This is a genomic window from Rickettsia endosymbiont of Oedothorax gibbosus (assembly GCF_936269705.1).
Taxonomy (GTDB): domain Bacteria; phylum Pseudomonadota; class Alphaproteobacteria; order Rickettsiales; family Rickettsiaceae; genus Tisiphia.
Map to the genome: position 1 here is coordinate 2,050,391 of NZ_OW370493.1, position 115,343 is coordinate 2,165,733.

Below are 115,343 nucleotides of genomic sequence, written 5' to 3' on the forward strand. Positions count from 1 at the left end.
GGTAATATTAACCTAGCCATTTGAGTACCTTTATCAGTTAAAAACCCATTTTACACCACTGCGTTAATTATTGCAATTGGTATCAGGAAAACAAACTGGTCAATATTATATCGACTCTACTAAACTTCCTGCTTGCCATAATTTAAGAATTAATAGACATAAAGTATTCAAAGACATAGCAAAAAGAGGTAAGACTTCCACTGGGTGGTTCTTTGGTTGTAAGCTACATATTGTCATTAACAGTTGCGGAGAGATTATGAGTTTTTCTTTAACTCCAGGAAATGTTGATGATAGAGCAGTGGTAGAAAATTTAGTAGATAAATTACAAGGCTGGCTTTTTGGTGATCGTGGGTATATCAGTAAAAAACTCACTCAATCCCTTGCTAATCAAGCTTTAGAACTAATAACAAAAATTAAAAGTAATATGAAAGAAAGAATAATAGATCCTATTAAAAAGCGGTTTTTAAATAAAAGGTATATTATTGAAACCATTAACGATCAACTAAAAAACCTTTGTCATATAGACCATACAAGCCATAGATCTGTTATGAATTTTCAAACTAACGTATTAGCTGGACTGCTTGCCTATGTTTTTAAGCCTAATAAAATTTCTGTAGCTTTTGGAAAATTAAACAATCTCAACCTTCCTCTTACATCAAACTGAGGTTAATTCAGTACCTTGTAAAAACTTATCACGTATATATTCTACTAATGTATAGGCAAGGCTTGACAAAATTAGTCTGAGTTGATTATCCCACCATTTATGGCATGAAGTGCGATCGGCAAATAGCTCTAACTGTTGCTCTTTTATACGATTTTCCATATCTCCACGTGCACAGTAATTTTTATCATATAAATCTTCTGGCTTACCTGCTAAATTAGTTACTATATATCTTGGATTCTCACCAAGGCTAGTTACTTCTGATTTACCAACTATCTTACGATGACGACTCCAGCTATCAGCTTTATATTTAAATTCACTAAAAAAGCGTTGCTTCTCTTTGCTAATTGTGAAGGCTTCGTTAGATTGTTGCATCAATGGCTCAAGCAGCTTGTTGAGTCTAGTATTTTGGGCTATTCCGACTATATATTTTACATTATTTTCATCACACCAATCCAGCATCTGATGACGACAAAATCCACCATCACCACGAAAAATAATCTCTACTTCAGGCCACGATTGACGAAAACGCTTGACTAATAGAGATAATATTGCCCAGCTATGCTTTGCTTGTTCTAGCTTTGAGCTGCGAAGATTGCTTACTAACAGCTTTTTTCCACAAAAAACATATAAAGGTAGAAAGCAATTATGACGATAATATCCATGATAAAACTTCCCCTCTTGATTGCCATAAATTTCATCATCAGTGGCATCAAAATCAAGTATTAATTGTTTCGGCACGGTTTTACGAGATTCGACAAACTTGTCAATCATCACCTTATGAGCTTTAAGAGCAAATCCACGATCTACTTTTATTTTCTAAACGGCATAAAGTAGAGCTACTAGCCATATCGTCCAGTGTGTCTATACTTGTTTGCAAAGCTGGACATTTTCTTAAATTATCGTGATCATTTAAATCTTCATAACCAAGAGCAATACCATAAATACGCTGTTTGAGCATTGTTAAAATAGTATGAGTAATTTTATCAGAATCTCGCTTATCAGGAAAAATCTTAGCCAGTTCATTAGTTAGACCAAGTCTTTTATCTGCTTCTCTTAGCAATAATACACCTCCATCGCTACTAATATTACCTCCTGTGAAATTTATTTCTATTTGACGATTTTTTACTTTCGATTGGTAAATTAATCCTGTACAATTTGTCATGGCAAAACCCTCTATGTAATCTTCTTTTAACACTGATATTATATAGTATTACAAGGGTTTTGTCTCTATTCTTTCATGCAATATTCAGGTTAAGGCATTGCTTAAAAACTAAATAGCAGTTTAATTGTTATTAATAATTTCGTTCTATAGTTTTATTAGCTCTGCTTTTTTGGTTAAGGATTCTATGCCATTTAAGTCAGTAGCAGTTACCCATAGTTGTAATCCTAATTCTAGGAAAAGATCAATTAAATATTCTCGCCTTTTCTTGTCAAGATGGACAAAAACCTCATCTAACAGTAAAATAGGCATAGCGATATTTTCTTTAATAGAATAATTAACTTGGGCAAGTATTATTGCAATGAGCATAGCCTTCTGTTCACCGGTAGAGCAGTGTTTAGCTGGGGCATTTTTTTCTTTATGAATAACTATAAAATCACTTCTATGAACTCCAAAATTAGTACGATTAGACATTCTATCACGAATACGACAGCCCACTAATTCATTTTTTATAAAATCTACATCTATATCATAATTTTTTGATATTTTTTCTTCTATAACCCCATTAATTGATAAAACAGCTTTAGGGAACTCATTATCCAAATCATCAATGGTTTTTTGAATATGCTCTAAAATTTTTAACCTATTAACAGCAATTTGAATTGATAATTCTGCCATTTTCTCTTCAATTACTCCAAGCCAATTTGTATCAACTTGATCTTGTAATAGGATTTTACTGCGTTCATGCATATAATATTCATATTTAGTCACTATCCCTGCATGAGATGGATTAAAATTATACACAATCCTGTCAAAGAATTTACGTCTATCACTAACACCAGAAGAGAAAATACCATCCATTTGGGGAGTAAGCCAAATCATAGCAGAAAACTTGCTCAATTCATTATTTTGTATTTTAGCACCGTTAAATTCTGTAAGTCGCCTATTAGATTGACGTTTTAAATTTGTTGAAATTTCAACTAGTCCAAGTTTACTGTGTAGTAGCCCATAAGCCGAACAATGATCTGCCCCTCTTTGACAAACATCATCTAATTTTGCTGATCTCAAACCTTTACCAGGAGAAAATAGTGATATTGATTCTAGGATGTTAGTTTTACCACTACCATTTTCTCCTATTAATATAACAGGGTTATTACCAGTGTTAATTTCTAAATCCTGAAAATTACGGTAATTTAGTAGCTTTAATTTTTGTAAGTAAATATTATTAATCAATAAATTGTCTTCCCACCACTTTTAAAATTCTGATGAGCCTTGTTTAATTTTTTAAGAAATTCTGGAGAATATGATTTAATGTCACTTTTTGCTCCACCTTCATATTGTGTAGCTAAATCCATCCCGCCTTTAATCATATTATAAGCAAAATTTTCTTTTTTTGTTTCTCCAGCTATTTTTTTAGGATTCATAAATTTATAAACTTGGTATAAAGCAAAATTTTTAACTAAACGCCTTGCTTCCAATCTAGATTGACGACTTATACCATGTAGATTGTCTTTTGATTTTATCAAGCCTCGGTTAGATTCTTTTACCAATTGTGAATGTTGTTGCATCAAGTAACTACTTACTTCCGTAACATTCTTACTGATAAGTTGTTCATCAACTTTAAGATTTAATTTCTTGTTATTAAGTTTACCTAAATATTTTTGTATTAATATGATAATCTGCGTCTGTAATTTTGTTAGTTCCATTGTTTGTTCGTTAAGACAAGCTAATATTTGTTCTATCTCCTGCTCGAAAGCGTCGTTTGCACTTAACTCATTGAAAATTTCCATTGCCTCATCGGATCCAAGTTCATCATCATTAGTGATACCTGCCAATGCATCCTTAATTTGGTCTGCTAATTTTCTAGAATCTTGCGGTTTTTTGTTATCTGTTTCCATTTGTTAGCCTCCTATTTACCAATTACTCAAACTAAGCAAATCCAGGAAAAGGATTAGAATTACTTTAGTTATTGCAGGCAGCCTCCTGCCTGCTAGCTAATCATTATTGAGTAGTAAAGTGTCCTCTATAAGTTCTATATAACATAATCCCTTGACGCTCTTCAATTATAGTTTTGCATAATAAGGCTGAGTCAATAGCTTTTTGTCTTTTAGTAAATTTGTATTCTTTTTCTGAACATAACTCACTTATACTAATATTCTGCCAAACAAGTCCATCAAAAATTTTTGCTTTAATATAACCGCTTGATTTTAAATTCTCATAATCCCCTTTATTAAGGCTTAATGCATCGTCATTTAACAAAAGCTTAACATCCCCAACATATGAATTTACTATATGATCAACATATTTAATATAGACCTTACCGGTTAGTTCTATCGTGCTAGGTATCATAATCTTCTATCTTGGTTTCTGAGATGGCTCAATAGACCTCTTGCATAACCTAAAGATAATTGAGGAATTTTTAGGAAAAACGAAGTCGAGTACCGCAGCGTACTAAGATGTACGTGAGGAACGGAGACGAGTTTTGACAACAAAATTACCAATTAGATTAGGTTATACAAGAGGTCTAATAACTTCTCCTTAAAAATGATGTAATATTGGATCTTGCTCATCATATTCTTTTAACATATAACCACGCCCCCATACTGTATCAATGTAGTTTGTACCACCAGCAGCATCAGCTAATTTCTTACGTAATTTGCAAACAAATACATCTATAATCTTAATCTCTGGTTCATCAACACTACTATACAGATGATCTAAGAACATCTCTTTATTCAATACTGTTCCTCTACGTAAGACTAATAATTCTAAAATAGCATATTCCTTATTTGTTAAATGAACCTTTTTGCCATCAACTTCTACAATTCTGGTATCAAGATGAATACTTACCTTGTCAAACCTAACCACTGACTCAGAATGTCCTTTAGAACGACGAACAATTGCATAAATACGAGCAATTAACTCTTCGCGGTTAAATGGTTTTGTGATATAATCATCTGCCCCGCATGTAAGCCCTTTGATTTTCTGATCAACTGTAGTAATACCTGATAAAATCAATATGGGCGTTTTTACTTTAGCAGAACGTAATCTTAGCAATACTTCGAATCCACTAATGTCTGGTAGCATAAGATCTAAGATAATCAAATCATAATTATAAACTCTAGCTATCTCTATTCCTTCTGTACCAAACTCGACCACTTTGCAAATAATTCCCTCTGAAGCTAACGTTAATTCAATAGAACTAGCTATGTCACTATTATCTTCTACTAACAATACCCTCATTACGTCTTTCTCCTTAACAAATTTTTCTTTAGTAATTTATTCTTTTTGTTACACGCTATGTTCTCATTTTATCTCCATAAGAGCAAGTAATTTTATTAAAATAAATTACAAATATTAAGCTGTTGCGAACATTCTTCTTTAAATAAGTAATTTTTGTCCTTTAATCAGCAACAGTCTATTTATTATACCGAAGTCCTGATATAGTCAATTGATGAGAATTTGGTAACGTTGTCACTTAATGCTCACCTATTACTTATAGGCGTCCTAACCCCAAATTCTACTGAATTGACTATAATCGATAACTCCTGTAAATTTTACATTTTACATAGCTGAATTTGATATAACAAGTTATATTTAAATTTTATTAACATAACCTATAGTTAACCATATTAGTATTTAGCCATAGTATAGTCAATTGATGAGAAGTTGGTGACGTCGTCATCCGTCGCTCTCCTAGTCCCAAATCCTCCTGAATTGACTATAAATTTGCTTTGGGTTAGCTATAGATTGACTTATGCAGAAAGTTTATTGATTCTTATTACGTATACTCATATATTCTATAATAACGCATGTTGCCAATTACTATAAAACTTATCTAAATTAAGCCTTATTCTTTTTACGCGTTCAGCGATGATTATCGAATATATTGTTTTAAGAGTGATCTCAAAATCATCATTAATAACCACGTAATCATAATATTTAGCATATTGTATTTCCTTGGTTGCCAATTTTATACGCAACTCTATCGCTTCTTTACTATCTTGCCCTCTATTTTGAATTCGTTGTTGCAAAATACTAGGAGTTGGTGGCAGAACAAAAATTGTAATCACATTTGATAAGATTTTTTTTATGGATTTTGTACCTTGCCAATCTATATCAAATAAAACATCTAGCCCTTGACTTAGTAGCTCTTCTACAACTTTTTTAGGCGTTCCATAATAATTATTATAAATATTTGCATATTCAAGGAATGCATCTTGTTCAATTAATTTATTAAATTCCTCTTTGGTCTTGAAATAGTAACTTACTCCATCAATCTCACCTGTCCTAGGTGTTCTGGTGGTTGCAGAGATGGATAATCTAAGATTACTGTCTATTTTTAAAGCTGCTCTTGCTAAGCTGGATTTACCAGCAGCCGAGGGGGAAGATAAAATAACAGTTAATCCTTTACTTTTCAGAGATAGTACCATATTTATTATTCTTTTATAACAGTGACTCTGAATATACTCGAATAATCTTTTGATTGAAACGAAAAAGTAAACAGATTACCCTTACTAAAAAATTGTTTCTACACAAATCTTTTTAATTACAGCCTTCTGCTTTATAAAGAATCAATAAATTTAATTGCTGGTGATATTCTTATATAACAACAAAATTTTATCTTTTAACATTAATTTTTGTTTCTTCAACTGTTTGATTTTAGTATCATCCTGCAAATGTAAAAATGCAGCGTTTATTAGTCTTTGTAAATCATCATGTTTTTTTTGTAAGCTTTGTATATGATTATTGATATTCATTTTTAAACTCCATAATCAGTTAAAAACTAAGATTTCTATAAGGTTAACTTTATAAAACCAAATACTATTTTAATACAATATAATATACTTTAAAAGGAAAAAATATAACTATGACTGCTAATAATAAAAAAAAATTGCTTGTGGCAATCTCTGGAGCTTCTGGAGCCATATATGGTATAAGGTTACTTGAGATTTTACGGCAGTTAAATATTGAAAGTCATTTAATTATCTCAAAATCTGCCCATTTGACTATACTACATGAAACAGATTACTCTATACAACAAGTACAAGAGCTAGCAGATTATTATTATAATCTTTCTGATATTGGTTGTAGGATTGCTTGTGGTTCTTTTAGGACATTTGGTATGATCATAGCTCCATGTAGCACGAAAACTCTCGCCTCAGTTGCTTGCAGCATTGAGGATAATTTAATTAGTAGAGCAGCAGGTGTTATACTGAAAGAACAAAGAAAATTAGTCTTAATGATTAGAGAAACTCCTTTACATAGGGGGCATTTAGAGAATATGTTGAAAGTAACGAGTTATGGCGGGATAATTGCTCCTCCAGTGCCGGCTTTTTATAACTTACCAGAAACCTTGGATGATATAATAAATCACTCAATTGCTCGAGTGCTTGATATTTTTGACATTGATACTGGTTTAATAAAACGTTGGGATGGGTTAAAATAACCTGATTAGTGTTTGAAAAATCTGCCCACTCTTGTCATTTCTGCGAGTTCTTGTCATATATGGACGAGTGAATTTGTCAACAAAGAAAATAAAAAAATAGAGCCACAAAGGAAGCGGTCATATATTCGGCATCGAGTGCCATAATGGTTTCTGCATTCTTATAAATATCCTTGAGTGACCTCTCATTCCCACGGCTTCTAGAGCCTCGACATAATTACGGATTTTATTCAGAATACTTATTCATTAACTCTTTAACTTTCGTTCTCTTTATTGTTACTATTCTTTACTCGCAATATTTATCAATTACCAATTTTTATTTAGTTGACATAGTTTCTTCTTTTTTCTCAACTAAACTAATTTGCAACATATTCGCTACCATTGGTGACTACTGCATAAGCAATCCTTGCTAACTTATTTGCTAAACCAACACATATAATATTATATGATTTATTTTCAGCAAATTTCTTCACTGCCCACTGCACTAGTTTATCTTTCGATTCCTTACCACTTTTTGCTCTTATTGCTATTGTCCTTGCGGCTTGAATCAACATAGTTCTGGCATATCTATCTCCCTGTTTGGTAATCCCTCCTAAAACTATCTTATCTCCTGAGCTATGTTGCTTTGGTACCAAACCAAGCAAAGCAGCAAAATCCCTCGGGGTTGGATAACTTTCCATTGGGGCCACACTCAAACAACTAGCATTGATTGCTCCAATGCCAAAAATTGTCTGCAACCTAGTAGCTTTCTCACTTTGCTTATTATTGCTGATAATCAGCTTTTCTAAAGTTTTCTCTTTGTCACATAAATCCTCAATTTCTTTACATTCTAAAAGTAAAATTGACCGTATCCCAGAATTTATATAACCTTTACTATACGCTAACTCTACCTCCAGCCTACATGATTTGCAAAATTTATTTTTACTTAATTTTGTATTATAGCCATATTTACATAAACTTGATATTGTAGAATTAGTTTTTTGCACACGATCTCTGATCGTATTACTTCTAATTTTATGCAAAAATTTTATATCTTGTTCCTCTTTGCTTTTTGGCAGCACAGTTTTTAATTCTGGATCACGAGCCGCTTTGCATATTGCTAACGCATCGTTATAATCATTTTTCTGTTTCGATGTAGCATAAACTTTTACATCTTTTGTTTTCATTAGTTTGACTTGCAAACCAAGCTTAGCAATTTCCTGTGACCAATAATTAGCTCCTCCACATGCTTCCATAGCTACCAATGAACTTTTATCGAGATTGCTTAAATAGGCTATTAACTCATCTCTTGTAACTTTTTGATAACCTATTTTTTTGCCATTTTGATCGACTTGCACCAAGTGCATACTATTTTTTGCTAAATCTATTCCTATTATAGTATTTTTTATGCTATTATTTATCATGGTATGGACCTATTAATTAAATTATTATTTAATTAATAGGTCCATACCATCATTCCCGCATAGGCAGGAATCTGAGACCCCTGCTTACGCAGGGGTGACATAAAAAGTAAATTGTCATTCCCACGTAGGCGGGAATCTAGATACCTGCTTACGCAGGTATGACACCAAGTTAAGTAGGGATGATATTAAGTCGAACGGAGATGAGGCAAACAGAAGCTTCGTTGACATTCATAAATTCTACACGGGTTTACGTGGTTTTCGAAATTTATCCAAAACTATTATATTATCTACTGAATTAGATTTACTTCTAGAATCAACAGTTCTCTTAATTATTTCTCTTTTTTTTGCGTCCGATAATTGATTAGATTTAATTATTTCTGGCTTAAATTTTAGGCTATAACCACTATTAGGATCAATAAAGCTGATCAGAGAATCAAATGGTACATTAATCGTTTCTTTGATGCCATCAAAACTAACCGTTACGGAAAAGCCATTATCCCCTACAATTAAATCCTCAAATTGATATTGCATTACTATAGTTATTTCTTCTGGATAACGTTCTTTTATCCTAGAAGATAATACTACGGCAGGATTGTCAGTTCTATAAGAGATATACAAGAGTTGATTCATCTGCAACTTATCTGTACGAATTCTTGCAAGAATCTTTTTTACAAACTCAAACATGCATTCGTTAAGAAATTGTTGATATGAGATATTCATAGTTATAAAATAAATAAAATAAAACTAATAGTAAAATCTATTGAATTAGATTTTCAATATTTTTGAATCATCCTAAAACTAAGTTCAGGATGGTTTGCCAATACTCAATCTAATCTAATTAAATTACTAAGCGGGGCTTTTTCTGTTGCCCGGTTAAGCCCCAAACCGCGTAGGATTAAGCAGCTAGTGCTTGATTTCCTACGAAACGTTCATTATCATTTGCGTTTCTTTTTTTAACCCAATGACACAAGGTCCGGCGGAATTATACCGAGTAAAAATAATTTTTTTATTAAGCACGTCGATCCTATTTCGCCCCCATAAAGCATTGTTCACAAATATATCACAACTTTCTGGTGGAAGCGCCGGGTACCGCCCCCGGGTCCGCAACCTCTATTCTAAATCACGTTTATTACCATAGCTGCAAAAGCAGCAATTCTATGATACATCAATTATAACGGAGTGTAAAGGCTAATTTCAACCAGGGCTATCTGATATAGTCAATTCAGGAGAATTGGCTATATTTGCCTCTTATAATAGGTAATTTACTTTATAAATAGTTGACTTCGTAATAATATACCATTGCTAAAATAAATTCCCTATAGGTTGCTAATGAAAAATCATAGAAAATGATAACGAAGCCATGCGGTTTTTAAGGAGAAATTTTTTAGAAAATTAGTCATTTTTTATAGATGCGACAAAACCAGGAAAAGTTATTGACTCATAATTACTTTGCAGTATATTTTTTCCTTTAATAAGGAATAATTAATAGCTATATGAGAATTTTTATTACTATTTTTACATTAATATTTTGTTTTTCAACTTATACTATTGCTGATAGTTCAAGTAGTACAGTGTTAGTTACTGGATCAACTGGTGCATTTGGAGAGGCAATTTGCTTATCTCTGGCATCAGAAGGATATAATTTATTAATCACTGGCAGAAATGAGAAAAAATTAAAATCTCTCAAAAATAAGTTACAAACAAAATATCCAAGTACAAAAGTTGAAACACTAAAAATAGATTTTTCTGATTTTAAAACTATTAAAGCTGCAGCAAATAAAACAGACGGAGTATCACTCAAAGCAGTTGTGCTGATTGGTCCAAGACCATCATTACGTAAAAATGGTTTTCCAAGTACACAAGAATGGTCTGAAGAATTTCAAAAAACTTTTATTGCTCCACTTGAAGTAGTGCGTATATTTGGAGAGAAGATCGAAAATAATTGTAGTATTGTCAGAACGCCCTCGCAAAGCGAGGGGCTTGACGGTTATGAGCAGCCCAAAGGGCTGCCATTGTTAATTAAAATTCTCCTGATTCGTCAGAGCCTAAACTATCAAGTTGCTCTTGATTCTTAATGTAGTGTTTGATCTGATTCTCTTCAAATCCTACAGTTGAGACCGCATAACCTCTAGCCCACAACTTTTCTCCATTAAAATTACGTTTTCGTCCACCAAACTGCCTAGCAACGGCTATAGCACTTTTCCCCTTGATATAGCCTATTACTTCAGCTACAGAATATTTAGGAGGAATCTTGATGAGCATATGCACATGATCTTGTACCATATGCCCCTCTATGATCTTGCTCCCACGTTGAAAAGCTAACTCATGGAATACGTTCCCAAGATATTTTCTAACCTTCCCGTACAATTCTTTTTTACGACACTTTGGAATAAACACAATATGATATTTGCAATCCCATTTAGAATGATTTAAACTTTCGTATGTTGTCATATATTTTCTCCTTTGACCGTCAAGCCAAAGAAGTTATATATGATAACTTTTTATTTTATACTAAATCTAAAGGCCAAGCCTTGATGGTCTCACTAGTCAAACTAGTGGCTTACCTATCATTGAGTTATAATATCAGGTAGTAGTTCTAAAAATTATTTGCCTAATTATCAGAATACTAATGTATTACGGCTTGCTTGGATAGGTGAAGTAAAAAACCTTGTACAATTCTTTGCTGTTCGTAAAATTCGTGTTAATGCAGTCTCTCCAGGTATAATTTTAACTGAGTATCACAAGAAGAGAATTGAGGAAAAAGCTAAGTTGAATAATACCACTTTTCAAGCACAGCTATCTTTGGATACAGCGACTATACCTCTTAGATCATATGGGCATACCGACGATGTAGCCAATTTAATATCTTTTTTACTTTCAGATAAGTCTGTACACCTAAATGGCTCAAATATTCTACTTGATGGGGGGGGGAATCTACTGCTTATTAGGGATAGTAAATATTTTTAGTGATAATATTCCCTGGTTCTTTTGCGATTCTAGGCTCTGTGAACAAAATTTTAATTGTTTAGATTTTGTTCACAGAGCCTAGGAGGCTACCTACGATAACTAATTAATTATATTTTGAGCTATAGTCAATTGATGAGAAGTTGGGGACGTCGTCACTCATCGCTCGCCTATTACTTATAGGCATCGCTCCTGCTACCCAATTCTCCTGAATTGACTATACATTAAAAGTTGTCAACACTTTTCGAAATAGTGCTATACAAGCCGTCTTCTCTCTTAATTATATCATATTCTCTTTGGGCTATTGAATCGATAAAGTGAATATTACCTGATATACCAATATATGGAGCTGTACTATTCAACGCTGCTAAAAATCGTTCTTCCGTAAAGTTAGTATCTATATATTTTGATGTTATTTTTCCCAAATCATAAGCCACAGCGTGCATGAAAGATAAATGATTAATGCCTATATTTTTAGCTCTCTCTATTATATTACTATTTACAATATTTAATGAACCAGTGAAGATAATATCCACCGGTTCAGAATAATCAATATTTATTCTGTTATCACCTATTATAATTGCTTTTTTATCTAAATTATGCTTATGAATACTATCAAAAAGCAAATTTAGATTTTTACCATCATCCGACAGATAAATTACAGGTTTAGTTTCTGTATCCTCCATTTCATTTAAATTATCAACAGTATTTGAGACATTTAACACTGCTTTTTTTATTGATTCTGGTATATTAGCATAAAATTCACTCCGCACTAAGGTAGAATTTTTCTGAATTAATATATTTTGAATAAGTTGATTTGTTGTTTGTGCATGACGCCCTGAAGGTAGCAGGGCAATAAAATTTTTATAATCATTATCTGCAAAGTAATTAATTATTTTTGTAAGTTGCTTTGATGGAGCATGCCCAAATACAAAAAGTTTCTGGTCTGCCAATACAGGATTATTAGACATGGTAATTATAAAAATGTTATGCGTTTTAGCTTTATTGGCAATTAGAGAAGTAAGGTTTGAATATAATGGTCCTAGAATAATTTTTGTTTTACGAGCTAATATTTTATCCATTGCAGCAAGTACCTGCTGCTCATTAGAGCCATCATAAGAAGTGACATGGACATAAGTTTTTAAACCATCTTCTAGACCCATTTTAATTAATTGGTTATATTGCCTACCTAATGTAGAATTTTCTCCCGTTAGAGGCATTAAAATTGCCACTTCTAGAGTTTCTTGTACAACTTCTTTCGTTGTAGGAGTAACAATAGCCTCTTTATTAGATTGGCAAGAAAATAAAGAGACAAGACATATAAATGATAAGGTGATATTTAAAAATTTTTGCTTTATACTGTTCATAATACTTACTTTATCTTAATTAGGGATAATTGGCAATTGGGGTTAATTTATGATCTTTAAACCAGGACTATATATTGTTTCAACACCTATTGGTAACTTAGATGATATAACATTTCGGGCTTTAGAAGCACTAAAAAACTCTACAGTAATACTGTGCGAGGATACCAGAATATCAAAAAAATTACTAGTAAAACATAATATAAAGACCAAGTTACAAGTATATAATGATCATAGTGATAATCAGTCAAGAGAGATTATCTGCAAGCTCATTGATAATGGAGAAATAGTCAGCCTAATATCTGATGCTGGAACACCGTTAATTTCTGACCCTGGTTATAAACTAGTTAGGCAGTTGAGAAAACTTAATTATCACATAGATGTTATACCTGGCGTTTCTGCATTAACCACCGCTATACCCATTTCTGGATTACCGTCAGATCGTTTTTTATTTGCTGGATTCTTACCAAAAACCATTGAAGGTAAAAAGAAGATTTTCACAGAATTAGCTAGCATAAAAGCAACTTTGATTTTTTTTGAAACTGCTAGCAGAATAGAGCAATCGTTACATACGGCTCTTGCTATTTTGGGCAATAGAGAAATATGTATAGCACGTGAACTTACTAAATTGCACCAAGAAGTAAAGTCAGGATTAATAGAAAACGTTATAAATTTCTATAAACAGAATATTATCAAAGGAGAAATAGTATTGCTAATTTCCGGTGTTTCTGAAGAGACTAATGCAGCTAATCTAGCAGATGACTTAGAAAAATTTATACATTTGTACTTATCTAAAGGATGGAGTGCCAAAAGTATTACAGATGCGGCTAATGAAAATTTCGGCAAAAGCTACAGTAAGAAAGAAATATATGCTATAGTGAATAAAATCAAGAGCTTGAGTGAATAATTCACCTGACGCATAACCCATGGCAATTTAAAAATTGCAGAAAAATACAAGACGTTATTAGCGAGGAGGGCGAAGCCCCTTTTCGTAATGACGCATAGGCGTTAGTTTAAGAAAATAAAGTAGAAAAGTCGTCTATTAGCGAGCCACCGTAGGTGGCGTGGCAATCCATTTCTAATCACTTTTCTGGATTGCTTCGTTGACCTTACGGTCTCCTTGCAATGACGGTTTCTTAATTATTGTACTGACGCTTATGCGTAACGACGCTGATTGATGTGCTGATTATTCAACGTCAAAATCAAAATACTTATCTTCCCGACTTCAGTGTTGTTGTGCCAAAAAATGTCTGACAGAAGAGGAAATGATAAAATTTGCAGGCACAACAAATTATTTATTTTAGTTGTCGCTACACATATTTGTTCGAATATAAAAATTTCAAAATAATCCTATAATAATTATTAGCTTTACTACTTGATTATTTCTTTTACTCTCCTGATGATATTAGCCTGGATATTGCATGAAGGTGGTATTTATAAAAATAAAATGGCAATATCGCTTATAAGTGGTCATGGATATGTTAATTTTCACTTAAATTAACCTCAGTTTGATGTAATACCAATTGCAATAATTAACGCAGTGGTGTAAAATGGGTTTTTAACTGATAAAGGTACTCAAATGGCTAGGTTAATATTACCACAAGGTTTTCATGGTCATGATTTTATAAAAATGATGAAACATGAGCCGCATGGTCGAAATCGTATACGTTTATTGGCGATGTATCACCTTCAATTAGGCAAATCTTTAAAAGCCATATCTGAAATAGTGAAGTCACACTGGAAAACTGTGCAATCATGGCTCAGAAGATTTAGGAATCATGGTTTTGAAGGATTATTTGAATCACAAAGAAGCGGCGCCCCTAGGAAGATTAACACTATACAAGAGTCTGCTCTTTTTGATAAAATCAATACGCTCAGTGAAAGTAAAACTGGTGGGTATATAACTGGAAAGGAGCTACATATCATGTTACTTGAGGAATATGGTGCTAAATGCGCTTTAAAAACAGTCTACAATACTATGCACCGCCTTGGTTTTAGCTGGATTACTTCTCGTTCAATGCATCCAAAGTCAAATCAAGAGACTCAAAATACATATAAAAAAACTTCCCAGACATGTTAACAAAATTATTACCAAAAAATATCGATAGATGTAAAGTTGATATATGGTCTCAGGATGAAACTCGAGTTGGGCAACAAGGTAGCTTAACTCGTATATGGGCTAAGCGTGGCACTAGACCCCGTAAAGTTCGGCAACAGCAATTCATTTCAACATATATTTATGGAGCTGCTTGCCATGATACAGGAGAAGCTTTTGCATTAATTTTACCATATGCAAACACACAGGCAATGAATAAATTCTTAGAAGAGCTTTCTCGCAGTATTCAAGGCAACCGACATATAGCTTTACTAACGGATAATGCAGGTTGGCACACAGCCAAAAAACTAACTGTGCCAAGCAATATCACTTTGATACCGCTTCCGCCCTATGCACCGGAACTTAATGCAATGGAACAAGTTTGGGAATGGATCAAAAATCATTTCTTGTCTAACCAATGTTATGGTGTATATGAAGATATCGTCACTATGGCTTGTTACGCTTGGAATCAATTTGCTCATAATGTAGATTTAGTAAAATCAATTATGTATAGAGACTGGATAAACACACCGTGTTAATTATTGCAATTGGTATTAATAGCCTATTTAAACAATTTAATGAATGTGGATTGCCACGCTCACATACGTTCGATTGCAATAACCTCTTACACTTTTCTGGAATTTTTGAATTGTCATGGGGTTTATGTGTAAGATGAGTGAATTAACTATATCTAAATTAACCATAGATACCCCCCCTACTCTGAATTTTAATTATATTAACCTCAGTTTGATGTAAGAGGAAGGTTGAGATTGTTTAATTTTCCAAAAGCTACAGAAATTTTATTAGGCTTAAAAACATAGGCAAGCAGTCCAGCTAATACGTTAGTTTGAAAATTCATAACAGATCTATGGCTTGTATGGTCTATATGACAAAGGTTTTTTAGTTGATCGTTAATGGTTTCAATAATATACCTTTTATTTAAAAACCGCTTTTTAATAGGATCTATTATTCTTTCTTTCATATTACTTTTAATTTTTGTTATTAGTTCTAAACCTTGATTAGCAAGGGATTGAGTGAGTTTTTTACTGATATACCCACGATCACCAAAAAGCCAGCCTTGTAATTTATCTACTAAATTTTCTACCACTGCTCTATCATCAACATTTCCTGGAGTTAAAGAAAAACTCATAATCTCTCCACAACTGTTAATGACAATATGTAGCTTACAACCAAAGAACCACCCAGTGGAAGTCTTACCTCTTTTTGCTATGTCTTTGAATACTTTATGTCTATTAATTCTTAAATTATGGCAAGCAGGAAGTTTAGTAGAGTCGATATAATATTGACCAGTTTGTTTTCCTGATAGGCTTTTTAGCAGTAACACCATGGGCATGAAGCTCATTGGCATTAACTGAACAAAACGACTATAGCTCACAAGTTTTGGAAATTCCTTTCTATAACTTTGACATAGGCAGCATAAATAAAAATCTTTAAAGGTACGGTAGTGACTCAAGTGAAACATTACTATAATAGTAATAATCTCTGAGAGTCCTATACTGCAAACTACTTTACGCTTACGGTTAGGATTTGGTAATATATATTTATTTTGCTCCGTATCAAAATGCTTGCAAAAATCATCAATTAAGCAGAAAATCTCCGTAAGAGGGATCATAATATATTCTCCAATTTTGTTGTTATTATTCGAGAACTTTATAATCCCTCCCTTCTTACTTTTCAAATATTCTTTCTCCTAACACACTAGTTTGAAAGAAGGTTTTATTTTTACCATAGCTCACCACCAACAGTTTGTTTATGTTATTACATAATGCTTAGCATTTTGTTTGGTGCTTACGTCAAACTCAGGTTAATTAATTAGTTAGCTCCGGTAGTCTATAGTAAATTGATGAGAAGTTGGGAACGTTGTCACTTGTCACTCCTAGCCCCAAATTCCCCTGAATTGACTATAGTTTTAAATTTTTTCATACTAGATCAAATTAACAATATTTGCTATAGTATTATTTAATCTTATTTGTTATATAGCTAACCCTATTAGCAAAGAACCATTTTATGGCAATGAAGTAATCCAAACTGATCATTTTCTTGGATTACTTTGTCGCTACTAAAGTTGCTCTGAGCCATGACACCAGTTCACTATGGATAAATACTAATTAGGTTAGCTATAGATTATTATCTTTAACTTAAAACTTACAAAATTGATATTATGGGAATGAGCTTCAGTCACTTATTAGTGATCTTATTAATCATCTTAGTGTTGTTTGGTGCTGGTAAATTGCCTCAAGTAATGTCAGATCTTGCTAAAGGTCTTAAAGCTTTTAAGGAAGGAATGAAAGATGATAAGAAAAAAGATGAATAATGCTAATAGCCTTACTATTTTTACTTTATAGTCAATTCAGGAGAATTTGCTACTAGGCTATGTGAACAAAATTTTAATTGTTTAGATTTTGAGTATTTTTAAGCAAAAATTAATAAGATTTTTGCCGGAATAGTTAGTTCTATTTCAAAAAAATCTTATAATTTGCAGCTAAAAAGAGTCGAAATCTAGTAATTTAAATTTTGTTCACAGAGCCTAGGAACGATGGAACACATAGGCATCAGTTTAAGAAAATAAAGTAGAAAAGTCGTCTATTAGCGAGCCACCTTAGGTGGCGTGGCAATCCATTTCTATTCACTTTTTCTTGGATTGCCGCGTCGTCGCTTTTAGCGGCTCCTCGCAATGACGGCTTGAGGAGATAAAATCCCAACTGTTGAAAGTTAAAAAATGGCTAAAGTCTTAGTGTTACATTGTATTTATGTTCATACAATCTTTAGCCTGGATATTGCATGAAGGTGGTATTTATAAAAATAAAATGGCAATATCGCTTATAAGTGGTCATGGATATGTTAATTTTCACTTAAATTATGTCTAGATATGCAATTCTTCCTGATTTAACCTCAGTTTGATGTAAGAGGAAGGTTGAGATTGTTTAATTTTCCAAAAGCTACAGAAATTTTATTAGGCCTAAAAACATAGGCAAGCAGTCCAGCTAATACGTTAGTTTGAAAATTCATAACAGATCTATGCCTTGTATGGTCTATATGACAAAGGTTTTTTAGTTGATCGTTAATGGTTTCAATAATATACCTTTTATTTAAAAGCCGCTTTTTAATAGGATCTATTATTCTTTCTTTCATATTACTTTTAATTTTTGTTATTAGTTCTAAACCTTGATTAGCAAGGGATTGAGTGAGTTTTTTACTGATATACCCACGATCACCAAAAAGCCAGCCTTGTAATTTATCTACTAAATTTTCTACCACTGCTCTATCATCAACATTTCCTGGAGTTAAAGAAAAACTCATAATCTCTCCGCAACTGTTAATGACAATATGTAGCTTACAACCAAAGAACCACCCAGTGGAAGTCTTACCTCTTTTTGCTATGTCTTTGAATACTTTATGTCTATTAATTCTTAAATTATGGCAAGCAGGAAGTTTAGTAGAGTCGATATAATATTGACCAGTTTGTTTTCCTGATAGGCTTTTTAGCAGTAATACCATGGGCATGAAGCTCATTGGCATTAACTGAACAAAACGACTATAGCTCACAAGTTTTGGAAATTCCTTTCTATAACTTTGACATAGGCAGCATAAATAAAAATCTTTAAAGGTACGGTAGTGACTCAAGTGAAACATTACTATAATAGTAATAATCTCTGAGAGTCCTATACTGCAAACTACTTTACGCTTACGGTTAGGATTTGGTAATATATATTTATTTTGCTCCGTATCAAAATGCTTGCAAAAATCATCAATTAAGCAGAAAATCTCCGTAAGAGGGATCATAATATATTCTCCAATTTTGTTGTTATTATTCGAGAACTTTATAATCCCTCCCTTCTTACTTTTCAAATATTCTTTCTCCTAACACACTAGTTTGAAAGAAGGTTTTATTTTTACCATAGCTCACCACCAACAGTTTGTTTATGTTATTACATAATGCTTAGCATTTTGTTTGGTGCTTACGTCAAACTCAGGTTACCTATAAAACAATGACATTATCTACTTTATAGTATACACTAGGAATTGTAAAGATATATGATAGTTTCTAATTTTAACTCCAACAAAAAACTATCTACTATAATTTATTATATGAATGAAGAATAATGTAAATGAGTTTTATCGTTTTTTTTAATAAATTAGAGAGAATATAACGAACCAGGGTTAACATTGCTTTTTCTATTAGCCATACCACGTAGTAGTCAAGGTAATCCACTGCTCTTATGGATTACTTCATCGTGCTTCGCTACTTCCTCACTAATAGACGAAAAACTATCTAGAACCTTAACGTGTTAGCTATATTCTCTTCGATACTTGTACTATAGCAGGTCTAAGTAACCTATCTTTTATCTTATATCCTGATTGCATAACCGCTATGACACTATCCTGATCATATTCCTCTGATACTATCTGTGAAATTGCATGATGTATATTGTAATCAAACTTTTCTCCTAATAATGGTTCTATTGACTCTAAGCCGTGTTTTTGTAGTATGCTAGTCAGCTCACCTTTAGTCATCTCTACTCCAGTAATAATGTTAGCTATATCCCCTTCCATATTTTGTGGCTTATGCTCCAAAGCTCTAGAAAGATTATCATTAACACTGAGCAAATCTTTAGCAAAAGAAAAAATTGCATAATCTCTTGCATCTTCAATTGATTTTTCTAAACGTTTCCTAGTATTATCAGATTCGGCTATTGTCCTTAGCAACTTATCCTGCAAAATCTCAATTTGATTTTTCAAACTAACAATTTCTTGTAAGCTATCTTGTAACATTAGAGTATCAGAAGGTTGGTTTTCTACTTCATTTAATAATTGTTCCTCAGCATCAGTATCAATTTCTTGATTATTACTATTGTTCTTTTGTTGTTTTTCCATATTTACAGCCTTTTTTCTTGCAAAAATCTACTTTCTTAACATATAGTGTAAAGCTTTGTATTTTCAAGTCAATTTTAATTAAGTAATAAACTATGAGAGCTTTTGATAGAAAAAATAATCAATTACGTAACATTTCAATTGAATCTTCAGTTCTGCTTAGTGCTGATGGTTCGTGTCTTGTTAAGTTCGGCAATACCCATGTAATATGTAGTGCAACCTATGAAACAAATGTTCCGCCATTTCTACGAGGGCAAAATCAAGGTTGGATAAGTGCTGAATATGGTATGTTACCACGTTCAACTCACCAGCGTATGAAGCGTGAGTCAACGCAAGGAAAGCAGTCAGGTAGGACTCAGGAGATTCAAAGGCTAATTGGCAGATCGATGCGTACGGCAATTGATCTAAAAGCCTTGGGAGAAAAACAAATCATCCTTGATTGTGATGTAATTAATGCTGATGGCGGAACTAGAACAGCAGCAATTACTGGTAGCTATATTGCACTTCATTTAGCAATTAGATCATTAATTGCTAGGAAGATTCTTAAAACTAACCCTTTAATTAGCCAAGTAGCAGCCATTTCATGTGGTATATATAAAGGGCAACCAATAGTTGATCTTGATTATCTAGAAGATAGTAATGCCGAGGTAGATGCCAATTTTGTTTTTGCCGGCAATGGAAATATAATAGAAATTCAAAGTACAGCTGAAAAAGCCCCCTTTTCTGAAGAACAATTTTATGCTATGCTACAATTGGCAAAAAGTGCAACCTCTGATCTATTCAAGTTGCAAAATCAAATATTATTGAAGTAGCAAAAATTAATCTATCTAGATAAACAAAAGTTTACTATGGATAAATACTAATCGGATTAATTATTAGTTGTTTACTTTTTTATAAAAATACCTTAATATTTAGAAACATTAATTTTATAAAAAAAGCTTTATTTATGGTAAACTTACAAACCAAACTTAACTCAATGATAGGTAAGCCACTAGTTTGACTAGTGAGACCATCAAGGCTTGGCCTTTAGATTTAGTATAAAATAAAAAGTTATCATATATAACTTCTTTGGCTTGACGGTCAAAGGAGAAAATATATGACAACATACGAAAGTTTAAATCATTCTAAATGGGATTGCAAATATCATATTGTGTTTATTCCAAAGTGTCGTAAAAAAGAATTGTACGGGAAGGTTAGAAAATATCTTGGGAACGTATTCCATGAGTTAGCTTTTCAACGTGGGAGCAAGATCATAGAGGGGCATATGGTACAAGATCATGTGCATATGCTCATCAAGATTCCTCCTAAATATTCTGTAGCTGAAGTAATAGGCTATATCAAGGGGAAAAGTGCTATAGCCGTTGCTAGGCAGTTTGGTGGACGAAAACGTAATTTTAATGGAGAAAAGTTGTGGGCTAGAGGTTATGCGGTCTCAACTGTAGGATTTGAAGAGAATCAGATCAAACACTACATTAAGAATCAAGAGCAACTTGATAGTTTAGGCTCTGACGAATCAGGAGAATTTTAATTAACAATGGCAGCCCTTTGGGCTGCTCATAACCGTCAAGCCCCTCGCTTTGCGAGGGCGTTCTGACTCATTAATGACTCAGAAAAATATCAATGCTATAGAGATAGAGAAAAAAACTGGATTAAGCAGAAATACTGTTTATAGCATTTTATATGGTAGTTCAAAAAATCCTAGTGCTACTAATTTACAATTAATTGCCAAAGCCTTAGATATTAATTTGGCAGCTCTTGTTGTTGATAACGAAGTAAGCACTGAGGTGCTAACTGTTGATCAGATGAAAATTTTTAGCAAATCCACTAATTTAACCATTAATATGTTAGTTGAGAAGAATTTAAACTTTTCATTTGCTAATCTTACGGCTCTAATCAAAGAAGTATACGAATATGCTCTAAAAAAGCAGTCTGTTGATAATACATTTATAGATTGGATGATTGAGAAATATCACAAACCTTGATTTTTTCTTTGCTGATAAATTTTATCAACGATTGGTGATTATACAGCCTTGCTGATTATCAGAGAGTTTTTTGCATATAGCTTTAGCTTGGTTTATATTTTGATAGTTACCTACTAAGACTAAATAGAAAAAACTCCCTTTATCAGATTGTATCTTTTTGATATTTATTACCGTATTATTAAGGATTTTCGCATATTTTTTTTTGATTCTCTCCCCTTCTTGGTTGGCTTCTGATTCAGATTTTACCGAAGCTATCTGGATTTTATACCCTCCTTGATTTGACTTATTTAATAACTGCGTATCATCGATCTTACGACGCGATTCAGTAACTTTTATTATATTTAGACCCACCTTATTTGAATTAGGATGTTGTTCTATTAAACTCTCTGTTTGTACCGGTTCGTTTTTTATTATATTAGGTGAAATTACTTCCGTCCCATCTTCATTTTTACTTAGTTTGAGTTTCTTATGCTTAACCTGATCAGTTTCTATTATATCAAATAAGATTGTATCTATAGAATCAGTATCTTCATCACCTTGTACTGATTTTTGTTTAGTAATATTTAATGGCTTTTCTGGTTCAGGTTGCAACGTTATAGGTTTACTAATCTTTTTTTGTTGTAAATTCTCATAAATTATATTATTGGCATTTGGTATTACTATCCCCCCACTATCTTGTGGCTTAACTTTTGTCGGCGATTGATCATGGTAAATCGTCACTACCTGACCACCACTATCTTGATTATAATTAGTATACAGTAAATATGTAACAGCACTAAGTATTGAGAGAAAAATAATAATTAGAAAAACACGATTAACCATATTTTTTATAAATAACTTTATCAGACAACGTATAGCTAACCAGATCAGCATTTAGCCATAGTATAGTAAATTGATGAGAAGTTGGTGACGTCGTAGCTCAATGCTCGCCTATTACTTATAGGCGTCGCTCCATCGCTCCTAGCCCCAAATTCTCCTGAATTGACTATAATCAGATTAGTTATACTACATTTTATTCATAGGCGTCACCCCTATAACATCAAAACCAACTTTTATAATTTTTTGAATAGATTTTGCTAAAGCAAGGCGGGCAACAGTCAGCTCTATATTACCTTCAATTAAAAACCGATAATCATTATTTTCTTTGCCAAAATTCCATAAAGTATGGAATTTTGAAGCTAAATTAATCAAATAAAAAGCTATTCTGTGTGGCTCAAAATATTTCGCTGATACTTCCAAAATTTTTGACCATGAAGCAAGCAGCTTAATTATTTCAATTTCCTCTTCAGTAGAAAGCAAAGATAAATCATACTCTTTTTCTAAGAACTTATTATATGCTTTTGGCATAGATTCTTTAGCTTTTTCCAGTATAGACATAGTCCTAACGTAAGCATATTGTACATAAAATACTGGATTATCCTTTGATTGTTCTTTTACTTTTGCTAGATCAAAGTCAAGAGTAATATCATTCTTACGGGTTAGCATTATAAATCTTATTATGTCCTTACATACCTCGTTTGTTACATCTCGCACATTAGTAAAATTGCCGCTACGTTTCGACATTTTTACAGCAATACCATTTTCAACGAAATTTACTAACTGGCAAATTTTAACATCAACTTTAATTTTTTCTCCACCAAGAGCCTTAACTATCGCCTCAATTCTTTTTACGTAACCACAATGATCTGCCCCTAGAACATAAACTAGATGATCAAATCCACGAGCTATTTTATCCTTAGCATAAGCTAAATCAGAGGCAAAATATGACCAACTACCATCTGATTTTTCTATTGGTCTATCTTGATTATCGCCAAAAGCAGTAGATTTAAACAATCTCTGAGTTCTTGAGTCCCAAAGCTCATCTACATTACCTTTAGGAGGAGGTAACTGCCCATCATATATGAGTCCCATTTTAGTCAGTAACTGAACAACTTCCTCAATCTCGCCACTATCATGCAGTGATTTTTCTGAAAAAAATACTTCGTGTTCAATATCTAGCTCCTTTAAATCCTGTTTAATTATCACTAACATTTCTTCTATTGCAAAATCCTTAACAAGCTCATGGCATTCACCATCAGCCATTGTTAATAATTTATCTCCAAATCTTTCTACCAACTTTTGACCAATATCTACCAAATATTCTCCAGGATAAAGCCCTTCTGGTATTACAATATCTTCTTTTGTTAATGCTTGCTTATATCGTAAAATAACTGAATTAGCTAAATCATCCACTTGAGAACCGGCATCATTAAGGTAATATTCTTTGGTAACAATATAGCCAGTACTATCTAGAACCTTGGCTAAAGTATCGCCATACACAGCTCCTCTAGCATGACCAATATGCAGAGGGCCAGTTGGATTTGCAGAGACATATTCAATATTGACCTTTTGATTATTACCAAAATTAACCTTAAAAAACTCCTCTTTATCTAGTAATATGTCATTAATAGAGTTATGCCACATATCGGCTTTAATAGTAAAATTAATAAATCCTGGACCAGCAACTTCTATAGAGGCAATATATGGCAGGGATGTTAATATTTCCTTAAATCTAATGGCTAAGTCTTTAGGTTTAACATTTTGTTTTGCTGCGACAATCATAGCTATATTGCTTGAAAGATCACCATTGAACTTATCTTTAGGAATTTCAACAGCTGCCAATTGTAACACATCATCATTATCGCATATTTTTCTGCCTGCACTAATGATATCGTTACGTAATTTATTAAATATATTCATAAATTAAATATTATTAGAATTGAAGGAATAAATATCTTGATGCTCTTGAATAGCAAACCGGTCAGTCATGCCGGCTATATAATCTGCTACTATACCAGCTTTAGATTTTGTATTCCCTGGTATAATTAATTCTTTCCAACTAAATGGTAGTAAATCAATATTATCCATATATATCTTAAATAAATCTTGTACGATTCTTTGACACTTTAAAAGCATCGAGGTCAATTTATTATGCTTATATACTTTATCATACAAGAATTGTTTAATTTTTACTATACGCTCTTTTGCTTCATCAGTAAAATCAACAAGCTGATAATCAAGATGGCGTATATCATCGGTTGTAATTATTTTCTGTTTCTGTAGATTATTATTTGTTTGTAGTAGTAAATCAGCAATTAAATCGCTGATTAATTTACGTACTACTTCATATATAAGCTGAGTTGTTTTTATGTTTTTAAACAGGGACTTAATTTCAAAAGCATATTGATCAATAAATTTAATTTCCGTTAGATGATTAAAGTCAATAATCTTGGCACCAACACTATCTTCTAAATCATGAGAAATATAACTAATATCATCAGCTAACGAAGCAATTTGGGCTTCAGCTGAGGAGTAATGAGTTAAGTCAAGATTATGTTGTGAATCATACTCTACTATATATTCAGGTATATTATTTATTAAAGGACCATTATGTTTGACAATTCCTTCTAGCACTTCCCATGTCAAATTTAATCCATCATAAGCTGCATATCTTTTCTCTACTTTAGTAAGAATCTTTAATGAATGAGCATTATGGGAGAATCCACCATAGTCTTGCATACACTTATTTAGAGCTACCTCTCCTGCATGACCAAAAGGAGTATGTCCAAGATCATGAGAAAGACCTATAGTTTCTGCCAAATCACTTGACAAATTAAGGGTTTTAGCAATAGAACGGGCAACCGTAGAAACTTCAATTGAGTGAGTAAGACGATTTCGATAATGATCTCCTTCATGATTAATGAAAACCTGGGTTTTATATTGCAAACGCCTGAAAGCCTTTGAATGGATTATACGATCATGATCTCGTTCAAATTCATTTCTGTAAGCTGTAGGATATTCGTTAAACAATCTTCCCCTACTATTGCTGGGGTCTACTGCATATGAAGCAAGCATATATTAACTCCTAATATTATGTTCTAGATAACCTCATCTGTCATTGCGAGGAGCTACTTTAGTAGCAACGAAGCAATCCATAAATTGCCATTCCCTCCCACTATTGTCATATATGGACGAGTGAATTTGTCAACAAAGAAAATAAAAAAATAGAGCCACAAAGGAAGCGGTCATATATTCGGCATCGAGTGCCATAATGGTTTCTGCATTCTTATAAATATCCTTGAGTGACCTCTCATTCCCACGGCTTCTAGAGCCTCGACATAATTACGGATTTTATTCAGAATACTTATTCATTAACTCTTTAACTTTCGTTCTCTTTATTGTTACTATTCTTTACTCGCAATATTTATCAATTACCAATTTTTATTTAGTTGACATAGTTTCTTCTTTTTTCTCAACTAAACTAATTTGCAACATATTCGCTACCATTGGTGACTACTGCATAAGCAATCCTTGCTAACTTATTTGCTAAACCAACACATATAATATTATATGATTTATTTTCAGCAAATTTCTTCACTGCCCACTGCACTAGTTTATCTTTCGATTCCTTACCACTTTTTGCTCTTATTGCTATTGTCCTTGCGGCTTGAATCAACATAGTTCTGGCATATCTATCTCCCTGTTTGGTAATCCCTCCTAAAACTATCTTATCTCCTGAGCTATGTTGCTTTGGTACCAAACCAAGCAAAGCAGCAAAATCCCTCGGGGTTGGATAACTTTCCATTGGGGCCACACTCAAACAACTAGCATTGATTGCTCCAATGCCAAAAATTGTCTGCAACCTAGTAGCTTTCTCACTTTGCTTATTATTGCTGATAATCAGCTTTTCTAAAGTTTTCTCTTTGTCACATAAATCCTCAATTTCTTTACATTCTAAAAGTAAAATTGACCGTATCCCAGAATTTATATAACCTTTACTATACGCTAACTCTACCTCCAGCCTACATGATTTGCAAAATTTATTTTTACTTAATTTTGTATTATAGCCATATTTACATAAACTTGATATTGTAGAATTAGTTTTTTGCACACGATCTCTGATCGTATTACTTCTAATTTTATGCAAAAATTTTATATCTTGTTCCTCTTTGCTTTTTGGCAGCACAGTTTTTAATTCTGGATCACGAGCCGCTTTGCATATTGCTAACGCATCGTTATAATCATTTTTCTGTTTCGATGTAGCATAAACTTTTACATCTTTTGTTTTCATTAGTTTGACTTGCAAACCAAGCTTAGCAATTTCCTGTGACCAATAATTAGCTCCTCCACATGCTTCCATAGCTACCAATGAACTTTTATCGAGATTGCTTAAATAGGCTATTAACTCATCTCTTGTAACTTTTTGATAACCTATTTTTTTGCCATTTTGATCGACTTGCACCAAGTGCATACTATTTTTTGCTAAATCTATTCCTATTATAGTATTTTTTATGCTATTATTTATCATGGTATGGACCTATTAATTAAATTATTATTTAATTAATAGGTCCATACCATCATTCCCGCTTCGGTGCGGAATCTAATATCCCTGCTTTCGCAGGGATGACACAAGACAGGATCGCTTTGTCGTGCGATGCTACTTCTTGCTAATATTAATGGCATAATGTTAACCGGATTAGCTATATAGTCAATTGATGAGAAGTTGGTGACGTCGTCACTCGTCGCTCCTAGTCCCCAATTCTCCTGAATTAATTATAGTATAGAATCACCTACTAAGCTTTTCAAGGTTTTTAAATGAAGCTGTTGCAAAATTAGCTTTTTAGGATTATTTTAAGGGTCTTTAATAATATAATCATGTCATGTCAATAGAAATTACCGATAATGCTTTTAAAAGAGTGGGCGAGTTAATCAAATTGGAAGATAATCCCAATTTAGTTCTTAGAATAATTGTTGATGGTGGTGGATGTTCTGGGTTTGTTTATAATTACGCCCTCGTGCCAAGTAATGACATAACAAAAGATGATTGTGTTATAGAGAAATATAATACTAAAGTGGTTATTGATGCAATATCACAGCCATTCATGGCTGATTGTATAATAGATTTTATCGAAGAGTTAGGCAGTTCCTATTTTGAAATTAGAAATCCCAATGCAAAAACTAAGTGTGGGTGTGGTAACTCTTTCTCTGTGTAATTCTCAATTATAGTCAATTGATGAGAAGTTGGGGACGTCGTCGCTCAATGCTCGCCTATTACTTATAGGCGTCGCTCCATCGTTCCTAGCCCCAAATTCTCCTGAATTAACTATACCTACATCGTGAATGCATTCGGTGTAAACGACGGATCCGAAATTTATTTTTCTTTTGCCCATAAATCCATATTATATTGTTTACAATACTCAAATATAGATACAGTATTAGGGTGGTTTATGCCAAACTCCTTTACTTGCGGTTTACCAAAAAATTTATAACTAGATAAGTCTTTTGCTTTACATGATGCTTTAGCTCCTTGGCTATATAAATAACTAACCTGAGTCACATTTTTACGATTATCCCTATATAAATAATAATATATGGTATAAGCTTTATTATAGTACTCTATTGCCGCTTTTACGTTATCTTGAGCAAATAAAATATCACCTTGGACTACATAGCTTGTTGCTAAATCTGGATCTTCTGAATAATCTGCATCTTTGGGATTCCTACGTTCATCAGCTAAAAATATGGAGATAGCCTGGTTAATATGCTCTGAGGCTTGGTCTAGTTTACCCAGCCCTAATTCACTTTTTGCCATTGCAATAAAAGTATAACCAAATACTTCATCATCTTCTTTTTTAAAGGATTTACATATGTCATATACTTGCTCGGCTATGGCATATGCTTCTTGGTGCTTTTTAAGATAATTTAATATTTCTATTTTAGCATTATAAGAATTTATAAGCCATGGGTCATCAGGACTTGTTACATTTTTAATGGTTGTTTCTATACTTTTATTAACTTGTTCTAATGATTCAGTATATTTCCCTTGGACAAAGAATAGAAGTGCTTTAGCATCATGTATATAAAATATGTCACTTTCATCCATTAAGATTAAGCCTTTATTAAAAAATTGTTCTATAATTTTAATATTTTTTTCTGCTTCTTGAACCTGCCCTAATGCAATATTAGATGTTGCTAAGGTAAACAATACAATCCATTTAAAATATTCATAACCTTCTACATTATCTAATATTTCTTTCGTTCTTGTACAATAATGTATTGCTGTTCTATAATTAGAACAAATTCTATAATACACACCTATTGCTCGCATGTAACTTGCATATGTGTATTTTTCATCATTACTCATTAACCATAATTTAAACTTACCAGTACCCTGTTGATCATTTCTATTAAACCAATTAACGAGTCTTTCTGTATTATGGTGATCGTAAGAGAGAAGATATGCTGATATTAGCTGTCTATTCAGCTGCATAATTTTATATATATTAACGTTATACTTCTCAGCATTCCTAGCAAGGATTTCAAAATTTTCATGCATAGTTTTCGCTTTTCTAAAAGTTTGGGCTTTGATAATGCTCTTTGGTACGTAATTCATTAATTTAGTAACTATATCTTCTAAATAAGCTTTATTATTAATACTTCCATTAATCTCAGCTATTTTTTGAGCAATAACATCGTGCATTTCAAAGATCGGATTAGCTTCCTGTGAGTCAATGTTAGATATTAAGGAAATTTTAGAGAGCTGATAAATATCATCATTTATGGTACTTTGATCATCCGTAATAAAACTTAGTAAGTCTTTTGAAAAACCTTGATTATTTATTAAGGCTATTTTATTTAGTAAATTTCTAGCACTTGGTTTTAATTCATTGATAGTTAACATAATGTTCAATTGAATTCTATCTGTTGATTGTTGAATTTTTTCCTTATATCCGGCTTTATCTAAACCTTTTACATTATTTAATAATTGTGCTCCTTGTACTATCATGATAGGATAACCAGCAAATTCTTTGCTCAAGAATTCTACTACCTTTGGATCATTACTTTCTAAAATATTGTTAGCAAGAATACTAACGTCACTTTTTGTAAAGGCAGTCATTTGGACTATGTTCGGTAATATTTCACTATCTTGGGAACAAAATATAACATGTCCATTATTTTCCCACTCAACAAACTCTTGAACTTTTTTATTTTCACTTATCTTGAGATTATCAAATATTAGTAACCATTTGTCTTGATTCGATAAATGGTTCATTAGTTCTTTTCGTACTAATCTTATATCTTCTGATATTAGATTAGATTTAGCAGTACTATTAATAACTTTTGCTAGCTTTAGTAGTTCTTGATTAATATCTAAATTACAGTCAATAAACCAAATAAGCTTATAGTTATTTTGATTTTCATAACAATACATTCTAGCCTGGATATTGCATGAAGGTGGTATTTATAAAAATAAAATGGCAATATCGCTTATAAGTGGTCATGGATATGTTAATTTTCACTTAAATTATGTCTAGATATGCAATTCTTCCTGATTTAAGATAACCTGAGTTTGACGTAAGCACCAAACAAAATGCTAAGCATTATGTAATAACATAAACAAACTGTTGGTGGTGAGCTATGGTAAAAATAAAACCTTCTTTCAAACCAGTTTGTTAGAAAGAATATTTGAAAAGTAAGAAGGGAGGGAGGGATTATAAAGTTCTCGAATAATAACAACAAAATTGGAGAATATATTATGATCCCTCTTACGGAGATTTTCTGCTTAATTGATGATTTTTGCAAGCATTTTGATACGGAGCAAAATAAATATATATTACCAAATCCTAACCGTAAGCGTAAAGTAGTTTGCAGTATAGGACTCTCAGAGATTATTACTATTATAGTAATGTTTCACTTGAGTCACTACCGTACCTTTAAAGATTTTTATTTATGCCGCCTATGTCAAAGTTATAGAAAGGAATTTCCAAAACTTGTGAGCTATAGTCGTTTTGTTCAGTTAATGCCAATGAGCTTCATGCCCATGGTATTACTGCTAAAAAGCCTATCAGGAAAACAAACTGGTCAATATTATATCGACTCTACTAAACTTCCTGCTTGCCATAATTTAAGAATTAATAGACATAAAGTATTCAAAGACATAGCAAAAAGAGGTAAGACTTCCACTGGGTGGTTCTTTGGTTGTAAGCTACATATTGTCATTAACAGTTGCGGAGAGATTATGAGTTTTTCTTTAACTCCAGGAAATGTTGATGATAGAGCAGTGGTAGAAAATTTAGTAGATAAATTACAAGGCTGGCTTTTTGGTGATCGTGGGTATATCAGTAAAAAACTCACTCAATCCCTTGCTAATCAAGGTTTAGAACTAATAACAAAAATTAAAAGTAATATGAAAGAAAGAATAATAGATCCTATTAAAAAGCGGTTTTTAAATAAAAGGTATATTATTGAAACCATTAACGATCAACTAAAAAACCTTTGTCATATAGACCATACAAGCCATAGATCTGTTATGAATTTTCAAACTAACGTATTAGCTGGACTGCTTGCCTATGTTTTTAAGCCTAATAAAATTTCTGTAGCTTTTGGAAAATTAAACAATCTCAACTTTCCTCTTACATCAAACTGAGGTTAATTAAGTTCTTTGTAAGCAAAGCTAGTTGTTTAACATGATCGACAAAATAAGTAACTGGTGCAACAAAATTAGATATCTGGTTAGCTATTTGTTGTTGAGCTAATGAGTTAAGAGGCATTATTAATAGTATCAAATATTTATTCATTGTATTTTGCTAATAAAAGGTTTTAGAAAAATTAGATTATTAAGATTAACATGATTATGATTTGTTTTGCAATCAAAATTATTTGTAATATAGTAAATTAATGATAAAAACTGTCGGAAAGAACGAACCTTTTAAGGTTAGTTATGTAATCCTACCTTGCTTTAAACTGATATTTTTAAATCTATAATTATTATCAAACAACTATAATACTTGACAAAAATAATAGTTCAACTAGTTTTAATGGTTATAAGATGCTCATCCCACAGCTATCAAATAGGTTTGTATAGAATTATATAAATCAAGAATTTAACAACAATGTAAAATTTATGTCACATTTAAAATATAAACGGGTTTTGCTAAAAGTTTCTGGCGAAGCCTTAATGGGTGATAAGCAATTTGGTCACGAATATTCTGTAATATTAAGGATTGCTGAGGATATAAAGGAAGCAATAGATCTTGGCGTACAGGTATGTGTGGTTGTTGGCGGTGGTAATATTTATCGTGGAACTAATTCTGCATTTGGTATTGAAAGAGCTGCCGGTGATTATATTGGCATGCTTGGTACGGTAATAAATGCACTTACTTTACAAAATATTATGGAAAGTTTAGGCGTTCATACTAGAGTCCTTTCAGCAATCCCCATGATGAGTATTTGTGAGCCTTATATACGTCGTAAAGCAAAAAGACATATAGAAAAAGGTAGAGTAGTAATTTTTTCCGGCGGAACTGGTAATCCATTTTGCACTACTGATAGTGCGGGTGTCCTAAGAGCCATTGAAATGAGTTGTGATTTATTATTAAAAGGCACTAAAGTTAATGGTGTATATGATTCCGATCCAACAAAAAACCCTAATGCAGTAAAATATTCCACTATCAGTTATACTGATCTTTTAAAAGAGAACTTACAAGTTATGGATATTGCTGCCGTTGCAGTGGCTAGAGAAAATAACTTGCCAATTAAGGTATTTTCAATTAGAGAGAAAGGTAACTTTGCAAAAGTACTGCAAGGAAAAGGTGAGTATACAAAAATTCAAGAAGATTAATAGATATGGATAAAACAACTATATATAAAGAGTTACAATCAAAAATGGATAGCTCGTTAAAAATATTGGATCACGAACTTAAGGGACTCAGAACTGGTCGAGCTTCAGTTAATTTACTTGATCCGGTATTGGTTGAAGCCTATGGAGATAAAATGCCTTTGTCACAAGTAGCAAGTCTTTCTACTCCAGATGCCAGGACTATCACGGTGCAAGTGTGGGATAAATCTATGATAAAAGCTGTAGAAAAAGCCATTACTGATGCAAATCTAGGTCTAAATCCGTCATCAGATGGACAATTAGTTAGAATCACCATTCCATTACTTACTGAAGAACGTCGCAAAGAGCTTGTTAAATTTGCTCACAAATATGGAGAAAATACTAAAATTGCATTGCGTAATATCAGAAGGGACGGTAATGAGGAGTTAAAAAAGTCAGAAAAAGACAATATCATAACTAAGGACGAACACCATAATTTTTCAGAAGAAATCCAAAAATTAACTGATGAGTATAGTAATAAAGTCGACTCGCATGTTAAGCAAAAAGAACAAGAAATAATGACTGTTTAAGTATATTCAATTCAGGAGAATTGGGTAGCAAGAGTGATGGAGTGACGCCTATAAGTAATAGGCGAGCAACGACGCATAAGCGTTAGTTTAAGAAAACAATAATTGAAAAACCGTCATTGCGAGGAGACCGTAAGGTCGACGAAGCAATCCAGAAAAGTGATTAGAAATGGATTGCCACGCCACCTACGGTGGCTCGCTAATAGACGACTTTTCTACTTTATTTTCTTAAACTGACGCCTATGAGCGACGACGTCACCAAATTCTCCTGAGTTGACTATATAATAGGTATTGAAGTCAATGTAAATAATGATTTATACTGATTTTTCAGGGAGTGTTCAGCAATAGCCATCCATGAGTTAAGTATTAAAGATAAAAAAATGATGATGTATCAACAACAGGAGCAAAAAAGTTTAACCAATGAGCAAAAGGAAGCACTTGGTTTGCTGTCAATGGGAACATTTCTAGAGTATTTTGACCTGATGCTCTATATACATATGGCATTATTTCTTAACGAGTTATTTTTTCCACAAACTGATCCCCATAGCACTAATATTCTTTCAGCTTTTACCATTTGCTCTGTTTTTGTTTTTAGACCAGTTGGGGCTATACTATTTGGTTGGATAGGCGATAAAATAGGTCGTAAGGCTACGGTAGTTATTACAACTTTCATGATGTCATGTTCTTGCTTAGTGATGTTTATTTTGCCTACTTATGCCCAAATTGGTATTACTGCTTCGGTATTAATCACTATTTGTCGGATAGTGCAAGGTATGTCATCATTAGGAGAAGCAGTAGGGGCTCAGTTATATTTAATGGAAATAACCAATCCTCCAATACAACATCTTGTTGTTGGTACCATTACAATATTTATTAATTTAGGGGCAGTATTTGCTTTAGCTGTAGCTAAGCTTGTTACTTCATATGGTTTTAATTGGCGATATGCTTTTTTATTTGGTGCAATGATTGCTTTGGTGGGAACAGTAGCAAGAACACGCCTTAGAGAAACTCCAGAATTTGCTGATGCAACTACAAGATTGTTCAATACACTTAAAAATTTTGGTCTAGAAAAAAAGGATATTGCTAATCATAAAATATTAAATGAGAAAATTAATATAAAAACTATATTAGCTTATTTATCAGTTGAGTCGATTGGAGCAATTATTTTTTACTTTGTATATATGCATTGTGGTACTATACTTAAAACCACCTTTGATTATAGTTCTGAACAAATTATTGCTCATAACTTATTTGTTATAATAGCAGACTTACTTATCAGTATACTATATACTTATTTGAGTTATAAAATATATCCACTAAAAATTTTGAAAATGAAATTAATAATTTTTGCTAGTGCTATTATGTTTTTACCATATTTATTAACTAATATCTCATCTCCTTTCTATTTATTATTATGGCAGTTTTTTATATTGCTATTTAAAACAGAAACATTTCCAGCCATATCAATATTTTACAAACAATTCCCGGTATTTAAGCGTTTTACGTCAGTTCGGGATAAGATATAGATGAAATAGTAATAGATAAAAGGATTGTCAAAAAGGAGTGCCTGCAGTATTTATATTTTTAAACAAAAAAACAAACTACAGGCATGAAAAAAGATATCACAGAATTATATAGTTTTATAGATGATTTTTGTAAAATTTATTTGGAGTATGAACAGAGAAAGTTATTACCATCAAATAAGCAAAGAAATCGCTGTTGTAGCATGAGTCTAAGTGAAATGTTAACAATAATAATTATGTTTCATACATCCTATGCTAAGAATTTTAAATTTTTCTATAAAAGTTATATAGAGTGCATGCATAAGGATGATTTTCCCAAAGCCTTGAGTTATAATAGATTTGTTGAATTAATGGCACGATTATTCATACCGCTAAATATGTTGATTCATTTGTTGTTTGGTGAGGAAACAGGTATTTATTTTATTGACTCTACAACGATTAAAGCTTGTCACAATAAAAGGCGTTATAGCAATAAAGTTTTTAAAGGATTAGCCAAACATAGTAAATCCTCTATGGGGTATTTTTATGGTTTTAAATTACATGTAATAATCAATAATAAAGGGGAGTTTATGGCATTAAAAGTGACCAAAGGCAATGTAGATGATAGGGTTCCAGTACCGGAGTTAACAAAAAGATTAACTGGAATTATAGCAGCTGATAAAGGTTATATTAAGCAAAATTTGTTCTTAAATTTATATGAAAGAGGCTTAAAAATGATTCATGGAATTAAGAAGAATATGGAAAATAAATTAATGGATTTGAAAGAAAAAATCTTACTTCGAAAGCGTAACTTAATTGAAACAGTTTTTGATTATCTAAAAAATAAAATGAACCTTGAACATACTAGACATAGATCACCAATAAATGCCTTTGTCCATATATTATCTACTCTTGTTGCTTACTCATTAAAGAAAAATAAACCTTCAACAAAATTTGATTTTAATCTACATGTTCACAATATCCTTATCCCGAATTGACGTGTTTTAGATGCGTCAGTATATCATGTGCCGTGGTAAAGGCAATTATGTATGTTGTTACTGCCTTTGGATTAGTTTATTTAATAAATTATTTTGGTAACTGGGGAATAGTAATATTATTTATACCATTCATTGTATTATATGGATTTGGTTTGCATTATTTTGACGTATTGGAGAAGTTACGTAATCGTCCAATGCAAAATAAGTATAATTATTCTTAAAAAATGACTTCATGCTATTAGTGTAGATATATTTCATGGTATAATATTATTTTAAACAACGTTGACTTTAAATATTTAGGTATATAATGATTACAAATGAAGAAGTACAAAGAATAGCAAAACTTGCTAGGTTTGATTTTAGCAAAGAGGAAATAAATAGTTTTTCCCAACAACTGACTGAGATCATGAATATGATTAACATTTTAAACGATGTAGATTGTAGTAACGTTCAACCACTTACTTCAGTTTGTGGTATGAACCAAAGAATGCGAAAAGACCAAGTATTGTATGGTGATCTCTCTGATGAGTTATTTGCTAACCTGCCAAATGATAAAGCAGAACTTGCCAGAGAAGTAAAATGTTTTGTAGTACCAAAAGTAGTAGAGTAAAATATGTCAGAAATTATAAAATTAACCATAACCCAAGCCCTGAAAGCCCTAAAGAGCAAAGAATTCTCATGTGTTGAGCTAACTAAAGCTCATATTGCAGAAATGGATAAGCATAAAGAGCTGAATGCCTATATTACTGAAACTACAGATACGGCTTTACAGCAAGCTAAAATTGCTGATCAAAATTACCATAAAGGAATAGAAAAGTCATTAGAAGGAATTCCCATCTCTGTAAAAGATCTTTTTTGTACAAAAGGAGTATTAACTACTGCAGGCTCAAGAATGCTTAGTAAATTTATACCAACATACGAATCGACTGTAAGTAATAAAGTGCAAGAGCATGGTACAATAATGCTTGGTAAGACTAATATGGATGAATTTGCCATGGGTTCTGCTAATATTACCAGCTATTTCGGTAACGTTATTAGTCCTTGGAAGGCTGTAGACGCACCTGCCACCCCATTAGTTCCAGGGGGTTCTTCTGGGGGAGCATCAGCTTCTGTTAGTGCTTTTTTAGCTATGGCAGCTCTTGGAAGTGATACAGGTGGCTCTGTTCGTCAACCTGCCAGTTATACCGGGGTTGTCGGATTCAAACCAACATATGGTCGATGTTCTAGATATGGGATGATTGCTTTTGCTAGTTCGCTTGACCAAGCTGGCGTGCTTACAAGAACTGTTGAAGATAACGCTTTAATGCTACAAGCCATGATGGGATTTGATGAGAAGGATTCTACTTCTATCGACTCCGAGGTACCACAACTAAGGTCAGCATGTAATGCTAGTGTAAAAAATATGAAGATAGGCGTTCCATTTGATCTTATGAGAAAACAGGGTATACAGCCTGACATTATTAAGATGTGGCAAAATACTATTGATATTCTTAAAAATGATGGGGTAGAAATTATTGATATTTCATTACCATATTCTAAATATGCACTATCTGCATATTATGTGATAGCACCTGCTGAAACCTCATCTAATTTATCAAGATATGACGGTGTAAGATATGGTTTTAGAGCGGAAAATGATGGAGTATCTATTGAAGAAATGTATCAAAAAACAAGGAGTGCTGGTTTTGGCTCTGAAGTTAAAAGACGTATTATGATTGGTACTTATTTGCTTTCATCTACTCTTATGGATGCTTATTATTTAAAAGCACAAAAAATAAGACGCTTGATTTCAGATGATTTTAACAAAGCTTTTGGGCAAGTTGAGGCAATAATTTTGCCATCTGCCCCATCCGAAGCCTTTAACTTAGGTGAGAAACAAGATAATCCTGTGACAATGTATTTAAACGATTTATTTACTATTCCAGCTAGTCTTGCCGGTCTTCCTTGTTGTTCTGTACCAGCTGCTTTATCTTCTAGAGGATTACCTCTTGGGATGCAAGTAATAGGCAAAGCCCTTGATGAATATAATACTTTAAAGGTGGCAGCAGCAATCGAGCGTGGTTCGAAAAATATTAGTTTTATATATTCTAATAAACGGAGTTAATTGGATTATTAGAGTTTAGAATGTCAGATTTACCGATCTTATCAATAAGCATTTTCTTGCCTTTACTAAGTGCATTATATATCCTGCTGTTTATTAGACAGAGTAGGTCGGTTAATAAACAAGTTTATGCGATATATGTTGCAGTTTTAAGCTCTGTACTAACATTAATAGCTACTATTTGTTTATTAGTTCAATTTGATAGTACATCAAAACTTTATCAGTTTGTCGAATGTTATAATTGGGTTCAATATATAGGTCTTGAATTCCACATTGGAGTCGATGGAATCTCAGTATTTTTTGTTGTTCTGACCAGCTTTTTAACCCTTATCTGCATTATAGCTAGTCTATTTACCGTCAAAAAATATATTAAAGAATTTTTGTTTTGTTTTTTATTAATTGAATCTTTTTGCATTGGGGCTTTTTCCTCAATGAATTTACTATTATTTTACTTATTTTTTGAAGTAATATTAATCCCAATGTATCTAATTATAGGAATTTGGGGAGGTGAAAATAGAGTTTATGCGGCTGTAAAGTTCTTCCTCTATACTTTCTTTGGTTCGGTATTTTTCTTATTGTCGCTGCTATATATTTATAGCCAAGTTCACAGCTTTAATATGCTTGTTCTGAACGAATCAATACCTTTATTAGCATTATCGGTGCAGAGAGTTTTATGGTTGGCAATCTTTATAGCCTTCGCGGTAAAAGTGCCTATGCTACCATTCCACACATGGCTTCCTGATGCACACGTACAAGCCCCAACTGCTGGGTCTGTCATTTTGGCTGGTATATTATTAAAACTTGGAGCATATGGTTTTTTACGAGTGTCATTACCAATGTTTCCAAATATATCAAAAGAATTTGCATTTTATGTATTAGTGCTGAGTATATTTGCTGTAATATATGGTTCATTAGTTGCACTAGCTCAAAGAGATATGAAAAAGATGATAGCTTATTCATCGATAGCTCATATGGGCTACGTTACTGCTGGGATTTTTAGTTTGACAGAAGCGGGAATTAAGGGGGCAATATATCAAATGATTAGTCATGGTGTGTTAGCATCTACTTTGTTTTTGATAGTTGGTACTTTATATGACAGATTGCATACTAAGGAAATAGACCAATATGGTGGTGTAGCAAATAAAATGCCAATACTTGCAACTTTGTTTATGATTGCCATGCTTGGCTCTATAGGTTTACCAGGCACTAGCGGTTTTATAGGAGAATTTTTAAGTTTAATAGGTATTTATCAAGCCAATATAGTGCTAGCTATGATAAGTGCTGTTGGTATTATTCTTGGAGCTGTTTATATGCTAAAACTTTACAAAGAAGTAATGCTAGGACAAATTACTAATGTTCAGGTTGCAAGCTTTAAAGATTTATATCTCTATGAAATGATTGCAATTATACCATTATGTATAACAATAATTTACTTAGGTTTGCTGCCAAATGCAATTATCAACATGCTTGATGTATCAATTCACAAAATTTTGTTAGAATTATTTTATGTTGTAAAATAATTAGGGTGTGTCATCAATCAACTGTTGATGCTTTAGGAAGTCCTATAGCTTCTCATTTAACCCTGTAGATAACAAAATAAGCTGGATAATAAGTCTAATTTATAGTAGACTCTAAATAAAAAATAAAACTATGAAAAATTTATTATTACTAACAATCATTAGCATTTCACTCTTATTTTCTGCTTCCTCTTGGGCCATTGATAATCAATTTTATTTGAAGGTCGAAGTTGGGGCAAATAAAATGAATAATATTAAGTTAAATGATAAAGAGTTACAGCAGAATACTGCTGCTATTGTTGGTGGAGGTGTGGGTTATTATGTTCTAGATAATGTTAGACTTGATCTTATGCTTGATTTTTTTGCTAATCAGCAAGTAAAACACTCTTTTGCCGGTGTAGACTCAAAAATTAAGCCCCAAATTACTACTTTAGTGATTAGTGGTTATGTCGATATTTTTGATATAAGCATTTGTGAATTATTTATTGGAGCTGGTGTTGGTGTTGGTCATCTGAAAAACGAAATTACCAATAATAAGCTTGGTACTTCAGTTTCTAATAGTAAAAAAAATAACCTAGTATATCACCTTACTTTTGGAGTTGCTGCCAAGTTAGCTCCTGTAGTAAAAGTTGAGGTAGCTTATAGCTGGAAAAATCTTGGTAGTACCAAAGAGATAAAGAATCATGTTAAGTCATTGCCGTATAAAGGTCATAATGTAACACTTGGCATTAGGTTTGATGTATAAGTTTACCTGGCTAGCATTATTCCGTCATTGTAAGGAGTTCACAACTGTTGAAAGTTAGAAGAGGAAGGGGTTTTAGAGGTCATTATGGCAGTTTAAAAGTTGCAAAAAAAATAACCTGCGTCATTGAGGGGAATGTGTAAGCTTCAGACGTCATTGTGAGCTGATGTATCCCCACGAAATTGTTGCAAAATAGCAAGAATTGATAGAATATCTTCATTATTTAATGATGATGGAGATAGTAGGTTATGGATGTAAAAACAGTATTAAATGAAGTAATAAAAGAACATTGTCCTTTTATACATAATAATCGTTTAAATGCGTTACTTGATGTTGCAGAAGGTTTGCGATATAGTCAGAATTTGTCTTTGAGTGCAATTGGCAGGAACTTGAGTGGTGATAGTAAAGTAAAACATAAAATAAAAAAAGTTGATAGATGTATAGGTAACAAACATTTATATAACGAGGTTGATAATCTCTATAGTGCTTTATCATATTTCATATTTGAGTTTATCAAGCATTCTAATGATGACAGTGTTGTGATTGATTTATGTTATCTTAAAGATGATCGCATGGTACAAATGCTAAGTGCTCAATTTTGTACAAGAGGGATGAGTTTACCTTTGTATCAAGATGTGTTTGAAGAAGGTGAATTAAAGGGCAGAACGGTAGAATTTTTAAATAAATTAAAGAGTATAATACCTGATGGAAAAAGGGTTATTGTGATTATGGACGCTGGCTTTCATATTGAATGGTTTAAGGAAATAGAAAAACAAGGGTGGAGTTGGGTGTGTCGGGTACGACAAGGAAAAGATTTAAAATTAGCTAAGAATGAGGATTGGATATCAGTTGAAAATTTCATGCCATCAATTGGTTCAAAAACGATGGAATGTGGTACGATTCTGCTAACCAAAGCTCATAAATATTCCTGCAGAATGGTTACAACTTGCAAAGTCCCTAAGGGTCGAGTGCAGAAGGTTAGCAGGAATCGTACTAGCAGTAAAACAGCAAATGGTTCATATAACAAAGCTGCAAAAGAACCTTGGATATTGGTAACTAACTTAAGTTCTGATGAATATAAGGGAGCGGAAATAGTGAGGTTATATAGCAAACGTATGCAAATAGAGGAGACGTTTCGAGTGATAAAAAGTCATAAATTTGGTCTTGCTGGAAGATATATTCGAACTTTAGATGTGAATAGATGGGGAGTTTTAATGTTACTATCTGCCATTGTTATTATAACATATTGGGTTATAGGTGTGGTAGGCTATAGCCAAGGTATGCAAAGAATTTTCCAACCTAACACAGTAAAAGATAAAAAGATTTATTCGTATTTTACCCTTGGGAAATTTATTATTGAATTTAATTATTTGCATGCCATAAAACCATTGGTAGAACCCCTGGCATCTATTATAAAGACGGAGCTTTGTCGTGCTTAATTTCGTGGGGATACATCAGATTGTGAGGAAGACCGTAGGTCGCGAAGCAATCCACAAAAGTAACCAAAAATGGATTGCCACGACCTACTTGCGTGGTCTCGCTAATAGCGGAAAAGCTATCTAAACCTGCTCCACCTTCTAACTTTCAACAGTTGTGGTCGTTGCTCCTGCTAGCCAATTCCCCTGAATTGGCTATATCAAAGTGTATTCAGCTATTGATTGTGACTTTTAATTACTTTGGAAGGGTTGTTTTATATAAAATATGTTTGACAAATGTGAAATAATTCGGTAAAGTTGGTTACACTTAGTATCAATTCTCAAAAAATTAATTATCTTAATCCGGAAATATAAAGAATCTTTAATGTTATGCTAGGAGACTGCCTGCAATAACTAAAGTAATTCTATATTTGGCTCTTTTTGGCTGCGAATAAACATGATATAATTAATTAGTTATAGTTAATTCAGGAGAATTTGGGGCTAGGAACGATGGAGCGACGCCGTCACCAACTTCTCATCAATTGACTATATCGCAGGCAGCCTCCTAGTACAAATGTACACAAGGATTCCCTCGATTGATTTTGACAGCAAAATGATCAAAAGCAAAATGCCCTGAGAAAAACAAAACGAGCTGGAAAGAATACAGTTTTTAAAAAGTCTCATCTTAATTAAATCTAAAAAAAATAAAATATGACAAGAAATATAGTGACCGACAATAAGGAATCATCTGATAACCATTACAATAATAGTATCAAGTATGATAGCCCTAATAAAGATGGTATTGTTACCATCAATCTTAAACAATTAAAACGTAAATCACCTGAAGAGTTGCAAGTACAAGCAGAAAATCTTAACATTGAGAACTCTAGTGCTTTGCTAAAGCAAGAGCTAGTCTTTGCTATACTCAAGAAATCTGTTGAACAGGGTGATTTGATTTCAGGAGAAGGTGTACTGGAAATTCTACCTGATGGGTTTGGATTTCTTAGATCCCCAGAGGTAAATTACTCCGCCGGTCCTGATGATATTTATATTTCTCCAAGTCAGATTCGTCGCTTTGGACTACGTACAGGGGACACGGTAGAAGGGCAAATTAGGGCTCCAAAACCAGGAGAACGTTATTTTGCATTACTGAAAGTAAATAAAGTTAACTTCGAAGAGCCTTCTAAGGCATATCATAGAGTACATTTTGATAATTTGACTCCACTTTATCCTGAAGAAAAATTATCATTAGAACTAGAAGATAATAGCAAGGATTTTAGTACCAGAATAATTGAATTGGTGGCTCCTATGGGTAAAGGACAACGGGCGTTGATTGTTGCTCCACCAAGAACTGGCAAAACTGTTCTATTACAAAATATCGCCCATGCTATTACCACCAATAATCCAGAAGTATTTTTAATCGTTCTGTTAATCGATGAACGTCCAGAAGAAGTTACTGATATGCAGCGTTCAGTGCGTGGGGAAGTCGTTAGTTCAACTTTTGACGAACCGGCTATTAGGCACGTTCAGCTTGCTGAAATGGTTATTGAGAAAGCTAAGAGGTTAGTAGAACATAAAAAAGATGTGGTAATATTGGTTGATGCCATAACAAGACTTGCCAGAGCTTATAACACTGTTGTCCCATCTTCTGGTAAAGTTCTCACAGGGGGGGTTGATGCAAATGCATTACAACGACCAAAAAGATTCTTTGGAGCGGCAAGAAATATTGAGAATGGTGGTTCATTAACTATAATAGGAACTGCTTTAATTGATACTGGTTCGCGTATGGATGAGGTGATCTTTGAAGAATTTAAAGGTACTGGTAATTCTGAAATAGTTCTCGATCGCAAAATAGCTGATAAACGTATTTATCCTGCGATTGATATTACTAAATCTGGCACACGTAAAGAGGAGTTATTGGTTGATAAAGCCATTCTAAGCAAAATGTGGGTTCTTCGTAGAATCATTAATCCAATGGGGACTATAGATGCAGCAGAGTTTTTAATTGATAAACTTAAAAATACTAAAACTAATACAGAATTCTTTGATTCAATGAATTCATAAAATACTTTTCAGGAGGAAGTATGAGTAAAAAAACAAAAATTGCTTTAATTGGTAGTGGCAATATCGGTGGAACACTTGCACATTTGATAAGTCTAAGAGAACTTGGTGACGTAGTTATGTTTGATATATCTAAAGGTTTTTCACAGGGTAAGACTTTAGATATAGCACAAGCTGGAGCTATTACAGGTTCAGATGTAATTAGTACAGGTACTAATGATTATAAAGACATAGTAGGTGCAGATGCAATAATTGTTACAGCTGGAGCACCACGTTTACCTGGAATGAGTCGTGATGATTTAATTAATGTTAATAGCACTGTTATCAAAACTGTTGCAGAAAATATTAAACAATATGCACCGAACGCTTTTGTTATTGTTGTAACCAATCCACTTGATGCTATGGTTTATGTAATGTTAAAGGAAAGTGGATTACCTAGCAATAGGGTAGTCGGTATGGCTGGGGTACTTGATTCAGCCAGATTTAACCTTTTCCTAGCCCATGAATTTAATGTTTCTGTAGAAAATGTTAGTAGTTTTGTCCTTGGGGGGCATGGTGATTCAATGGTTCCTTTGGTTAGATATTCGACAATTAATGGGATACCAGTGTTAGATTTAGTCGAAATGGGATGGTCAACGAAGGAACGTATTAATGAGATAATAGATCGTACCAGAAATGGTGGTGGAGAAATTGTTTCACTACTTAAAACGGGTTCTGCCTATTACGCTCCGGCAACATCTGCTATCGAAATGTTAGAGAATTATCTAAAAGATAAACGCAAAATATTAAGTTGTGCTGCTTATCTTCAAGGGGAATATGGAGTAAACAATATGTATGTCGGTGTACCGGTTATTATTGGTAAAAATGGTGTGGAAAAAATAGTAGAAATAAAATTAAATGATGAAGAGCAAGATTTATTTAACAAATCAGTAGATGGAGTTAGAAAGTTAATTGAGTCAGTAAAATAGTATGCTCAGTATAATCTCACCAGCGAAAACTCAAGATTTTACTTCTCAAATAGTGGGGTTGCCATCGGTGTACTCAAATCAGAAGAGTATGCAACCCCATTTTTTTACTAAAACACAAGTTCTTTTACAAATATGTAAAAATTTGTCACAAAATCAGATTAAGCAGTTAATGGGGGTTAGTGATAAACTGGCTGAGCTTAATTATCATAGATTTCAAGATTTCGATAGCCAACCTCAGAAGCAAGCGATATTTGCCTATGATGGGGATGTTTACAATAACATTGATAGGCAGAATTTTACCGCGGAGCAGTGGGATTTCTTGCAAGGACACACGTTAATTATATCAGGTTTATACGGTGCACTAAGAGTTTTTGAAAAAATAAAACCTTATCGACTAGAAATGTCAACAAAATTGCCAAATTTTTGGCAAAACGATATTACCAATTATATAAATCAAATATTAGCAACTCAGCAAAATAAATATCTCATCAACCTAGCCTCCAATGAATATTCCTGCGTTATTAATCAGAATGATCTTAAATACCCAATAATTAATATATATTTTAAAGAAAGAAGAAATAATAAATTACAAATAATAGCAATAAACTCCAAAAAGGCTAGGGGCAGCATGTTTAATTTTATTGCAGAAAATCTTATAGACCTACCGGAAAAATTAAAACACTTTTCTAAACAAAACTATCAATATAGCGAAACCGAGTCTTCCAATAACGATTGGATATTTGTTAAAAATGCATAAGTTGCAACATTGTCATTACATTTAAATTTAAAGCTAATAACTTGTAATTATATCTGTTAATTATATTTAAACTTTTTGCTATTTTGATTATTATTTTATTAATGACTTATAAAATTAGTGGGATTATTTATGGAATTTAATCGTAACAAAGCAATTATTGGCTTTCTTAAAGCCAATGAGGAACAAAAATTTACTCCTATTCAAATAGCTGAATGGCTAGTAAAAACTTATCCTGAGGAAGTCAAAAAGAAAGAAGTAAAAACAAAACACTGAATAATATAAATGATCCATTGAAAAAGGCTGAAGTCATGTTGGAAATCCTTAGTGGAGAGATGCATAAAAATTGGTTTCAAGACATACAAAATCAGGAACCTAATATTAAAAAACAAGACTATCCACGTAGATATTATTATACTAAAGAAACTAAGCAGATAGAGATGGAATATACTGAAAAAAAACCAAACATAAAAGAACAAAGAGATATACCCAAAGCTTTTAGACTTTCTTTTACAAGAGTTTGGTGTTCATAGCAAAATTATTAATGACAAATGTTCTTCAAACTATAAAGGTACTAACGGTAATAAATGGTTACATCCTGATCTAGTAGGAATGGAGGATCTTACTAAAGATTGGGCATTAGCAATCAAGGATTGTGTGCAACAATTTGCCGATAAAAAAGCTAAGCTTTGGTCTTTTGAGGTAAAGATCGTAATTGATAGTGCTAATGTGCGACAATCTTTTTTTCAAGCCCTATCAAATTCCTCATGGGCTAATTATGGATATTTAGTAGCTTCTTCTTTAGTAGAAGGCAAGGGCGGAAGTACTTTACGGAAGCTAGAAATTCTTGCTGCTAGATATGGTATAGGATTTATTTTATTAAATATAAAAGATCAAGTTGAGAAAGGTCGAATACTAATCCCTGCAAAAGAAAGGTTAGAAATTGATTGGGATATGGCTAATAGATTAGTTAAAGATAATAAGGGATTTGAATCTTTTATAGGAGAGGTTAGAGATTTTTGTATGACAGGAAAAACTAGACTTTCCTAATAGAAGAACAATAATTAGTGAGTCTATAATATACTTTGTGCAAGTTGCAAAAGTAAGAAGTACTGTAAGAAAACAACTTATAAAAAGGTATAGTCAATTGATGAGAAGTTGGTGACGTCGTCGCTCAATGCTCGCCTATTACTTATAGGCGTCGCTCCATCGCTCCTGCTATCTACTTCTCCTGAATTGACTATAAAATATGTCAGAAAAAATAGAAAAGAAGATACTAAAAATAGTTGTATTTTTAAACTTTTGACGGAGAGACTATTTATTATAGTACCCTACAATTTTGAGAAGATGAAGAAGAATGGTTGATTTAGAGTGGTGTGAAGTAGTATAAGGTAGGTATTTTTATAACAAAATGCATAATATAATACTTCAAGAATTGATTTTATATATAGACGGAAATAAATCAAGATTAAAATGTTTGGTTGGTATGGTAATTAGTTTGCTGACGGGCAGCTCAATTTATCAAAAAGGTTTAGCACTTGGTATTTTAGGTGATGCTAAAGCGACGTCAAAAACTCATAGAATTTATCGTTTTTTAAAAGATTTTAATTTTGATTATATGAAGGTTGGCTATTTGCTATTAAGCTTTTTTGCTTCAAAAAATTATGTCGTAGCAATGGATAGGACAAGTTGGAAATTTGGTAAATCCGATATTAATATTTTATTTTTAGTAATGGTAATTGGTAAAATATCGGTGCCAATATTCTGGAAGACTTTGTCGCATGGTGGTGGGTGTTCTGCAGAATTTATGAAGGAATTTTTACAGAAATTTATTAATAATTTTGGCGTTGAAAGAATAAAATATTTGCTTGCTGATAGAGAATTTATGAATAAAGAATGGTTAGACTTTCTGATAAATAACCATCTAAAGTTTGTTATTCCATTAAAAATGGATCATAAAATTCGTCTTACAAAAGGTTTAAGAACTTTAACCATTGAAAGAATATTTAGTGATGTTAAAGCCTTAGAGTATAGGGCTTGTAGTGGTATATTATGGAATAGAAAGGTTAATTTTACCGCATATAGAAATGATAAGAGCGAGCTGATGGTTCTGGTGTCTTCAATTGAAATAGAGCAAGATATTTTTGCTTTATATAAATTTCGTTGGAGTGTTAACGACTATTTTTGCACCTAAAAAGCGGTGGTTTTGATATTGAAAAAAGTCACATTGTAAAATTGGATAGATTTGAAAAATTATTAGTGATAACTGCTATTGCTTCAGCTTTAATAGTCAAAAATGGAATAATACAAAATGCCTTAAATCCCATCCGAATAAAACGGTACAAAACCATTGAAAGACAATTGTTTTCATTATTTACCTATGGCTTTGATCATATCAAAAATGCTTTTTATCAATCTACAACAGCCATAACGCAGCTAATATCCACATTATTAATACCTCCCAAACAAAAACTTTTTTCTATCCTAATACCATCTTTACAAAAATTGTAGGATACTTATATCTTTAAATTATGATATAAGTAATGGTAAGAGGGTGATTTGAGGGGTACTTGATTGAGATAATCGAGCATAGAATAAGTACCCTCTTACAAAGTTTGCTTTGAACAAATTGCAGAAGGTGTTGGAAGTAGCAGCCTTGCACAATAAGACGAAGGAGATTATATCATGAGTAAAATAATAGGTCTAGATGTAAGTAAACAATGGCTTGATATATGTGTATATAATACAAGCGATAAACCTAAATATCATCGTTTTGCCAATGATGCAGCTGGTCATGAAGAGGTGATTAAATTAGCAAAAGAGCAAGAGATTAAGCTAATAATATGTGAACCCACTGGAGGATACGAAGCTGAGATTTGTCAAAAGCTGTATAATAATAAGCAACAAATACATAAGGTCAATACATATAGTTTTAATTCTTTTAGTAAATCGGTAAATTTGTGTAAAACTGATAGGAAGGATGCATTTAAATTAGCATATTATGGTGATAAGATGCAGCTTTCAGCGAATTATATATATCAAGTTGAATCAGAGAATTTGAAGAGATATAAGCAAAGACGAGAAGATTTAGTATTAATGCTTAGCAATGAAAAGAAAAGACTACATCATAGTATTGATGGTATTGATAAAGATAGTATAGAAAAACACATTAAATTCTTACAAAATGAAATAGCTGAGCTTGATAAGAAGTTAAACAAAACAATAGATGAGTCAGAAGAGTTAAAAGAGAAGGTAAAAATATTAGAGACTGTACCTGGTATTGGTAAATGTTTGGCTACAAAACTAATTAGTTTTGTACCTGAATTAGGGGATAAAAATTATAGTAGTAATGAATTGTCAGCAATTGTGGGGATAGCTCCGTACGCCCGTGATAGTGGTAATAAGCAAGGACGAAGATTTATTAGGGGAGGCAGAAAAATACCACGGGATGCTTTATACATGGCGGTATTAACTGGCAAAAATGGTTTTCAATATTTAAAAACTTTATACAATAGGCTTGTTAATAATTTTAAACCTAAGAAAGTTGCGATAGTTGCTTGTATGCGTAAGCTACTTGAAGTTTGCCATAAACTTATTCAACAAAAACGTTGTTTTATTATTTAGATAAATATTTTTTTGAAAATTTAGATAAAAGATAATTGCTATGCCATACAAGGCACAGATCTGTTATGAATTTTCAAACTAGCTGGACTGCTTGCCTATGTTTTTAAGCCTAATAAAATTTCTGTAGCTTTTGGAAAATTAAACAATCTCAACCTTCCTCTTACATCAAACTGAGGTTATTATAACATATTGGGTTATAGGTGTGGTAGGCTATAGCCAAGGTATGCAAAGAATTTTCCAACCTAACACAGTAAAAGATAAAAAGATTTATTCGTATTTTACCCTTGGGAAATTTATTATTGAATTTAATTATTTGCATGCCATAAAACCATTGGTAGAACCCCTGGCATCTATTATAAAGACGGAGCTTTGTCGTGCTTAATTTCGTGGGGATACATCAGATTGCGAGGAGACCGTAAGGTCGACGAAGCAATCCAGAAAAATGATTAGAAATGGGTTACCACGCCGCCTAAGGTGGCTCGCAATGACGCCAAGCTATTTTCTATATGACTTTTTAAATGCCATGCGTAAGGTGAGTTACTATTAACCATATCTTTAAAAGGCTTATTCTTATACAAAATTGAGGTTACTTACCCCTCCCTAACTTCGAGTCAATTTTTTTTTGTTTTTTGCTTTAATATTTGTCGCAATTTTAGTTGATTTTGTTCTTTTAATATATTTTTTTGATGGAACTGTTATCAATTTATTAGACATAGTATTATTACTGCTCGGTTGACCAAAATGCGTATCTAATAGTTTTACCATTTGCAAATTTCTAGACTCAGCAGATCTGCCACCAGTGACAATAGCAACCAATGATTTGTTTTTTCTAGTTGCAGCAGTAATCAAGTTATAGCCAGCTGGAGTGGTATAGCCGGTTTTTAACCCTTCAACTCCTTCATAAGTTTCATTCACTTTATTATGCCCTCGTATAGTTTTACCTCTAAAAACAAAGTTATTTTTAGAAAAATAACTATAATATTTGGGAAAATCTCGCTTAATAGCTATAGATAGTTTAGCAAGATCCCGAGCGGTAGTTTTTTGACAAGGATGATGCCATCCAGAAGCGTTTTTAAAATAAGTGTCTTTCATACCGAGCTGATGGGCACGAACAGTCATCAACCGAGCAAATTTTTCCTCACTACCTTTAATATTTTCAGCCACAACCATAGCCGCGTCATTTGCCGATTTAACAATTAGGCCTAAAATAGCCTCTTTTACAGTAATAGAGTCTTTCTCTTTAAGTCCTAGTTTGCCTGGTAATGTTTTTTCTGCATTTTTTGAAACATATAATTTTTGGTTTATTGATAACCTACCGGATTCTACTGCTTCAAATAATAAATACAAGGTCATTAGTTTTGTCAATGAAGCCGGATATATTTTAGTAGTAGAATTTTTATCATGCAAGATTTTACCAGTATTGTAATCTACGACAAGACTTGTTGGAGTTGGTGCAGATACAGGTTTTTTTGCAGCATAAGCAGAATATGAGCTTATATTGAATGTTATTATACAGGAAAAAAATAGCAATAGTTGTAATCGCATTAGCATAATTATATGGTTTAAAAATCTTCTTGTTAAGATATAGTCAATTGATGAGAAGTTGGTATTGATGAGAAGTTGGTGACGTTGTCGCTCAATGCTCTCCTATTACTTATAGGCGTCGCTCCATCGCTCCTAGCATCAACTTCTCCTGAATTGACTATAGAATAATATTACGAGTCGGCAAGATTAAAATTATTGTTTTGTAATTGTAGATTTTTTTTTGTTCTCTAAAGCCTTTGTTAATTCAGTTTCATCTAACGTTTTTATAGGGTCTAACATAGTACCTGATGTTTTTATTTTAAGATTTACAGGAGTATTTTGATTACTAGAATCGTTTAAATTAAGTTTTAAATCTGCTATATAGAAAGATAATATTGAAGATAATGTCATGTCCCAATTATATACATTTACAGCTAATGATGCAGACCCGCTAGTATATTTCGTATTAAATACTACATCTTTTATTGTAGCTATGCCATTTTTTAACTGAATGTTGCCATGCAAACTATCTAATTCAGTTTGCCCTTGATACACAGCATGGGCTAAATCTTCTTTTAAATATTTAAGATTATAATCTTTATTATTAACTTTTTCTATAAATGAATCAATGGAAAAGTTACTGATTTTAGCATTTTTTACGACAAACTCTGATTGAGTGCTAAGCTCATATAACAATTTTTTTAAACTATCACCATTAGTGGCGAGTGTTCCATTGATACTCATCCCCCCATAATTGTTTAGTAACCCTTTCGGAAAAATATTAGATAATTGAGCTAAATCAATAGAATTTAGGGCATAAACAAAGTTAAGAGTATATGGATCTAATAAAATATTACCTTCTGCTGCTAATTTACCAGAAAGTAGATTTGCTTCAAGGTTACTGATTTTAAATAAGGTATTGTTATTTGCTAAAGCAAATTTAATATCTTGTAATACTAGAGCATCCTGCATTATTTTTGATAACATGCCATCTAATTTTAACTCTATTTTTTCTAAATCAAATTCATTTAGTAATTTATTTCGTAGATTAAGTAAAGATTCAGCCGTTAAATAGTTAACATTAAGAGAACCATCATTTATTGTAACTTCTAATTGTGGTTTAATATTATTTGCTAACAAATTGGCACTAAGATTGATGTAATCACTATTGGTTCTTATATCAAGATTACTAATTTCAATATTACCTGGCGAAATATTTGCTAATATATATGCTTTACCAAATGAATTATTTTCCATAAGTATATCATTGATCGTGATATCAAAATTACCTAAATAATCAACTGCCCTAATGGGAATATATTTAGCTAGATATGATTCATCTTTCATATTTTCTGACAAACTTTTGGCAAATTTCACCAATGGTGAAATTATTGGATAATCCTCTCTATTTAAATCTATCGAGGAGAAGTCAAGAATAGCTATAAAATGCGGCATAGAACCAATAAATCTAGCCGTAATATTACCCGTAACTTTAGTGTTCTCAGTTTTTAGCATAAGATTTTGTAAATATACATCTATTAAAGTTAGTTTTAAATCTGAGGATAAAATAAAAGTTGTAGGCTTTTTACTAACTGCCTGTTCATACCCTAAAGTATTCAATACAGAATTAAGGTCATTATGTTGCAGGTAAATTGTGCCATCAAATATACTTCTTACTGAGTTTTGAGTTACATTACCTACAAATTGAAAATTTCCTCCGGATTTTATTGTACCAGAAAAATCATTAACCACTAATACCCCTTTGTCTAAATTAAGCAAAATTTTAGTATTATTTAATACCTCATCATTATTTAATATTATTTGATCAACTAAAATATTGGTGATAATTGATTTATTCTCAAAGAGAAACCTTAACCCAAAAACTGAATTGCTAAATTGTTTAATATTATTTGATGAGGTAATCAATGACTTTGTATCTATCTTAGGAAAATGTAATTTTATTATACTAGTGACCTCGTCACTTTTGTTCAAATATATTGAACCGTTACCTGCTAGTGAATTAGAATCTATAGTTATATTTTCTAGCTTAAGTAATTGGGGAGTAGGCAAAATATCAAATTTTATATTTATCTTTTCATTCGGATTAAATCTTCTAAACAAAGAGTCTAAATCTGGTATAAGAATATGTAATATATCAGCTAAATGTTGTATTAGATATTCTGCTTTGCCATTTATTAGTTTAGAATCTATATAGGTTTCTAACAGGTGAAAATTATAATCACTATTAGCGATAGTAAGGTCAAGATTTATTTGATTAGCATTTCTTTCAAAGAATCCGGATAATTTTCCCACATACCCCCCATTTCCCTTGAATGAAATTTTACTAGAAATAGGATTGTTTTTAAATAGAGAGCAGTTATTTAAAGTAAGAATAGGTTGGTTATTTTTATTTAGAATAGTCAGATTTTTAACATCAAAATTTATATCTATTATACCATTTGTTATCAATGAACTAACTATCCTATCATGGTTTATAATGTCAAAATCCTGCTCATCTGAATATATTGTGGCATTATTTATGGTTACAGCACTAATTTTTGGTCTAAGAATTAATAATGACCATGGAGCAAAGTAAATTTTTATATTTTCTAATTCTAGCCTTCCATCTTCTTTTATACGATCAATAGTCAAATAAGGTATAGGAAATTTAGTTATTTTTATGTTTTTTAGATTTTGAGGAGAAATTTTTAATTCATTGACAAAACTGTTACTGACAGAATTATAGTCAACAAAGTTTACAGCAACTAATATAGAGCATATTAATAATGAAATAGCAATGATAGTAGATATAATTATTTTTCTTATCATAAAAGATTATCCAAGATCCAATATTACTAGGAGATTGTTAGAAATAACTAAAGTAATTATCCCCGATGGTCTCTTAGGTATATATCAAAAACGTTAAAAATAGAAACTATATCACTGAATTTGGGATATAGCTAATCCGATTAAGAATTTAGCCATTGCGATCTGACGAAGGAGTTATCCCCAATTTACATACGTCCTCTCAAATTGCTGTATAAGCTTTTCCATATAACCGGCAGTTTATGCTTGTTCCTAATCCATTATCTGTATCGGTCTTTAAAGCTTATTAACAGCTGGATAAGTAAAAAGTAAAATATGAGTTAAATTAAGCATAAAATGAACAAGTATGCTTGCTTCAATTCTTTTCGTTACTTTATATATCCATCCATATAAAGCTCCAGCTACTGTAGCTAAAATTACGTATTTTAGCCCTCCTGGATAGTGCATCACTCCAAAGAAAAGTGCAGGTATTAGTATGGTTATATCCTTAGAATATTTATATTTTAACTGACTTAATGATTCTTGGAAAAATCCTCTAAATAATCCTTCCTCAGCAACGCATGTAAAAAATAAATTATTGATTACCCATATCCATAAATTCTGTGGTATCTTTGGTGCAAATTTGATGTACTCAAATGCAATAGATAACACTATTATTACTAATAGAATAATTGGTAATCTATAAGAAACTTGCAAGAGTAATATTTTCAGTTCGCTGCAAGTAGATGCTAAATCTAAAGTTAAACCTATAATAATTAAGCCGACAATTGTCTTATCTAAGTTTAAATATAGTGTAAACGGTAAAGCATCTGGAGTGAATTGTATTTTATCTAAAACTAATAAATTATCAAATCCTGGAATTAAATGCAGTTCTAACATTAATCCAAGTATGAACACTAAACTCCATAAGACATATTTCAATTTAGTAGAAGATTTATGATACGAAAATACTAAATAAAAAAACAACAAAATTGCTAAAATAGCAAACAGGTTCGCTATATTACTAACAAAAGATAAGACTAGAGAAATAGATAGAAATAATTGCCATGGTTTAAATTTGCCTTTTACAGGAAGCCATAATGATATAACACTAATTAATAATGTTATATATGTAAGATATTTTAGCCACATATTTCATCTATAATTGATTTGGGGTAATGTTGCACAGCCTATAGCTAACCAGTTTACGAGTCAATCATTTAATTTGTGTAAGTTCATTTTTTATTTTCCAATAAATCATATTTAAAATCTCCACAAAGTATTTCAAATTGATTTAAAGCTAAAGACCAATCTTTAATAGGCATGGTCCATTTTTTGGCTGCATTTTGTAGGGATAAAAATATTATTTTTTGAATTGACTTATCATCTGGAAACACCCCCTTATTTTTGATAATTTTTCTAATTTGACGATTTACAGATTCTATAGTGTTAGTAGTATAAATTACCTTTCTGTTCTCTTCAGGAAAGGCAAAAAACGGTATTATCCCAGACCAATTACGTTGCCAAATATCAGAAATTACCGGATATTTTTTATCCCATTTTACACCAAATTGCTGAAGTTTTAAACGTGCCATTTCGTCATTATTAGCTGTATAAATTTGTTTTAGATCTGATGTGACCTCTTTTAAATCTTTATATGACACATACTTTACTGAATTGCGAACCATATGTACAATACATAATTGTACTATAGTACTCGGGAATACACTGCTTATAGCTTCTGGAAAGCCCTTTAAACCATCCACACAAGCAACATAAATTTGTTCAATTCCTCGATTCTTTAACTCAGTAACTACTTGCATCCAAAATTTAGCACCTTCATTTTTGCCTATCCAAATGCCAAGTAACTCCTTTTTCCCTTCTATATTTACAGCAAGTGCTAAATATACTGCTTTATTTATTACTATGTGATTGTCTCTAGATTTTACATAGATACGTCAATTCGGGATAAGGATATTGTGAACATGTAGATTAAAATCAAATTTTGTTGAAGGTTTATTTTTCTTTAATGAGTAAGCAACAAGAGTAGATAATATATGGACAAAGGCATTTATTGGTGATCTATGTCTAGTATGTTCAAGGTTCATTTTATTTTTTAGATAATCAAAAACTGTTTCAATTAAGTTACGCTTTCGAAGTAAGATTTTTTCTTTCAAATCCATTAATTTATTTTCCATATTCTTCTTAATTCCATGAATCATTTTTAAGCCTCTTTCATATAAATTTAAGAACAAATTTTGCTTAATATAACCTTTATCAGCTGCTATAATTCCAGTTAATCTTTTTGTTAACTCCGGTACTGGAACCCTATCATCTACATTGCCTTTGGTCACTTTTAATGCCATAAACTCCCCTTTATTATTGATTATTACATGTAATTTAAAACCATAAAAATACCCCATAGAGGATTTACTATGTTTGGCTAATCCTTTAAAAACTTTATTGCTATAACGCCTTTTATTGTGACAAGCTTTAATCGTTGTAGAGTCAATAAAATAAATACCTGTTTCCTCACCAAACAACAAATGAATCAACATATTTAGCGGTATGAATAATCGTGCCATTAATTCAACAAATCTATTATAACTCAAGGCTTTGGGAAAATCATCCTTATGCATGCACTCTATATAACTTTTATAGAAAAATTTAAAATTCTTAGCATAGGATGTATGAAACATAATTATTATTGTTAACATTTCACTTAGACTCATGCTACAACAGCGATTTCTTTGCTTATTTGATGGTAATAACTTTCTCTGTTCATACTCCAAATAAATTTTACAAAAATCATCTATAAAACTATATAATTCTGTGATATCTTTTTTCATGCCTGTAGTTTGTTTTTTTGTTTAAAAATATAAATACTGCAGGCACTCCTTTTTGACAATCCTTTTATCTATTACTATTTCATCTATATCTTATCCCGAACTGACGTATAGATACAGTCCAAGTATAATATTGGATACACCCTATCTAAACAACGATTTTGCCACCTAGTTACTTCTTCTATTACCCCATCTGTTATGGTGGATATCAAGTCACCAGATACATCAGTTTGATATATTTCTTCTAAATGCCCTCGGATCTCGCTGACTGTCATACCGCGACCATAAAGGGATATCACTTTCTCATCAAATCCATTAAATCTCCTCAGCCCTTTTGGTATTAATTGAGGATTATACTCTCCTTCCCGATCTCTTGGTACTTCTACTGTCAGCTTACGACCATCCCCATCAATTACTGTCTTCTCATAGCTACCATTACGACTATTATTATCTACTTTTGGCATCTTGCTATGTTTTGAATATCCTAATTCATGATCCAACTCACTTGCTAATATTTTCTCAACTATTTGCTTCTTTAGCTGTTGAAATAAACCATCTCGACCAAATAACTCCGATGGATCTGCTTTTGATAATAATTCTTCTACTAGCTGATTACTGATGTTTAATGTATCTTTATCTGTATCTAATTTTTTAGCCATAATTCCTCCTTGCTTGCTTAAGTTACTTTTTTTACAGTAATCTCTTACTGCTTTCTTTGCAACTTACACAAACTATAGGACAGACTCCAGTTTACTGCATTTCCAATAGTTCATTGATTTTAGTAATAGATAGTCCAGTAATTTTCGCTACTTCTTCAATAGAGCTACCATTGTTTATCATCATTTTTATTAATTTAGCTTCCCCCTCGGCTCTACCTTTAGCTTCTCCTCTAGCCTCTCCTCTAGCCTCTCCGATTTTGATACCATCCTGTAGCCCGATTTGAATCCCTTCTTCTTTCCATACTTGAGCTATACTAGGCATAAGTTCTTCTCCTTTTTCTTTAGTTAAACTATTTTTTAATATTTTTTCTAACTCTATTTTATCATTTTGCTCAATAAAGATCAAAGTATACTGTAATAGATTTCTTATATGGTCATAGCCTATTGTTATTTCACTCAATTTAGGCAAGAGATGAGAGATTTCTTGCCATCTCTTCAGTAATTGACGTTCGTGGATGTGTTTGAGGAAAAATAACAAAATCCCAGACCATACTTTTTCCTTAAGTTCTTCATCGGGGATATCATGTACGTTAATAAGCTGACAATCATTTGTCCAAAAGCCTCTGGCTAAATCTGGATGGGTAAATAAATTCCATATATTGAGCGATGCGTTATATTTCTTCTTGCCATTATAAAGTATTAAGGGATAAATTAATGGAAGGCTTTTAGCTTTAGGATTAGTAGTTAAATATAGATCACAAATATTAATCATATATTTAAACAACCTAAATGCCATCATTTTATCAACAGTACTTTGATGTTCCAATAGCAAAAAAATATAGCCATCCTGATCATTAAACTTAACAGAAAATAATACATCTGAAATAGTTTCAGAAAGGTCTGGCTCAATAAAACTATCTTTTTCTAATTTTAAAGATGTGCTATCGATTAAAGCCAGCACATCTTTAGGCAAATGAGTTGCCAAAAATTCTTTAGCAACTATGGGATTCTCCATAGATTTGCGAAAGATTTCGTCATGTTTTGGCTTGTCTAGAGTCATAATAAAATTTACTTATATATTCACCTTACCCACATCTATTAGCAAAACCACGTAGTGGTCGTGGCAATCCAAAAAAATGATTATAATTGCTTTCCTTACTTTGCTCGAACTCCACTATTTTTTCTTTTACTCTGCTCTGTCAATATTGCTTGACCAGGCTTAGGTACTGATACTGGTGGAGCAATTTCTATTTTTTTTACAGTGGCTTTAGTTAAATCTGCATTTTTTAACAAAGGATTTGCTTTAACCTCTTCTTTTATATCACCAACAACTTTTATCTTATCTAATACCAATTGCAATAATTAACGCAGTGGTGTAAAATGGGTTTTTAACTGATAAAGGTACTCAAATGGCTAGGTTAATATTACCACAAGGTTTTCATGGTCATGATTTTATAAAAATGATGAAACATGAGCCGCATGGTCGAAATCGTATACGTTTATTGGCGATGTATCACCTTCAATTAGGCAAATCTTTAAAAGCCATATCTGAAATAGTGAAGTCACACTGGAAAACTGTGCAATCATGGCTCAGAAGATTTAGGAATCATGGTTTTGAAGGATTATTTGAATCACAAAGAAGCGGCGCCCCTAGGAAGATTAACACTATACAAGAGTCTGCTCTTTTTGATAAAATCAATACGCTCAGTGAAAGTAAAACTGGTGGGTATATAACTGGAAAGGAGCTACATATCATGTTACTTGAGAAATATGGTGCTAAATGCGCTTTAAAAACAGTCTACAATACTATGCACCGCCTTGGTTTTAGCTGGATTACTTCTCGTTCAATGCATCCAAAGTCAAATCAAGAGACTCAAAATACATATAAAAAAACTTCCCAGACATGTTAACAAAATTATTACCAAAAAATATCGATAGATGTAAAGTTGATATATGGTCTCAGGATGAAACTCGAGTTGGGCAACAAGGTAGCTTAACTCGTATATGGGCTAAGCGTGGCACTAGACCCCGTAAAGTTCGGCAACAGCAATTCATTTCAACATATATTTATGGAGCTGCTTGCCATGATACAGGAGAAGCTTTTGCATTAATTTTACCATATGCAAACACACAGGCAATGAATAAATTCTTAGAAGAGCTTTCTCGCAGTATTCAAGGCAACCGACATATAGCTTTACTAACGGATAATGCAGGTTGGCACACAGCCAAAAAACTAACTGTGCCAAGCAATATCACTTTGATACCGCTTCCGCCCTATGCACCGGAACTTAATGCAATGGAACAAGTTTGGGAATGGATCAAAAATCATTTCTTGTCTAACCAATGTTATGGTGTATATGAAGATATCGTCACTATGGCTTGTTACGCTTGGAATCAATTTGCTCATAATGTAGATTTAGTAAAATCAATTATGTATAGAGACTGGATAAACACACCGTGTTAATTATTGCAATTGGTATTAAAAGAAAAACTATCAGCGGCAGTTAGAGAAAATATTACTACAGTAATCATCCCCGAAGGAAATAAAAGAGATATTGCTAAAATACCACACGAAATTAAGGAGCTATTAACCATCAAAACCATATCCCATGCCAGTGAATTGTTGAACATTGTTTTTGTTAAGAAAAAATAAATATATTTTAATAAAAAATTAGTTGACTATTTAATGCAGGTTATATTTAATTAAAAATGTAACTATTGCTAACAAGGTTTAAACACGGTGAAAACACGATATATGGCTGATGATTTTGAGGACGATAAAGATAATAAAGGAAAGAAGAAAGATAGTGCAGACTTTGCTCAGATAATGAATGTTGTCAATGATATCAAAGGTCATGTAAAAAGCTTAACCCCTGTTACTTTTGCTACATTAAGGTCTACTCTTGCTGATGTCTTTGCTTCTCATCCGGAAGTTGCAGAATTTGCTAATATTAAGGAAATATTTGAACAATTAGAATTAGCTCTTAAAGAAGAACAACAACGTGTTCAAGCGGTAATTGCAGGTTTGATTAATGATGAGAACAAAGCTGCTGAAGCCAAAAGGTTAGAAGAGGGAGCGGCAGAAAAATTACGTGAAGAAATAGAAAGGCGTGCAGAAGTAGCCGGGGTATATAAAACTTTTGATTCTTTCTATCCAGAAGTTCTAAATACTCAAAGAAAAGACAATGAGAATCTACACGAAGTTTTTAAAGCTACAAAAGCAGGTCGACCACTCACTGAAGCAGAAAAGGAAGAATTTAAGAAAAAACCTGGACAAATAGCAAAAGAGAAAGCTCATAGTCAACATATGGAGCTGACAAAAGAAGTAGCTGAGAAAGAGCATAAATATCACTCAGAAAATCTTGAGAAGGTTAATAAAGAAATTGCTGATCAACAACCTCATGAACATCAAGAAATAGCTCATTTAGTTCAGAAGAAAGATTACCATGAAAAGGGTTTGTCAGAAGCAGAAAAGAAAAAAGAACAGTATGAAGTCTTTCATAATGAAAGAAAACAATATGCTCATAATATTTGTGTTGCTGAAAAACTTGCTAAAGAAAAAGGATGTAATGAAGATATACTGCAAATGTTTGTTGCAGAATTTCAGGAAGTAAATGGTTTTACTCCAAAGAACATGATGAAAGGACTATCAACAGAAGAAAAACAGGAAGAAGAATTTATTCTTCTTCCACCGTCAAAGTTCCAAGCCGCCAATCTGTCTCAACAAAAATTAGATACAACACAAATAGTTCCTAATCATGACGAAAAGATCAGCAAGCAAATGCGGCATGGAAATAACATAAGACAAATATTAGATGTTAACAAAGATATTAAGATGCAATTACAGGAAGGGGGTGCTGCAAAGAGTCCTACTCCTACCCCGTGTATTCTGAAAGCTAAAGACCCTAACAAAGGCAGAGGTGGAAGAGATTAGTAACATTATGATAAAATCAAACAATTTAAACACAGCTTCTCAACATCAGCATTGGGGAGAATATTATTATGATTTAGCGGCTGGTCTGGAAGATGACAAGGCACCACAAAAACAAATAGATGCTAGTTGGGGGCTTGCTTCCAAAGCGTTTTGGTTTGCATTAACTTTGGGTGGTCAAGAAGCCTCTCTTTTCTTGTTTAAGTGCTTTAGGCAAGGTGTTGGTGTAGAAAAAGATTCGTATATAAGAGACCTAATGTATGGTGCAGCATTACAACTTACCCCTCAGGGTGCTAATCAGATTAGAACTGAGAATAAACCAAAAATTTCTAAATCTATGCAACCTGCAATTGATACATTGGTAAAATTAGTTAAAGATACTCAAAAGCAACTTCCGAAAGAAGGGGTGGATGCAGCTGGACTTAATGATCAATTAACTAAATTCAACCATGCTATTAAATTGCCATCTGGTAAGTTAATACAGAGTTATTTTACTAAGAAAAATATCCAAAATAATTCCAAAGACAAAGAATTAAAATCTCATATATTGCAATTAGCTAAGAATTTACCAATTAACAATAAACCATCAACCACTACTACAAATCATATACCTAGAAACGTCAACAGGGCTAGTTCTAGAAATGGTTATAGTATTTCATAAATAAGAGGATTTATTATGGCAAAATCAAAGGATTTAAATACAGCATTTCAACATCAGCATTGGGGAGAATATTATTACGATTTAGCGGCTGGTCTGGAAGATGATAAGGTACCACAAGAAAAAATAGATGCTAGCTGGGGGCTTGCTTCCAAGGCGTTTTGGTTTGCATTAACCTTAGGTGGTAAGCAAGCACCTCTTTGGTTATTTAAGTGTTTCAGACAAGGTGTTGGGGTAAAGGAAGATCCATACATAAGAGATCTAATGTATGGTGCAGCATTACAACTGACCCCTAAAGACGCTAAGACCAAGGTCAAGCCTGAAAATAAACCTAAAATTCTTAAATCTATGCAACCTGCAATTGATGCATTGGTGAAATTAGTTAAAGATACTCAAAAGCAACTTCCGAAAGAAGGAGTAGATGCAGCTGTATTTAATGATCAACTAACTAAGTTTAATCATGCTATCAAACTGCCGGGAGACAAATTAATACAGAGCTGTTTCACTGAAAAAAGCACTGCAGCAACTACTCATGATGAATATGGAGCATCTACTTCTGCCCTTAATGCTTCTTATGAAACTTGTCCGGATACGTCGCTTGAATCATTTGAGGATCAAGGAGATGTTGCAATGGGAGGGGTTACCCATCTTCATGTTTGTTGTTCGGTTATGTAGAGTTTAGAAAAAGTCATTGCGAGGAGTGAACTATAGTACCCTACAATTTTGAGAAGATGAAGAAGAATGGTTGATTTAGAGTGGTGTGAAGTAGTATAAGGTAGGTATTTTTATAACAAAATGCATAATATAATACTTCAAGAATTGATTTTATATATAGACGGAAATAAATCAAGATTAAAATGTTTGGTTGGTATGGTAATTAGTTTGCTGACGGGCAGCTCAATTTATCAAAAAGGTTTAGCACTTGGTATTTTAGGTGATGCTAAAGCGACGTCAAAAACTCATAGAATTTATCGTTTTTTAAAAGATTTTAATTTTGATTATATGAAGGTTGGCTATTTGCTATTAAGCTTTTTTGCTTCAAAAAATTATGTCGTAGCAATGGATAGGACAAGTTGGAAATTTGGTAAATCCGATATTAATATTTTATTTTTAGTAATGGTAATTGGTAAAATATCGGTGCCAATATTCTGGAAGACTTTGTCGCATGGTGGTGGGTGTTCTGCAGAATTTATGAAGGAATTTTTACAGAAATTTATTAATAATTTTGGCGTTGAAAGAATAAAATATTTGCTTGCTGATAGAGAATTTATGAATAAAGAATGGTTAGACTTTCTGATAAATAACCATCTAAAGTTTGTTATTCCATTAAAAATGGATCATAAAATTCGTCTTACAAAAGGTTTAAGAACTTTAACCATTGAAAGAATATTTAGTGATGTTAAAGCCTTAGAGTATAGGGCTTGTAGTGGTATATTATGGAATAGAAAGGTTAATTTTACCGCATATAGAAATGATAAGAGCGAGCTGATGGTTCTGGTGTCTTCAATTGAAATAGAGCAAGATATTTTTGCTTTATATAAATTTCGTTGGAGTGTTGAACGACTATTTTTGCACCTAAAAAGCGGTGGTTTTGATATTGAAAAAAGTCACATTGTAAAATTGGATAGATTTGAAAAATTATTAGTGATAACTGCTATTGCTTCAGCTTTAATAGTCAAAAATGGAATAATACAAAATGCCTTAAATCCCATCCGAATAAAACGGTACAAAACCATTGAAAGACAATTGTTTTCATTATTTACCTATGGCTTTGATCATATCAAAAATGCTTTTTATCAATCTACAACAGCCATAACGCAGCTAATATCCACATTATTAATACCTCCCAAACAAAAACTTTTTTCTATCCTAATACCATCTTTACAAAAATTGTAGGGTACTATGGGAGTGAACACTAGTGTCCGAATTTAAGGACGTCATTGCGATGAGCTACTTTAGTAGCGTTGATGCAATCCATATGACAAGTTTTATGGATCGCCAGATTGCCGCATTTGGCTACCATGATACTTTTTGGCGTAATATATACCTTTTGTAATCTCATTAATATTTACTGGTATAGTTACTTGCTGGTTTAGCTCAGATAATTTACTTAGCCTAAATATTGCATGAAAGAATAGAGACAAAACCCTTGTAATACTATATAATATCAGTGTTAAAAGAAGATTACATAGAGGGTTTTGCCATGACAAATTGTACAGGATTAATTTACCAATCGAAAGTAAAAAATCGTCAAATAGAAATAAATTTCACAGGAGGTAATATTAGTAGCGATGGAGGTGTATTATTGCTAAGAGAAGCAGATAAAAGACTTGGTCTAACTAATGAACTGGCTAAGATTTTTCCTGATAAGCGAGATTCTGATAAAATTACTCATACTATTTTAACCTGAGTTTGACGTAAGCACCAAACAAAATGCTAAGCATTATGTAATAACATAAACAAACTGTTGGTGGTGAGCTATGGTAAAAATAAAACCTTCTTTCAAACTAGTGTGTTAGGAGAAAGAATATTTGAAAAGTAAGAAGGGAGGGATTATAAAGTTCTCGAATAATAACAACAAAATTGGAGAATATATTATGATCCCTCTTACGGAGATTTTCTGCTTAATTGATGATTTTTGCAAGCATTTTGATACGGAGCAAAATAAATATATATTACCAAATCCTAACCGTAAGCGTAAAGTAGTTTGCAGTATAGGACTCTCAGAGATTATTACTATTATAGTAATGTTTCACTTGAGTCACTACCGTCATAGTACCCTACAATTTTTGTAAAGATGGTATTAGGATAGAAAAAAGTTTTTGTTTGGGAGGTATTAATAATGTGGATATTAGCTGCGTTATGGCTGTTGTAGATTGATAAAAAGCATTTTTGATATGATCAAAGCCATAGGTAAATAATGAAAACAATTGTCTTTCAATGGTTTTGTACCGTTTTATTCGGATGGGATTTAAGGCATTTTGTATTATTCCATTTTTGACTATTAAAGCTGAAGCAATAGCAGTTATCACTAATAATTTTTCAAATCTATCCAATTTTACAATGTGACTTTTTTCAATATCAAAACCACCGCTTTTTAGGTGCAAAAATAGTCGTTCAACACTCCAACAAAATTTATATAAAGCAAAAATATCTTGCTCTATTTCAATTGAAGACACCAGAACCATCAGCTCGCTCTTATCATTTCTATATGCGGTAAAATTAACCTTTCTATTCCATAATATACCACTACAAGCCCTATACTCTAAGGCTTTAACATCACTAAATATTCTTTCAATGGTTAAAGTTCTTAAACCTTTTGTAAGACGAATTTTATGATCCATTTTTAATGGAATAACAAACTTTAGATGGTTATTTATCAGAAAGTCTAACCATTCTTTATTCATAAATTCTCTATCAGCAAGCAAATATTTTATTCTTTCAACGCCAAAATTATTAATAAATTTCTGTAAAAATTCCTTCATAAATTCTGCAGAACACCCGCCACCATGCGACAAAGTCTTCCAGAATATTGGCACCGATATTTTACCAATTACCATTACTAAAAATAAAATATTAATATCGGATTTACCAAATTTCCAACTTGTCCTATCCATTGCTACGACATAATTTTTTGAAGCAAAAAAGCTTAATAGCAAATAGCCAACCTTCATATAATCAAAATTAAAATCTTTTAAAAAACGATAAATTCTATGAGTTTTTGACGTCGCTTTAGCATCACCTAAAATACCAAGTGCTAAACCTTTTTGATAAATTGAGCTGCCCGTCAGCAAACTAATTACCATACCAACCAAACATTTTAATCTTGATTTATTTCCGTCTATATATAAAATCAATTCTTGAAGTATTATATTATGCATTTTGTTATAAAAATACCTACCTTATACTACTTCACACCACTCTAAATCAACCATTCTTCTTCATCTTCTCAAAATTGTAGGGTACTATACACTACCGTACCTTTAAAGATTTTTATTTATGCTGCCTATGTCAAAGTTATAGAAAGGAATTTCCAAAACTTGTGAGCTATAGTCGTTTTGTTCAGTTAATGCCAATGAGCTTCATGCCCATGGTGTTACTGCTAAAAAGCCTATCAGGAAAACAAACTGGTCAATATTATATCGACTCTACTAAACTTCCTGCTTGCCATAATTTAAGAATTAATAGACATAAAGTATTCAAAGACATAGCAAAAAGAGGTAAGACTTCCACTGGGTGGTTCTTTGGTTGTAAGCTACATATTGTCATTAACAGTTGCGGAGAGATTATGAGTTTTTCTTTAACTCCAGGAAATGTTGATGATAGAGCAGTGGTGGAAAATTTAGTAGATAAATTACAAGGCTGGCTTTTTGGTGATCGTGGGTATATCAGTAAAAAACTCACTCAATCCCTTGCTAATCAAGGTTTAGAACTAATAACAAAAATTAAAAGTAATATGAAAGAAAGAATAATAGATCCTATTAAAAAGCGGTTTTTAAATAAAAGGTATATTATTGAAACCATTAACGATCAACTAAAAAACCTTTGTCATATAGACCATACAAGGCACAGATCTGTTATGAATTTTTAGCTGGACTGCTTGCCTATGTTTTTAAGCCTAATAAAATTTCTGTAGCTTTTGGAAAATTAAACAATCTCAACCTTCCTCTTACATCAAACTGAGGTTATTCATTAACTCTTTAACTTTCGTTCTCTTTATTGTTACTATTCTTTACTCGCAATATTTATCAATTACCAATTTTTATTTAGTTGACATAGTTTCTTCTTTTTTCTCAACTAAACTAATTTGCAACATATTCGCTACCATTGGTGACTACTGCATAAGCAATCCTTGCTAACTTATTTGCTAAACCAACACATATAATATTATATGATTTATTTTCAGCAAATTTCTTCACTGCCCACTGCACTAGTTTATCTTTCGATTCCTTACCACTTTTTGCTCTTATTGCTATTGTCCTTGCGGCTTGAATCAACATAGTTCTGGCATATCTATCTCCCTGTTTGGTAATCCCTCCTAAAACTATCTTATCTCCTGAGCTATGTTGCTTTGGTACCAAACCAAGCGAAGCAGCAAAATCCCTCGGGGTTGGATAACTTTCCATTGGGGCTACACTCAAACAACTAGCATTGATTGCTCCAATGCCAAAAATTGTCTGCAACCTAGTAGCTTTCTCACTTTGCTTATTATTGCTGATAATCAGCTTTTCTAAAGTTTTCTCTTTGTCACATAAATCCTCAATTTCTTTACATTCTAAAAGTAAAATTGACCGTATCCCAGAATTTATATAACCTTTACTATACGCTAACTCTACCTCCAGCCTACATGATTTGCAAAATTTATTTTTACTTAATTTTGTATTATAGCCATATTCACATAAACTTGATATTGTAGAATTAGTTTTTTGCACACGATCTCTGATCGTATTACTTCTAATTTTATGCAAAAATTTTATATCTTGTTCCTCTTTGCTTTTTGGCAGCACAGTTTTTAATTCTGGATCACGAGCCGCTTTGCATATTGCTAACGCATCGTTATAATCATTTTTCTGTTTCGATGTAGCATAAACTTTTACATCTTTTGTTTTCATTAGTTTGACTTGCAAACCAAGCTTAGCAATTTCCTGTGACCAATAATTAGCTCCTCCACATGCTTCCATAGCTACCAATGAACTTTTATCGAGATTGCTTAAATAGGCTATTAACTCATCTCTTGTAACTTTTTGATAACCTATTTTTTTGCCATTTTGATCGACTTGCACCAAGTGCATACTATTTTTTGCTAAATCTATTCCTATTATAGTATTTTTTATGCTATTATTTATCATGGTATGGACCTATTAATTAAATTATTATTTAATTTGGAGCAGCTGAAAACTATTTTTCAGCTGACTCCGTACAAGTAAAGCATATTTCGCTTCACTCGTCCATACCATCATTCCCACGTAGGCGGGAATCTTTAGACCCCTGCTTACGCAGGGGTGACACAAGTCGAGCAAAGGTAACACTAAGTCGAGCAAGAACGCCATCCTGTTCGCAAGACAAATGGATAGACGCTATTCGAATTAGCTATAGATTTTTACCTTTGTCTGGAGATAAAATATCTATAGGCACAGAATCACATCCGCCATGACAAAAAGGATTGCATCTGACTATTCTCTTAATAAATAACCATAATCCTTTAATATTACCATGTATCATTATTGCTGACTTAGCATATTCTGAACATGACGGATAAAAACGACAATTGACCCCAACTAGGGGAGATATAAAAAATTGATAAAACCAAATAAATATAAGTAATAAATTAAAGCGACGTTTTATTTTGAGCATATTTACCTAGCAAAGTATGTTATAGCTAACCGGATTTAATCCATAGCAAACTGATGTTTAAGAAAACAATAATTGAGAAACCGTCATTGCGAGCTGATGTATCCCCACGAAATTAAGCACGACAAAGCTCCGTCTTTATAATAGATGCCAGGGGTTCTACCAATGGTTTTATGGCATGCAAATAATTAAATTCAATAATAAATTTCCCAAGGGTAAAATACGAATAAATCTTTTTATCTTTTACTGTGTTAGGTTGGAAAATTCTTTGCATACCTTGGCTATAGCCTACCACACCTATAACCCAATATGTTATAATAACAATGGCAGATAGTAACATTAAAACTCCCCATCTATTCACATCTAAAGTTCGAATATATCTTCCAGCAAGACCAAATTGATGACTTTTTATCACTCGAAACGTCTCCTCTATTTGCATACGTTTGCTATATAACCTCACTATTTCCGCTCCCTTATATTCATCAGAACTTAAGTTAGTTACCAATATCCAAGGTTCTTTTGCAGCTTTGTTATATGAACCATTTGCTGTTTTACTGCTAGTACGATTCCTGCTAACCTTCTGCACTCGACCCTTAGGGACTTTGCAAGTTGTAACCATTCTGCAGGAATATTTATGAGCTTTGGTTAGCAGAATCGTACCACATTCCATCGTTTTTGAACCAATTGATGGCATGAAATTTTCAACTGATATCCAATCCTCATTCTTAGCTAATTTTAAATCTTTTCCTTGTCGTACCCGACACACCCAACTCCACCCTTGTTTTTCTATTTCCTTAAACCATTCAATATGAAAGCCAGCGTCCATAATCACAATAACCCTTTTTCCATCAGGTATTATACTCTTTAATTTATTTAGAAATTCTACCGTTCTGCCCTTTAATTCACCTTCTTCAAACACATCTTGATACAAAGGTAAACTCATCCCTCTTGTACAAAATTGAGCACTTAGCATTTGTACCATGCGATCATCTTTAAGATAACATAAATCAATCACAACACTGTCATCATTAGAATGCTTGATAAACTCAAATATGAAATATGATAAAGCACTATAGAGATTATCAACCTCGTTATATAAATGTTTGTTACCTATACATCTATCAACTTTTTTTATTTTATGTTTTACTTTACTATCACCACTCAAGTTCCTGCCAATTGCACTCAAAGACAAATTCTGACTATATCGCAAACCTTCTGCAACATCAAGTAACGCATTTAAACGATTATTATGTATAAAAGGACAATGTTCTTTTATTACTTCATTTAATACTGTTTTTACATCCATAACCTACTATCTCCATCATCATTAAATAATGAAGATATTCTATCAATTCTTGCTATTTTGCAACAATTTCGTGGGGATACATCAGATTGCGAGGAGACCGTAAGGTCGACGAAGCAATCCAGAAATGATTAGAAATGGATTGCCACTCCACCTACGGTGGCTCGCTAATAGACGACTTTTTTTCTTAAACTGACGCCTATGCGTCATTGCGAGCTATAAGCTCTATCTTTTAATAAATCAGCTATTACCTGATAAGATTTAATAGCTTTTTCTGGATCGCTGGCAATCATTTCCGCCCCAAGTTTCTCATTATTATTCATATTCCATAAACGGCAATTATCAGGGCTGATTTCATCTGCCAACATTACCATAAAGTCTTCACCATTAAACACTCTACCAAATTCGAGCCTGCATTCAACAAGTCTTATACCAATACCTGCAAATAGCCCACTTAAAAAATCATGCGTTCTGATAGCTTGATGTTTCACTTCATCAATTTCTTGCTTATTTAACCAACCAAAATTCAGTATTTGATGCTCATTAATTATAGGATGCTTTAATTCTCTGCTTCTAACTCTAAAATCGATAATTGGGTGATCGAATACATATCCTTCTTCCATAGAGAAATCTTTTACAAACCTGCCACATGCTACTGTAGAAATCGATATTTGAATGGGGAAAATATCCACAGATTGTATTAATTGTTCACGCATATTCATTTTTTCAATTAGGTGATTCTCTATCCCCACCATATCGAGCTTACTCATTATAAAGGATGAAATATTATTATTCAGTACTCCTTTACCTGAAATATCAAAAATCTCACCATTTTCTAAGGTAATTTTGTCCGTAAAAGACATAATAAAAGCAAAATCTTCTTGTGACTGATAAAGAGCTTTACTTGAACCTTGATATAATTTTTGTTTCATTGGAAAAATAATGTCAAAAAAAGAGATTAAATAAATATTTTATGCTAATCCAGCTAGCAGCAATTGCTATAACAGCTATAATAAGACCAATTATAGAGACTATAAACCCCAAAAATATAGTTAATCCATCTCGATTCAAAAGACCTAATGTCATTATAGTAATACCAAGTGCAGGCACAGCATTGGTTAAAGGTAAAGGTATTGATATGGTAATAGCACAAATCAGCGATATTAAACCAATAAATTGTTCGCAATATATAGAAGATGCAAAACTATATCTTGGTCGTATATATTTTTCTACCAATTTAATTTTTGGCACAATCTTGTTACTTATATTGATAAGTATATCATTGCTAATTTGATAATTGTTAATTTTAGATGGTAGAAAAACCTGTCTAAAACCAAGTAACATCTGCACAGATAAAATGATTAATGGTATCCCTACTATAGTAGTAAAACCCGGAGGATACGGCAGAGGAATTGCAATTGGTATGGCAAAGAAAAGCATCATTAATAGAAGACCATTTTCATGAAAGTCAATTAACAATTCACTGATTTTAGTCTTTTTTTTCTTTTCTTTTTGTCCTAGTTTGCAAAAAATACTAGATACCTTGGCTCTATCTAGTTGTTTATTTTTCGCAGTAATATTAAACATATTCACTTAAATCTTTTGTAAGTTATACTAATATTTTAGATTATTAAGAAATATAGTCAATTCAGGAGAATTTGGGGTTAGAAGCGATGGAGCGACGCCTATAAGTAATAGGCGAGCGACGAGGGATGACGTCCCCAAATTCTCCTGAATTGACTATAATCCCATCAATGGTTTTCCTAAATTCTGAAAAGCTATAGCTGAAATGTAACACAATTGGAATAGATTTAGCAAAGAATATTTTTTATAATTGTCAAGCTTTGCAGAGATGCAAAAAATGATAAAATATGCTATTCTAAAGAAAGCCTAAACATTGGTACTATGAATTAACTATACTCTTATCCTTAGATAATTTTAGTATATACTAATTATGATATGCACTAAGTATTTTATGAAAAATATTTTTATTATTTTTATTCAGGTATTTTCTATATACTTAAGTTAGAAGGTAAAGCGGGGTTTAGATATAGTCAATTCAGGAGAATTTGGGGCTAGGAGCGATGGAACGACGCCTATAAGTAATAGGCGAGCATTGAGCGACAACGTCCCCAACTTCTCATCAATTAACTATCCCAAATGCTAAGCCACCGCTTTCAGCGGTGGAATCATAGTGTTTGACATATACTAAAGATATCCCTAAATGATTTTGCCGCTCAAAGCAGAATCAAGAAGGATAATGTATATGCCAAACTATAATAGTTTAAACCACTGTACATGGGAATGTAAGTACCATGTTGTTTTTACACCCAAATATCGCAAGAAAACAATATTTGGATTTATTAGGAAAGAGTTAAAAGAAGTATTCCATCGTTTAGCGGGTCAAAAGGAATGTAAGATAGAGGAAGGATATTTAATGCAGGATCATGTGCATATGCTAATATCCATTCCACCCAAACATTCTATTTCAACCATTGTGGGTTTTATTAAAGGTAAAAGTTCTATATGGGTAGCACAAAATATAGCGAATAAACAGCAAAATTTTGCTGGTCATAAATTTTGGGCAAGAGGATATTTTGTGAGTACCGTAGGAGCGAATGAAGAGGTAGTACGTAAATACGTTCAAAACCAAGAATCTGAGGATAAAAGAGCTGATCAACTTAACCTGTTTTACAGGTCAAAATAAGTAATATTAACCCGCTTTGAGCGGTTCTATAACAAACTCCCACTTCTAGTGGGAGTAATTGGCTATAGCTTCTCTGCTATTAGCGAAACCATGTAGTGGTCGTGGCAATCCATAAATTGTCCTTTCCGCCTACTATTGTCATATATGGACGAGTGAATTTGTCAACAAAGAAAATAAAAAAATAGAGCCACAAAGGAAGCGGTCATATATTCGGCATCGAGTGCCATAATGGTTTCTGCATTCTTATAAATATCCTTGAGTGACCTCTCATTCCCACGGCTTCTAGAGCCTCGACATAATTACGGATTTTATTCAGAATACTTATTCATTAACTCTTTAACTTTCGTTCTCTTTATTGTTACTATTCTTTACTCGCAATATTTATCAATTACCAATTTTTATTTAGTTGACATAGTTTCTTCTTTTTTCTCAACTAAACTAATTTGCAACATATTCGCTACCATTGGTGACTACTGCATAAGCAATCCTTGCTAACTTATTTGCTAAACCAACACATATAATATTATATGATTTATTTTCAGCAAATTTCTTCACTGCCCACTGCACTAGTTTATCTTTCGATTCCTTACCACTTTTTGCTCTTATTGCTATTGTCCTTGCGGCTTGAATCAACATAGTTCTGGCATATCTATCTCCCTGTTTGGTAATCCCTCCTAAAACTATCTTATCTCCTGAGCTATGTTGCTTTGGTACCAAACCAAGCGAAGCAGCAAAATCCCTCGGGGTTGGATAACTTTCCATTGGGGCTACACTCAAACAACTAGCATTGATTGCTCCAATGCCAAAAATTGTCTGCAACCTAGTAGCTTTCTCACTTTGCTTATTATTGCTGATAATCAGCTTTTCTAAAGTTTTCTCTTTGTCACATAAATCCTCAATTTCTTTACATTCTAAAAGTAAAATTGACCGTATCCCAGAATTTATATAACCTTTACTATACGCTAACTCTACCTCCAGCCTACATGATTTGCAAAATTTATTTTTACTTAATTTTATATTATAGCCATATTCACATAAACTTGATATTGTAGAATTAGTTTTTTGCACACGATCTCTGATCGTATTACTTCTAATTTTATGCAAAAATTTTATATCTTGTTCCTCTTTGCTTTTTGGCAGCACAGTTTTTAATTCTGGATCACGAGCCGCTTTGCATATTGCTAACGCATCGTTATAATCATTTTTCTGTTTCGATGTAGCATAAACTTTTACATCTTTTGTTTTCATTAGTTTGACTTGCAAACCAAGCTTAGCAATTTCCTGTGACCAATAATTAGCTCCTCCACATGCTTCCATAGCTACCAATGAACTTTTATCGAGATTGCTTAAATAGGCTATTAACTCATCTCTTGTAACTTTTTGATAACCTATTTTTTTGCCATTTTGATCGACTTGCACCAAGTGCATACTATTTTTTGCTAAATCTATTCCTATTATAGTATTTTTTATGCTATTATTTATCATGGTATGGACCTATTAATTAAATTATTATTTAATTTGGAGCAGCTGAAAACTATTTTTCAGCTGACTCCGTACAAGTAAAGCATATTTCGCTTCACTCGTCCATACCATCATTCCCGCGTAGGCGGGAATCTAGACCCCGCACCGAAGCAGGGGTGACACTAAGTCGAGCAGGTATGACATAAAACAGGATCAACTAATGTTTGTAATAAAAATTAAAAAAAAATGACTAACAGCTATTAGTGCAAAGAAAATTTTTAGTATAATAATCATACAAGAATTAATGAGATTTTTATGATTACACTACTTGCTTCAATAACGGGCTTTATTAGCTCAATTATTCCAGAAATTTTAAAAATTCTAAAGGATCAAAATGATAAAAAACATGAGCTTAATCTTTTAGATCGGCAAATTGAAAGCCATAAATTAGGGAATACCAAACTGCTCTCAGAGCTTAACACTTCCAAAGACATTGCGGAGAATAATACTTTATATTCAACATATAAATCAGGCATTAATTGGGTTGATGCCTTAAATGGTTCAGTTCGCCCTGTTCTGGCATATAGTTTTTTTATTATGTATGCCTATGTCAAATATGTGCAATATAAAACTATACAAAGTACGGCAATCCTTGTGGAATATCTTGATGTTTTATGGAATATAGACGATCAGGCTATTTTTGCTGGCATTATTAGCTTCTATTTCGGGCAGCGTATGTTTAATAAATTATGGAAACGTAAAATGTAATGCAACATATTATTTGTATATTGCGACATAATATGCTACAATACTGCCTAAGAATTTTATTTAATTAAAAAATTAGATATATGCTAAAAAGAATCGTTTGGAGCATTTTCTTTGTTCTAATTATATACCCAATTATACTTTCATGCTTGGTTATAAAATACTATGCTAGCTATAAGATAGGTCTATTTGAGATAAGTCTGTTCATAGCTGGCTATTACGGCTCTAATATTGCTGTTGGTGTTGGGTTGCATCGTCTATGGTCGCATCATGCATTTAAAACAAATAAGGTGGTAGAATTTATTCTTGTTATGATGTCAGCCGCTACTTTCCAAGGGCCAGTTTTATCTTGGGCATCAAATCATTATAAGCATCATACTTATAATGATAAAGATCAAGATCCGCATAGCCCATTAAAGTTTGAGAATAGAATTTTAGGGTTTTTATGGTCACATATTGGATGGATGATCATTGATGGAAGCTATAAGTCCATTGACCGAATTACTATGGTTAAACTTGGTAAAAATAAATTGCTGAGATGGCAATTAAAGTATTATTGGCAAATTTCTCTATTTATGAACACTATAGTGCCCGCATTAATAGGTTATTTGATTGGTGGTACTATCATCTCTGCCTATGCTGGGTTCTTGTTTATTGGTATGGGTAGAACATTACAACAACATGCAACTTTTTGCGTTAATTCTCTATGTCATTTTGTTGGTAGCAAGAAATATTACAAAGGTACTGCCGGGGATATTTGGTGGATGGCATTATTCTTATTAGGTGAAAATTGGCATAATTTCCATCATGCATTCCCATCAGATTACCGTAATGGTGCTAAATGGTATCATTTTGATGTCCATAAATGGATAATATATGTGATGAGTAAATTAGGGCTGGCTTGGAATTTAGAAGTTACTCCTGAAGTTAGGATACAAGCGAAAGTGAATGAGACTAGTAAATACCTAATAGAGGTAAGAAAGCAACAATTAAGTTTACTACAAGATAAAATTAATCAGTTGGGAGAACGAATATATGTAAAACTTAACGAGCTTGAAAATTCTTCTATATCGATTAAAGTGCAATTACAAAAATCATTTATAGAAATTCAGGAATCACTGAAAAAGCTTGCTGAACAACTACATTCATCAATTCAGTTAACAGAAGAATCGTCAGAGCGATTACTAAAAATTGCTAGTAAAAAAATTAAAGATCGTGAGATGGCAATTTATAGGTTATATAATGAACTAGATAGGAAATATGTTAGGAACTAGATAAAATTGAAACAAAAAATAATAATAGAGGGGCGATGCCAGACTTAACATCTATTGAAAATATGAGCTTTGAAGCTGCCTTAGCAGAATTAAAAGAAATTGTAAAAAAAATTGATACTGGTGAGGAAAGCTTAGATTCATCGATTAGTAGCTTTGAAAGAGGGGTGTTACTAAAAGAACACTGTGAAAAAAAGCTACAGGCGGCTAAATTGAAGATTGAAAAAATCACTAAGCAAGCAGATTCGGCTATTATTATAGAAAAGATAGAGCTATAGTTTATAGTATCTAATTCATCTCCTATTTTTCTTAACTTCATTTCATGTAAAACACATAATATCTTTTTTACTTGATCATCATACTCTGGTGGTATAGAATCTGTTACTTTAGCTAAATGATTTGAGAATACTGAATTTTTTGATAGCCTATTAAAGAATGCTATAGTAAACGAATCAAAGAAGGAATCATAGATAAGATTGAACACTAAATTGTTCATTCGATTTTTACTCATTGGTATATCTTTATTAATTAATAACTCAATGATAGGTAAGCCACTAGTTTGACTAGTGAGACCATCAAGGCTTGGCCTTTAGATTTAGTATAAAATAAAAAGTTATCATATATAACTTCTTTGGCTTGACGGTCAAAGGAGAAAATATATGACAACATACGAAAGTTTAAATCATTCTAAATGGGATTGCAAATATCATATTGTGTTTATTCCAAAGTGTCGTAAAAAAGAATTGTACGGGAAGGTTAGAAAATATCTTGGGAACGTATTCCATGAGTTAGCTTTTCAACGTGGGAGCAAGATCATAGAGGGGCATATGGTACAAGATCATGTGCATATGCTCATCAAGATTCCTCCTAAATATTCTGTAGCTGAAGTAATAGGCTATATCAAGGGGAAAAGTGCTATAGCCGTTGCTAGGCAGTTTGGTGGACGAAAACGTAATTTTAATGGAGAAAAGTTGTGGGCTAGAGGTTATGCGGTCTCAACTGTAGGATTTGAAGAGAATCAGATCAAACACTACATTAAGAATCAAGAGCAACTTGATAGTTTAGGCTCTGACGAATCAGGAGAATTTTAATTAACAATGGCAGCCCTTTGGGCTGCTCATAACCGTCAAGCCCCTCGCTTTGCGAGGGCGTTCTGACTACTGAATATATTACAATAAAAATAATGTCAAACCTTTATCGTCATTGATGAAAAATTGGTGACGTCGTTATTGTGCATAGGCATCAGTTTAAGGAAAATACCGCTCTCTGATGCCATCTCCGTGTAGGCTGAAAACCATAAAATTAGTGCCACAAATAATTTTGGCAAAGTTATGGATTCCTGACCGAAGATGGAATGATATCATGGCTGGTCTTTATATAACATTACATATGTAAAAATTTTTGCAAAAACCGGCAAAAATTTGCCTAAAAATCCAGGAGAAAAAACAGGCTTTAGACCTCTCAAATATGCGGTTTATACTCGATAATCAAGTTTTTTTGCAGATTTGAATAAAATATAGGATCATGGTTGTCATCCCTGCGAAAGCAGGGATCTAAAAATACCCTGAGGTATTATAGATTCCCGCCTACGCGGGAATGATGGTATGGACGAGTGAAGCGAAATATGCTTTACTTGTACGGAGTCAGCTGAAAAATAGTTTTCAGCTGCTCCAAATTAAATAATAATTTAATTAATAGGTCCATACCATGATAAATAATAGCATAAAAAATACTATAATAGGAATAGATTTAGCAAAAAATAGTATGCACTTGGTGCAAGTCGATCAAAATGGCAAAAAAATAGGTTATCAAAAAGTTACAAGAGATGAGTTAATAGCCTATTTAAGCAATCTCGATAAAAGTTCATTGGTAGCTATGGAAGCATGTGGAGGAGCTAATTATTGGTCACAGGAAATTGCTAAGCTTGGTTTGCAAGTCAAACTAATGAAAACAAAAGATGTAAAAGTTTATGCGACATCGAAACAGAAAAATGATTATAACGATGCGTTAGCAATATGCAAAGCGGCTCGTGATCCAGAATTAAAAACTGTGCTGCCAAAAAGCAAAGAGGAACAAGATATAAAATTTTTGCATAAAACTAGAAGTAATACGATCAGAGACCGTGTGCAAAAAACTAATTCTGTAATATCAAGTTTATGTGAATATGGCTATAATACAAAATTAGGTAAAAATAAATTTTGCAAATCATGTAGGTTGGAGGTAGAGTTAGCGTATAGTAAAGGTTATATAAATTCTGGGATACGGTCAATTTTACTTTTAGAATGTAAAGAAATTGAGGATTTATGTGACAAAGAGAAAACTTTAGAAAAGCTGATTATCAGCAATAATAAGCAAAGTGAGAAAGCTACTAGGTTGCAGACAATTTTTGGCATTGGAGCAATCAATGCTAGTTGTTTGAGTGTAGCCCCAATGGAAAGTTATCCAACCCCGAGGGATTTTGCTGCTTCGCTTGGTTTGGTACCAAAGCAACATAGCTCAGGAGATAAGATAGTTTTAGGAGGGATTACCAAACAGGGAGATAGATATGCCAGAACTATGTTGATTCAAGCCGCAAGGACAATAGCAATAAGAGCAAAAAGTGGTAAGGAATCGAAAGATAAACGAGCCTTTCTAATTAAGTGTGTAAATTTTTCATAGGGCTTAAATTCTACCTTCAAATTTTATCAAAAAGTGAGCCATAGCTGCGTTCCAGTTCGGAATCGGCATAACCCATTTCTTGGTCATATAATCAATTGCCAAATATAAGGTCTTAAAAACGGCATTATCATTTGGAAAAACCCTTTTATTCTTAGTAACCTTACGTAATTGGCTATTGACAGATTCTATACTATTAGTTGTGTATATTACTTTCCTTATCGCCTCAGGGTATTCTAGAAAAACCATTAAATTTTCCCAATGAACATACCAAGATTTAGCAATTTGTGGATACTGTTTACTCCATTTAGCTTCAAAAGATTCTAAAGCAAGATGTGCTTCTTCCTCTGTGCTAGCAGTATATATAGGCTTTAAATCAGCCGCTAATTCTTTTCGGTCTTTATATGATACATATTTTAAACTATTTCTAATCTGATGTACAATACATAATTGATGTTCGGTTTTCGGAAAAACTGCTTCTATTGCCTCAGACATACCGGTTAAATTATCACTGCAAGCAATAAGCATGTCTTGCATACCTCTGTTCTTCATCTCAGTAAAATTACCAAGCCAAAATTTAGCTCCTTCATTTTCACTGTTCCACAATCCTAAAATATCCTTCCTTCCAGATAAATCAATACCTAATGCTACATATACAGACTTATTGATAATTCGTTTATCTTGACGTACTTTTACTACTAAACAGTCAAAAAATACTATAGCATATACTCGATCCAATGGTCGGCTTTGCCATATCTTGACATCCTCAATTACATCATCAGTAATTTGACTTATCAAACTTTCGCTAACGTCAGCTCCATACAATTCTTGCATTTGAATCTTAATATCAGATAAGCTCATTCCTTTAGCGTATAACGATATTATTTTATCATCAAATCCTTCAATACGTCTTTGACGCTTCGGAATTAATGCAGGTTCAAATGTACTACTTCTATCCCTTGGAACCTCAATCTCTACAACTCCATTATTTGTTACTAGATTCTTTACTTTACTACCATTACGAACATTATTGCTATCAGTATGACAATATTTATCATATCCTAAGTGATTATTCATCTCTGACTGCAATGCCTTCTCTACAAGCCTTTTGGTTAATTGTTTTAATAAACCATCCTCTTTAAATAAAGTTGATATATCTGTATCATTATTTATTAATAAATCTATTGCTTGATTCATTGCTTCATTTTGTTTGTGACGCATTATAATTTCTCCTTTTGTTATATTATATTTTTATATAACCTTTGAAAAATTTACACACTTATTTGTACAGAGCCAGATAAACTAGTGCAGTGGGCAGTGAAGAAATTTGCTGAAAATAAATCATATAATATTATATGTGTTGGTTTAGCAAATAAGTTAGCAAGGATTGCTTATGCAGTAGTCACCAATGGTAGCGAATATGTTGCAAATTAGTTTAGTTGAGAAAAAAGAAGAAACTATGTCAACTAAATAAAAATTGGTAATTGATAAATATTGCGAGTAAAGAATAGTAACAATAAAGAGAACGAAAGTTAAAGAGTTAATGAATAAGTATTCTGAATAAAATCCGTAATTATGTCGAGGCTCTAGAAGCCGTGGGAATGAGAGGTCACTCAAGGATATTTATAAGAATGCAGAAACCATTATGGCACTCGATGCCGAATATATGACCGCTTCCTTTGTGGCTCTATTTTTTTATTTTCTTTGTTGACAAATTCCATAGCAATTATCTTTTATCTAAATTTTCAAAAAAATATTTATCTAAATAATAAAACAACGTTTTTGTTGAATAAGTTTATGGCAAACTTCAAGTAGCTTACGCATACAAGCAACTATCGCAACTTTCTTAGGTTTAAAATTATTAACAAGCCTATTGTATAAAGTTTTTAAATATTGAAAACCATTTTTGCCAGTTAATAAGGTGGTCCCCTTTGTCTAGACAAAAATTTAGATAAATAGAGATATAATTCACAAAAATTAAATTGTTGTTTTTATACAATATTTTTTTCAAAATATACACATTCTGGAGTTTTATAATCCAAAGCTTGATGCATCCTTTGTCTATTATAAAAGTCCATATATTCGTTAATTGCTGTCTTTGCCTCCTTTACTGTTGTTAAAATAATCCGATAAATTTTTTCCTGTTTTAATGATCGCCAAAAACGTTCAATAAAAATATTATCTAAGGCTCGTCCCTTACCATCCATACTAATCAAGATATTATGTAGCTTTAGCATACTAATAAAATTCTCCGAGGTAAATTGTACTCCTTGATCAGTATTAAATATTTTTGGCATACCATATTTTTCTATAGCGTCTTCAAGGGCTGTTACACAAAATTCACTTTCCAAACTAATGGAGATTCGCCAACTTAGAATATAACGACTATACCAGTCAATAATAGCTACTAAATATACGAACCCTTGGCTCAGTCTTATATACGTTATATCTGCACTCCAAACCTGGTTTGGCAATACTATTTCTAATCCTTTTAGTAAATAAGGATATATTTTATGCGCTTGATTCCTCTTGCTTAAATTTATTTTAGGATAAACAGCTTCAAGACCCATTATCTTGTAGTAACGTCTAACAGCTTTACGACCTACCGAAAAACCTTGGGCTTGTAAATATTTAGCCATCCGCCGCATACCATAATATGGATGCATAGTATAGGTCTCATCAATTATTGCCATAATCTTGATATCTTGTTCACTAATACCAGTAGGTTGATAGTAATAGGTTGACCTGCTAATATCCAATAACTTACACTGTTGTACAATTGTTAACTTATTATGATTAGGCTCTATCATATTACACCTAACCTTTAATTCCAAACAATGCAGATTTTTTTTTGAGCCAGTCACACTCAACGCTTAACTGACCAATTTGCTCATATAGATTCTTGATTAACCCCTGCTGATTTGGATCAGCACTCTGTGTTTTATTCTTAAAACCTTGTACTAACAACTCAAGACCTTGTTTTTTCCAGTTACTGATCTGTGTTGCATGAACACCATACTTACTGGTTATCTGGGCTATTGTTAGCTCTCCCTTAATTGCTTCTATGACAATTTTGGCTTTCTCCTCAGCACTATATTGCCTTACTTGTTTTTTCATCTCTAGCTCTCCTTGTTTGCTAAAGAATTCTATCTCATTTTTCTTATTTTTCTGTCCAAAATATTGGAACCATTATACATCCCGTGGTATTTTTCTGCCTCCCCTAATAAATCTTCGTCCTTGCTTATTACCACTATCACGGGCGTACGGAGCTATCCCCACAATTGCTGACAATTCATTACTACTATAATTTTTATCCCCTAATTCAGGTACAAAACTAATTAGTTTTGTAGCCAAACATTTACCAATACCAGGTACAGTCTCTAATATTTTTACCTTCTCTTTTAACTCTTCTGACTCATCTATTGTTTTGTTTAACTTCTTATCAAGCTCAGCTATTTCATTTTGTAAGAATTTAATGTGTTTTTCTATACTATCTTTATCAATACCATCAATACTATGATGTAGTCTTTTCTTTTCATTGCTAAGCATTAATACTAAATCTTCTCGTCTTTGCTTATATCTCTTCAAATTCTCTGATTCAACTTGATATATATAATTCGCTGAAAGCTGCATCTTATCACCATAATATGCTAATTTAAATGCATCCTTCCTATCAGTTTTACACAAATTTACCGATTTACTAAAAGAATTAAAACTATATGTATTGACCTTATGTATTTGTTGCTTATTATTATACAGCTTTTGACAAATCTCAGCTTCGTATCCTCCAGTGGGTTCACATATTATTAGCTTAATCTCTTGCTCTTTTGCTAATTTAATCACCTCTTCATGACCAGCTGCATCATTGGCAAAACGATGATATTTAGGTTTATCGCTTGTATTATATACACATATATCAAGCCATTGTTTACTTACATCTAGACCTATTATTTTACTCATGATATAATCTCCTTCGTCTTATTGTGCAAGGCTGCTACTTCCAACACCTTCTGCAATTTGTTCAAAGCAAACTTTGTAAGAGGGTACTTATTCTATGCTCGATTATCTCAATCAAGTACCCCTCAAATCACCCTCTTACCATTACTTATATCATAATTTAAAGATATAAGTACCCTACAATTTTGAGAAGATGAAGAAGAATGGTTGATTTAGAGTGGTGTGAAGTAGTATAAGGTAGGTATTTTTATAACAAAATGCATAATATAATACTTCAAGAATTGATTTTATATATAGACGGAAATAAATCAAGATTAAAATGTTTGTTTGGTATGGTAATTAGTTTGCTGACGGGCAGCTCAATTTATCAAGAAGGTTTAGCACTTGGTATTTTAGGTGATGCTAAAGCGACGTCAAAAACTCATAGAATTTATCGTTTTTTAAAAGATTTTAATTTTGATTATATGAAGGTTGGCTATTTGCTATTAAGCTTTTTTGCTTCAAAAAATTATGTCGTAGCAATGGATAGGACAAGTTGGAAATTTGGTAAATCCGATATTAATATTTTATTTTTAGTAATGGTAATTGGTAAAATATCGGTGCCAATATTCTGGAAGACTTTGTCGCATGGTGGCGGGTGTTCTGCAGAATTTATGAAGGAATTTTTACAGAAATTTATTAATAATTTTGGCGTTGAAAGAATAAAATATTTGCTTGCTGATAGAGAATTTATGAATAAAGAATGGTTAGACTTTCTGATAAATAACCATCTAAAGTTTGTTATTCCATTAAAAATGGATCATAAAATTCGTCTTACAAAAGGTTTAAGAACTTTAACCATTGAAAGAATATTTAGTGATGTTAAAGCCTTAGAGTATAGGGCTTGTAGTGGTATATTATGGAATAGAAAGGTTAATTTTACCGCATATAGAAATGATAAGAGCGAGCTGATGGTTCTGGTGTCTTCAATTGAAATAGAGCAAGATATTTTTGCTTTATATAAATTTCGTTGGAGTGTTAACGACTATTTTTGCACCTAAAAAGCGGTGGTTTTGATATTAAAAAAAGTCACATTGTAAAATTGGATAGATTTGAAAAATTATTAGTGATAACTGCTATTGCTTCAGCTTTAATAGTCAAAAATGGAATAATACAAAATGCCTTAAATCCCATCCGAATAAAACGGTACAAAACCATTGAAAGACAATTGTTTTCATTATTTACCTATGGCTTTGATCATATCAAAAATGCTTTTTATCAATCTACAACAGCCATAACGCAGCTAATATCCACATTATTAATACCTCCCAAACAAAAACTTTTTTCTATCCTAATACCATCTTTACAAAAATTGTAGGGTACTTATATCTTTAAATTATGATATAAGTAATGGTAAGAGGGTGATTTGAGGGGTACTTGATTGAGATAATCGAGCATAGAATAAGTACCCTCTTACAAAGTTTGCTTTGAACAAATTGCAGAAGGTGTTGGAAGTAGCAGCCTTGCACAATAAGACGAAGGAGATTATATCATGAGTAAAATAATAGGTCTAGATGTAAGTAAACAATGGCTTGATATATGTGTATATAATACAAGCGATAAACCTAAATATCATCGTTTTGCCAATGATGCAGCTGGTCATGAAGAGGTGATTAAATTAGCAAAAGAGCAAGAGATTAAGCTAATAATATGTGAACCCACTGGAGGATACGAAGCTGAGATTTGTCAAAAGCTGTATAATAATAAGCAACAAATACATAAGGTCAATACATATAGTTTTAATTCTTTTAGTAAATCGGTAAATTTGTGTAAAACTGATAGGAAGGATGCATTTAAATTAGCATATTATGGTGATAAGATGCAGCTTTCAGCGAATTATATATATCAAGTTGAATCAGAGAATTTGAAGAGATATAAGCAAAGACGAGAAGATTTAGTATTAATGCTTAGCAATGAAAAGAAAAGACTACATCATAGTATTGATGGTATTGATAAAGATAGTATAGAAAAACACATTAAATTCTTACAAAATGAAATAGCTGAGCTTGATAAGAAGTTAAACAAAACAATAGATGAGTCAGAAGAGTTAAAAGAGAAGGTAAAAATATTAGAGACTGTACCTGGTATTGGTAAATGTTTGGCTACAAAACTAATTAGTTTTGTACCTGAATTAGGGGATAAAAATTATAGTAGCAATGAATTGTCAGCAATTGTGGGGATAGCTCCGTACGCCCGTGATAGTGGTAATAAGCAAGGACGAAGATTTATTAGGGGAGGCAGAAAAATACCACGGGATGCTTTATACATGGCGGTATTAACTGGCAAAAATGGTTTTCAATATTTAAAAACTTTATACAATAGGCTTGTTAATAATTTTAAACCTAAGAAAGTTGCGATAGTTGCTTGTATGCGTAAGCTACTTGAAGTTTGCCATAAACTTATTCAACAAAAACGTTGTTTTATTATTTAGATAAATATTTTTTTGAAAATTTAGATAAAAGATAATTGCTATGCACTAAGTTAACTAAAAATTTTGTTAACTTAGTATAGTCAATTGATGAGAAGTTGGGGGCGTTGTCTCTCAATGCTTGCCTATTATACCAATTGCAATAATTAACACGGTGTGTTTATCCAGTCTCTATACATAATTGATTTTACTAAATCTACATTATGAGCAAATTGATTCCAAGCGTAACAAGCCATAGTGACGATATCTTCATATACACCATAACATTGGTTAGACAAGAAATGATTTTTGATCCATTCCCAAACTTGTTCCATTGCATTAAGTTCCGGTGCATAGGGCGGAAGCGGTATCAAAGTGATATTGCTTGGCACAGTTAGTTTTTTGGCTGTGTGCCAACCTGCATTATCCGTTAGTAAAGCTATATGTCGGTTGCCTTGAATACTGCGAGAAAGCTCTTCTAAGAATTTATTCATTGCCTGTGTGTTTGCATATGGTAAAATTAATGCAAAAGCTTCTCCTGTATCATGGCAAGCAGCTCCATAAATATATGTTGAAATGAATTGCTGTTGCCGAACTTTACGGGGTCTAGTGCCACGCTTAGCCCATATACGAGTTAAGCTACCTTGTTGCCCAACTCGAGTTTCATCCTGAGACCATATATCAACTTTACATCTATCGATATTTTTTGGTAATAATTTTGTTAACATGTCTGGGAAGTTTTTTTATATGTATTTTGAGTCTCTTGATTTGACTTTGGATGCATTGAACGAGAAGTAATCCAGCTAAAACCAAGGCGGTGCATAGTATTGTAGACTGTTTTTAAAGCGCATTTAGCACCATATTCCTCAAGTAACATGATATGTAGCTCCTTTCCAGTTATATACCCACCAGTTTTACTTTCACTGAGCGTATTGATTTTATCAAAAAGAGCAGACTCTTGTATAGTGTTAATCTTCCTAGGGGCACCGCTTCTTTGTGATTCAAATAATCCTTCAAAACCATGATTCCTAAATCTTCTGAGCCATGATTGCACAGTTTTCCAGTGTGACTTCACTATTTCAGATATGGCTTTTAAAGATTTGCCTAATTGAAGGTGATACATCGCCAATAAACGTATACGATTTCGACCATGCGGCTCATGTTTCATCATTTTTATAAAATCATGACCATGAAAACCTTGTGGTAATATTAACCTAGCCATTTGAGTACCTTTATCAGTTAAAAACCCATTTTACACCACTGCGTTAATTATTGCAATTGGTATTACTTATCATAGTACCCTACAATTTTTGTAAAGATGGTATTAGGATAGAAAAAAGTTTTTGTTTGGGAGGTATTAATAATGTGGATATTAGCTGCGTTATGGCTGTTGTAGATTGATAAAAAGCATTTTTGATATGATCAAAGCCATAGGTAAATAATGAAAACAATTGTCTTTCAATGGTTTTGTAGAGTCAATCATTTAATTTGTGTAAGTTCATTTTTTATTTTCCAATAAATCATATTTAAAATCTCCACAAAGTATTTCAAATTGATTTAAAGCTAAAGACCAATCTTTAATAGGCATGGTCCATTTTTTGGCTGCATTTTGTAGGGATAAAAATATTATTTTTTGAATTGACTTATCATCTGGAAACACCCCCTTATTTTTGATAATTTTTCTAATTTGACGATTTACAGATTCTATAGTGTTAGTAGTATAAATTACCTTTCTGTTCTCTTCAGGAAAGGCAAAAAACGGTATTATCCCAGACCAATTACGTTGCCAAATATCAGAAATTACCGGATATTTTTTATCCCATTTTACACCAAATTGCTGAAGTTTTAAACGTGCCATTTCGTCATTATTAGCTGTATAAATTTGTTTTAGATCTGATGTGACCTCTTTTAAATCTTTATATGACACATACTTTACTGAATTGCGAACCATATGTACAATACATAATTGTACTATAGTACTCGGGAATACACTGCTTATAGCTTCTGGAAAGCCCTTTAAACCCCACACAAGCAACATAAATTTGTTCAATTCCTCGATTCTTTAACTCAGTAACTACTTGCATCCAAAATTTAGCACCTTCATTTTTGCCTATCCAAATGCCAAGTAACTCCTTTTTCCCTTCTATATTTACAGCAAGTGCTAAATATACTGCTTTATTTATTACTATGTGATTGTCTCTAGATTTTACATAGATACAGTCCAAGTATAATATTGGATACACCCTATCTAAACAACGATTTTGCCACCTAGTTACTTCTTCTATTACCCCATCTGTTATGGTGGATATCAAGTCACCAGATACATCAGTTTGATATATTTCTTCTAAATGCCCTCGGATCTCGCTGACTGTCATACCGCGACCATAAAGGGATATCACTTTCTCATCAAATCCATTAAATCTCCTCAGCCCTTTTGGTATTAATTGAGGATTATACTCTCCTTCCCGATCTCTTGGTACTTCTACTGTCAGCTTACGACCATCCCCATCAATTACTGTCTTCTCATAGCTACCATTACGACGATTATTATCTACTTTTGGCATCTTGCTATGTTTTGAATATCCTAATTCATGATCCAACTCACTTGCTAATATTTTCTCAACTATTTGCTTCTTTAGCTGTTGAAATAAACCATCTCGACCAAATAACTCCGATGGATCTGCTTTTGATAATAATTCTTCTACTAGCTGATTACTGATGTTTAATGTATCTTTATCTGTATCTAATTTTTTAGCCATAATTCCTCCTTGCTTGCTTAAGTTACTTTTTTTACAGTAATCTCTTACTGCTTTCTTTGCAACTTACACAAACTATAGGACAGACTCGTATTATTCCATTTTTGACTATTAAAGCTGAAGCAATAGCAGTTATCACTAATAATTTTTCAAATCTATCCAATTTTACAATGTGACTTTTTTCAATATCAAAACCACCGCTTTTTAGGTGCAAAAATAGTCGTTCAACACTCCAACGAAATTTATATAAAGCAAAAATATCTTGCTCTATTTCAATTGAAGACACCAGAACCATCAGCTCGCTCTTATCATTTCTATATGCGGTAAAATTAACCTTTCTATTCCATAATATACCACTACAAGCCCTATACTCTAAGGCTTTAACATCACTAAATATTCTTTCAATGGTTAAAGTTCTTAAACCTTTTGTAAGACGAATTTTATGATCCATTTTTAATGGAATAACAAACTTTAGATGGTTATTTATCAGAAAGTCTAACCATTCTTTATTCATAAATTCTCTATCAGCAAGCAAATATTTTATTCTTTCAACGCCAAAATTATTAATAAATTTCTGTAAAAATTCCTTCATAAATTCTGCAGAACACCCGCCACCATGCGACAAAGTCTTCCAGAATATTGGCACCGATATTTTACCAATTACCATTACTAAAAATAAAATATTAATATCGGATTTACCAAATTTCCAACTTGTCCTATCCATTGCTACGACATAATTTTTTGAAGCAAAAAAGCTTAATAGCAAATAGCCAACCTTCATATAATCAAAATTAAAATCTTTTAAAAAACGATAAATTCTATGAGTTTTTGACGTCTCTTTAGCATCACCTAAAATACCAAGTGCTAAACCTTTTTGATAAATTGAGCTGCCCGTCAGCAAACTAATTACCATACCAACCAAACATTTTAATCTTGATTTATTTCCGTCTATATATAAAATCAATTCTTGAAGTATTATATTATGCATTTTGTTATAAAAATACCTACCTTATACTACTTCATACCACTCTAAATCAACCATTCTTCTTCATCTTCTCAAAATTGTAGGGTACTATAATTACTTATAGGCGTCGCTCCATCGCTCCTAGCCCCAAATTCTCTTGAATTGACTATAATTGATCATTGGAGTTAAAATTATGAAAATTTCTCGTCTTCATAGAAGATATAGCAATATCAAACTAATTGAAAATTATTCGTTAAATCTTGCAGAAGACCATAGCCACTACCTTAAAACAGTATTAAGGCTAAAAATTGGTGATCATTTTAGAATCTTTAACGGTATAGATGGTGAGTTTATAGCACAAATTACCGATATAACAAAAAATAATTTACATGTTGAACTTACTAATATTTTAAGAAAAACAATAATCGAACCTGAGCTTACTTTAGGGATATCGATTATTAAAAGTGATAGAATGTTAGATGCCATAGATATGGCTGTACAGCTTGGGGTGACAAAAATTATTCCATTAATTACAGAAAGGTCTCAATTTCGTAATGTTAATAATCAAAAATTGATGAAATGTATTATCGAATCTACAGAACAATCCGAACGTTTGACCCCGCCCATTCTTCTGCCATTAACATCACTTAGTCTTTTCTTCGATCAGAACCTAGATAATTCTATAATATATGCTAATGAAAATGAAGATGAAAATAATACATTATTAAAAATAATGCCTATATCATACTCAAATATTTCAGTTATTGTCGGTCCAGAAGGAGGTTTTTCACCGAATGAACTTAAGATACTTTCATTGAGACCTAATAGTTTATCAATAAGTCTAGGAGCGAATGTTCTGCGAACTGAAACTGCCGTGGCAGCGTGTATAGCACAAATTAAATTATTTACCCAGCCTCCTAGCCAAATATAAAAAAGATAGCTTTAATTATACAGGATAATGATAGCACAAATATTAGCCCCACTAAGTATAAAATTACAAACCAAAGCCATTGTTTGCATTTCTGAGAAATAAAAATTTTTCTCAATTTACTAATACATTGGGTGATGAGTTGATTTTCCACGGAATATATAATAACAATAAATTGTATAACCTAATATTATCGGTAAAAGTAACGCAGCTCCTACCAACATTAGAGATTGTGATTCGGCTATTGCTGCCGATTGCCATAAAGATATTTGATATGGTACGGTAAAAGGCCAGATGCTTAAAATTAGCCCTAAATAGCCCAGAGTAAAAAGTAAAACTGAGTAACAAAAAGGCTGGTATTCTTTATTTTTATAAAGAGTGGTAAATAACATAAATAAGGTAAAAATAGTTAAAATAGGAATGAATGAGAGATATGCAAAATTAGGCATAGTAAACCAAAATATACGAATTCTCTCGTTTAAAAATGGTACCCATAAACTTACTAGCCCCATAAATAACATAACATAAATTAATACATATGCTGCAGATTTACGAGCCCATATTTGCGTATCTTTGTCAGTTTTCATGATCAGCCAAGTACAACCAAGTAGGGCATAACCAAATACCAGAGCAATACCGGTCATCAGAGAAAAAGGGGTGAGCCAATCAAAAGCATCGCCAGCAAATACCCTGCCATCCACTTTAACGCCTTGGATAAAAGCTCCCAGCATAATTCCCTGAAATAAGGCGGCAATGATAGAACCAAAATGGAAAGAATAATCCCATATGTAACGATCCTTTGGAGTTGCCTTAAATCTAAATTCAAAAGCTACCCCGCGAAAAATCAAGCCCAAAAGCATTGCAATAATTGGTATATAGAAGGCTGACATCAAAATTGCATAAGCCAGTGGGAACGCAACAAATAATCCACCACCACCTAAAACTAACCAAGTTTCATTACCATCCCAAAATGGTGCTATGGAATTCATCATTTTATTGCGGCAATCTTGAGTAGGAGCAAATGGAAATAATATACCAACCCCCAGATCAAAACCATCTAGTAATACATACAGAAATATTGCTATGACAATTAGTCCACCCCAAACTAAAGGTAAATCTATATAGGGGGCAAAGTTAAGCATGGTTGTTGTTCTCATCAATTGACTATAACAGGTATTATACCTGAATTTTAGGGCTTCTGCTACCTTTATCTTGTGTTAAAATTTTACCCAGAAATAACCGCCCCATAAACTATAATCCCACTATATTACACTTCCAGTGAAACATTACTATAATAGTAATAATCTCTGAGAGTCCTATACCATAGTACCCTACAATTTTTGTAAAGATGGTATTAGGATAGAAAAAAGTTTTTGTTTGGGAGGTATTAATAATGTGGATATTAGCTGCGTTATGGCTGTTGTAGATTGATAAAAAGCATTTTTGATATGATCAAAGCCATAGGTAAATAATGAAAACAATTGTCTTTCAATGGTTTTGTACCGTTTTATTCGGATGGGATTTAAGGCATTTTGTATTATTCCATTTTTGACTATTAAAGCTGAAGCAATAGCAGTTATCACTAATAATTTTTCAAATCTATCCAATTTTACAATGTGACTTTTTTCAATATCAAAACCACCGCTTTTTAGGTGCAAAAATAGTCGTTCAACACTCCAACGAAATTTATATAAAGCAAAAATATCTTGCTCTATTTCAATTGAAGATACCAGAACCATCAGCTCGCTCTTATCATTTCTATATGCGGTAAAATTAACCTTTCTATTCCATAATATACCACTACAAGCCCTATACTCTAAGGCTTTAACATCACTAAATATTCTTTCAATGGTTAAAGTTCTTAAACCTTTTGTAAGACGAATTTTATGATCCATTTTTAATGGAATAACAAACTTTAGATGGTTATTTATCAGAAAGTCTAACCATTCTTTATTCATAAATTCTCTATCAGCAAGCAAATATTTTATTCTTTCAACGCCAAAATTATTAATAAATTTCTGTAAAAATTCCTTCATAAATTCTGCAGAACACCCGCCACCATGCGACAAAGTCTTCCAGAATATTGGCACCGATATTTTACCAATTACCATTACTAAAAATAAAATATTAATATCGGATTTACCAAATTTCCAACTTGTCCTATCCATTGCTACGACATAATTTTTTGAAGCAAAAAAGCTTAATAGCAAATAGCCAACCTTCATATAATCAAAATTAAAATCTTTTAAAAAACGATAAATTCTATGAGTTTTTGACGTCGCTTTAGCATCACCTAAAATACCAAGTGCTAAACCTTTTTGATAAATTGAGCTGCCCGTCAGCAAACTAATTACCATACCAACCAAACATTTTAATCTTGATTTATTTCCGTCTATATATAAAATCAATTCTTGAAGTATTATATTATGCATTTTGTTATAAAAATACCTACCTTATACTACTTCACACCACTCTAAATCAACCATTCTTCTTCATCTTCTCAAAATTGTAGGGTACTATAGTCCTATACTGCAAACTACTTTACGCTTACGGTTAGGATTTGGTAATATATATTTATTTTGCTCCGTATCAAAATGCTTGCAAAAATCATCAATTAAGCAGAAAATCTCCGTAATAGGGATCATAATATATTCTCCAATTTTGTTGTTATTATTCGAGAACTTTATAATCCCTCCCTTCTTACTTTTCAAATATTCTTTCTCCTAACACACTAGTTTGAAAGAAGGTTTTATTTTTACCATAGCTCACCACCAACAGTTTGTTTATATTATTACATAATGCTTAGCATTTTGTTTGGTGCTTACGTCAAACTCAGGTTATTATAAAGACGGAGCTTTGTCGTGCTTAATTTCGTGGGGATACATCAGATTGCGAGGAGCTACTTTAGTAGCGACGAAGTAATCCAAAAAAACGATTAAAATGGATTGCTTCGTCGTGCTTTAGCCCTCCTCGCAATGACGCTTAGTAGTCAGCCTTTTTACTCATCATAAGGAAATAAAAAAGATATAGTCAATTGATGAGAAGTTGGTGACGTCGTCGCTCAATGCTCGCCTATTACTTATAGGCGTCGCTCCATCGTTCCTAGCCCCAAATTCTCCTGAATTAACTATAAACTGCCATGATGCCCTCTTACCCTGTTCTAACTTTCGACAGCTGTGCTGTTTATGATTTTACATATGGATTTTCAGTTTTGGTATAAATAAATCTTATTGGAACACCTGGTAAATTAAAAGCTGCCCGCAAGTTGTTTATAAGGTACCTAGTATAACTATCAGTGATTTTTTCAGGATTATTGGAAAATAGCTTAAAGGTCGGTGGACGAATTTTTGTTTGAGTCATATATTTAATTCTAACACGTCTTCCGCCTTTTTGTAAGGGTAACGGATGTTGTTCAAGGGCAAAACCTAACCAATCATTCAGTTTACTTGTTGTAATTTTTTTATTCCATAAATTATAAATTCTGATAGATTCATCTAGCACCATATTAATATTATGTTTTTTTAAGGCTGATATGAATATTATTGGCAATCCTCTAACTTGCGGTAGATTGGTTTCTATCTTATAAGCAAATTCCTCTTTAAATTTATCCTGGTCTCTTCTCTCAATCAGATCCCACTTATTAACTACTATAAGCAAACTTCTGCCTTGATCTATAACATAATTGGCAATATTTAAATCTTGTTGTTCTAGAGGAGTTCGTGCATCAACCATCAGAATAACTGTATTAGCAAACTTGATGCTATTAATAGCATCAGAAGATGATAATTTTTCTAAGGATTTAGTAACCGTGCCTTTTTTTCTTAAGCCAGCCGTATCAATTAATTTAAATTTATTATCATTATATAGCCAATCAATTTCTATAGATTCCCTTGTTATACCGGCTTCGGGACCTGTTAATAATCTTTCATTGTTAATAATGCTATTAATAAAAGTAGATTTTCCTGCGTTTGGTCGACCACTCACCACTATTTGTATATAGTTAGCTTTTATTGGATCGGTTAATTGGTCAGTTAATTCTTCCTCTCCATCTTCACTTTCTAATTCTTCAGTTATTGCATCGTATAAATCTGCCATACCAACACCATGCTCGGCAGAAATTGGTACTACATTATCAAAACCAAGCTTGTAATATTCTTTAGCAAAGTCAAATCGCCCTTCACATTTATTAACGATTAACACAGATTTCTTATTATATCTTCTGATAAAATTAGCAAAAAACTGATCTTCAGGTAACACCCCCTCCTTGCCATCTACCACAAGACATAGCAAATCTGCCTCTATAATCGCTTCCATAGTTTGTTGTATCATTCTATATTCTAATTTTTCATCTTCTGCTTCTTCTAAACCAGGAGTATCAATTACCGTAAAATCGAATGGGCCAATTTGTGCGTCAGCGTATTTTCGGTCGCGTGTTACCCCAGGGAGATCATGTACGATTGCCTTTTTCCTGATAGCTAAACGATTAAAGAGCGTAGATTTTCCGACATTGGGTCTGCCAATAATTGCCACAATTTTTTTAGTCATGTCACTTCATTTTATCATAATAACGCGTTAGCACTAATATCAAATCATTTGAATATTAGCAATATTTGCTATATTATTAGCACTTAATTATATAAAGTTAAACAGTTTATTGTACCTATCAGGGATTTTATATATAGTTATTCAAAATAACATTTTAAATAATATATAATGGCAACAATGAGTACAAATAATAATATTAATGATGTTGTAGAAATTACAGCACAAAGTGGTTCGTCAATTTTTTCTCTGATATCGTCATCTGATATCATCGGAAAATCTGTTATGATAATTTTGGTAATTGCCTCAATCTGGGCATGGACTATTATTATAGATAAGATACTCCATTTAATTCAGGTAAGAAGGAAGATTGCAGTTTTTGAAGTTACTTTTTGGTCAGGAACAGTTTTAGACCAATTATATGAAACTACCAAAAGAACAATCAATAATCCTCTTGCTGCAATTTTTGTAGCCGCGATGAATGAATGTAACCGTCAAAGTTCCAAAAACCTCACTGATGCACTTAAAATTAGTCATAAAGAGCGAATAATACAATCTATGTATTTGATCAGAAATCGTGAAATTGAAAGATTAGAACAAAATTTAGGTTTTTTGGCAACTGTTGCTTCTAGTACACCATTCATAGGATTGCTGGGTACTGTCTGGGGGATTATGCATAGTTTTCAGTCTATTGCAGCATCAAAAAACACCTCACTTGCTGTTGTCGCCCCTGGTATTGCAGAAGCTCTACTTGCAACGGCAATTGGCTTATTTGCAGCAATTCCGGCAGTGATTTTTTATAATTACCTTTCCTCGCAAATAATTAAGATTAACAACAAAATCGATGATTTTATTAATGAGCTTAGTTCTATATTATCAAGAGCTATAGATGAAGGAAAAATGTAATGGCAATACAATTACGCAACTTAGGTAATAACTCAGGTAATCAAAGAGCAAGAAGTAATTTAGTCAGCGAGATTAACGTTACACCACTCGTTGATGTTATGCTAGTATTGTTAATCATCTTTATGATAACCTCTCCAATGCTAGTATCAGGTATTAATGTTGATCTACCAGAAACAACTTCTAGCCCACTATCAGGACAAGATGAGCCGTTAGTGATTAGTATTAACAATAAAGGAGAATTATATTTATTAGAATCTAAAATAGAAAGACAAAATTTGGCTAGCAAGCTAACTAATATTACAAAAGAAAAAAAAGATACTAGAATTTTTGTAAGAGGAGATAAAAATGTATCCTATGGTGAGGTAGTTAGTGTTGTAGCTGAAATCCATGCAGCTGGCTTTTCTAAAGTAGCACTAGTTTCAAATATTAAATATAATGAAAAATAATAATATTGTTTCTGTCTCTTTTATTTGCTCGATGGCACTTCATTTACTAATAATTTATTTTTTCTTATTTGGTATGCCATCATTGCTTAAAAAACTTCCTGAAGAGCAAGTAATAGTTTTTGAAATGTTACCGATTAGTAATCAATCTAATGTACCCAATAAAACCAAACAACCTGAAAAAGCTATAGAAAATCAAGATGCAAAAAAGGTAGAACAAAGCAAACCTGATTATGTAGAAGAGAAAAAACCTGTAGAGAAGGCTGTTGAAGAAAAGAAAATTGTAGAAGAAAAACCGGTAGAAGAGAAGAAGTCCATTGAAGAGAAGCCTATTATTGAGGAAAAAAAGCCTATAGAAAAGCCTATTATTGAAGAAGAAAAGCCTCTAGAAGAAAAACCTATTATCGAAAAAAAGAAGGCTATAGAAGAGAAGAAACCTACAGAAGTGAAAAAGCCTACAGAAGCAAAGAAGCCAATTGAGAAAAAAAAGAAAATTCCTAATAAAAGTGACTTAGATTCTTTGCTTAAAAATTTAGAGCAATCATCCGAAGGCTCTAATGCAAAGTCAAATAAACAAGCAAGAGCCAAAGAAAATAAAGAAACTCAGGAATCGAAAGGTTCATACGATGACACGTTAGCTCTTTCTATCAGTGAAATATCTTTAATTAAGCAACAAATAGAGAGATTATGGAGCAAGCCTATTGGGATACAAAATCTTGAGCAGTTAAGGGTAATTTTGTATATTGCTTTAAACAAAGATGGCAGTGTTAAAGAAGTAAAAGCAAAAGAAACAATATGCCTAAATATAACGAAAACAGCTTGTGATGCTCTATCTGACAGTGCAATGAGGGCAGTATGGCAAGCAAGCCCTATTAATAATCTAGACCCTCAACGTTACGATAGCTGGAAAGAATTTAATTTTCTTTTTAATCCGAGTAAATTATAATGGTTCCAATATTTTGGACAGAAAAATAAGAAAAATGAGATAGAATTCTTTAGCAAACAAGGAGAGCTAGAGATGAAAAAACAAGTAAGGCAATATAGTGCTGAGGAGAAAGCCAAAATTGTCATAGAAGCAATTAAGGGAGAGCTAACAATAGCCCAGATAACCAGTAAGTATGGTGTTCATGCAACACAGATCAGTAACTGGAAAAAACAAGGTCTTGAGTTGTTAGTACAAGGTTTTAAGAATAAAACACAGAGTGCTGATCCAAATCAGCAGGGGTTAATCAAGAATCTATATGAGCAAATTGGTCAGCCAATTACTCCCACTAGAAGTGGGAGTTTGTTATAGAACCGCTCAAAGCGGGTTAATATTACTTATTTTGACCTGTAAAACAGGTTAAGTTGATCAGCTCTTTTATCCTCAGATTCTTGGTTTTGAACGTATTTACGTACTACCTCTTCATTCGCTCCTACGGTACTCACAAAATATCCTCTTGCCCAAAATTTATGACCAGCAAAATTTTGCTGTTTATTCGCTATATTTTGTGCTACCCATATAGAACTTTTACCTTTAATAAAACCCACAATGGTTGAAATAGAATGTTTGGGTGGAATGGATATTAGCATATGCACATGATCCTGCATTAAATATCCTTCCTCTATCTTACATTCCTTTTGACCCGCTAAACGATGGAATACTTCTTTTAACTCTTTCCTAATAAATCCAAATATTGTTTTCTTGCGATATTTGGGTGTAAAAACAACATGGTACTTACATTCCCATGTACAGTGGTTTAAACTATTATAGTTTGGCATATACATTATCCTTCTTGATTCTGCTTTGAGCGGCAAAATCATTTAGGGATATCTTTAGTATATGTCAAACACTATGATTCCACCGCTGAAAGCGGTGGCTTAGCATTTGGGATAGTTAAGCGTTGAGTGTGACTGGCTCAAAAAAAAATCTGCATTGTTTGGAATTAAAGGTTAGGTGTAATTTCCAGATGATAAGTCAATTCAAAAAATAATATTTTTATCCCTACAAAATGCAGCCAAAAAATGGACCATGCCTATTAAAGATTGGTCTTTAGCTTTAAATCAATTTGAAATACTTTGTGGAGATTTTAAATATGATTTATTGGAAAATAAAAAATGAACTTTGTGAGTAGACCTAACCAATTGCTTGGTTAAGCCCCTCCTCAGAACCGGACATGCAGAGCTACCGCATCCGGCTCCCGAAAGGTAAGATAGGCTTGTACCCTATTTTTTTTTTGTTGGTTTTAGAACATTGAAATGGTCTTCCACTTATTTGGAAAGTCGACCCTTTTGAGTATTTCAGCTAATCTTTGCCAATTCATCTTACGCTTCCCACCCATTCTATTAAACCACCCATATATTGCTCGCCTAGTTTGGTGAATAAATGAACTTACTCGTCTTTGATTATCTGATATACCATGATAATTGATCCACCCCTTTGTAGCTCTAATGACTTGCAATAATATCTGTTCTTTGCCCCTCTCATTAAGGTGACTTCGTAGATATTCTCTTAGCCCTTTAAGCTTCTCGGTAAATCGATCTTTCCTTGTGGTATATTTTAATCTCCATATGTTACCAAACCTTGATTTACCCCAATAGCAAGTAAAGCCAAGAAAATTATAACTCTTGATCTTCTTACCTTGCTTAGCTAAGTCCTCAGCATGGTATCTACCGGACTGAATCATCTGCGATTTAGCTTCATTGATGTTCAAGCCATACTTGTTTAATCTTTTGGGCAAAACCTCATAAAACTTCCTCGCGTCTTCTTCATTCTCAAAGACGAACACCATATCGTCACAATACCTCACCATTCCAGTTTGCCCTCTTATGTTTTCCTTGCTGATTTTAGCAAACCAACAGTCAATAACATAATGTAGGAAGACATTTGCCAAAATTGGTGATGTTTTAGACCCTTGGCGGCATCCTTCCTTGTTAGTAACTGTAATGCCGTTTTCTATAATTGGTGTTTCCATCAGTTTCATAACTAGTCTTAGGAATCTTTTGTCAGATATTCTCTTTCTTAGGAATCCCATCAACTCAGAATGTTTGATTGAATTGAAGCACTTAGTTATATCAATTTCAACTACAGCTCCTTTATTGAAGTTATACGTAAGTCTATTCAACTCCTTAAGTGCATCATGGGCGTTTAATTTAGGTCGAAACCCGTAAGAACATTTTAAGAATATTGGCTCGAACACTGAGTTTAATATCTTGCTTACTGCCGACTCGATTATCTTGTCTTCAAAGCATGATATTACCAAAGGTCTTTTGCCTCCATCTTCTTTTGGAATCAATGTAATTCGTGCAGGTTTAGCTTGATATTGCCCCTTGCGAATTTTAGTAAGGAGCGAGAGCAAATTTGCTTCCAACTTCTTACCATAAACCGCTTTGGTTATACCATCTATTCCTACAGCTTTCTTGCTATCAAGTTCCTTATATTGTTCTTCTAACATCTTTAAATCAATAATATGTCCAAGATTATTAAACTTTATGTCTTGATTTTGTGATGATAGCAACTTTATACGCTCAAGTTTCGTTGACCATGTATTTCCGTCTATGCTGTGTACGGTCATTGTTTCCCTCTTACGTTCTTACCTTTCTGTCAGCCCTTCGCTCCACTCCCATTACGAAGCTTCATCACTACTACAACTGACTCAGCCATCCTTAACACCATCTCCAAAGCCTTATGTTTCGGCACTTGTACTTTGAATACTTACTTAACTCAGTAAGAGTTATAAGAACTTCTCAAGTTGTGTCATTAATCTCTACAAACTCGCTGACGCCTGAGACCCCGATGGTTGAAAACTTTCGGATTTTCGCTAGTTTGACCTCTAGTTTTCTCTTGTCTACTGCGTTGTGTAGCACATCGACTTCCACTACCAATATCATTTCAGGGCTATCACGTTCACCATTTGGTTTCGGCTCGGATGTTTCGCTGTCTACGCTTTACTACTGTCGTTACCTTCAGCAGCACAAGACTCGCTATATGGTGGAGCTAGCTACTCCTTCCATAACAGGACTTTCACCCGTAAGATTAATGCACCTTATCTTGACGCACACACAAATTAAATGATTGACTCAATAGTTATCGCAGGCAGCATCCTTGCTAATAGATGTTGACCATATACTATTTTAAAGGGTCTTGCTACGTTATGTTCTAAATTTTAATAGTTTACATATTGTAGTGGATCAACAGCTAGCTTTCCCTGGCGAATAGCAAAATGCAGCTGAGGGTATTCGGCATCTCCAGTACCCCCTACATGTCCTATTACTTCTCCTTGTGAAACTGTTGCTCCTTTTTGAACAATTAGGTCTTGTAAATAAGCATAAGCAACATAAAGATCGCTATTATCTAATTTTACTATTAGTAAATTACCAAACTTCGTATCATTACCTGCAAACATTACTTTACCTGAGGCAATAGATTTTACATTAGCACCTTCTTTTGCAGCAATATTAATCCCTTTGCTTTTTCCTTTAGATGTTTGTTCACCAAATTTGATAATAATTTTACCATTAATTGGTTTGATAAATTTTGTCGCATTTTCCGTTTCTCTTATAGTGCTTTTTCTTATTGATCTTTCTTGATTTTTTTTATTTAACAGCTCGGTATTAACTTTTATCATGATAATTTGAGATTTGCTAAGATGGTATGGGGCAGACATGTTATTTAGCTCAGCTAATTGCTCAACCGTTTGACCATACTCATTGGCTATCGATTCTAACGTTTCTCCTGATTGAACCTCACGATAGATTATCTTATTATCATCTAGTTTTACTTTTGGGACTATTATTATATCGTCCTGATTTTGAGGCTTTATAGCATGGCGTTCCTGTAAGAAACCAGTTGGAGCATCAAACTCTTTTTCTTTCTCGTCAATCTCTTTACCTATTATTTCGCCTTCATCACTTTCTGATATATGGTTATTTTCAGAATATGTAGTAGTTGGTGGTTTTGTAGTTGTAGCTTTTTGGGAAAAATCCTTTCCACGATTATATTCAATAGGAGCTGGAAGTTGAGTAGCACATCCAGAAATCATAAATATTACAAAATAGATAAAAAATATATTGTTTTTCATAACTAACCAAAAAATTTGCAATTTTATTATGCAATAAACTAACTTTAATGTACAATTAATTTTAGTATTTTTTTACCAAGATTACGTAATTATGAAAACTTACAGCGTTCTAATAGCCAGTGACCATTCCGGATTTTCACTCAAGAGTAAAATTATCAGTTATTTAAACAATAAAAATATATCTATCCTTGATTATGGTACCTATAGTCAAGAAGTAGCGGATTATCCAGATTATGCTAAAAAAGTTGTTGATGGAATCTTAGAAAATATAGCTCCTTTAGGAATTTTAATTTGTGGAACTGGTATAGGTATGTCAATTGCCGCAAATCGTACATCTGACATAAGGGCTGCTTTATGTTTTGACTTATTTATGGCAGAAAGATCAAGAGCCCATAATGATGCTAATATAATAGTGTTAGGAGCTAAGATACCAAACGAAGAATTGGCATGTCAAATGGTCGATAAATTTTTAACCACTAAATTTGAAGGTGGAAGACATAGTACTAGATTATCAAAAATAAACTAGGAGGCATATATATAGTGAATTAACTTGAATTGGCAACGTTATAAATCCGATTAGTATTTAGCATCAGCGTCATTGCGAGGACAGCAATTGCAAATATGACATTATAGATACATAGAGAAATTTTAGCATTGTGATCCACTCAACTTTAAGACGAATAATATATTTTTCGAGTCTGTCCTATAGTTTGTGTAAGTTGCAAAGAAAGCAGTAAGAGATTACTGTAAAAAAAGTAACTTAAGCAAGCAAGGAGGAATTATGGCTAAAAAATTAGATACAGATAAAGATACATTAAACATCAGTAATCAGCTAGTAGAAGAATTATTATCAAAAGCAGATCCATCGGAGTTATTTGGTCGAGATGGTTTATTTCAACAGCTAAAGAAGCAAATAGTTGAGAAAATATTAGCAAGTGAGTTGGATCATGAATTAGGATATTCAAAACATAGCAAGATGCCAAAAGTAGATAATAATCGTCGTAATGGTAGCTATGAGAAGACAGTAATTGATGGGGATGGTCGTAAGCTGACAGTAGAAGTACCAAGAGATCGGGAAGGAGAGTATAATCCTCAATTAATACCAAAAGGGCTGAGGAGATTTAATGGATTTGATGAGAAAGTGATATCCCTTTATGGTCGCGGTATGACAGTCAGCGAGATCCGAGGGCATTTAGAAGAAATATATCAAACTGATGTATCTGGTGACTTGATATCCACCATAACAGATGGGGTAATAGAAGAAGTAACTAGGTGGCAAAATCGTTGTTTAGATAGGGTGTATCCAATATTATACTTGGACTGTATCTATGTAAAATCTAGAGACAATCACATAGTAATAAATAAAGCAGTATATTTAGCACTTGCTGTAAATATAGAAGGGAAAAAGGAGTTACTTGGCATTTGGATAGGCAAAAATGAAGGTGCTAAATTTTGGATGCAAGTAGTTACTGAGTTAAAGAATCGAGGAATTGAACAAATTTATGTTGCTTGTGTGGATGGTTTAAAGGGCTTTCCAGAAGCTATAAGCAGTGTATTCCCGAGTACTATAGTACAATTATGTATTGTACATATGGTTCGCAATTCAGTAAAGTAAGGTGGTCCCCTTTGTCTAGACAAAAATTTAGATAAATAGAGATATAATTCACAAAAATTAAATTGTTGTTTTTATACAATATTTTTTTCAAAATATACACATTCTATAATGGTTCCAATATTTTGGACAGAAAAATAAGAAAAATGAGATAGAATTCTTTAGCAAACAAGGAGAGCTAGAGATGAAAAAACAAGTAAGGCAATATAGTGCTGAGGAGAAAGCCAAAATTGTCATAGAAGCAATTAAGGGAGAGCTAACAATAGCCCAGATAACCAGTAAGTATGGTGTTCATGCAACACAGATCAGTAACTGGAAAAAACAAGGTCTTGAGTTGTTAGTACAAGGTTTTAAGAATAAAACACAGAGTGCTGATCCAAATCAGCAGGGGTTAATCAAGAATCTATATGAGCAAATTGGTCAGTTAAGCGTTGAGTGTGACTGGCTCAAAAAAAAATCTGCATTGTTTGGAATTAAAGGTTAGGTGTAATATGATAGAGCCTAATCATAATAAGTTAACAATTGTACAACAGTGTAAGTTATTGGATATTAGCAGGTCAACCTATTACTATCAACCTACTGGTATTAGTGAACAAGATATCAAGATTATGGCAATAATTGATGAGACCTATACTATGCATCCATATTATGGTATGCGGCGGATGGCTAAATATTTACAAGCCCAAGGTTTTTCGGTAGGTCGTAAAGCTGTTAGACGTTACTACAAGATAATGGGTCTTGAAGCTGTTTATCCTAAAATAAATTTAAGCAAGAGGAATCAAGCGCATAAAATATATCCTTATTTACTAAAAGGATTAGAAATAGTATTGCCAAACCAGGTTTGGAGTGCAGATATAACGTATATAAGACTGAGCCAAGGGTTCGTATATTTAGTAGCTATTATTGACTGGTATAGTCGTTATATTCTAAGTTGGCGAATCTCCATTAGTTTGGAAAGTGAATTTTGTGTAACAGCCCTTGAAGACGCTATAGAAAAATATGGTATGCCAAAAATATTTAATACTGATCAAGGAGTACAATTTACCTCGGAGAATTTTATTAGTATGCTAAAGCTACATAATATCTTGATTAGTATGGATGGTAAGGGACGAGCCTTAGATAATATTTTTATTGAACGTTTTTGGCGATCATTAAAACAGGAAAAAATTTATCGGATTATTTTAACAACAGTAAAGGAGGCAAAGACAGCAATTAACGAATATATGGACTTTTATAATAGACAAAGGATACATCAAGCTTTGGATTATAAAACTCCAGAATGTGTATATTTTGAAAAAAATATTGTATAAAAACAACAATTTAATTTTTGTGAATTATATCTCTATTTATCTAAATTTTTGTCTAGACAAAGGGGACCACCTTACAGTATACACTTCCCTCCCATTATAAATCACTAAATTATATACTAATGGTAATTTCTTTCTTCCTTTTTTATGCCCTTCACATAATAACAATGTGTATTTCCATAATCGCAGAGCTGTCCAATAATCAACGCCTGATTGAGCCTCAATCAACACATACACAAAAGCCTTACCCTGATTCTTGGTTTCAACTCCATACACTATATCACTATATTTTTTGTTTAAAGATTCTTCTATGTAGCTTTCTTTTTCTACTGTTATTTTTGATAAATCTACTAAACTTTTAAAATCAGTTGGCAAATAATATTCCAGAAATTCTTGTGCTGCCACAGGATCAGCCATTATTGTTTTGACTAATGAATCATGCTTTAACTTTTTTGTCATTTTTCTATTTACCTTGATCATGATATTGCAGCAATTGCTTTCTATCAATCTGTCAATAACATTCTAAATTCAAATAAATAATTTGTTGTGCCTGGAAATTTTATTATTCCCTGATCTCTCAGCCACTCTTTGCCACAACAGCACTGAAGTTGGGACGCAAAACAGGATTGCTACGACCACTACGTTATCTGGCAATGACTCTTGGAGTTCAGCTTATGTCATCTGTTGAGTCTGGCAGTTTGTTCTTTAAGATAAAAGGTATTTGTAGCAATAGGAAAACGAACATCATAGGTATTGCTCCAAATATTTTAAATATAACCCATGTAGATTCTGCAAAATTACGCCATATTATTTCATTTAATACTGCCATGAATAGGAGGAAAGCTGAGGTTCTATAGCTTAAAATATTCCAATTTTTATCTTCAAGTTGAATAAAATGATTAAACATATATTTCATAAATGCCTTATTTCTTACTGCACTGATAAAAAATGCCCCACCAAAAATTAAATATAGAATAGTTGGTTTGATCTTGATATACATAGAGTTACCACTGATCAAAACTATACTAGCTGAGACTAATAACACTCCAGAAGATATTAATAATGATCTTGAAACTTTACCTTCTATAAAATAACACAGACTAACGCAAATAATTGAAGTAATAAGTATATATAACGTTGCACTTTGCATGCTACCGCCATAAAAATAGCCAATAAAAAACGCTATAAGCGGAGCAATTTCTGATAAAAAATTAAGCATAAATTAGGTTTATTTCTCTGTTACTAGTTTTTTGTGCATCTGATTTTCATTTGTATAAAGATATTAATTAATCCTAGAGTACAAATATAAAAAATGACTTGTAAGCCATTAGGCTTAGCAATATATCCAGTAATCATATTTAGAAAATTACCATAAATGCTGTTATCAGAAACTAGCCATGAGCTATCCCAAAGCTGGTCGGGCAGAATAGTAATAATTCCTGAAGAGGTTAATATACCAGCCGCTTCTGCTGCAAAGCCACTGGCAATAAGCATTAGTAAAATTGAAGATATACGAAATATATATTGTTGGTTTGCTAATTTTATAAAACCTAAATATATAACAATACCAATTGTTAGTCCGCTAACCATACCAATAATTAACCCTAGTAGATAACTATTAGCGTCAATTACTTCAACTGAGGAAATACTGTAAACTAATAAAATAATTTCCATTCCTTCTCGAAGAATAGTTGCTGCAACAATCAATACTAGCATTATATAACTACTATCACCGCTACTAATTTTTACGGACAAATCATTAAGATGTCGCTTTATCTTAATACCATAACCTTGCATCCATACTATGGTCCAACCAATTAACACAACTGTTAGTAAAATAACCGCAGAATTAAATATCTCATCACCCATACCACTAAATGATATGGATATAGTGCGAGTGAAGAACGCGAATAATGCAGCAGATACTGTGCCAAGCATAACTCCAGCAATTATATAAATTCTAGATTTTTCTAATTGTTTTGTTACAGCAAGTATTACCCCAAGCAACAAAGCTATTTCTAGACATTCTCTAAATACTACTAACGCTATTTTAAACATTTAAACCATAAATAAATTTAATTAACAATGAGAACCCCTTGAGCCGTCTCTTGGTGAAAATCTCCGAAGAAATCATATTTACCAGGAGCTAAAGGGGCAAGTATTATATTTATAGAGTCATTTGGCATAATGATCTTTTCGCGGTGCAGATCATGACTTTCAAACTCCTCTACAGTATTATCTTGATTGTGGATAATAAAACGAATTTTCTTACCACTAGGTACTGTAATAACATCAGGCTCAAATCTATGATTTTTTATGACTGTTACAATTTCTAATATAGCAGTATCTGTATTATTTTCAGATTCAACTTTATTATTAATTATAAAAATTATTATTCCTGATAATAGAACAACGCCTATAAAGAGTCCAATGGTAGCTTTTCTTTTCATAATTTTAACTCGAAAGCTTTATTAAAGTTACAAAATACACTAATATAATCATAATCACAAGTATATATAGCAGAGTATAGTTTTTTTGTTTCTTATTTTTTGATAATTTCATAAGTATCCTTCCTAAATTATACAATATAATTGTATTACCACTAAGTTAAAAGATCTTGTTTTAATTTTAAATTATTATTTTTATTAATTATAGTCCTATAAACTTGTATATTTTCCAACACACGCTGCACATAATTCCTAGTGTGAGGATATGGTATTAGCTCAATCCAATCAATTACTTGCCATAAATTTTTTAGCTTTCGTGGATCACCAAATAGATCAATCCACTTTGATATGGTATTAGGACCAGCGTTATAAGATGCGATAGTTAGAATATATGACCCATCAAATCGTTGTAACAGTGTTTTTAAATAATTGCTACCTAGCATAATATTATATTCAGGATCAGTGGTTAGTTTTTTAATGTTACATTGATGATTAAGAGATTTTGCAGTATCACAGGCAGCAGCTTTTTCAAGTTGCATTAGCCCATGACCTTTAGCGTCATTAATGGTGTATTGATTAAAACCCGATTCATGTCTGATAATACTATATGTTAAAGCTTTCTCTACAGGAGAGGTTTTTACTGCCTTTATATGCGTGATAGGGAAAGCATAATCTTTAATAAAAACATGATATTGACAAGCGATTCTTGCTATTTCTACCATATGGAAAATATTATCATAGCTACTAATTAGCTTAGTAATTAATAAAATTTCAGATGGCTTTGATGATTTTCTAATAGCCGTATCAGCATATAAAAAAGCTAAACTATACTTACCATATTTAATTAAATGTTTTATGGCTCTAATAATTTCACTATTTTCCAAATTAGGCTTAATGGATTTAGGTTTTTGTGGTAGAATTAAGTGATTCGTTTTAAGCTCAATATTTGCCAACTGCCCATAAAAACGATCAGAATATTTAGCCGCCATATTATAAAATTTATTTGCTTGTTTTAAATCCCCTTTTGCTTGATATGTTCTAGCTAGCCAATATTGTCCCCTTGATATACTTAATGGCTTTGTTGCAAGTTTCATAAATTTATTAAAATGACTTAAAGCAAGGTCAGGCTTATCTAAGAATCTAAGAGCAAGCCAACCACTAAGCCACTCTGCTTCTCTGATATATTCATGGCTTACAGCAAGAGGTATAGTAATTGTTTTATAGCTATTGGCAAAATCTTTTTGGTCAATAAATTCTCTGGCGTAATAGGATTGTAGGCGACCCCAACGGGCAGAATGTATGTTATCTAGCTTAACTTTTTTAAATAGAGTAATACTTTTGCTGGTGGGGATATCTTTTTTTTTGGAATCCAAATAGTGAAATAATAAAGCAGGAGTATAATATTTTTCTGATAGTTTTTGAAAAAGTTTTTCACTGTCACTGGACTGGTTTAGTATAGAAATTTGGGCAAGGAAATTTTGTTTATAGCCATTACTTACATAGTGCATATATTTTTTGGCACTATTAATATCGGTTTCCCATAAATATTGATCAATTTTTTTCACATGCTCTTCTTCACGTAATATATTTTTGAAATTAGTTAAATATTGTTTTTCTTCTGGAGCAGTAAAGACGCCATAAATCCAACCATTTTTTATAATTTTTGCTAATTTCTGTTGATCTTTTATTAATTGTTTAGCAGCTAAAGCGTAGAACTTATGACCTAAAGGCGTGATTGGTTCGTTTTTATTAAACCAGTTTATGATTAAAGTTTTGTCTGTATCGTAATTTAGATATTGTTCAGCTCTCTCCTTTAGTTTGTTGATATGTGGCCAGTGGGGATTATCTTGTATGAATTTTATTACCGATGCAAAATTATTCTTTTTATAATTTTGGTCTAAGAACTGTTGAGACATGACAATTTTGATTAAAGCTTGATCTTTTGAAGCTTTTGCCATCTTTTCACAATCTTGCCATTCTTTGTTGTCTAGATGGGTAAAAGTGTTTTTAATAAAAGTATCTTTATCATAGATCAATGCCATTGACTCTGATGTTAATAGTTCTAGAATGATTAAAATCATTGACAGTATTGTCTGAATTCTCATAATCAGCAGTATGTAAATTATAATTATTATAAGGTGTTATTATGAATAGAGCATTTGTCTTTCCAGGTCAAGGAGCACAAATAGTTGGTATGGGAAAAGAGTTTTATGATAATTTTCAAGTAGCAAGAGAGACCTTTGAAATTGTCGATGATACTCTTGGCAGAAAATTAAGTCATATTATCTTTAATGGATCAAGTGAAGATTTGACTTTAACAATTAATGCCCAACCGGCACTAATGACCATCTCTATGGCAATAGTGAATGTTATTAAACAACAAACAAATAGCAATATTAGTAATCTGTGTTCATATGTTGCTGGTCATTCTTTAGGAGAATATAGTGCATTATGTGCAGCAGAAAGTATAAATCTACAAGTAACTACCGAATTGCTAGCGGTACGTAGTAAGTCCATGCAAGAAGCCTATCCGCTAGGTGAAGGTTTAATGGCAGCATGTATAGGCATTCCTCTGGAAAAGCTGGAAGAGATTGTGAAAGAAATTACCAATTTTGATATAGCTAACGATAATATAAAGGGGCAAATAGTAATTAGCGGTGAGATTATGGCAGTGCAGCGGGTAATGTCTATTGTAAAAGATTTAGGATACAAAGCTATTAAATTAAATGTAAGTAGTCCTTTTCATTGTAGTTTGATGAAGCCAGCAGAAAATAAAATGGCACAAGCTTTAGATAAAATAACAATTAATAAACCGTTTGTTCCGGTGATACAAAACGTTACAGCCAAACCAACAACTAATCCTATAGAGATAAAGAAAAATTTAATCTCACAGATTTGTGGTAGAGTGAGGTGGCGTCAAACTTTAGATAAATTAGAAAATCTAGAAATAGAACAAATAGTTGAAATCGGTGCAGGTACGGTTCTGACGAATATGCTGAAAAAAACTGACCATAAATTTAATTTGATTAATGTTTCCACTATAGCAGAATTGGAAGAATTTCTTAAAATTGTATAGTTAGGAAAGTGATTAGAAGTGAGCGTTCTTATTCAAGACGTCATTGAGAGACCATGTAATGGTCGAAATAATGACAATATGGGGGCAGATGATTACAATTTAATTTATAGTCAATTGATGAGAAGTTGGGGACGTTGTCGCTCGTCTATTCTTATAGGCGTCGCTCCATCGCTCCTAGCCTGAATATTGCATGAAAGAATAGAGACAAAACCCTTGTAATACTATATAATATAAGTGTTAAAAGAAGATTACATAGAGGGTTTTGCCATGACAAATTGTACAGGATTAATTTACCAATCGAAAGTAAAAAATCATAGCAATTATCGAGTCTGTCCTATAGTTTGTGTAAGTTGCAAAGAAAGCAGTAAGAGATTACTGTAAAAAAAGTAACTTAAGCAAGCAAGGAGGAATTATGGCTAAAAAATTAGATACAGATAAAGATACATTAAACATCAGTAATCAGCTAGTAGAAGAATTATTATCAAAAGCAGATCCATCGGAGTTATTTGGTCGAGATGGTTTATTTCAACAGCTAAAGAAGCAAATAGTTGAGAAAATATTAGCAAGTGAGTTGGATCATGAATTAGGATATTCAAAACATAGCAAGATGCCAAAAGTAGATAATAATCGTCGTAATGGTAGCTATGAGAAGACAGTAATTGATGGGGATGGTCGTAAGCTGACAGTAGAAGTACCAAGAGATCGGGAAGGAGAGTATAATCCTCAATTAATACCAAAAGGGCTGAGGAGATTTAATGGATTTGATGAGAAAGTGATATCCCTTTATGGTCGCGGTATGACAGTCAGCGAGATCCGAGGGCATTTAGAAGAAATATATCAAACTGATGTATCTGGTGACTTGATATCCACCATAACAGATGGGGTAATAGAAGAAGTAACTAGGTGGCAAAATCGTTGTTTAGATAGGGTGTATCCAATATTATACTTGGACTGTATCTATGTAAAATCTAGAGACAATCACATAGTAATAAATAAAGCAGTATATTTAGCACTTGCTGTAAATATAGAAGGGAAAAAGGAGTTACTTGGCATTTGGATAGGCAAAAATGAAGGTGCTAAATTTTGGATGCAAGTAGTTACTGAGTTAAAGAATCGAGGAATTGAACAAATTTATGTTGCTTGTGTGGATGGTTTAAAGGGCTTTCCAGAAGCTATAAGCAGTGTATTCCCGAGTACTATAGTACAATTATGTATTGTACATATGGTTCGCAATTCAGTAAAGTATGTGTCATATAAAGATTTAAAAGAGGTCACATCAGATCTAAAACAAATTTATACAGCTAATAATGACGAAATGGCACGTTTAAAACTTCAGCAATTTGGTGTAAAATGGGATAAAAAATATCCGGTAATTTCTGATATTTGGCAACGTAATTGGTCTGGGATAATACCGTTTTTTGCCTTTCCTGAAGAGAACAGAAAGGTAATTTATACTACTAACACTATAGAATCTGTAAATCGTCAAATTAGAAAAATTATCAAAAATAAGGGGGTGTTTCCAGATGATAAGTCAATTCAAAAAATAATATTTTTATCCCTACAAAATGCAGCCAAAAAATGGACCATGCCTATTAAAGATTGGTCTTTAGCTTTAAATCAATTTGAAATACTTTGTGGAGATTTTAAATATGATTTATTGGAAAATAAAAAATGAACTTTGTGAGTAGACCTAACCAATTGCTTGGTTAAGCCCCTCCTCAGAACCGGACATGCAGAGCTACCGCATCCGGCTCCCGAAAGGTAAGATAGGCTTGTACCCTATTTTTTTTTGTTGGTTTTAGAACATTGAAATGGTCTTCCACTTATTTGGAAAGTCGACCCTTTTGAGTATTTCAGCTAATCTTTGCCAATTCATCTTACGCTTCCCACCCATTCTATTAAACCACCCATATATTGCTCGCCTAGTTTGGTGAATAAATGAACTTACTCGTCTTTGATTATCTGATATACCATGATAATTGATCCACCCCTTTGTAGCTCTAATGACTTGCAATAATATCTGTTCTTTGCCCCTCTCATTAAGGTGACTTCGTAGATATTCTCTTAGCCCTTTAAGCTTCTCGGTAAATCGATCTTTCCTTGTGGTATATTTTAATCTCCATATGTTACCAAACCTTGATTTACCCCAATAGCAAGTAAAGCCAAGAAAATTATAACTCTTGATCTTCTTACCTTGCTTAGCTAAGTCCTCAGCATGGTATCTACCGGACTGAATCATCTGCGATTTAGCTTCATTGATGTTCAAGCCATACTTGTTTAATCTTTTGGGCAAAACCTCATAAAACTTCCTCGCGTCTTCTTCATTCTCAAAGACGAACACCATATCGTCACAATACCTCACCATTCCAGTTTGCCCTCTTATGTTTTCCTTGCTGATTTTAGCAAACCAACAGTCAATAACATAATGTAGGAAGACATTTGCCAAAATTGGTGATGTTTTAGACCCTTGGCGGCATCCTTCCTTGTTAGTAACTGTAATGCCGTTTTCTATAATTGGTGTTTCCATCAGTTTCATAACTAGTCTTAGGAATCTTTTGTCAGATATTCTCTTTCTTAGGAATCCCATCAACTCAGAATGTTTGATTGAATTGAAGCACTTAGTTATATCAATTTCAACTACAGCTCCTTTATTGAAGTTATACGTAAGTCTATTCAACTCCTTAAGTGCATCATGGGCGTTTAATTTAGGTCGAAACCCGTAAGAACATTTTAAGAATATTGGCTCGAACACTGAGTTTAATATCTTGCTTACTGCCGACTCGATTATCTTGTCTTCAAAGCATGATATTACCAAAGGTCTTTTGCCTCCATCTTCTTTTGGAATCAATGTAATTCGTGCAGGTTTAGCTTGATATTGCCCCTTGCGAATTTTAGTAAGGAGCGAGAGCAAATTTGCTTCCAACTTCTTACCATAAACCGCTTTGGTTATACCATCTATTCCTACAGCTTTCTTGCTATCAAGTTCCTTATATTGTTCTTCTAACATCTTTAAATCAATAATATGTCCAAGATTATTAAACTTTATGTCTTGATTTTGTGATGATAGCAACTTTATACGCTCAAGTTTCGTTGACCATGTATTTCCGTCTATGCTGTGTACGGTCATTGTTTCCCTCTTACGTTCTTACCTTTCTGTCAGCCCTTCGCTCCACTCCCATTACGAAGCTTCATCACTACTACAACTGACTCAGCCATCCTTAACACCATCTCCAAAGCCTTATGTTTCGGCACTTGTACTTTGAATACTTACTTAACTCAGTAAGAGTTATAAGGACTTCTCAAGTTGTGTCATTAATCTCTACAAACTCGCTGACGCCTGAGACCCCGATGGTTGAAAACTTTCGGATTTTCGCTAGTTTGACCTCTAGTTTTCTCTTGTCTACTGCGTTGTGTAGCACATCGACTTCCACTACCAATATCATTTCAGGGCTATCACGTTCACCATTTGGTTTCGGCTCGGATGTTTCGCTGTCTACGCTTTACTACTGTCGTTACCTTCAGCAGCACAAGACTCGCTATATGGTGGAGCTAGCTACTCCTTCCATAACAGGACTTTCACCCGTAAGATTAATGCACCTTATCTTGACGCACACACAAATTAAATGATTGACTCCAATTATCTTTTATCTAAATTTTCAAAAAAATATTTATCTAAATAATAAAACAACGTTTTTGTTGAATAAGTTTATGGCAAACTTCAAGTAGCTTACGCATACAAGCAACTATCGCAACTTTCTTAGGTTTAAAATTATTAACAAGCCTATTGTATAAAGTTTTTAAATATTGAAAACCATTTTTGCCAGTTAATACCGCCATGTATAAAGCATCCCGTGGTATTTTTCTGCCTCCCCTAATAAATCTTCGTCCTTGCTTATTACCACTATCACGGGCGTACGGAGCTATCCCCACAATTGCTGACAATTCATTACTACTATAATTTTTATCCCCTAATTCAGGTACAAAACTAATTAGTTTTGTAGCCAAACATTTACCAATACCAGGTACAGTCTCTAATATTTTTACCTTCTCTTTTAACTCTTCTGACTCATCTATTGTTTTGTTTAACTTCTTATCAAGCTCAGCTATTTCATTTTGTAAGAATTTAATGTGTTTTTCTATACTATCTTTATCAATACCATCAATACTATGATGTAGTCTTTTCTTTTCATTGCTAAGCATTAATACTAAATCTTCTCGTCTTTGCTTATATCTCTTCAAATTCTCTGATTCAACTTGATATATATAATTCGCTGAAAGCTGCATCTTATCACCATAATATGCTAATTTAAATGCATCCTTCCTATCAGTTTTACACAAATTTACCGATTTACTAAAAGAATTAAAACTATATGTATTGACCTTATGTATTTGTTGCTTATTATTATACAGCTTTTGACAAATCTCAGCTTCGTATCCTCCAGTGGGTTCACATATTATTAGCTTAATCTCTTGCTCTTTTGCTAATTTAATCACCTCTTCATGACCAGCTGCATCATTGGCAAAACGATGATATTTAGGTTTATCGCTTGTATTATATACACATATATCAAGCCATTGTTTACTTACATCTAGACCTATTATTTTACTCATGATATAATCTCCTTCGTCTTATTGTGCAAGGCTGCTACTTCCAACACCTTCTGCAATTTGTTCAAAGCAAACTTTGTAAGAGGGTACTTATTCTATGCTCGATTATCTCAATCAAGTACCCCTCAAATCACCCTCTTACCATTACTTATATCATAATTTAAAGATATAAGTACCCTACAATTTTTGTAAAGATGGTATTAGGATAGAAAAAAGTTTTTGTTTGGGAGGTATTAATAATGTGGATATTAGCTGCGTTATGGCTGTTGTAGATTGATAAAAAGCATTTTTGATATGATCAAAGCCATAGGTAAATAATGAAAACAATTGTCTTTCAATGGTTTTGTACCGTTTTATTCGGATGGGATTTAAGGCATTTTGTATTATTCCATTTTTGACTATTAAAGCTGAAGCAATAGCAGTTATCACTAATAATTTTTCAAATCTATCCAATTTTACAATGTGACTTTTTTCAATATCAAAACCACCGCTTTTTAGGTGCAAAAATAGTCGTTCAACACTCCAACGAAATTTATATAAAGCAAAAATATCTTGCTCTATTTCAATTGAAGACACCAGAACCATCAGCTCGCTCTTATCATTTCTATATGCGGTAAAATTAACCTTTCTATTCCATAATATACCACTACAAGCCCTATACTCTAAGGCTTTAACATCACTAAATATTCTTTCAATGGTTAAAGTTCTTAAACCTTTTGTAAGACGAATTTTATGATCCATTTTTAATGGAATAACAAACTTTAGATGGTTATTTATCAGAAAGTCTAACCATTCTTTATTCATAAATTCTCTATCAGCAAGCAAATATTTTATTCTTTCAACGCCAAAATTATTAATAAATTTCTGTAAAAATTCCTTCATAAATTCTGCAGAACACCCGCCACCATGCGACAAAGTCTTCCAGAATATTGGCACCGATATTTTACCAATTACCATTACTAAAAATAAAATATTAATATCGGATTTACCAAATTTCCAACTTGTCCTATCCATTGCTACGACATAATTTTTTGAAGCAAAAAAGCTTAATAGCAAATAGCCAACCTTCATATAATCAAAATTAAAATCTTTTAAAAAACGATAAATTCTATGAGTTTTTGACGTCGCTTTAGCATCACCTAAAATACCAAGTGCTAAACCTTTTTGATAAATTGAGCTGCCCGTCAGCAAACTAATTACCATACCAACCAAATATTTTAATCTTGATTTATTTCCGTCTATATATAAAATCAATTCTTGAAGTATTATATTATGCATTTTGTTATAAAAATACCTACCTTATACTACTTCACACCACTCTAAATCAACCATTCTTCTTCATCTTCTCAAAATTGTAGGGTACTTATATCTTTAAATTATGATATAAGTAATGGTAAGAGGGTGATTTGAGGGGTACTTGATTGAGATAATCGAGCATAGAATAAGTACCCTCTTACAAAGTTTGCTTTGAACAAATTGCAGAAGGTGTTGGAAGTAGCAGCCTTGCACAATAAGACGAAGGAGATTATATCATGAGTAAAATAATAGGTCTAGATGTAAGTAAACAATGGCTTGATATATGTGTATATAATACAAGCGATAAACCTAAATATCATCGTTTTGCCAATGATGCAGCTGGTCATGAAGAGGTGATTAAATTAGCAAAAGAGCAAGAGATTAAGCTAATAATATGTGAACCCACTGGAGGATACGAAGCTGAGATTTGTCAAAAGCTGTATAATAATAAGCAACAAATACATAAGGTCAATACATATAGTTTTAATTCTTTTAGTAAATCGGTAAATTTGTGTAAAACTGATAGGAAGGATGCATTTAAATTAGCATATTATGGTGATAAGATGCAGCTTTCAGCGAATTATATATATCAAGTTGAATCAGAGAATTTGAAGAGATATAAGCAAAGACGAGAAGATTTAGTATTAATGCTTAGCAATGAAAAGAAAAGACTACATCATAGTATTGATGGTATTGATAAAGATAGTATAGAAAAACACATTAAATTCTTACAAAATGAAATAGCTGAGCTTGATAAGAAGTTAAACAAAACAATAGATGAGTCAGAAGAGTTAAAAGAGAAGGTAAAAATATTAGAGACTGTACCTGGTATTGGTAAATGTTTGGCTACAAAACTAATTAGTTTTGTACCTGAATTAGGGGATAAAAATTATAGTAGTAATGAATTGTCAGCAATTGTGGGGATAGCTCCGTACGCCCGTGATAGTGGTAATAAGCAAGGACGAAGATTTATTAGGGGAGGCAGAAAAATACCACGGGATGCTTTATACATGGCGGTATTAACTGGCAAAAATGGTTTTCAATATTTAAAAACTTTATACAATAGGCTTGTTAATAATTTTAAACCTAAGAAAGTTGCGATAGTTGCTTGTATGCGTAAGCTACTTGAAGTTTGCCATAAACTTATTCAACAAAAACGTTGTTTTATTATTTAGATAAATATT

Annotated in this window: 116 protein-coding genes, 1 other RNA gene and 8 pseudogenes (1 of these 125 cut by a window edge); 64 read left to right on the top strand and 61 right to left on the bottom strand. The window is 32.6% G+C overall.

Features of this window, described 5'->3' with window-relative positions; all coding sequences use genetic code 11:
- Window positions 1-20 carry the beginning of a helix-turn-helix domain-containing protein gene (locus NBW66_RS11280; RefSeq protein ID WP_250310542.1) on the bottom strand. 481 nt of this gene lie to the left of the window's left edge, so only the first 20 of its 501 coding nucleotides appear in the window; the start codon lies at window positions 18-20; its stop codon lies beyond the left edge, outside the window.
- Window positions 21-67: 47 nt separating this feature from the next.
- Between NBW66_RS11280 and NBW66_RS11285 the strand changes: the two are divergent.
- Window positions 68-664 (top strand): annotated as a pseudogene (locus NBW66_RS11285) (IS982 family transposase); the annotation flags it as partial.
- On the opposite strand, the gene NBW66_RS11290 reads toward NBW66_RS11285, so the two are convergent.
- From NBW66_RS11290 to NBW66_RS11320, 8 genes are all read right to left on the bottom strand, one after another.
- Entirely contained in the window at window positions 656-1,438 is a 783-nt protein-coding gene (locus NBW66_RS11290; protein WP_284346688.1) for an IS1380 family transposase, read from the bottom strand. The pseudogene NBW66_RS11285 and the gene NBW66_RS11290 sit on opposite strands and share 9 nt — an antisense overlap.
- Window positions 1,439-1,448: 10 nt before the next feature.
- Entirely contained in the window at window positions 1,449-1,859 is a 411-nt protein-coding gene (locus tag NBW66_RS14660; protein WP_284346689.1) for a transposase, read from the bottom strand.
- Window positions 1,860-1,970: 111 nt separating this feature from the next.
- Complete coding sequence (recF, locus tag NBW66_RS11295; RefSeq protein WP_250312191.1) at window positions 1,971-3,053, bottom strand: DNA replication/repair protein RecF; 1,083 nt, start codon at window positions 3,051-3,053, stop codon at window positions 1,971-1,973.
- The gene (locus NBW66_RS11300) at window positions 3,053-3,721 is read right to left on the bottom strand and encodes a DUF5394 family protein (protein WP_250311036.1); all 669 of its coding nucleotides are present in this window, start codon (window positions 3,719-3,721) and stop codon (window positions 3,053-3,055) included. Before NBW66_RS11300 ends, recF begins: the two co-directional genes overlap by 1 nt.
- 103 nt (window positions 3,722-3,824) lie before the next feature.
- Window positions 3,825-4,172, bottom strand: a complete 348-nt coding sequence (locus tag NBW66_RS11305; protein ID WP_250311037.1) for a hypothetical protein — start codon at window positions 4,170-4,172, stop codon at window positions 3,825-3,827.
- A 189-nt stretch (window positions 4,173-4,361) separates the two neighbouring features.
- The gene (gene ctrA / locus NBW66_RS11310) at window positions 4,362-5,066 is read right to left on the bottom strand and encodes a response regulator transcription factor CtrA (RefSeq protein WP_250311038.1); all 705 of its coding nucleotides are present in this window, start codon (window positions 5,064-5,066) and stop codon (window positions 4,362-4,364) included.
- A gap of 557 nt (window positions 5,067-5,623) precedes the next feature.
- Window positions 5,624-6,256: a guanylate kinase gene (gene gmk / locus NBW66_RS11315; RefSeq protein ID WP_250311039.1), complete on the bottom strand. Its 633-nt coding sequence runs from the start codon at window positions 6,254-6,256 to the stop codon at window positions 5,624-5,626.
- A gap of 150 nt (window positions 6,257-6,406) precedes the next feature.
- Window positions 6,407-6,583, bottom strand: a complete 177-nt coding sequence (locus NBW66_RS11320) for a DUF465 domain-containing protein (RefSeq protein ID WP_094648802.1) — start codon at window positions 6,581-6,583, stop codon at window positions 6,407-6,409.
- A gap of 110 nt (window positions 6,584-6,693) precedes the next feature.
- On the opposite strand from NBW66_RS11320, the gene NBW66_RS11325 reads away from it, so the two are divergent.
- Window positions 6,694-7,272 carry a UbiX family flavin prenyltransferase gene (locus NBW66_RS11325; protein ID WP_250311040.1) on the top strand — a complete coding sequence of 193 codons (579 nt, stop codon included), beginning with the start codon at window positions 6,694-6,696 and terminating at the stop codon, window positions 7,270-7,272.
- Between the two features lie 353 nt (window positions 7,273-7,625).
- Here NBW66_RS11325 and NBW66_RS11330 read toward each other — a convergent pair whose 3' ends face one another.
- From NBW66_RS11330 to ssrA, 3 genes are all read right to left on the bottom strand, one after another.
- Window positions 7,626-8,672, bottom strand: coding sequence for an IS110 family RNA-guided transposase (locus NBW66_RS11330; RefSeq protein WP_250311041.1), 1,047 nt, complete (start codon window positions 8,670-8,672; stop codon window positions 7,626-7,628).
- A gap of 237 nt (window positions 8,673-8,909) precedes the next feature.
- Window positions 8,910-9,392 (bottom strand): ClpXP protease specificity-enhancing factor SspB, encoded by a 483-nt coding sequence (locus NBW66_RS11335; RefSeq protein WP_250311042.1) that lies wholly within the window; start codon window positions 9,390-9,392, stop codon window positions 8,910-8,912.
- Window positions 9,393-9,521: 129 nt separating this feature from the next.
- Window positions 9,522-9,862: a transfer-messenger RNA gene (ssrA, locus tag NBW66_RS11340) on the bottom strand.
- A gap of 303 nt (window positions 9,863-10,165) precedes the next feature.
- Between ssrA and NBW66_RS11345 the strand changes: the two genes are divergently transcribed.
- The gene (locus NBW66_RS11345; protein WP_250311043.1) at window positions 10,166-10,747 is read left to right on the top strand and encodes an SDR family NAD(P)-dependent oxidoreductase; all 582 of its coding nucleotides are present in this window, start codon (window positions 10,166-10,168) and stop codon (window positions 10,745-10,747) included.
- Here the strand turns inward: NBW66_RS11345 and tnpA (NBW66_RS11350) are convergent.
- A complete protein-coding gene (tnpA, locus tag NBW66_RS11350) occupies window positions 10,692-11,123 on the bottom strand; it encodes an IS200/IS605 family transposase (RefSeq protein ID WP_250310729.1) in 432 nt (143 codons plus the stop codon). The genes NBW66_RS11345 and tnpA (NBW66_RS11350) overlap by 56 nt on opposite strands.
- Before the next feature lie 129 nt (window positions 11,124-11,252).
- Between tnpA (NBW66_RS11350) and NBW66_RS11355 the strand changes: the two genes are divergently transcribed.
- Window positions 11,253-11,639: an SDR family oxidoreductase gene (locus NBW66_RS11355; RefSeq protein WP_284346763.1), complete on the top strand. Its 387-nt coding sequence runs from the start codon at window positions 11,253-11,255 to the stop codon at window positions 11,637-11,639.
- 221 nt (window positions 11,640-11,860) lie between these two features.
- On the opposite strand, the gene NBW66_RS11360 is transcribed toward NBW66_RS11355, so the two are convergent.
- Entirely contained in the window at window positions 11,861-13,003 is a 1,143-nt protein-coding gene (locus tag NBW66_RS11360; protein WP_250311045.1) for a penicillin-binding protein activator, read from the bottom strand.
- 49 nt (window positions 13,004-13,052) lie between these two features.
- On the opposite strand from NBW66_RS11360, the gene rsmI reads away from it, so the two are divergent.
- Both rsmI and tatA read left to right on the top strand, forming a co-directional pair.
- Window positions 13,053-13,907: a 16S rRNA (cytidine(1402)-2'-O)-methyltransferase gene (rsmI, locus tag NBW66_RS11365; protein WP_250311046.1), complete on the top strand. Its 855-nt coding sequence runs from the start codon at window positions 13,053-13,055 to the stop codon at window positions 13,905-13,907.
- A gap of 3,370 nt (window positions 13,908-17,277) precedes the next feature.
- Window positions 17,278-17,430: a twin-arginine translocase TatA gene (tatA, locus tag NBW66_RS11385; protein WP_094648787.1), complete on the top strand. Its 153-nt coding sequence runs from the start codon at window positions 17,278-17,280 to the stop codon at window positions 17,428-17,430.
- A 578-nt stretch (window positions 17,431-18,008) separates the two neighbouring features.
- On the opposite strand, the gene NBW66_RS11390 is transcribed toward tatA, so the two are convergent.
- Together NBW66_RS11390 and grpE are read right to left on the bottom strand one after the other, a co-directional pair.
- Window positions 18,009-18,899 carry an IS982 family transposase gene (locus tag NBW66_RS11390; RefSeq protein WP_410525798.1) on the bottom strand — a complete coding sequence of 297 codons (891 nt, stop codon included), beginning with the start codon at window positions 18,897-18,899 and terminating at the stop codon, window positions 18,009-18,011.
- 510 nt (window positions 18,900-19,409) lie between these two features.
- On the bottom strand, window positions 19,410-19,991 hold the full coding sequence (gene grpE / locus NBW66_RS11395; protein ID WP_250311048.1) for a nucleotide exchange factor GrpE: 582 nt from the start codon (window positions 19,989-19,991) through the stop codon (window positions 19,410-19,412).
- 92 nt (window positions 19,992-20,083) lie between these two features.
- On the opposite strand from grpE, the gene rph reads away from it, so the two are divergent.
- From rph to NBW66_RS11410, 3 genes are all read left to right on the top strand, one after another.
- Window positions 20,084-20,800, top strand: a complete 717-nt coding sequence (rph, locus tag NBW66_RS11400) for a ribonuclease PH (RefSeq protein ID WP_250311049.1) — start codon at window positions 20,084-20,086, stop codon at window positions 20,798-20,800.
- 284 nt (window positions 20,801-21,084) lie between these two features.
- Window positions 21,085-21,516: an IS200/IS605 family transposase gene (gene tnpA, locus NBW66_RS11405; RefSeq protein WP_250310729.1), complete on the top strand. Its 432-nt coding sequence runs from the start codon at window positions 21,085-21,087 to the stop codon at window positions 21,514-21,516.
- Between the two features lie 73 nt (window positions 21,517-21,589).
- Window positions 21,590-21,970: a helix-turn-helix domain-containing protein gene (locus NBW66_RS11410; protein WP_250311050.1), complete on the top strand. Its 381-nt coding sequence runs from the start codon at window positions 21,590-21,592 to the stop codon at window positions 21,968-21,970.
- A gap of 24 nt (window positions 21,971-21,994) precedes the next feature.
- On the opposite strand, the gene NBW66_RS11415 is transcribed toward NBW66_RS11410, so the two are convergent.
- The 4 genes from NBW66_RS11415 to NBW66_RS11430 all read right to left on the bottom strand — a co-directional run bounded on the left by NBW66_RS11415 (window position 21,995) and on the right by NBW66_RS11430 (window position 27,317).
- The gene (locus NBW66_RS11415) at window positions 21,995-22,843 is read right to left on the bottom strand and encodes an SPOR domain-containing protein (protein WP_250311051.1); all 849 of its coding nucleotides are present in this window, start codon (window positions 22,841-22,843) and stop codon (window positions 21,995-21,997) included.
- A gap of 132 nt (window positions 22,844-22,975) precedes the next feature.
- Entirely contained in the window at window positions 22,976-24,709 is a 1,734-nt protein-coding gene (argS, locus tag NBW66_RS11420; RefSeq protein ID WP_250311052.1) for an arginine--tRNA ligase, read from the bottom strand.
- A gap of 3 nt (window positions 24,710-24,712) precedes the next feature.
- Window positions 24,713-25,864 carry a deoxyguanosinetriphosphate triphosphohydrolase gene (locus NBW66_RS11425; protein WP_250311053.1) on the bottom strand — a complete coding sequence of 384 codons (1,152 nt, stop codon included), beginning with the start codon at window positions 25,862-25,864 and terminating at the stop codon, window positions 24,713-24,715.
- Between the two features lie 406 nt (window positions 25,865-26,270).
- On the bottom strand, window positions 26,271-27,317 hold the full coding sequence (locus NBW66_RS11430; protein WP_250311041.1) for an IS110 family RNA-guided transposase: 1,047 nt from the start codon (window positions 27,315-27,317) through the stop codon (window positions 26,271-26,273).
- A gap of 352 nt (window positions 27,318-27,669) precedes the next feature.
- Here NBW66_RS11430 and erpA point away from each other — a divergent pair, with 352 nt between their 5' ends.
- The gene (gene erpA, locus NBW66_RS11435; protein ID WP_250311054.1) at window positions 27,670-28,002 is read left to right on the top strand and encodes an iron-sulfur cluster insertion protein ErpA; all 333 of its coding nucleotides are present in this window, start codon (window positions 27,670-27,672) and stop codon (window positions 28,000-28,002) included.
- A gap of 158 nt (window positions 28,003-28,160) precedes the next feature.
- On the opposite strand, the gene NBW66_RS11440 is transcribed toward erpA, so the two are convergent.
- On the bottom strand, window positions 28,161-30,221 hold the full coding sequence (locus tag NBW66_RS11440; protein ID WP_250311055.1) for a tetratricopeptide repeat protein: 2,061 nt from the start codon (window positions 30,219-30,221) through the stop codon (window positions 28,161-28,163).
- Between the two features lie 324 nt (window positions 30,222-30,545).
- On the opposite strand from NBW66_RS11440, the gene NBW66_RS11445 reads away from it, so the two are divergent.
- The 21 genes and pseudogenes from NBW66_RS11445 (at window position 30,546) to NBW66_RS11540 (ending at window position 49,257) form a co-directional block, all read left to right on the top strand.
- Window positions 30,546-31,436, top strand: coding sequence for an IS982 family transposase (locus NBW66_RS11445; protein ID WP_250311056.1), 891 nt, complete (start codon window positions 30,546-30,548; stop codon window positions 31,434-31,436).
- 477 nt (window positions 31,437-31,913) lie between these two features.
- The gene (gene pyrH / locus NBW66_RS11450; RefSeq protein ID WP_250311057.1) at window positions 31,914-32,630 is read left to right on the top strand and encodes a UMP kinase; all 717 of its coding nucleotides are present in this window, start codon (window positions 31,914-31,916) and stop codon (window positions 32,628-32,630) included.
- Window positions 32,631-32,635: 5 nt separating this feature from the next.
- A complete protein-coding gene (gene frr, locus NBW66_RS11455) occupies window positions 32,636-33,196 on the top strand; it encodes a ribosome recycling factor (RefSeq protein WP_094649316.1) in 561 nt (186 codons plus the stop codon).
- A 383-nt stretch (window positions 33,197-33,579) separates the two neighbouring features.
- Window positions 33,580-34,719 carry an MFS transporter gene (locus NBW66_RS11460; protein WP_250311058.1) on the top strand — a complete coding sequence of 380 codons (1,140 nt, stop codon included), beginning with the start codon at window positions 33,580-33,582 and terminating at the stop codon, window positions 34,717-34,719.
- A gap of 83 nt (window positions 34,720-34,802) precedes the next feature.
- On the top strand, window positions 34,803-35,693 hold the full coding sequence (locus tag NBW66_RS11465) for an IS982 family transposase (RefSeq protein WP_250310582.1): 891 nt from the start codon (window positions 34,803-34,805) through the stop codon (window positions 35,691-35,693).
- A 307-nt stretch (window positions 35,694-36,000) separates the two neighbouring features.
- On the top strand, window positions 36,001-36,303 hold the full coding sequence (gatC, locus tag NBW66_RS11470; protein WP_094649006.1) for an Asp-tRNA(Asn)/Glu-tRNA(Gln) amidotransferase subunit GatC: 303 nt from the start codon (window positions 36,001-36,003) through the stop codon (window positions 36,301-36,303).
- Window positions 36,304-36,306: 3 nt separating this feature from the next.
- Window positions 36,307-37,797 (top strand): Asp-tRNA(Asn)/Glu-tRNA(Gln) amidotransferase subunit GatA, encoded by a 1,491-nt coding sequence (gene gatA, locus NBW66_RS11475; RefSeq protein WP_250311059.1) that lies wholly within the window; start codon window positions 36,307-36,309, stop codon window positions 37,795-37,797.
- A gap of 20 nt (window positions 37,798-37,817) precedes the next feature.
- Window positions 37,818-39,314: an NADH-quinone oxidoreductase subunit M gene (locus tag NBW66_RS11480; protein ID WP_250311060.1), complete on the top strand. Its 1,497-nt coding sequence runs from the start codon at window positions 37,818-37,820 to the stop codon at window positions 39,312-39,314.
- Window positions 39,315-39,444: 130 nt separating this feature from the next.
- Entirely contained in the window at window positions 39,445-40,056 is a 612-nt protein-coding gene (locus NBW66_RS11485) for an outer membrane protein (RefSeq protein WP_250311061.1), read from the top strand.
- Between the two features lie 245 nt (window positions 40,057-40,301).
- A complete protein-coding gene (locus NBW66_RS11490; protein WP_250311062.1) occupies window positions 40,302-41,492 on the top strand; it encodes an IS4 family transposase in 1,191 nt (396 codons plus the stop codon).
- A gap of 699 nt (window positions 41,493-42,191) precedes the next feature.
- On the top strand, window positions 42,192-43,532 hold the full coding sequence (gene rho, locus NBW66_RS11495; protein ID WP_410525836.1) for a transcription termination factor Rho: 1,341 nt from the start codon (window positions 42,192-42,194) through the stop codon (window positions 43,530-43,532).
- A 20-nt stretch (window positions 43,533-43,552) separates the two neighbouring features.
- On the top strand, window positions 43,553-44,497 hold the full coding sequence (gene mdh / locus NBW66_RS11500) for a malate dehydrogenase (protein WP_250311064.1): 945 nt from the start codon (window positions 43,553-43,555) through the stop codon (window positions 44,495-44,497).
- Window position 44,498: 1 nt separating this feature from the next.
- Window positions 44,499-45,254, top strand: coding sequence for a YaaA family protein (locus NBW66_RS11505; protein WP_250311065.1), 756 nt, complete (start codon window positions 44,499-44,501; stop codon window positions 45,252-45,254).
- Window positions 45,255-45,383: 129 nt separating this feature from the next.
- Entirely contained in the window at window positions 45,384-45,527 is a 144-nt protein-coding gene (locus NBW66_RS11510; protein WP_250311066.1) for a hypothetical protein, read from the top strand.
- Window positions 45,528-45,544: 17 nt separating this feature from the next.
- Window positions 45,545-45,784, top strand: a complete 240-nt coding sequence (locus NBW66_RS11515) for a hypothetical protein (protein ID WP_250311067.1) — start codon at window positions 45,545-45,547, stop codon at window positions 45,782-45,784.
- Between the two features lie 79 nt (window positions 45,785-45,863).
- Window positions 45,864-46,301 (top strand): hypothetical protein, encoded by a 438-nt coding sequence (locus NBW66_RS11520; protein WP_250311068.1) that lies wholly within the window; start codon window positions 45,864-45,866, stop codon window positions 46,299-46,301.
- Between the two features lie 361 nt (window positions 46,302-46,662).
- Window positions 46,663-47,445: a transposase gene (locus tag NBW66_RS11525; RefSeq protein ID WP_250310771.1), complete on the top strand. Its 783-nt coding sequence runs from the start codon at window positions 46,663-46,665 to the stop codon at window positions 47,443-47,445.
- Entirely contained in the window at window positions 47,436-47,762 is a 327-nt protein-coding gene (locus tag NBW66_RS11530; protein ID WP_250310575.1) for a hypothetical protein, read from the top strand. The genes NBW66_RS11525 and NBW66_RS11530 overlap by 10 nt, the downstream gene beginning before the upstream one ends.
- Before the next feature lie 174 nt (window positions 47,763-47,936).
- On the top strand, window positions 47,937-48,875 hold the full coding sequence (locus tag NBW66_RS11535) for an IS110 family RNA-guided transposase (protein WP_250310767.1): 939 nt from the start codon (window positions 47,937-47,939) through the stop codon (window positions 48,873-48,875).
- A 44-nt stretch (window positions 48,876-48,919) separates the two neighbouring features.
- Window positions 48,920-49,049 (top strand): annotated as a pseudogene (locus NBW66_RS15355) (IS982 family transposase); the annotation flags it as partial.
- A gap of 28 nt (window positions 49,050-49,077) precedes the next feature.
- Entirely contained in the window at window positions 49,078-49,257 is a 180-nt protein-coding gene (locus tag NBW66_RS11540; protein ID WP_250311069.1) for a hypothetical protein, read from the top strand.
- Between the two features lie 218 nt (window positions 49,258-49,475).
- Here NBW66_RS11540 and NBW66_RS11545 read toward each other — a convergent pair whose 3' ends face one another.
- From NBW66_RS11545 to NBW66_RS11580, 8 genes are all read right to left on the bottom strand, one after another.
- A complete protein-coding gene (locus NBW66_RS11545) occupies window positions 49,476-50,426 on the bottom strand; it encodes a D-alanyl-D-alanine carboxypeptidase family protein (protein WP_410525799.1) in 951 nt (316 codons plus the stop codon).
- A 186-nt stretch (window positions 50,427-50,612) separates the two neighbouring features.
- The gene (locus tag NBW66_RS11550; protein WP_250311071.1) at window positions 50,613-53,228 is read right to left on the bottom strand and encodes an AsmA-like C-terminal region-containing protein; all 2,616 of its coding nucleotides are present in this window, start codon (window positions 53,226-53,228) and stop codon (window positions 50,613-50,615) included.
- A 273-nt stretch (window positions 53,229-53,501) separates the two neighbouring features.
- Complete coding sequence (locus NBW66_RS11555) at window positions 53,502-54,356, bottom strand: CPBP family intramembrane glutamic endopeptidase (RefSeq protein WP_250311072.1); 855 nt, start codon at window positions 54,354-54,356, stop codon at window positions 53,502-53,504.
- Between the two features lie 83 nt (window positions 54,357-54,439).
- Window positions 54,440-55,159 carry an IS256 family transposase gene (locus tag NBW66_RS11560; RefSeq protein WP_284346765.1) on the bottom strand — a complete coding sequence of 240 codons (720 nt, stop codon included), beginning with the start codon at window positions 55,157-55,159 and terminating at the stop codon, window positions 54,440-54,442.
- 3 nt (window positions 55,160-55,162) lie between these two features.
- Window positions 55,163-56,053 carry an IS982 family transposase gene (locus tag NBW66_RS11565; protein ID WP_250310582.1) on the bottom strand — a complete coding sequence of 297 codons (891 nt, stop codon included), beginning with the start codon at window positions 56,051-56,053 and terminating at the stop codon, window positions 55,163-55,165.
- An 83-nt stretch (window positions 56,054-56,136) separates the two neighbouring features.
- A complete protein-coding gene (locus NBW66_RS11570; protein ID WP_250311073.1) occupies window positions 56,137-56,709 on the bottom strand; it encodes a transposase in 573 nt (190 codons plus the stop codon).
- Window positions 56,710-56,800: 91 nt separating this feature from the next.
- On the bottom strand, window positions 56,801-57,769 hold the full coding sequence (locus tag NBW66_RS11575; RefSeq protein ID WP_250311074.1) for an Rpn family recombination-promoting nuclease/putative transposase: 969 nt from the start codon (window positions 57,767-57,769) through the stop codon (window positions 56,801-56,803).
- Window positions 57,770-57,864: 95 nt separating this feature from the next.
- On the bottom strand, window positions 57,865-58,068 hold the full coding sequence (locus NBW66_RS11580; protein ID WP_250311075.1) for a hypothetical protein: 204 nt from the start codon (window positions 58,066-58,068) through the stop codon (window positions 57,865-57,867).
- Window positions 58,069-58,118: 50 nt separating this feature from the next.
- Between NBW66_RS11580 and NBW66_RS11585 the strand changes: the two genes are divergently transcribed.
- The 7 genes from NBW66_RS11585 to NBW66_RS11615 all read left to right on the top strand — a co-directional run bounded on the left by NBW66_RS11585 (window position 58,119) and on the right by NBW66_RS11615 (window position 63,194).
- Window positions 58,119-58,619, top strand: a complete 501-nt coding sequence (locus NBW66_RS11585; protein ID WP_250310651.1) for a helix-turn-helix domain-containing protein — start codon at window positions 58,119-58,121, stop codon at window positions 58,617-58,619.
- A complete protein-coding gene (locus NBW66_RS11590; protein ID WP_250310543.1) occupies window positions 58,613-59,173 on the top strand; it encodes an IS630 family transposase in 561 nt (186 codons plus the stop codon). Before NBW66_RS11585 ends, NBW66_RS11590 begins: the two co-directional genes overlap by 7 nt.
- A gap of 9 nt (window positions 59,174-59,182) precedes the next feature.
- Window positions 59,183-59,362, top strand: a complete 180-nt coding sequence (locus NBW66_RS11595) for a S16 family serine protease (RefSeq protein WP_250311076.1) — start codon at window positions 59,183-59,185, stop codon at window positions 59,360-59,362.
- Between the two features lie 102 nt (window positions 59,363-59,464).
- Window positions 59,465-60,643: a hypothetical protein gene (locus NBW66_RS11600; RefSeq protein ID WP_250311077.1), complete on the top strand. Its 1,179-nt coding sequence runs from the start codon at window positions 59,465-59,467 to the stop codon at window positions 60,641-60,643.
- Window positions 60,630-61,301, top strand: coding sequence for a hypothetical protein (locus NBW66_RS11605; protein ID WP_250311078.1), 672 nt, complete (start codon window positions 60,630-60,632; stop codon window positions 61,299-61,301). Before NBW66_RS11600 ends, NBW66_RS11605 begins: the two co-directional genes overlap by 14 nt.
- Before the next feature lie 15 nt (window positions 61,302-61,316).
- Window positions 61,317-61,973 (top strand): hypothetical protein, encoded by a 657-nt coding sequence (locus NBW66_RS11610; RefSeq protein ID WP_250311079.1) that lies wholly within the window; start codon window positions 61,317-61,319, stop codon window positions 61,971-61,973.
- A 120-nt stretch (window positions 61,974-62,093) separates the two neighbouring features.
- Complete coding sequence (locus NBW66_RS11615; protein ID WP_250310546.1) at window positions 62,094-63,194, top strand: transposase; 1,101 nt, start codon at window positions 62,094-62,096, stop codon at window positions 63,192-63,194.
- A gap of 95 nt (window positions 63,195-63,289) precedes the next feature.
- Here the strand turns inward: NBW66_RS11615 and NBW66_RS11620 are convergent.
- Window positions 63,290-63,469, bottom strand: a pseudogene (locus NBW66_RS11620) (hypothetical protein); the annotation flags it as partial.
- Between NBW66_RS11620 and NBW66_RS11625 the strand changes: the two are divergent.
- Both NBW66_RS11625 and NBW66_RS11630 read left to right on the top strand, forming a co-directional pair.
- Complete coding sequence (locus NBW66_RS11625) at window positions 63,469-63,708, top strand: transposase (RefSeq protein ID WP_250311080.1); 240 nt, start codon at window positions 63,469-63,471, stop codon at window positions 63,706-63,708. The pseudogene NBW66_RS11620 and the gene NBW66_RS11625 sit on opposite strands and share 1 nt — an antisense overlap.
- 187 nt (window positions 63,709-63,895) lie before the next feature.
- Window positions 63,896-64,069 (top strand): annotated as a pseudogene (locus NBW66_RS11630) (IS982 family transposase); the annotation flags it as partial.
- Between the two features lie 9 nt (window positions 64,070-64,078).
- On the opposite strand, the gene NBW66_RS11635 reads toward NBW66_RS11630, so the two are convergent.
- On the bottom strand, window positions 64,079-65,179 hold the full coding sequence (locus NBW66_RS11635; RefSeq protein WP_250310625.1) for a transposase: 1,101 nt from the start codon (window positions 65,177-65,179) through the stop codon (window positions 64,079-64,081).
- Window positions 65,180-65,268: 89 nt separating this feature from the next.
- Between NBW66_RS11635 and NBW66_RS11640 the strand changes: the two are divergent.
- Window positions 65,269-65,981: pseudogene (locus NBW66_RS11640) on the top strand (IS982 family transposase); the annotation flags it as partial.
- Window positions 65,982-66,100: 119 nt separating this feature from the next.
- Here NBW66_RS11640 and NBW66_RS11645 read toward each other — a convergent pair.
- The 5 genes from NBW66_RS11645 to NBW66_RS11665 form a co-directional block, all read right to left on the bottom strand.
- Complete coding sequence (locus NBW66_RS11645; protein WP_250310795.1) at window positions 66,101-67,147, bottom strand: IS110 family RNA-guided transposase; 1,047 nt, start codon at window positions 67,145-67,147, stop codon at window positions 66,101-66,103.
- Window positions 67,148-67,388: 241 nt separating this feature from the next.
- Window positions 67,389-67,652: a membrane protein insertion efficiency factor YidD gene (gene yidD, locus NBW66_RS11650; protein ID WP_250311082.1), complete on the bottom strand. Its 264-nt coding sequence runs from the start codon at window positions 67,650-67,652 to the stop codon at window positions 67,389-67,391.
- A 112-nt stretch (window positions 67,653-67,764) separates the two neighbouring features.
- On the bottom strand, window positions 67,765-68,955 hold the full coding sequence (locus NBW66_RS11655; protein WP_250311083.1) for an IS4 family transposase: 1,191 nt from the start codon (window positions 68,953-68,955) through the stop codon (window positions 67,765-67,767).
- Window positions 68,956-69,158: 203 nt separating this feature from the next.
- On the bottom strand, window positions 69,159-69,884 hold the full coding sequence (locus tag NBW66_RS11660; protein WP_094648856.1) for a phosphoribosylaminoimidazolesuccinocarboxamide synthase: 726 nt from the start codon (window positions 69,882-69,884) through the stop codon (window positions 69,159-69,161).
- 13 nt (window positions 69,885-69,897) lie between these two features.
- Window positions 69,898-70,539, bottom strand: coding sequence for an exopolysaccharide biosynthesis protein (locus tag NBW66_RS11665; RefSeq protein WP_250311084.1), 642 nt, complete (start codon window positions 70,537-70,539; stop codon window positions 69,898-69,900).
- Window positions 70,540-71,218: 679 nt separating this feature from the next.
- Between NBW66_RS11665 and tnpA (NBW66_RS11670) the strand changes: the two genes are divergently transcribed.
- Window positions 71,219-71,659: an IS200/IS605 family transposase gene (gene tnpA / locus NBW66_RS11670; RefSeq protein WP_250312178.1), complete on the top strand. Its 441-nt coding sequence runs from the start codon at window positions 71,219-71,221 to the stop codon at window positions 71,657-71,659.
- Window positions 71,660-72,097: 438 nt separating this feature from the next.
- On the opposite strand, the gene NBW66_RS11675 is transcribed toward tnpA (NBW66_RS11670), so the two are convergent.
- Window positions 72,098-73,144, bottom strand: coding sequence for an IS110 family RNA-guided transposase (locus NBW66_RS11675; RefSeq protein ID WP_250311085.1), 1,047 nt, complete (start codon window positions 73,142-73,144; stop codon window positions 72,098-72,100).
- A 291-nt stretch (window positions 73,145-73,435) separates the two neighbouring features.
- On the opposite strand from NBW66_RS11675, the gene NBW66_RS11680 reads away from it, so the two are divergent.
- The 5 genes from NBW66_RS11680 to NBW66_RS11700 all read left to right on the top strand — a co-directional run bounded on the left by NBW66_RS11680 (window position 73,436) and on the right by NBW66_RS11700 (window position 77,814).
- The gene (locus NBW66_RS11680) at window positions 73,436-73,888 is read left to right on the top strand and encodes a hypothetical protein (protein WP_250311086.1); all 453 of its coding nucleotides are present in this window, start codon (window positions 73,436-73,438) and stop codon (window positions 73,886-73,888) included.
- A gap of 80 nt (window positions 73,889-73,968) precedes the next feature.
- Complete coding sequence (locus tag NBW66_RS11685; RefSeq protein WP_250311087.1) at window positions 73,969-75,159, top strand: fatty acid desaturase; 1,191 nt, start codon at window positions 73,969-73,971, stop codon at window positions 75,157-75,159.
- Window positions 75,160-75,194: 35 nt separating this feature from the next.
- Entirely contained in the window at window positions 75,195-75,434 is a 240-nt protein-coding gene (locus NBW66_RS11690; protein WP_250311088.1) for an exodeoxyribonuclease VII small subunit, read from the top strand.
- A 381-nt stretch (window positions 75,435-75,815) separates the two neighbouring features.
- Window positions 75,816-76,247 (top strand): IS200/IS605 family transposase, encoded by a 432-nt coding sequence (tnpA, locus tag NBW66_RS11695; RefSeq protein ID WP_250310729.1) that lies wholly within the window; start codon window positions 75,816-75,818, stop codon window positions 76,245-76,247.
- Between the two features lie 616 nt (window positions 76,248-76,863).
- Window positions 76,864-77,814 carry an IS110 family RNA-guided transposase gene (locus NBW66_RS11700; RefSeq protein WP_250311089.1) on the top strand — a complete coding sequence of 317 codons (951 nt, stop codon included), beginning with the start codon at window positions 76,864-76,866 and terminating at the stop codon, window positions 77,812-77,814.
- Between the two features lie 3 nt (window positions 77,815-77,817).
- On the opposite strand, the gene NBW66_RS11705 is transcribed toward NBW66_RS11700, so the two are convergent.
- A complete protein-coding gene (locus NBW66_RS11705) occupies window positions 77,818-79,032 on the bottom strand; it encodes an IS256 family transposase (RefSeq protein WP_250310568.1) in 1,215 nt (404 codons plus the stop codon).
- A gap of 84 nt (window positions 79,033-79,116) precedes the next feature.
- Between NBW66_RS11705 and NBW66_RS14675 the strand changes: the two genes are divergently transcribed.
- Window positions 79,117-79,245: a hypothetical protein gene (locus NBW66_RS14675; protein ID WP_284346674.1), complete on the top strand. Its 129-nt coding sequence runs from the start codon at window positions 79,117-79,119 to the stop codon at window positions 79,243-79,245.
- Window positions 79,246-79,802: 557 nt separating this feature from the next.
- Here the strand turns inward: NBW66_RS14675 and NBW66_RS11710 are convergent.
- From NBW66_RS11710 to NBW66_RS11720, 3 genes are all read right to left on the bottom strand, one after another.
- Entirely contained in the window at window positions 79,803-80,621 is an 819-nt protein-coding gene (locus tag NBW66_RS11710; RefSeq protein ID WP_250310664.1) for an IS3 family transposase, read from the bottom strand.
- A gap of 7 nt (window positions 80,622-80,628) precedes the next feature.
- Window positions 80,629-80,928 (bottom strand): transposase, encoded by a 300-nt coding sequence (locus NBW66_RS11715; protein WP_094649795.1) that lies wholly within the window; start codon window positions 80,926-80,928, stop codon window positions 80,629-80,631.
- A 72-nt stretch (window positions 80,929-81,000) separates the two neighbouring features.
- The gene (locus NBW66_RS11720; RefSeq protein WP_250311090.1) at window positions 81,001-81,771 is read right to left on the bottom strand and encodes an IS110 family transposase; all 771 of its coding nucleotides are present in this window, start codon (window positions 81,769-81,771) and stop codon (window positions 81,001-81,003) included.
- Window positions 81,772-82,025: 254 nt separating this feature from the next.
- On the opposite strand from NBW66_RS11720, the gene NBW66_RS11725 reads away from it, so the two are divergent.
- The 3 genes from NBW66_RS11725 to NBW66_RS11735 all read left to right on the top strand — a co-directional run bounded on the left by NBW66_RS11725 (window position 82,026) and on the right by NBW66_RS11735 (window position 84,238).
- Window positions 82,026-82,808, top strand: a complete 783-nt coding sequence (locus NBW66_RS11725; protein WP_250311091.1) for a transposase — start codon at window positions 82,026-82,028, stop codon at window positions 82,806-82,808.
- Window positions 82,799-83,125: a hypothetical protein gene (locus tag NBW66_RS11730; protein ID WP_250311092.1), complete on the top strand. Its 327-nt coding sequence runs from the start codon at window positions 82,799-82,801 to the stop codon at window positions 83,123-83,125. Before NBW66_RS11725 ends, NBW66_RS11730 begins: the two co-directional genes overlap by 10 nt.
- Before the next feature lie 174 nt (window positions 83,126-83,299).
- Window positions 83,300-84,238 (top strand): IS110 family RNA-guided transposase, encoded by a 939-nt coding sequence (locus NBW66_RS11735; RefSeq protein WP_250310767.1) that lies wholly within the window; start codon window positions 83,300-83,302, stop codon window positions 84,236-84,238.
- A gap of 143 nt (window positions 84,239-84,381) precedes the next feature.
- Here NBW66_RS11735 and NBW66_RS11740 read toward each other — a convergent pair whose 3' ends face one another.
- From NBW66_RS11740 to NBW66_RS11760, 5 genes and pseudogenes are all read right to left on the bottom strand, one after another.
- Window positions 84,382-84,942 carry an IS630 family transposase gene (locus NBW66_RS11740; RefSeq protein WP_250310543.1) on the bottom strand — a complete coding sequence of 187 codons (561 nt, stop codon included), beginning with the start codon at window positions 84,940-84,942 and terminating at the stop codon, window positions 84,382-84,384.
- Window positions 84,936-85,436, bottom strand: a complete 501-nt coding sequence (locus NBW66_RS11745) for a helix-turn-helix domain-containing protein (RefSeq protein ID WP_250310542.1) — start codon at window positions 85,434-85,436, stop codon at window positions 84,936-84,938. The genes NBW66_RS11740 and NBW66_RS11745 overlap by 7 nt, the downstream gene beginning before the upstream one ends.
- A gap of 79 nt (window positions 85,437-85,515) precedes the next feature.
- Window positions 85,516-85,665 (bottom strand): hypothetical protein, encoded by a 150-nt coding sequence (locus NBW66_RS11750; protein ID WP_250310699.1) that lies wholly within the window; start codon window positions 85,663-85,665, stop codon window positions 85,516-85,518.
- A gap of 47 nt (window positions 85,666-85,712) precedes the next feature.
- Window positions 85,713-86,973 (bottom strand): annotated as a pseudogene (locus NBW66_RS11755) (IS256 family transposase).
- A 31-nt stretch (window positions 86,974-87,004) separates the two neighbouring features.
- Window positions 87,005-87,958, bottom strand: a complete 954-nt coding sequence (locus NBW66_RS11760) for a transposase (RefSeq protein WP_250311093.1) — start codon at window positions 87,956-87,958, stop codon at window positions 87,005-87,007.
- A 169-nt stretch (window positions 87,959-88,127) separates the two neighbouring features.
- Between NBW66_RS11760 and NBW66_RS11765 the strand changes: the two genes are divergently transcribed.
- On the top strand, window positions 88,128-88,865 hold the full coding sequence (locus NBW66_RS11765) for a 16S rRNA (uracil(1498)-N(3))-methyltransferase (RefSeq protein ID WP_250311094.1): 738 nt from the start codon (window positions 88,128-88,130) through the stop codon (window positions 88,863-88,865).
- 119 nt (window positions 88,866-88,984) lie between these two features.
- Here NBW66_RS11765 and cydB read toward each other — a convergent pair whose 3' ends face one another.
- From cydB to der, 4 genes and pseudogenes are all read right to left on the bottom strand, one after another.
- The gene (gene cydB, locus NBW66_RS11770; RefSeq protein ID WP_250311095.1) at window positions 88,985-90,004 is read right to left on the bottom strand and encodes a cytochrome d ubiquinol oxidase subunit II; all 1,020 of its coding nucleotides are present in this window, start codon (window positions 90,002-90,004) and stop codon (window positions 88,985-88,987) included.
- A 189-nt stretch (window positions 90,005-90,193) separates the two neighbouring features.
- Entirely contained in the window at window positions 90,194-91,294 is a 1,101-nt protein-coding gene (locus tag NBW66_RS11775; protein WP_250310546.1) for a transposase, read from the bottom strand.
- 87 nt (window positions 91,295-91,381) lie between these two features.
- Window positions 91,382-91,507: pseudogene (locus NBW66_RS14680) on the bottom strand (IS982 family transposase); the annotation flags it as partial.
- Window positions 91,508-92,045: 538 nt separating this feature from the next.
- The gene (gene der, locus NBW66_RS11780; RefSeq protein WP_250311096.1) at window positions 92,046-93,407 is read right to left on the bottom strand and encodes a ribosome biogenesis GTPase Der; all 1,362 of its coding nucleotides are present in this window, start codon (window positions 93,405-93,407) and stop codon (window positions 92,046-92,048) included.
- Between the two features lie 177 nt (window positions 93,408-93,584).
- Here der and tolQ point away from each other — a divergent pair, with 177 nt between their 5' ends.
- The 4 genes from tolQ (at window position 93,585) to NBW66_RS11800 (ending at window position 96,047) form a co-directional block, all read left to right on the top strand.
- Window positions 93,585-94,310 carry a protein TolQ gene (tolQ, locus tag NBW66_RS11785; protein ID WP_250311097.1) on the top strand — a complete coding sequence of 242 codons (726 nt, stop codon included), beginning with the start codon at window positions 93,585-93,587 and terminating at the stop codon, window positions 94,308-94,310.
- Complete coding sequence (gene tolR / locus NBW66_RS11790; protein WP_250311098.1) at window positions 94,310-94,756, top strand: protein TolR; 447 nt, start codon at window positions 94,310-94,312, stop codon at window positions 94,754-94,756. The genes tolQ and tolR overlap by 1 nt, the downstream gene beginning before the upstream one ends.
- Window positions 94,746-95,699 carry an energy transducer TonB gene (locus NBW66_RS11795; protein ID WP_250311099.1) on the top strand — a complete coding sequence of 318 codons (954 nt, stop codon included), beginning with the start codon at window positions 94,746-94,748 and terminating at the stop codon, window positions 95,697-95,699. Before tolR ends, NBW66_RS11795 begins: the two co-directional genes overlap by 11 nt.
- Window positions 95,700-95,771: 72 nt before the next feature.
- Window positions 95,772-96,047 (top strand): transposase, encoded by a 276-nt coding sequence (locus NBW66_RS11800; RefSeq protein WP_250310850.1) that lies wholly within the window; start codon window positions 95,772-95,774, stop codon window positions 96,045-96,047.
- 26 nt (window positions 96,048-96,073) lie between these two features.
- On the opposite strand, the gene tnpA (NBW66_RS11805) is transcribed toward NBW66_RS11800, so the two are convergent.
- The 3 genes from tnpA (NBW66_RS11805) to NBW66_RS11815 all read right to left on the bottom strand — a co-directional run bounded on the left by tnpA (NBW66_RS11805) (window position 96,074) and on the right by NBW66_RS11815 (window position 99,813).
- Window positions 96,074-96,514, bottom strand: coding sequence for an IS200/IS605 family transposase (gene tnpA / locus NBW66_RS11805; RefSeq protein ID WP_250312178.1), 441 nt, complete (start codon window positions 96,512-96,514; stop codon window positions 96,074-96,076).
- A 464-nt stretch (window positions 96,515-96,978) separates the two neighbouring features.
- Window positions 96,979-98,307 (bottom strand): reverse transcriptase domain-containing protein, encoded by a 1,329-nt coding sequence (locus tag NBW66_RS11810; RefSeq protein WP_250310618.1) that lies wholly within the window; start codon window positions 98,305-98,307, stop codon window positions 96,979-96,981.
- Between the two features lie 591 nt (window positions 98,308-98,898).
- Window positions 98,899-99,813: a LysM peptidoglycan-binding domain-containing M23 family metallopeptidase gene (locus NBW66_RS11815; RefSeq protein ID WP_250311100.1), complete on the bottom strand. Its 915-nt coding sequence runs from the start codon at window positions 99,811-99,813 to the stop codon at window positions 98,899-98,901.
- Window positions 99,814-99,904: 91 nt separating this feature from the next.
- On the opposite strand from NBW66_RS11815, the gene rpiB reads away from it, so the two are divergent.
- From rpiB to NBW66_RS11835, 4 genes are all read left to right on the top strand, one after another.
- On the top strand, window positions 99,905-100,339 hold the full coding sequence (gene rpiB / locus NBW66_RS11820) for a ribose 5-phosphate isomerase B (RefSeq protein WP_250311101.1): 435 nt from the start codon (window positions 99,905-99,907) through the stop codon (window positions 100,337-100,339).
- A 255-nt stretch (window positions 100,340-100,594) separates the two neighbouring features.
- Window positions 100,595-101,428, top strand: a complete 834-nt coding sequence (locus tag NBW66_RS11825) for an IS256 family transposase (RefSeq protein WP_250311102.1) — start codon at window positions 100,595-100,597, stop codon at window positions 101,426-101,428.
- Between the two features lie 181 nt (window positions 101,429-101,609).
- Window positions 101,610-101,909: a transposase gene (locus NBW66_RS11830; RefSeq protein WP_094649795.1), complete on the top strand. Its 300-nt coding sequence runs from the start codon at window positions 101,610-101,612 to the stop codon at window positions 101,907-101,909.
- A gap of 7 nt (window positions 101,910-101,916) precedes the next feature.
- The gene (locus NBW66_RS11835) at window positions 101,917-102,735 is read left to right on the top strand and encodes an IS3 family transposase (protein ID WP_250311103.1); all 819 of its coding nucleotides are present in this window, start codon (window positions 101,917-101,919) and stop codon (window positions 102,733-102,735) included.
- Between the two features lie 78 nt (window positions 102,736-102,813).
- On the opposite strand, the pseudogene NBW66_RS11840 reads toward NBW66_RS11835, so the two are convergent.
- From NBW66_RS11840 to NBW66_RS11860, 5 genes and pseudogenes are all read right to left on the bottom strand, one after another.
- A pseudogene (locus NBW66_RS11840) lies at window positions 102,814-103,191 on the bottom strand (Rpn family recombination-promoting nuclease/putative transposase); the annotation flags it as partial.
- A 208-nt stretch (window positions 103,192-103,399) separates the two neighbouring features.
- Complete coding sequence (locus tag NBW66_RS11845) at window positions 103,400-103,951, bottom strand: septation protein A (protein WP_250311104.1); 552 nt, start codon at window positions 103,949-103,951, stop codon at window positions 103,400-103,402.
- 23 nt (window positions 103,952-103,974) lie between these two features.
- Complete coding sequence (locus NBW66_RS11850; RefSeq protein WP_250311105.1) at window positions 103,975-104,790, bottom strand: FTR1 family iron permease; 816 nt, start codon at window positions 104,788-104,790, stop codon at window positions 103,975-103,977.
- A 17-nt stretch (window positions 104,791-104,807) separates the two neighbouring features.
- The gene (locus NBW66_RS11855) at window positions 104,808-105,182 is read right to left on the bottom strand and encodes a cupredoxin domain-containing protein (protein WP_250311106.1); all 375 of its coding nucleotides are present in this window, start codon (window positions 105,180-105,182) and stop codon (window positions 104,808-104,810) included.
- A 152-nt stretch (window positions 105,183-105,334) separates the two neighbouring features.
- Window positions 105,335-107,257 carry a lytic transglycosylase domain-containing protein gene (locus tag NBW66_RS11860; protein ID WP_410525837.1) on the bottom strand — a complete coding sequence of 641 codons (1,923 nt, stop codon included), beginning with the start codon at window positions 107,255-107,257 and terminating at the stop codon, window positions 105,335-105,337.
- A 68-nt stretch (window positions 107,258-107,325) separates the two neighbouring features.
- Here NBW66_RS11860 and fabD point away from each other — a divergent pair, with 68 nt between their 5' ends.
- The 3 genes from fabD (at window position 107,326) to NBW66_RS11875 (ending at window position 109,930) form a co-directional block, all read left to right on the top strand.
- Window positions 107,326-108,255 (top strand): ACP S-malonyltransferase, encoded by a 930-nt coding sequence (gene fabD / locus NBW66_RS11865; protein ID WP_250311108.1) that lies wholly within the window; start codon window positions 107,326-107,328, stop codon window positions 108,253-108,255.
- 234 nt (window positions 108,256-108,489) lie between these two features.
- Window positions 108,490-108,636, top strand: a complete 147-nt coding sequence (locus NBW66_RS11870; RefSeq protein ID WP_250311109.1) for a hypothetical protein — start codon at window positions 108,490-108,492, stop codon at window positions 108,634-108,636.
- A 31-nt stretch (window positions 108,637-108,667) separates the two neighbouring features.
- Complete coding sequence (locus tag NBW66_RS11875) at window positions 108,668-109,930, top strand: IS256 family transposase (RefSeq protein ID WP_250310633.1); 1,263 nt, start codon at window positions 108,668-108,670, stop codon at window positions 109,928-109,930.
- A 123-nt stretch (window positions 109,931-110,053) separates the two neighbouring features.
- Here the strand turns inward: NBW66_RS11875 and NBW66_RS11880 are convergent, their stop codons facing one another.
- The 3 genes from NBW66_RS11880 to NBW66_RS11890 form a co-directional block, all read right to left on the bottom strand.
- On the bottom strand, window positions 110,054-111,382 hold the full coding sequence (locus NBW66_RS11880; protein WP_250310618.1) for a reverse transcriptase domain-containing protein: 1,329 nt from the start codon (window positions 111,380-111,382) through the stop codon (window positions 110,054-110,056).
- A gap of 545 nt (window positions 111,383-111,927) precedes the next feature.
- The gene (locus NBW66_RS11885; protein ID WP_250310767.1) at window positions 111,928-112,866 is read right to left on the bottom strand and encodes an IS110 family RNA-guided transposase; all 939 of its coding nucleotides are present in this window, start codon (window positions 112,864-112,866) and stop codon (window positions 111,928-111,930) included.
- A 174-nt stretch (window positions 112,867-113,040) separates the two neighbouring features.
- Window positions 113,041-114,141: a transposase gene (locus NBW66_RS11890; RefSeq protein WP_250310912.1), complete on the bottom strand. Its 1,101-nt coding sequence runs from the start codon at window positions 114,139-114,141 to the stop codon at window positions 113,041-113,043.
- A 254-nt stretch (window positions 114,142-114,395) separates the two neighbouring features.
- On the opposite strand from NBW66_RS11890, the gene NBW66_RS11895 reads away from it, so the two are divergent.
- Window positions 114,396-115,334, top strand: coding sequence for an IS110 family RNA-guided transposase (locus NBW66_RS11895; RefSeq protein ID WP_250310767.1), 939 nt, complete (start codon window positions 114,396-114,398; stop codon window positions 115,332-115,334).
- Window positions 115,335-115,343: the final 9 nt, after the last annotated feature.

What these genes read in the sequence shown, in the direction of transcription:
- NBW66_RS11760 (WP_250311093.1), bottom strand. Translation starts at nt 87,958, where the DNA reads ATGCATAATATAATACTTCAAGAATTGATTTTATATATAGACGGAAAT.
- NBW66_RS11345 (WP_250311043.1), top strand. Translation starts at nt 10,166, where the DNA reads ATGAGAATTTTTATTACTATTTTTACATTAATATTTTGTTTTTCAACT.
- grpE (WP_250311048.1), bottom strand. Translation starts at nt 19,991, where the DNA reads ATGGAAAAACAACAAAAGAACAATAGTAATAATCAAGAAATTGATACT.
- NBW66_RS11715 (WP_094649795.1), bottom strand. Translation starts at nt 80,928, where the DNA reads ATGAAAAAACAAGTAAGGCAATATAGTGCTGAGGAGAAAGCCAAAATT.
- NBW66_RS11460 (WP_250311058.1), top strand. Translation starts at nt 33,580, where the DNA reads ATGTATCAACAACAGGAGCAAAAAAGTTTAACCAATGAGCAAAAGGAA.
- gatC (WP_094649006.1), top strand. Translation starts at nt 36,001, where the DNA reads ATGATTACAAATGAAGAAGTACAAAGAATAGCAAAACTTGCTAGGTTT.
- NBW66_RS11445 (WP_250311056.1), top strand. Translation starts at nt 30,546, where the DNA reads ATGATCCCTCTTACGGAGATTTTCTGCTTAATTGATGATTTTTGCAAG.
- NBW66_RS11335 (WP_250311042.1), bottom strand. Translation starts at nt 9,392, where the DNA reads ATGAATATCTCATATCAACAATTTCTTAACGAATGCATGTTTGAGTTT.
- NBW66_RS11720 (WP_250311090.1), bottom strand. Translation starts at nt 81,771, where the DNA reads ATGAGTAAAATAATAGGTCTAGATGTAAGTAAACAATGGCTTGATATA.
- NBW66_RS11845 (WP_250311104.1), bottom strand. Translation starts at nt 103,951, where the DNA reads ATGCTTAATTTTTTATCAGAAATTGCTCCGCTTATAGCGTTTTTTATT.
- NBW66_RS11660 (WP_094648856.1), bottom strand. Translation starts at nt 69,884, where the DNA reads ATGAAACAAAAATTATATCAAGGTTCAAGTAAAGCTCTTTATCAGTCA.
- NBW66_RS11740 (WP_250310543.1), bottom strand. Translation starts at nt 84,942, where the DNA reads ATGTTAACAAAATTATTACCAAAAAATATCGATAGATGTAAAGTTGAT.
- NBW66_RS11645 (WP_250310795.1), bottom strand. Translation starts at nt 67,147, where the DNA reads ATGATAAATAATAGCATAAAAAATACTATAATAGGAATAGATTTAGCA.
- tolR (WP_250311098.1), top strand. Translation starts at nt 94,310, where the DNA reads ATGGCAATACAATTACGCAACTTAGGTAATAACTCAGGTAATCAAAGA.
- fabD (WP_250311108.1), top strand. Translation starts at nt 107,326, where the DNA reads ATGAATAGAGCATTTGTCTTTCCAGGTCAAGGAGCACAAATAGTTGGT.
- gatA (WP_250311059.1), top strand. Translation starts at nt 36,307, where the DNA reads ATGTCAGAAATTATAAAATTAACCATAACCCAAGCCCTGAAAGCCCTA.
- NBW66_RS11575 (WP_250311074.1), bottom strand. Translation starts at nt 57,769, where the DNA reads ATGACTCTAGACAAGCCAAAACATGACGAAATCTTTCGCAAATCTATG.
- NBW66_RS11880 (WP_250310618.1), bottom strand. Translation starts at nt 111,382, where the DNA reads ATGACCGTACACAGCATAGACGGAAATACATGGTCAACGAAACTTGAG.
- NBW66_RS11890 (WP_250310912.1), bottom strand. Translation starts at nt 114,141, where the DNA reads ATGCATAATATAATACTTCAAGAATTGATTTTATATATAGACGGAAAT.
- NBW66_RS11665 (WP_250311084.1), bottom strand. Translation starts at nt 70,539, where the DNA reads ATGTTTAATATTACTGCGAAAAATAAACAACTAGATAGAGCCAAGGTA.
- gmk (WP_250311039.1), bottom strand. Translation starts at nt 6,256, where the DNA reads ATGGTACTATCTCTGAAAAGTAAAGGATTAACTGTTATTTTATCTTCC.
- NBW66_RS11430 (WP_250311041.1), bottom strand. Translation starts at nt 27,317, where the DNA reads ATGATAAATAATAGCATAAAAAATACTATAATAGGAATAGATTTAGCA.
- NBW66_RS11590 (WP_250310543.1), top strand. Translation starts at nt 58,613, where the DNA reads ATGTTAACAAAATTATTACCAAAAAATATCGATAGATGTAAAGTTGAT.
- NBW66_RS11465 (WP_250310582.1), top strand. Translation starts at nt 34,803, where the DNA reads ATGAAAAAAGATATCACAGAATTATATAGTTTTATAGATGATTTTTGT.
- NBW66_RS11830 (WP_094649795.1), top strand. Translation starts at nt 101,610, where the DNA reads ATGAAAAAACAAGTAAGGCAATATAGTGCTGAGGAGAAAGCCAAAATT.
- NBW66_RS11520 (WP_250311068.1), top strand. Translation starts at nt 45,864, where the DNA reads ATGGAGGATCTTACTAAAGATTGGGCATTAGCAATCAAGGATTGTGTG.
- NBW66_RS11655 (WP_250311083.1), bottom strand. Translation starts at nt 68,955, where the DNA reads ATGGATGTAAAAACAGTATTAAATGAAGTAATAAAAGAACATTGTCCT.
- NBW66_RS11675 (WP_250311085.1), bottom strand. Translation starts at nt 73,144, where the DNA reads ATGATAAATAATAGCATAAAAAATACTATAATAGGAATAGATTTAGCA.
- NBW66_RS11440 (WP_250311055.1), bottom strand. Translation starts at nt 30,221, where the DNA reads ATGTATTGTTATGAAAATCAAAATAACTATAAGCTTATTTGGTTTATT.
- pyrH (WP_250311057.1), top strand. Translation starts at nt 31,914, where the DNA reads ATGTCACATTTAAAATATAAACGGGTTTTGCTAAAAGTTTCTGGCGAA.
- NBW66_RS11775 (WP_250310546.1), bottom strand. Translation starts at nt 91,294, where the DNA reads ATGCATAATATAATACTTCAAGAATTGATTTTATATATAGACGGAAAT.
- NBW66_RS11390 (WP_410525798.1), bottom strand. Translation starts at nt 18,899, where the DNA reads ATGATCCCTCTTACGGAGATTTTCTGCTTAATTGATGATTTTTGCAAG.
- der (WP_250311096.1), bottom strand. Translation starts at nt 93,407, where the DNA reads ATGACTAAAAAAATTGTGGCAATTATTGGCAGACCCAATGTCGGAAAA.
- NBW66_RS11795 (WP_250311099.1), top strand. Translation starts at nt 94,746, where the DNA reads ATGAAAAATAATAATATTGTTTCTGTCTCTTTTATTTGCTCGATGGCA.
- argS (WP_250311052.1), bottom strand. Translation starts at nt 24,709, where the DNA reads ATGAATATATTTAATAAATTACGTAACGATATCATTAGTGCAGGCAGA.
- NBW66_RS11325 (WP_250311040.1), top strand. Translation starts at nt 6,694, where the DNA reads ATGACTGCTAATAATAAAAAAAAATTGCTTGTGGCAATCTCTGGAGCT.
- rpiB (WP_250311101.1), top strand. Translation starts at nt 99,905, where the DNA reads ATGAAAACTTACAGCGTTCTAATAGCCAGTGACCATTCCGGATTTTCA.
- NBW66_RS11855 (WP_250311106.1), bottom strand. Translation starts at nt 105,182, where the DNA reads ATGAAAAGAAAAGCTACCATTGGACTCTTTATAGGCGTTGTTCTATTA.
- NBW66_RS11680 (WP_250311086.1), top strand. Translation starts at nt 73,436, where the DNA reads ATGATTACACTACTTGCTTCAATAACGGGCTTTATTAGCTCAATTATT.
- rsmI (WP_250311046.1), top strand. Translation starts at nt 13,053, where the DNA reads ATGATCTTTAAACCAGGACTATATATTGTTTCAACACCTATTGGTAAC.
- NBW66_RS11705 (WP_250310568.1), bottom strand. Translation starts at nt 79,032, where the DNA reads ATGCGTCACAAACAAAATGAAGCAATGAATCAAGCAATAGATTTATTA.
- NBW66_RS11300 (WP_250311036.1), bottom strand. Translation starts at nt 3,721, where the DNA reads ATGGAAACAGATAACAAAAAACCGCAAGATTCTAGAAAATTAGCAGAC.
- tnpA (WP_250312178.1), bottom strand. Translation starts at nt 96,514, where the DNA reads ATGCCAAACTATAATAGTTTAAACCACTGTACATGGGAATGTAAGTAC.
- NBW66_RS11815 (WP_250311100.1), bottom strand. Translation starts at nt 99,813, where the DNA reads ATGAAAAACAATATATTTTTTATCTATTTTGTAATATTTATGATTTCT.
- frr (WP_094649316.1), top strand. Translation starts at nt 32,636, where the DNA reads ATGGATAAAACAACTATATATAAAGAGTTACAATCAAAAATGGATAGC.
- NBW66_RS11320 (WP_094648802.1), bottom strand. Translation starts at nt 6,583, where the DNA reads ATGAATATCAATAATCATATACAAAGCTTACAAAAAAAACATGATGAT.
- NBW66_RS11510 (WP_250311066.1), top strand. Translation starts at nt 45,384, where the DNA reads ATGGAATTTAATCGTAACAAAGCAATTATTGGCTTTCTTAAAGCCAAT.
- NBW66_RS11710 (WP_250310664.1), bottom strand. Translation starts at nt 80,621, where the DNA reads ATGATAGAGCCTAATCATAATAAGTTAACAATTGTACAACAGTGTAAG.
- NBW66_RS11565 (WP_250310582.1), bottom strand. Translation starts at nt 56,053, where the DNA reads ATGAAAAAAGATATCACAGAATTATATAGTTTTATAGATGATTTTTGT.
- NBW66_RS11490 (WP_250311062.1), top strand. Translation starts at nt 40,302, where the DNA reads ATGGATGTAAAAACAGTATTAAATGAAGTAATAAAAGAACATTGTCCT.
- NBW66_RS11480 (WP_250311060.1), top strand. Translation starts at nt 37,818, where the DNA reads ATGTCAGATTTACCGATCTTATCAATAAGCATTTTCTTGCCTTTACTA.
- NBW66_RS11545 (WP_410525799.1), bottom strand. Translation starts at nt 50,426, where the DNA reads ATGCTAATGCGATTACAACTATTGCTATTTTTTTCCTGTATAATAACA.
- rph (WP_250311049.1), top strand. Translation starts at nt 20,084, where the DNA reads ATGAGAGCTTTTGATAGAAAAAATAATCAATTACGTAACATTTCAATT.
- tnpA (WP_250312178.1), top strand. Translation starts at nt 71,219, where the DNA reads ATGCCAAACTATAATAGTTTAAACCACTGTACATGGGAATGTAAGTAC.
- NBW66_RS11725 (WP_250311091.1), top strand. Translation starts at nt 82,026, where the DNA reads ATGCATAATATAATACTTCAAGAATTGATTTTATATATAGACGGAAAT.
- tnpA (WP_250310729.1), top strand. Translation starts at nt 21,085, where the DNA reads ATGACAACATACGAAAGTTTAAATCATTCTAAATGGGATTGCAAATAT.
- NBW66_RS11425 (WP_250311053.1), bottom strand. Translation starts at nt 25,864, where the DNA reads ATGCTTGCTTCATATGCAGTAGACCCCAGCAATAGTAGGGGAAGATTG.
- NBW66_RS11615 (WP_250310546.1), top strand. Translation starts at nt 62,094, where the DNA reads ATGCATAATATAATACTTCAAGAATTGATTTTATATATAGACGGAAAT.
- NBW66_RS11585 (WP_250310651.1), top strand. Translation starts at nt 58,119, where the DNA reads ATGGCTAGGTTAATATTACCACAAGGTTTTCATGGTCATGATTTTATA.
- NBW66_RS11745 (WP_250310542.1), bottom strand. Translation starts at nt 85,436, where the DNA reads ATGGCTAGGTTAATATTACCACAAGGTTTTCATGGTCATGATTTTATA.
- NBW66_RS11570 (WP_250311073.1), bottom strand. Translation starts at nt 56,709, where the DNA reads ATGGCTAAAAAATTAGATACAGATAAAGATACATTAAACATCAGTAAT.
- NBW66_RS11535 (WP_250310767.1), top strand. Translation starts at nt 47,937, where the DNA reads ATGAGTAAAATAATAGGTCTAGATGTAAGTAAACAATGGCTTGATATA.
- NBW66_RS11825 (WP_250311102.1), top strand. Translation starts at nt 100,595, where the DNA reads ATGGCTAAAAAATTAGATACAGATAAAGATACATTAAACATCAGTAAT.
- NBW66_RS11415 (WP_250311051.1), bottom strand. Translation starts at nt 22,843, where the DNA reads ATGCTGATCTGGTTAGCTATACGTTGTCTGATAAAGTTATTTATAAAA.
- cydB (WP_250311095.1), bottom strand. Translation starts at nt 90,004, where the DNA reads ATGCTTAACTTTGCCCCCTATATAGATTTACCTTTAGTTTGGGGTGGA.
- NBW66_RS11635 (WP_250310625.1), bottom strand. Translation starts at nt 65,179, where the DNA reads ATGCATAATATAATACTTCAAGAATTGATTTTATATATAGACGGAAAT.
- mdh (WP_250311064.1), top strand. Translation starts at nt 43,553, where the DNA reads ATGAGTAAAAAAACAAAAATTGCTTTAATTGGTAGTGGCAATATCGGT.
- NBW66_RS11690 (WP_250311088.1), top strand. Translation starts at nt 75,195, where the DNA reads ATGCCAGACTTAACATCTATTGAAAATATGAGCTTTGAAGCTGCCTTA.
- NBW66_RS11875 (WP_250310633.1), top strand. Translation starts at nt 108,668, where the DNA reads ATGGCTAAAAAATTAGATACAGATAAAGATACATTAAACATCAGTAAT.
- NBW66_RS11885 (WP_250310767.1), bottom strand. Translation starts at nt 112,866, where the DNA reads ATGAGTAAAATAATAGGTCTAGATGTAAGTAAACAATGGCTTGATATA.
- NBW66_RS11360 (WP_250311045.1), bottom strand. Translation starts at nt 13,003, where the DNA reads ATGAACAGTATAAAGCAAAAATTTTTAAATATCACCTTATCATTTATA.
- NBW66_RS11410 (WP_250311050.1), top strand. Translation starts at nt 21,590, where the DNA reads ATGACTCAGAAAAATATCAATGCTATAGAGATAGAGAAAAAAACTGGA.
- NBW66_RS11305 (WP_250311037.1), bottom strand. Translation starts at nt 4,172, where the DNA reads ATGATACCTAGCACGATAGAACTAACCGGTAAGGTCTATATTAAATAT.
- ctrA (WP_250311038.1), bottom strand. Translation starts at nt 5,066, where the DNA reads ATGAGGGTATTGTTAGTAGAAGATAATAGTGACATAGCTAGTTCTATT.
- NBW66_RS11330 (WP_250311041.1), bottom strand. Translation starts at nt 8,672, where the DNA reads ATGATAAATAATAGCATAAAAAATACTATAATAGGAATAGATTTAGCA.
- NBW66_RS11685 (WP_250311087.1), top strand. Translation starts at nt 73,969, where the DNA reads ATGCTAAAAAGAATCGTTTGGAGCATTTTCTTTGTTCTAATTATATAC.
- NBW66_RS11610 (WP_250311079.1), top strand. Translation starts at nt 61,317, where the DNA reads ATGGCAAAATCAAAGGATTTAAATACAGCATTTCAACATCAGCATTGG.
- NBW66_RS11600 (WP_250311077.1), top strand. Translation starts at nt 59,465, where the DNA reads ATGGCTGATGATTTTGAGGACGATAAAGATAATAAAGGAAAGAAGAAA.
- NBW66_RS11525 (WP_250310771.1), top strand. Translation starts at nt 46,663, where the DNA reads ATGCATAATATAATACTTCAAGAATTGATTTTATATATAGACGGAAAT.
- NBW66_RS11735 (WP_250310767.1), top strand. Translation starts at nt 83,300, where the DNA reads ATGAGTAAAATAATAGGTCTAGATGTAAGTAAACAATGGCTTGATATA.
- NBW66_RS11800 (WP_250310850.1), top strand. Translation starts at nt 95,772, where the DNA reads ATGAAAAAACAAGTAAGGCAATATAGTGCTGAGGAGAAAGCCAAAATT.
- NBW66_RS11505 (WP_250311065.1), top strand. Translation starts at nt 44,499, where the DNA reads ATGCTCAGTATAATCTCACCAGCGAAAACTCAAGATTTTACTTCTCAA.
- yidD (WP_250311082.1), bottom strand. Translation starts at nt 67,652, where the DNA reads ATGCTCAAAATAAAACGTCGCTTTAATTTATTACTTATATTTATTTGG.
- NBW66_RS11555 (WP_250311072.1), bottom strand. Translation starts at nt 54,356, where the DNA reads ATGTGGCTAAAATATCTTACATATATAACATTATTAATTAGTGTTATA.
- tolQ (WP_250311097.1), top strand. Translation starts at nt 93,585, where the DNA reads ATGAGTACAAATAATAATATTAATGATGTTGTAGAAATTACAGCACAA.
- NBW66_RS11850 (WP_250311105.1), bottom strand. Translation starts at nt 104,790, where the DNA reads ATGTTTAAAATAGCGTTAGTAGTATTTAGAGAATGTCTAGAAATAGCT.
- tnpA (WP_250310729.1), top strand. Translation starts at nt 75,816, where the DNA reads ATGACAACATACGAAAGTTTAAATCATTCTAAATGGGATTGCAAATAT.
- NBW66_RS11895 (WP_250310767.1), top strand. Translation starts at nt 114,396, where the DNA reads ATGAGTAAAATAATAGGTCTAGATGTAAGTAAACAATGGCTTGATATA.
- NBW66_RS11810 (WP_250310618.1), bottom strand. Translation starts at nt 98,307, where the DNA reads ATGACCGTACACAGCATAGACGGAAATACATGGTCAACGAAACTTGAG.
- NBW66_RS11765 (WP_250311094.1), top strand. Translation starts at nt 88,128, where the DNA reads ATGAAAATTTCTCGTCTTCATAGAAGATATAGCAATATCAAACTAATT.
- NBW66_RS11700 (WP_250311089.1), top strand. Translation starts at nt 76,864, where the DNA reads ATGATAAATAATAGCATAAAAAATACTATAATAGGAATAGATTTAGCA.
- NBW66_RS11485 (WP_250311061.1), top strand. Translation starts at nt 39,445, where the DNA reads ATGAAAAATTTATTATTACTAACAATCATTAGCATTTCACTCTTATTT.
- tnpA (WP_250310729.1), bottom strand. Translation starts at nt 11,123, where the DNA reads ATGACAACATACGAAAGTTTAAATCATTCTAAATGGGATTGCAAATAT.
- NBW66_RS11835 (WP_250311103.1), top strand. Translation starts at nt 101,917, where the DNA reads ATGATAGAGCCTAATCATAATAAGTTAACAATTGTACAACAGTGTAAG.
- tatA (WP_094648787.1), top strand. Translation starts at nt 17,278, where the DNA reads ATGGGAATGAGCTTCAGTCACTTATTAGTGATCTTATTAATCATCTTA.
- NBW66_RS11550 (WP_250311071.1), bottom strand. Translation starts at nt 53,228, where the DNA reads ATGATAAGAAAAATAATTATATCTACTATCATTGCTATTTCATTATTA.
- erpA (WP_250311054.1), top strand. Translation starts at nt 27,670, where the DNA reads ATGTCAATAGAAATTACCGATAATGCTTTTAAAAGAGTGGGCGAGTTA.